At 66.8% G+C, this 91,990-nt stretch carries 94 protein-coding genes and 3 pseudogenes; 39 read left to right on the forward strand and 58 right to left on the reverse strand.

Annotated features, from left to right (window positions below; genetic code table 11):
* Positions 1-151 precede the first annotated feature (151 nt).
* The 3 genes from CEX87_RS20440 to CEX87_RS20450 are packed head-to-tail and all read right to left on the reverse strand — an operon-like array spanning position 152 to position 3,727.
* On the reverse strand, positions 152-790 hold the full coding sequence (locus CEX87_RS20440) for a class I SAM-dependent methyltransferase (RefSeq protein ID WP_094288881.1): 639 nt from the start codon (positions 788-790) through the stop codon (positions 152-154).
* Positions 771-1,448, reverse strand: coding sequence for a TetR/AcrR family transcriptional regulator (locus CEX87_RS20445; RefSeq protein ID WP_064420169.1), 678 nt, complete (start codon positions 1,446-1,448; stop codon positions 771-773). The genes CEX87_RS20440 and CEX87_RS20445 overlap by 20 nt, the downstream gene beginning before the upstream one ends.
* On the reverse strand, positions 1,445-3,727 hold the full coding sequence (locus CEX87_RS20450; protein WP_094288883.1) for an MMPL family transporter: 2,283 nt from the start codon (positions 3,725-3,727) through the stop codon (positions 1,445-1,447). Before CEX87_RS20450 ends, CEX87_RS20445 begins: the two co-directional genes overlap by 4 nt.
* A gap of 153 nt (positions 3,728-3,880) precedes the next feature.
* Between CEX87_RS20450 and CEX87_RS20455 the strand changes: the two genes are divergently transcribed.
* Together CEX87_RS20455 and CEX87_RS27865 are read left to right on the forward strand one after the other, a co-directional pair.
* Positions 3,881-4,423: a DoxX family protein gene (locus CEX87_RS20455; protein ID WP_064426930.1), complete on the forward strand. Its 543-nt coding sequence runs from the start codon at positions 3,881-3,883 to the stop codon at positions 4,421-4,423.
* A gap of 118 nt (positions 4,424-4,541) precedes the next feature.
* Complete coding sequence (locus CEX87_RS27865; protein WP_090346444.1) at positions 4,542-4,673, forward strand: hypothetical protein; 132 nt, start codon at positions 4,542-4,544, stop codon at positions 4,671-4,673.
* A gap of 113 nt (positions 4,674-4,786) precedes the next feature.
* On the opposite strand, the gene CEX87_RS20465 is transcribed toward CEX87_RS27865, so the two are convergent.
* Genes CEX87_RS20465 through CEX87_RS20475 form a run of 3 tightly spaced genes read right to left on the reverse strand, consistent with a single transcriptional unit; the run spans position 4,787 to position 7,645 of the window.
* Positions 4,787-5,785, reverse strand: a complete 999-nt coding sequence (locus CEX87_RS20465; protein ID WP_094288885.1) for an NAD(P)H-dependent flavin oxidoreductase — start codon at positions 5,783-5,785, stop codon at positions 4,787-4,789.
* On the reverse strand, positions 5,782-6,534 hold the full coding sequence (locus CEX87_RS20470) for a 3-hydroxyacyl-CoA dehydrogenase (protein ID WP_064426932.1): 753 nt from the start codon (positions 6,532-6,534) through the stop codon (positions 5,782-5,784). Before CEX87_RS20470 ends, CEX87_RS20465 begins: the two co-directional genes overlap by 4 nt.
* Before the next feature lie 19 nt (positions 6,535-6,553).
* Positions 6,554-7,645, reverse strand: a complete 1,092-nt coding sequence (locus tag CEX87_RS20475) for a CaiB/BaiF CoA transferase family protein (RefSeq protein ID WP_064426933.1) — start codon at positions 7,643-7,645, stop codon at positions 6,554-6,556.
* An 88-nt stretch (positions 7,646-7,733) separates the two neighbouring features.
* Here CEX87_RS20475 and CEX87_RS20480 point away from each other — a divergent pair, with 88 nt between their 5' ends.
* On the forward strand, positions 7,734-8,552 hold the full coding sequence (locus CEX87_RS20480; RefSeq protein WP_064420164.1) for an enoyl-CoA hydratase: 819 nt from the start codon (positions 7,734-7,736) through the stop codon (positions 8,550-8,552).
* Positions 8,553-8,708: 156 nt separating this feature from the next.
* Positions 8,709-9,956, forward strand: coding sequence for a tetracycline efflux MFS transporter Tet(V) (gene tet(V) / locus CEX87_RS20485; protein ID WP_198957274.1), 1,248 nt, complete (start codon positions 8,709-8,711; stop codon positions 9,954-9,956).
* 1 nt (position 9,957) lies between these two features.
* Here the strand turns inward: tet(V) and CEX87_RS20490 are convergent, their stop codons facing one another.
* The 3 genes from CEX87_RS20490 to CEX87_RS20500 are packed head-to-tail and all read right to left on the reverse strand — an operon-like array spanning position 9,958 to position 12,396.
* Positions 9,958-10,650: a CPBP family intramembrane glutamic endopeptidase gene (locus tag CEX87_RS20490; RefSeq protein ID WP_416171924.1), complete on the reverse strand. Its 693-nt coding sequence runs from the start codon at positions 10,648-10,650 to the stop codon at positions 9,958-9,960.
* 26 nt (positions 10,651-10,676) lie between these two features.
* Positions 10,677-11,825, reverse strand: coding sequence for an NAD(P)H-binding protein (locus tag CEX87_RS20495; RefSeq protein WP_094288887.1), 1,149 nt, complete (start codon positions 11,823-11,825; stop codon positions 10,677-10,679).
* Between the two features lie 46 nt (positions 11,826-11,871).
* The gene (locus tag CEX87_RS20500; RefSeq protein WP_094288889.1) at positions 11,872-12,396 is read right to left on the reverse strand and encodes a gamma carbonic anhydrase family protein; all 525 of its coding nucleotides are present in this window, start codon (positions 12,394-12,396) and stop codon (positions 11,872-11,874) included.
* Between the two features lie 172 nt (positions 12,397-12,568).
* On the opposite strand from CEX87_RS20500, the gene CEX87_RS20505 reads away from it, so the two are divergent.
* Positions 12,569-13,330: a fasciclin domain-containing protein gene (locus tag CEX87_RS20505; protein WP_064397641.1), complete on the forward strand. Its 762-nt coding sequence runs from the start codon at positions 12,569-12,571 to the stop codon at positions 13,328-13,330.
* A gap of 115 nt (positions 13,331-13,445) precedes the next feature.
* Here CEX87_RS20505 and CEX87_RS20510 read toward each other — a convergent pair whose 3' ends face one another.
* The 3 genes from CEX87_RS20510 to CEX87_RS20520 are packed head-to-tail and all read right to left on the reverse strand — an operon-like array spanning position 13,446 to position 16,566.
* A complete protein-coding gene (locus CEX87_RS20510) occupies positions 13,446-14,588 on the reverse strand; it encodes an acyl-CoA dehydrogenase family protein (protein ID WP_064426763.1) in 1,143 nt (380 codons plus the stop codon).
* Positions 14,589-14,590: 2 nt separating this feature from the next.
* Entirely contained in the window at positions 14,591-15,376 is a 786-nt protein-coding gene (locus tag CEX87_RS20515) for a crotonase/enoyl-CoA hydratase family protein (protein WP_064397637.1), read from the reverse strand.
* A gap of 44 nt (positions 15,377-15,420) precedes the next feature.
* Positions 15,421-16,566: a thiolase family protein gene (locus tag CEX87_RS20520; RefSeq protein ID WP_064420159.1), complete on the reverse strand. Its 1,146-nt coding sequence runs from the start codon at positions 16,564-16,566 to the stop codon at positions 15,421-15,423.
* Between the two features lie 315 nt (positions 16,567-16,881).
* Here CEX87_RS20520 and CEX87_RS20525 point away from each other — a divergent pair, with 315 nt between their 5' ends.
* Positions 16,882-17,673 (forward strand): FadR/GntR family transcriptional regulator, encoded by a 792-nt coding sequence (locus tag CEX87_RS20525; RefSeq protein WP_094288932.1) that lies wholly within the window; start codon positions 16,882-16,884, stop codon positions 17,671-17,673.
* Here CEX87_RS20525 and CEX87_RS20530 read toward each other — a convergent pair.
* The 16 genes from CEX87_RS20530 to CEX87_RS20605 all read right to left on the reverse strand — a co-directional run bounded on the left by CEX87_RS20530 (position 17,670) and on the right by CEX87_RS20605 (position 34,700).
* Positions 17,670-19,412 (reverse strand): DUF3556 domain-containing protein, encoded by a 1,743-nt coding sequence (locus CEX87_RS20530; protein WP_099459199.1) that lies wholly within the window; start codon positions 19,410-19,412, stop codon positions 17,670-17,672. The genes CEX87_RS20525 and CEX87_RS20530 overlap by 4 nt on opposite strands.
* 135 nt (positions 19,413-19,547) lie before the next feature.
* Positions 19,548-20,069 (reverse strand): DoxX family protein, encoded by a 522-nt coding sequence (locus tag CEX87_RS20535; protein ID WP_064397629.1) that lies wholly within the window; start codon positions 20,067-20,069, stop codon positions 19,548-19,550.
* A gap of 185 nt (positions 20,070-20,254) precedes the next feature.
* Positions 20,255-20,518 (reverse strand): hypothetical protein, encoded by a 264-nt coding sequence (locus tag CEX87_RS20540; protein ID WP_094288891.1) that lies wholly within the window; start codon positions 20,516-20,518, stop codon positions 20,255-20,257.
* A 26-nt stretch (positions 20,519-20,544) separates the two neighbouring features.
* Positions 20,545-21,813: a WS/DGAT domain-containing protein gene (locus tag CEX87_RS20545; protein WP_094288893.1), complete on the reverse strand. Its 1,269-nt coding sequence runs from the start codon at positions 21,811-21,813 to the stop codon at positions 20,545-20,547.
* A gap of 10 nt (positions 21,814-21,823) precedes the next feature.
* Positions 21,824-22,732: an alpha/beta fold hydrolase gene (locus CEX87_RS20550; RefSeq protein WP_066807993.1), complete on the reverse strand. Its 909-nt coding sequence runs from the start codon at positions 22,730-22,732 to the stop codon at positions 21,824-21,826.
* 7 nt (positions 22,733-22,739) lie between these two features.
* Entirely contained in the window at positions 22,740-23,507 is a 768-nt protein-coding gene (locus CEX87_RS20555) for a hypothetical protein (RefSeq protein ID WP_064397619.1), read from the reverse strand.
* On the reverse strand, positions 23,504-24,217 hold the full coding sequence (locus CEX87_RS20560; protein ID WP_064397617.1) for a tetratricopeptide repeat protein: 714 nt from the start codon (positions 24,215-24,217) through the stop codon (positions 23,504-23,506). The genes CEX87_RS20555 and CEX87_RS20560 overlap by 4 nt, the downstream gene beginning before the upstream one ends.
* A 143-nt stretch (positions 24,218-24,360) precedes the next feature.
* Positions 24,361-25,860, reverse strand: a complete 1,500-nt coding sequence (locus tag CEX87_RS20565) for an MCE family protein (RefSeq protein ID WP_094288895.1) — start codon at positions 25,858-25,860, stop codon at positions 24,361-24,363.
* Between the two features lies 1 nt (position 25,861).
* Positions 25,862-27,013: an MCE family protein gene (locus CEX87_RS20570; protein WP_094288934.1), complete on the reverse strand. Its 1,152-nt coding sequence runs from the start codon at positions 27,011-27,013 to the stop codon at positions 25,862-25,864.
* A complete protein-coding gene (locus CEX87_RS20575) occupies positions 27,013-28,341 on the reverse strand; it encodes a virulence factor Mce family protein (protein WP_094288897.1) in 1,329 nt (442 codons plus the stop codon). The genes CEX87_RS20570 and CEX87_RS20575 overlap by 1 nt, the downstream gene beginning before the upstream one ends.
* Complete coding sequence (locus CEX87_RS20580; RefSeq protein ID WP_094288936.1) at positions 28,338-29,690, reverse strand: MCE family protein; 1,353 nt, start codon at positions 29,688-29,690, stop codon at positions 28,338-28,340. The genes CEX87_RS20575 and CEX87_RS20580 overlap by 4 nt, the downstream gene beginning before the upstream one ends.
* Positions 29,687-30,718, reverse strand: coding sequence for a virulence factor Mce family protein (locus CEX87_RS20585; RefSeq protein WP_064420229.1), 1,032 nt, complete (start codon positions 30,716-30,718; stop codon positions 29,687-29,689). The genes CEX87_RS20580 and CEX87_RS20585 overlap by 4 nt, the downstream gene beginning before the upstream one ends.
* A gap of 37 nt (positions 30,719-30,755) precedes the next feature.
* Positions 30,756-32,216 carry an MCE family protein gene (locus CEX87_RS20590; RefSeq protein ID WP_094288899.1) on the reverse strand — a complete coding sequence of 487 codons (1,461 nt, stop codon included), beginning with the start codon at positions 32,214-32,216 and terminating at the stop codon, positions 30,756-30,758.
* Positions 32,217-32,218: 2 nt separating this feature from the next.
* Complete coding sequence (locus CEX87_RS20595; protein ID WP_064397607.1) at positions 32,219-33,073, reverse strand: ABC transporter permease; 855 nt, start codon at positions 33,071-33,073, stop codon at positions 32,219-32,221.
* Positions 33,070-33,837: an MlaE family ABC transporter permease gene (locus CEX87_RS20600; RefSeq protein WP_064397605.1), complete on the reverse strand. Its 768-nt coding sequence runs from the start codon at positions 33,835-33,837 to the stop codon at positions 33,070-33,072. The genes CEX87_RS20595 and CEX87_RS20600 overlap by 4 nt, the downstream gene beginning before the upstream one ends.
* Before the next feature lie 248 nt (positions 33,838-34,085).
* Entirely contained in the window at positions 34,086-34,700 is a 615-nt protein-coding gene (locus CEX87_RS20605; RefSeq protein ID WP_233151458.1) for a TetR/AcrR family transcriptional regulator, read from the reverse strand.
* 99 nt (positions 34,701-34,799) lie between these two features.
* Between CEX87_RS20605 and CEX87_RS20610 the strand changes: the two genes are divergently transcribed.
* A complete protein-coding gene (locus CEX87_RS20610) occupies positions 34,800-35,657 on the forward strand; it encodes an alpha/beta fold hydrolase (protein WP_094288938.1) in 858 nt (285 codons plus the stop codon).
* Positions 35,658-35,742: 85 nt separating this feature from the next.
* Here the strand turns inward: CEX87_RS20610 and CEX87_RS20615 are convergent, their stop codons facing one another.
* A complete protein-coding gene (locus CEX87_RS20615; RefSeq protein ID WP_094288901.1) occupies positions 35,743-36,699 on the reverse strand; it encodes a hypothetical protein in 957 nt (318 codons plus the stop codon).
* Between the two features lie 25 nt (positions 36,700-36,724).
* Here CEX87_RS20615 and CEX87_RS20620 point away from each other — a divergent pair, with 25 nt between their 5' ends.
* Complete coding sequence (locus CEX87_RS20620) at positions 36,725-37,510, forward strand: adenylate/guanylate cyclase domain-containing protein (RefSeq protein ID WP_064426775.1); 786 nt, start codon at positions 36,725-36,727, stop codon at positions 37,508-37,510.
* On the opposite strand, the gene CEX87_RS20625 is transcribed toward CEX87_RS20620, so the two are convergent.
* On the reverse strand, positions 37,492-37,668 hold the full coding sequence (locus CEX87_RS20625) for a hypothetical protein (protein WP_094288903.1): 177 nt from the start codon (positions 37,666-37,668) through the stop codon (positions 37,492-37,494). The genes CEX87_RS20620 and CEX87_RS20625 overlap by 19 nt on opposite strands.
* A 42-nt stretch (positions 37,669-37,710) precedes the next feature.
* Between CEX87_RS20625 and CEX87_RS20630 the strand changes: the two genes are divergently transcribed.
* Entirely contained in the window at positions 37,711-38,388 is a 678-nt protein-coding gene (locus CEX87_RS20630) for a hypothetical protein (RefSeq protein WP_064420150.1), read from the forward strand.
* Between the two features lie 196 nt (positions 38,389-38,584).
* Here the strand turns inward: CEX87_RS20630 and CEX87_RS20635 are convergent, their stop codons facing one another.
* The 3 genes from CEX87_RS20635 to CEX87_RS27705 all read right to left on the reverse strand — a co-directional run bounded on the left by CEX87_RS20635 (position 38,585) and on the right by CEX87_RS27705 (position 40,624).
* Positions 38,585-39,403: an LmeA family phospholipid-binding protein gene (locus tag CEX87_RS20635; protein WP_094288905.1), complete on the reverse strand. Its 819-nt coding sequence runs from the start codon at positions 39,401-39,403 to the stop codon at positions 38,585-38,587.
* A gap of 303 nt (positions 39,404-39,706) precedes the next feature.
* Positions 39,707-39,982, reverse strand: a complete 276-nt coding sequence (locus CEX87_RS20640) for a WGxxGxxG family protein (RefSeq protein ID WP_064420148.1) — start codon at positions 39,980-39,982, stop codon at positions 39,707-39,709.
* A gap of 156 nt (positions 39,983-40,138) precedes the next feature.
* Positions 40,139-40,624: an SRPBCC family protein gene (locus CEX87_RS27705; protein WP_094288940.1), complete on the reverse strand. Its 486-nt coding sequence runs from the start codon at positions 40,622-40,624 to the stop codon at positions 40,139-40,141.
* A 126-nt stretch (positions 40,625-40,750) separates the two neighbouring features.
* On the opposite strand from CEX87_RS27705, the gene CEX87_RS27710 reads away from it, so the two are divergent.
* Positions 40,751-41,017, forward strand: coding sequence for a hypothetical protein (locus tag CEX87_RS27710; RefSeq protein ID WP_094288907.1), 267 nt, complete (start codon positions 40,751-40,753; stop codon positions 41,015-41,017).
* A gap of 10 nt (positions 41,018-41,027) precedes the next feature.
* Here the strand turns inward: CEX87_RS27710 and CEX87_RS20655 are convergent, their stop codons facing one another.
* From CEX87_RS20655 to CEX87_RS20670, 4 genes are read right to left on the reverse strand one after another with little or no spacing between them, the layout of a single operon-like run.
* On the reverse strand, positions 41,028-41,576 hold the full coding sequence (locus CEX87_RS20655) for a VOC family protein (RefSeq protein WP_066807976.1): 549 nt from the start codon (positions 41,574-41,576) through the stop codon (positions 41,028-41,030).
* A 22-nt stretch (positions 41,577-41,598) separates the two neighbouring features.
* Entirely contained in the window at positions 41,599-42,135 is a 537-nt protein-coding gene (locus CEX87_RS20660; protein WP_094288909.1) for a GNAT family N-acetyltransferase, read from the reverse strand.
* Positions 42,132-42,497: a DUF1801 domain-containing protein gene (locus CEX87_RS20665; protein WP_064397589.1), complete on the reverse strand. Its 366-nt coding sequence runs from the start codon at positions 42,495-42,497 to the stop codon at positions 42,132-42,134. Before CEX87_RS20665 ends, CEX87_RS20660 begins: the two co-directional genes overlap by 4 nt.
* Positions 42,498-42,537: 40 nt before the next feature.
* The gene (locus tag CEX87_RS20670; protein ID WP_066807970.1) at positions 42,538-42,897 is read right to left on the reverse strand and encodes an Rv2640c family ArsR-like transcriptional regulator; all 360 of its coding nucleotides are present in this window, start codon (positions 42,895-42,897) and stop codon (positions 42,538-42,540) included.
* 101 nt (positions 42,898-42,998) lie between these two features.
* Between CEX87_RS20670 and CEX87_RS20675 the strand changes: the two genes are divergently transcribed.
* The 6 genes and pseudogenes from CEX87_RS20675 to CEX87_RS20700 all read left to right on the forward strand — a co-directional run bounded on the left by CEX87_RS20675 (position 42,999) and on the right by CEX87_RS20700 (position 46,508).
* Complete coding sequence (locus tag CEX87_RS20675; RefSeq protein ID WP_094288910.1) at positions 42,999-43,481, forward strand: ArsI/CadI family heavy metal resistance metalloenzyme; 483 nt, start codon at positions 42,999-43,001, stop codon at positions 43,479-43,481.
* A gap of 61 nt (positions 43,482-43,542) precedes the next feature.
* Complete coding sequence (locus CEX87_RS20680; RefSeq protein ID WP_064397585.1) at positions 43,543-44,085, forward strand: DinB family protein; 543 nt, start codon at positions 43,543-43,545, stop codon at positions 44,083-44,085.
* Positions 44,086-44,143: 58 nt separating this feature from the next.
* Entirely contained in the window at positions 44,144-44,524 is a 381-nt protein-coding gene (locus CEX87_RS20685; RefSeq protein WP_094288911.1) for an ArsR/SmtB family transcription factor, read from the forward strand.
* A pseudogene (gene arsB, locus CEX87_RS20690) lies at positions 44,521-45,577 on the forward strand (ACR3 family arsenite efflux transporter); the annotation flags it as partial. The gene CEX87_RS20685 and the pseudogene arsB, both read left to right, overlap by 4 nt.
* A gap of 55 nt (positions 45,578-45,632) precedes the next feature.
* Positions 45,633-46,067 (forward strand): annotated as a pseudogene (locus CEX87_RS20695) (arsenate reductase ArsC); the annotation flags it as partial.
* 36 nt (positions 46,068-46,103) lie between these two features.
* Positions 46,104-46,508: a VOC family protein gene (locus tag CEX87_RS20700; RefSeq protein WP_094288916.1), complete on the forward strand. Its 405-nt coding sequence runs from the start codon at positions 46,104-46,106 to the stop codon at positions 46,506-46,508.
* Here the strand turns inward: CEX87_RS20700 and ychF are convergent.
* Entirely contained in the window at positions 46,498-47,571 is a 1,074-nt protein-coding gene (gene ychF, locus CEX87_RS20705) for a redox-regulated ATPase YchF (protein WP_064397576.1), read from the reverse strand. The genes CEX87_RS20700 and ychF overlap by 11 nt on opposite strands.
* Positions 47,572-47,655: 84 nt before the next feature.
* Between ychF and CEX87_RS20710 the strand changes: the two genes are divergently transcribed.
* On the forward strand, positions 47,656-48,783 hold the full coding sequence (locus tag CEX87_RS20710; RefSeq protein WP_094288918.1) for a DUF6542 domain-containing protein: 1,128 nt from the start codon (positions 47,656-47,658) through the stop codon (positions 48,781-48,783).
* Here the strand turns inward: CEX87_RS20710 and CEX87_RS20715 are convergent.
* Both CEX87_RS20715 and CEX87_RS20720 read right to left on the reverse strand, forming a co-directional pair.
* A complete protein-coding gene (locus CEX87_RS20715; protein WP_094288942.1) occupies positions 48,780-50,501 on the reverse strand; it encodes a penicillin-binding transpeptidase domain-containing protein in 1,722 nt (573 codons plus the stop codon). The genes CEX87_RS20710 and CEX87_RS20715 overlap by 4 nt on opposite strands.
* Positions 50,502-50,584: 83 nt before the next feature.
* Positions 50,585-51,586: a 4-hydroxy-3-methylbut-2-enyl diphosphate reductase gene (locus tag CEX87_RS20720; RefSeq protein WP_066809889.1), complete on the reverse strand. Its 1,002-nt coding sequence runs from the start codon at positions 51,584-51,586 to the stop codon at positions 50,585-50,587.
* 73 nt (positions 51,587-51,659) lie between these two features.
* On the opposite strand from CEX87_RS20720, the gene CEX87_RS20725 reads away from it, so the two are divergent.
* The 4 genes from CEX87_RS20725 to CEX87_RS20740 all read left to right on the forward strand — a co-directional run bounded on the left by CEX87_RS20725 (position 51,660) and on the right by CEX87_RS20740 (position 54,871).
* Positions 51,660-52,229, forward strand: coding sequence for a lipid droplet-associated protein (locus CEX87_RS20725; RefSeq protein ID WP_064394980.1), 570 nt, complete (start codon positions 51,660-51,662; stop codon positions 52,227-52,229).
* Between the two features lie 19 nt (positions 52,230-52,248).
* Entirely contained in the window at positions 52,249-53,496 is a 1,248-nt protein-coding gene (gene xseA, locus CEX87_RS20730; protein ID WP_066807949.1) for an exodeoxyribonuclease VII large subunit, read from the forward strand.
* Positions 53,483-53,695 (forward strand): exodeoxyribonuclease VII small subunit, encoded by a 213-nt coding sequence (locus CEX87_RS20735; protein WP_066807947.1) that lies wholly within the window; start codon positions 53,483-53,485, stop codon positions 53,693-53,695. Before xseA ends, CEX87_RS20735 begins: the two co-directional genes overlap by 14 nt.
* A 63-nt stretch (positions 53,696-53,758) precedes the next feature.
* Positions 53,759-54,871 (forward strand): 3-beta-hydroxysteroid dehydrogenase, encoded by a 1,113-nt coding sequence (locus tag CEX87_RS20740; RefSeq protein WP_066807945.1) that lies wholly within the window; start codon positions 53,759-53,761, stop codon positions 54,869-54,871.
* Between the two features lie 15 nt (positions 54,872-54,886).
* Here CEX87_RS20740 and CEX87_RS20745 read toward each other — a convergent pair whose 3' ends face one another.
* Positions 54,887-55,165, reverse strand: coding sequence for a dsRBD fold-containing protein (locus CEX87_RS20745; protein WP_064395004.1), 279 nt, complete (start codon positions 55,163-55,165; stop codon positions 54,887-54,889).
* 95 nt (positions 55,166-55,260) lie between these two features.
* Between CEX87_RS20745 and CEX87_RS20750 the strand changes: the two genes are divergently transcribed.
* The 4 genes from CEX87_RS20750 (at position 55,261) to CEX87_RS20765 (ending at position 59,467) form a co-directional block, all read left to right on the forward strand.
* On the forward strand, positions 55,261-55,980 hold the full coding sequence (locus tag CEX87_RS20750; protein ID WP_094288944.1) for an alpha/beta fold hydrolase: 720 nt from the start codon (positions 55,261-55,263) through the stop codon (positions 55,978-55,980).
* A gap of 107 nt (positions 55,981-56,087) precedes the next feature.
* Complete coding sequence (locus CEX87_RS20755; protein ID WP_064420128.1) at positions 56,088-57,632, forward strand: arylsulfatase; 1,545 nt, start codon at positions 56,088-56,090, stop codon at positions 57,630-57,632.
* 4 nt (positions 57,633-57,636) lie between these two features.
* Positions 57,637-58,515 carry an HAD family hydrolase gene (locus CEX87_RS20760; RefSeq protein WP_064420127.1) on the forward strand — a complete coding sequence of 293 codons (879 nt, stop codon included), beginning with the start codon at positions 57,637-57,639 and terminating at the stop codon, positions 58,513-58,515.
* 76 nt (positions 58,516-58,591) lie between these two features.
* The gene (locus CEX87_RS20765) at positions 58,592-59,467 is read left to right on the forward strand and encodes a formylglycine-generating enzyme family protein (protein WP_064420126.1); all 876 of its coding nucleotides are present in this window, start codon (positions 58,592-58,594) and stop codon (positions 59,465-59,467) included.
* A gap of 91 nt (positions 59,468-59,558) precedes the next feature.
* Here CEX87_RS20765 and CEX87_RS20770 read toward each other — a convergent pair whose 3' ends face one another.
* Positions 59,559-60,008, reverse strand: a complete 450-nt coding sequence (locus CEX87_RS20770) for an SRPBCC family protein (protein WP_197505979.1) — start codon at positions 60,006-60,008, stop codon at positions 59,559-59,561.
* Positions 60,009-60,084: 76 nt separating this feature from the next.
* Here CEX87_RS20770 and CEX87_RS20775 point away from each other — a divergent pair, with 76 nt between their 5' ends.
* The 3 genes from CEX87_RS20775 to CEX87_RS20785 are packed head-to-tail and all read left to right on the forward strand — an operon-like array spanning position 60,085 to position 62,881.
* Complete coding sequence (locus tag CEX87_RS20775; RefSeq protein ID WP_064394974.1) at positions 60,085-60,855, forward strand: SDR family NAD(P)-dependent oxidoreductase; 771 nt, start codon at positions 60,085-60,087, stop codon at positions 60,853-60,855.
* 2 nt (positions 60,856-60,857) lie between these two features.
* A complete protein-coding gene (locus CEX87_RS20780; RefSeq protein WP_064395002.1) occupies positions 60,858-61,682 on the forward strand; it encodes an SDR family oxidoreductase in 825 nt (274 codons plus the stop codon).
* Positions 61,683-61,693: 11 nt separating this feature from the next.
* Positions 61,694-62,881: an AI-2E family transporter gene (locus tag CEX87_RS20785; protein WP_064394973.1), complete on the forward strand. Its 1,188-nt coding sequence runs from the start codon at positions 61,694-61,696 to the stop codon at positions 62,879-62,881.
* On the opposite strand, the gene CEX87_RS20790 is transcribed toward CEX87_RS20785, so the two are convergent.
* Both CEX87_RS20790 and CEX87_RS20795 read right to left on the reverse strand, forming a co-directional pair.
* Entirely contained in the window at positions 62,862-63,779 is a 918-nt protein-coding gene (locus CEX87_RS20790) for a dienelactone hydrolase family protein (protein WP_082962019.1), read from the reverse strand. The genes CEX87_RS20785 and CEX87_RS20790 overlap by 20 nt on opposite strands.
* A gap of 105 nt (positions 63,780-63,884) precedes the next feature.
* The gene (locus tag CEX87_RS20795; RefSeq protein WP_066807934.1) at positions 63,885-64,526 is read right to left on the reverse strand and encodes a DUF4245 domain-containing protein; all 642 of its coding nucleotides are present in this window, start codon (positions 64,524-64,526) and stop codon (positions 63,885-63,887) included.
* 54 nt (positions 64,527-64,580) lie between these two features.
* Between CEX87_RS20795 and glpX the strand changes: the two genes are divergently transcribed.
* The 5 genes from glpX to CEX87_RS20820 all read left to right on the forward strand — a co-directional run bounded on the left by glpX (position 64,581) and on the right by CEX87_RS20820 (position 72,941).
* Positions 64,581-65,609, forward strand: coding sequence for a class II fructose-bisphosphatase (gene glpX, locus CEX87_RS20800; protein ID WP_064394970.1), 1,029 nt, complete (start codon positions 64,581-64,583; stop codon positions 65,607-65,609).
* Positions 65,610-65,632: 23 nt separating this feature from the next.
* Entirely contained in the window at positions 65,633-67,057 is a 1,425-nt protein-coding gene (locus tag CEX87_RS20805; protein WP_064394969.1) for a class II fumarate hydratase, read from the forward strand.
* 22 nt (positions 67,058-67,079) lie between these two features.
* The gene (locus CEX87_RS20810; RefSeq protein ID WP_068195367.1) at positions 67,080-69,812 is read left to right on the forward strand and encodes an ATP-binding protein; all 2,733 of its coding nucleotides are present in this window, start codon (positions 67,080-67,082) and stop codon (positions 69,810-69,812) included.
* Positions 69,813-69,876: 64 nt separating this feature from the next.
* A complete protein-coding gene (locus CEX87_RS20815) occupies positions 69,877-72,645 on the forward strand; it encodes a helix-turn-helix transcriptional regulator (RefSeq protein ID WP_066807926.1) in 2,769 nt (922 codons plus the stop codon).
* Positions 72,646-72,722: 77 nt separating this feature from the next.
* Positions 72,723-72,941 (forward strand): hypothetical protein, encoded by a 219-nt coding sequence (locus CEX87_RS20820; protein ID WP_066807925.1) that lies wholly within the window; start codon positions 72,723-72,725, stop codon positions 72,939-72,941.
* Positions 72,942-72,947: 6 nt separating this feature from the next.
* Here the strand turns inward: CEX87_RS20820 and CEX87_RS20825 are convergent, their stop codons facing one another.
* The 4 genes from CEX87_RS20825 to CEX87_RS20840 form a co-directional block, all read right to left on the reverse strand.
* Positions 72,948-74,261, reverse strand: coding sequence for a PhoH family protein (locus CEX87_RS20825; RefSeq protein WP_064395001.1), 1,314 nt, complete (start codon positions 74,259-74,261; stop codon positions 72,948-72,950).
* A 220-nt stretch (positions 74,262-74,481) separates the two neighbouring features.
* On the reverse strand, positions 74,482-75,309 hold the full coding sequence (locus CEX87_RS20830) for an acyl-ACP desaturase (RefSeq protein WP_064426937.1): 828 nt from the start codon (positions 75,307-75,309) through the stop codon (positions 74,482-74,484).
* 61 nt (positions 75,310-75,370) lie between these two features.
* Positions 75,371-76,834, reverse strand: a complete 1,464-nt coding sequence (locus CEX87_RS20835; protein ID WP_094288920.1) for a glycine hydroxymethyltransferase — start codon at positions 76,832-76,834, stop codon at positions 75,371-75,373.
* A gap of 158 nt (positions 76,835-76,992) precedes the next feature.
* The gene (locus CEX87_RS20840) at positions 76,993-78,204 is read right to left on the reverse strand and encodes a DUF885 domain-containing protein (RefSeq protein WP_094288922.1); all 1,212 of its coding nucleotides are present in this window, start codon (positions 78,202-78,204) and stop codon (positions 76,993-76,995) included.
* 30 nt (positions 78,205-78,234) lie between these two features.
* Between CEX87_RS20840 and coaA the strand changes: the two genes are divergently transcribed.
* Positions 78,235-79,182, forward strand: coding sequence for a type I pantothenate kinase (gene coaA / locus CEX87_RS20845; RefSeq protein WP_064394962.1), 948 nt, complete (start codon positions 78,235-78,237; stop codon positions 79,180-79,182).
* A 4-nt stretch (positions 79,183-79,186) separates the two neighbouring features.
* Here the strand turns inward: coaA and CEX87_RS20850 are convergent, their stop codons facing one another.
* From CEX87_RS20850 to CEX87_RS20865, 4 genes are all read right to left on the reverse strand, one after another.
* Entirely contained in the window at positions 79,187-79,594 is a 408-nt protein-coding gene (locus tag CEX87_RS20850) for a hypothetical protein (RefSeq protein WP_064420114.1), read from the reverse strand.
* 81 nt (positions 79,595-79,675) lie between these two features.
* A complete protein-coding gene (locus tag CEX87_RS20855) occupies positions 79,676-80,113 on the reverse strand; it encodes a hypothetical protein (protein ID WP_064394960.1) in 438 nt (145 codons plus the stop codon).
* A gap of 93 nt (positions 80,114-80,206) precedes the next feature.
* Positions 80,207-81,559, reverse strand: a complete 1,353-nt coding sequence (locus CEX87_RS20860) for a hypothetical protein (RefSeq protein ID WP_064394959.1) — start codon at positions 81,557-81,559, stop codon at positions 80,207-80,209.
* 32 nt (positions 81,560-81,591) lie between these two features.
* Entirely contained in the window at positions 81,592-82,383 is a 792-nt protein-coding gene (locus tag CEX87_RS20865; protein WP_064395000.1) for a (2Z,6E)-farnesyl diphosphate synthase, read from the reverse strand.
* Positions 82,384-82,438: 55 nt separating this feature from the next.
* On the opposite strand from CEX87_RS20865, the gene trhA reads away from it, so the two are divergent.
* Positions 82,439-83,179 carry a PAQR family membrane homeostasis protein TrhA gene (trhA, locus tag CEX87_RS20870; RefSeq protein ID WP_064394958.1) on the forward strand — a complete coding sequence of 247 codons (741 nt, stop codon included), beginning with the start codon at positions 82,439-82,441 and terminating at the stop codon, positions 83,177-83,179.
* Here the strand turns inward: trhA and CEX87_RS20875 are convergent.
* From CEX87_RS20875 to mca, 4 genes and pseudogenes are all read right to left on the reverse strand, one after another.
* Positions 83,176-83,547, reverse strand: coding sequence for a nuclear transport factor 2 family protein (locus CEX87_RS20875; RefSeq protein ID WP_064426941.1), 372 nt, complete (start codon positions 83,545-83,547; stop codon positions 83,176-83,178). The two genes, trhA and CEX87_RS20875, sit on opposite strands and share 4 nt — an antisense overlap.
* 10 nt (positions 83,548-83,557) lie before the next feature.
* Positions 83,558-85,569 (reverse strand): annotated as a pseudogene (locus CEX87_RS20880) (thioredoxin domain-containing protein).
* The gene (locus CEX87_RS20885; protein ID WP_094288924.1) at positions 85,553-85,837 is read right to left on the reverse strand and encodes a hypothetical protein; all 285 of its coding nucleotides are present in this window, start codon (positions 85,835-85,837) and stop codon (positions 85,553-85,555) included. The pseudogene CEX87_RS20880 and the gene CEX87_RS20885 overlap by 17 nt, the downstream one beginning before the upstream one ends.
* On the reverse strand, positions 85,834-86,703 hold the full coding sequence (mca, locus tag CEX87_RS20890) for a mycothiol conjugate amidase Mca (RefSeq protein WP_064411963.1): 870 nt from the start codon (positions 86,701-86,703) through the stop codon (positions 85,834-85,836). Before mca ends, CEX87_RS20885 begins: the two co-directional genes overlap by 4 nt.
* 118 nt (positions 86,704-86,821) lie before the next feature.
* Here mca and CEX87_RS20895 point away from each other — a divergent pair, with 118 nt between their 5' ends.
* The 3 genes from CEX87_RS20895 to CEX87_RS20905 all read left to right on the forward strand — a co-directional run bounded on the left by CEX87_RS20895 (position 86,822) and on the right by CEX87_RS20905 (position 88,703).
* Positions 86,822-87,244, forward strand: coding sequence for a DUF4307 domain-containing protein (locus tag CEX87_RS20895; RefSeq protein WP_067387945.1), 423 nt, complete (start codon positions 86,822-86,824; stop codon positions 87,242-87,244).
* A gap of 247 nt (positions 87,245-87,491) precedes the next feature.
* Positions 87,492-87,986: a transcription elongation factor GreA gene (greA, locus tag CEX87_RS20900; RefSeq protein ID WP_064346598.1), complete on the forward strand. Its 495-nt coding sequence runs from the start codon at positions 87,492-87,494 to the stop codon at positions 87,984-87,986.
* 54 nt (positions 87,987-88,040) lie between these two features.
* A complete protein-coding gene (locus CEX87_RS20905; protein ID WP_094288926.1) occupies positions 88,041-88,703 on the forward strand; it encodes a GOLPH3/VPS74 family protein in 663 nt (220 codons plus the stop codon).
* A 2-nt stretch (positions 88,704-88,705) separates the two neighbouring features.
* On the opposite strand, the gene CEX87_RS20910 is transcribed toward CEX87_RS20905, so the two are convergent.
* Entirely contained in the window at positions 88,706-89,854 is a 1,149-nt protein-coding gene (locus CEX87_RS20910) for a cystathionine gamma-synthase (protein ID WP_094288928.1), read from the reverse strand.
* A 54-nt stretch (positions 89,855-89,908) separates the two neighbouring features.
* Here CEX87_RS20910 and CEX87_RS20915 point away from each other — a divergent pair, with 54 nt between their 5' ends.
* On the forward strand, positions 89,909-91,081 hold the full coding sequence (locus CEX87_RS20915) for an acyl-CoA dehydrogenase family protein (RefSeq protein ID WP_094288930.1): 1,173 nt from the start codon (positions 89,909-89,911) through the stop codon (positions 91,079-91,081).
* A gap of 4 nt (positions 91,082-91,085) precedes the next feature.
* Here the strand turns inward: CEX87_RS20915 and CEX87_RS20920 are convergent.
* A partial coding sequence (locus CEX87_RS20920; RefSeq protein ID WP_094288948.1) for a YciC family protein occupies positions 91,086-91,990 on the reverse strand: 905 nt, incomplete at its 5' end.

The following is a 91,990-nucleotide window of genomic DNA, read 5'->3' on the forward strand; positions in this document are numbered from 1 at the left end:
AGCCATATTCGGTGGCAGCAAAAACTCCTGATCGCGCACCACCGGACGATACGAACGAGCCATACCTCATCGTTTCGTGCTCACCGGCCAACACAAAGGACATCCATCGGCATTTCGCAACAGCCACTGACCGCCCCCGAACGCACACAAATCACGAAGGCCTGATCGCGCGGCCGATCGCGAACTCGGCGACGGGCAGCGGCAACCACCTCGGCATGGTCCATTCCCGCCGGGCGCCCTCGACCTCGAAACCCGCCCCCACGATGCTCTGCTCGGTGTGGCGGTGGGTGTGGCAGTTCCCGAACAGCCGCGGCCACACCGTCGCGTCGGCGATTCTCTGCAGCCGCCCGCGGCCGCCATCGCTGGCGATGTGCTCGAGATAGCGCAGCTCACCGCCCGGCCGCAGCAACGAAAGCAACTGTCGCAGAACCGTATCCGAGTCATCGATCGAACACAGCACCAGCGAGCAGACGATCGCGTCGAACGGCTCGCTGCCCGCAGCGGCGAAGTGCTCCACCGTGTCGGCACTGACGGTGACGGGCACCCGGGCCCCCACCGCTGCGCGCCGGGCGTGTTCGGCCAGACGGCGTTCGGGTTCCACGGCCACCACCTCGCTGACCGTGTCGGGGTAGAACTCGAAATTCGTTCCGGTGCCCGCGCCCACCTCGAGTACCCGACCGGAGAGGCCGGCGAGGTTCTCCTGGCGGAGTTGCCGGATGGCGTCGGTCTCGTGGGTGGACATCTCCGTCCACAACCGAGCGAAGAACGGGTTATCGACCGTGCCTGACATGTAGCGCCCCTTTCAACTGTGCGACGGCTTCCGGTGGCCTGTCGAGGTCAACGGCGCCTCGGGCGATCTGACCGAAGCACACGGCCGCCAGCACCCGGTCGGCGAACTCCTCGACATCCCCCCACGGTAGATACGGCTTGGAGATCAGCATCGCAGCGACCCCGTGCGCGACGGTCATCAACTCCAACGCCGTCGCGGTCGAGTCCCCCGGCGGGTAGGTGCCCTCCGCCATCAGCCCCTCGACCGCCGCGCGCAGGTGGACGAATGCCGAGCTGTTCAACGCGATGTCCACATCACTGCCCGGCCGGCTGTCTCCCATCGTCGCAATGCGGTACAGCTCAGGTGTTTTCATCGCGAACCGGACATACGCCAGCCCTTGGGCACGCAGCACCTCGATGGTCGACGGCTGTCCTGCCGCCACACTTTGCATCTCCTCGTCGAGCTTCTCGAAGTACCGTGCGCACACCGCGTCGAGCAGGGCGTCCTTGTCGGCGAAGTGCAGGTAGATCGACGGCGGGGTCACCCCGACCCGCTGCGCCACCGACCGGATCGACACCTCTTTCGCGTTGCCTGACTCGAGCAGCAGATCGGTGGTGGCGTCGAGGATTTCGTCGCGCAGCTGCTCTCCGGACCCCCGCGGAGCGCGTCGCCGTTTCATCGTGTGCCCGCCGGTTCGACCGAGCCCTCACCCGCGGTGCGCGACGGTTCGGCGGATTCGCGCAAGCCGATCCGTTCGTGCAGCCTCGCCAGCGGCTTGGGCGCCCACCAATTCCACCGGCCGAGCAGATGCATGAACGCCGGCACCAGTCCCATTCGCACCAGTGTCGCGTCGGCCAACACCGCCAGCGTCAGCCCCACCCCGAACATCCGCATGAACGACACCTCCGCGGCGATCAGCGCGGCGAACGAAATCGACATCAGCAGCGCCGCCGCTGTCACCACGCGGCCGGTCCTGGCCAGGCCGAGTGCCACGCTCTCGTCGTTGCGGACACGAGCGGACATCGCCGGGTCCTTGCCCAACTGCAGCCAGAACTCGCGGATGCGCGAGACCAGGAAGACCTCGTAGTCCATCGACAGCCCGAACGCGATGCAGAACAACAACACCGGCATGTTCGCCACCAAGGTCCCCGTCGGCGTGGTGCCAAGCGCGCCGAGATGACCTTCCTGGAAGATCCACACCAGCGCACCGAATGCGGCCGTCAGCGATAAGACGTTGAGTATCAACGCCTTCACCGGCAGCACCACGCTCCCGGTGAGCAGGAAGAGCAGCACGAACGTGATGGCCCCGATCACCCCGAGCACCAGCGGCAGTCGCGATGTGATCGCCGAGGCACTGTCCCGGTTCACCTGCGCGGTGCCGGTCAACAGCACCGGAACATCGGCGGGAGTGCTCACGGCCTCCAGCCGGTCGAGCTGCGCTTCGGAGGCATCGCTGTACAACGGCGCCTCACTGGCCACCGTGAGAAATGCGCTGCCGTCCTTGACGCCGGTCGCGGCCGACGGCGGCCCGACCGGGTTACCGTCGACGAACGTGCCGCCGGGGGCCGACACCGACGACACGTCGGCAACCCGCGAAAGATCGGCGGCGTAGCGGTCCACCATTGCGGGCGTGATCCCCTTGGTGTCCGGTATGACGACGGTGACGTTGCGGGCCGCGTCGACGGCGAAGTCGTTGCGTAGCTCGTCGCCGACCTGGCGCGCCGACGCCGACTGAGGCAGCACCCGCTCGTCCGGGAACCCCCAACGCGCGTTGAGGAACGGCGCGCCGAGCACCAGCAGCAGCGTGACGATCGCGAGCCCAATCGGAAGCGCCCGGCGCATGACGACTTTCGTGCAGCGGTACCAGAACGACTGCTCGACGGGTTTGCGAACCGGCTCCGGCCTGCCGAACAGCCGTCGACCGAACCGCCGCACATCCAGCGAGTCCAACCGGTCGCCGAGCAGCACGATCGCCGCGGGCGCCACGACCACCGCGGCGACGGCCGCAAACGTCACCACCGCGATTCCCGCGTATGCGAACGACTTCAGGAAGTACATCGGGAACAGCACCATCGCGACCATGGACAGCGCGACCGTCATCGCCGAGAACAACACCGTGCGCCCGGCGGTCACCATCGTGCGCACCAACGCCGAGTCGGGTTCCACGCCATCGGCGAGCTCGTCGCGATACCGGCTGATGATCAACAGCGTGTAGTCGATGGCGAGCGCCAAACCCATTGCGACCGTGAGGTTCATGGCGAAGATCGAGACGTCGGTGAGGTAGGTGACGCCGCGCAGCACCGCCATCGACCCGAGGATCGCGAAACCACCGATGGCCAACGGCAGCGCGGCGGCGAGCAGGCCGCCGAACACCCAAACCAGCGCCACGAAGCACAGCGGGATCGCGATCGCCTCCATCTTCAGGAGGTCTCTTTCGCTCTGCCCGTTGATCTGCACGTAGATCATGGCCTCGCCGCCGGCGCGCACGGTGACGCCGTCGCGGTCGTGCACGAGGCGCTCGGAGAGTGCCTTGGCATGCTTCTGCGCGGCGCTTTCACCGCCGGTGATGCCGGCGACGATCAACCCGGTCTTTCCGTCCTCGCTGACGAGCGCGGGCGCGGCGGTGGGCGGTGCGCTCCACAGCGAGGTCACCCCGACGACGGACGGTGCGGCCCGCAGTTCGGCGGCCAGCTCCTCGCCGACGGCGCGGGCGGTCGGGCTCTGCGCGCCCTCGTCGGAATGCACGCTGAGAATCAGCTCCATGTCGCCCTGACCGAACTTGTCGACCAAGAGCTGGGTGGCCTTCGCCGACTCCGAGGTCGGGTCCTGGAAGCCGCCCGCGGAAAGGTGCTTGGCGACGGGGATACCGAATATCCCGCACGCGACCATCACCAGAACCGCTATCGCGATGATGCGCCGAGGCGCCGCTATCGCCAGATGTGCGACTCGTTGCAGCACTCGGTGTCCTCTCGGCTCTGGACTAACGTCGGTAACTTAACAACGGTAAGTCACCAGCGTCAACGCTCCTGCCGGACACACGACTCACGGACCCGCCGCGTTCACTGCGATTCTTCGCGATGAGTTGCGGCGTTCCTGGTAGTCGTAATCGACATGACGACGACAGACTCGGCGACCGCCGCCACCACCACGCGCGACACCGCGATGGACATCGGCCTGCTCATCCTGAGAATCGGTGTCGGCGCGGCCATTCTTCAGGCCGGCCTCATCAAGGCCTTCGACTTCGGCACCACGGTCGGTTTCATGGAGTCCGCCGGGTGGCGGTTGCCGGGGTTGGCCGCGTTCATGGTCACCGCGGCCGAGACGCTCGGCGGCCTTGGACTCATCTTCGGTGCGCTGACGCCGTTGGCTGCGTGCGCGGTGATCGCGGCGATGGTCGACGCCTGGGCCGTCAACGTGTCGCAGTCGGCTTTCTGGTCCGAACCGTTCAACGTGCCGTTCCTGATCGGCGTCGGCGCCGCTGCGCTGTTGTTCCTCGGAGCGGGCGCGTACTCGGTCGACGCCAAGGTGTTGGGCCGCGTGTCGTGGGGTCGGCGCGTCGCCGTCGGCCTGCTGGTCGTGGCATTCGCAGCCGCAATCCTGACCTGGGTGGTGCTGCTGGGCACCAACCCCATTCACTTCACGGCCGGGTCGTAGCCGGTCAGCAAATTGCTACCGGCGAGTAGTCCGCGACCCTACTTGGCGGTAAGAATTGCCACAGTATTCCGAATCGTGACTCAAAGATTCCTTAGAGGTAACACTTACTGTCGAGTACATGTGGATCGACGACACCAGTGCCGATGTCATCAAGGTCGACTTCGAGGCGCTCTACCACGGCGATGTCCTGGTAGAAGGCGACACCTCGGAGCAGCTCGACGACGAGCACACCCTGCGCACCGCCGTCTGACCGAACGCGCGCCGAGGGGTCGCGCATTCGCTCCGACGGTTCGGCCCCGAGGGCCCGAGCCGGTTCTGTTGCTGCTTGCTGTTGAACCCGCCCGCTAAATCCGATCCTTTTTCCTAAGCCACGTTCTCTTCTTCGTCGTCGGCGATCATGTCGCTGAGCCGGCCGCTGATGATCTCCTCGGCCTCGTCGACGATGCGTCCGACCAGTTCCCCGCATGTCGGGATGTCGTTGATCAGTCCCATCGCGGTGCCCACGCTCCAGATGCCGGCGTCGAGGTCGCCGACCTCGTAGACCTTCACCCCGCGCGAACCGGCGACCAGGTCCTTGACGTCCTCGAACTGACCGCCGCGGTTGAGGATCTCCACGACCTCACGCGACACCGCGTTGCTGGCCACGCGGGCGGTGTTGCGCAGCGGCCGGAAGATCAGCTCCGTGTCGAGCTCGGTGCCCGCGACGATCGCCTCCTTGACGTTCTGATGGATGGCCGATTCGACGGTGCACATGAACCGCGATCCCATGTTGATGCCGTCGGCGCCCAGCGCGAGTGCGGCCACCAGGCCACGGGCGTCGGCGAATCCGCCGGAGGCGATCATCGGGATGTCGATCTTGGTCGCCGCCGCCGGGATCAGCACCAGGCCAGGGATGTCGTCCTCGCCGGGATGGCCCGCGCACTCGAAGCCGTCGATGCTGATGCCGTCGACGCCGAGGCTCTGCGCCTTGACCGCATGCCGCACCGAGGTGCACTTGTGCAGCACCTTGATCCCGTTCTCGTGGAACATCGGCAGATGCGGCGCCGGGTTCGAACCCGCGGTCTCGACAATCTTGATGCCCGAGTCGACGATCACCTGCCGGTACTCGTCATACGGCGGCGGGTTGATCGTCGGCAGGATCGTCAGGTTGACCCCGAACGGCTTGTCGGTCAGATCGCGGCACTTGGCGATCTCCTTGGCCAGGTCGGCGGGCGTCGGCTGGGTCAACGCGGTGATGAAACCGAGCGCACCCGCATTCGCTACGGCCGCAACGAGTTCCGCGCGGCCGACCCACTGCATCCCACCCTGCACGATGGGATGTTCGATTCCGAACGTCTCGGTGAACTTCGTCCTGATGCTCATCGGGGGGCCATCCGGATCGCGCCATCCAACCGGATCACTTCACCGTTGAGCATCGGGTTCTCAACGATGTGCACGGCCAGCGCACCGTACTCGTCGGGATCGCCGAGGCGCGCCGGATGCGGCACCTGCTTGCCCAGCGACTGCTGCGCCTCCTCCGGCAGCGAACCCAGCAGCGGGGTCTTGAACAGACCCGGGGCGATCGTGACGACGCGGATGAATTCGCGCGACAGGTCACGCGCGATCGGCAGCGTCATCCCGACCACGCCGCCCTTGGACGCGGAGTACGCGGCCTGACCGATCTGGCCCTCGAAAGCCGCGACGGACGCGGTGTTGATGATGACGCCGCGCTCGCCGTTGATGGGCTCGGTCTTGGCGATCCGCTCGGCGGCCAGCCGCAGCACGTTGAACGTGCCGATCAGGTTGACCTCGATCACCTTCTTGAAGCCGTCGAGCGGGAACGGGCCGTCCTTGCTCAGCGTCTTGATCGCGTTGCCGATGCCCGCGCAGTTGACGTTGATGCGCAGCGGACCCATTTTCTCGGCCGCGTCCAGCGCCGAGCTGACGGCGTCGGGGTCGGTCACGTTGGTCTCGACGAACTGGGCGCGATCCCCGAGTTCTTTGACCGCCTCTTCGCCCTTGAGGTCGATGACGACCACCGAGGCGCCCCTGTCGAGCAGGCGCTTGGTGGTGGCCAGGCCGAGGCCCGACGCACCACCGGTGACGACGGCTACGGCGTCCTTGATCTCCACTTTGAGGGTGTTCCTTTCTCTAGGCCCAGTCTCGTAAGACGGCTTCGGTGTCGGCTCCGGCTTGGCCGGGTGGTGTCGGTGCCGACGGCGCGCTACGGGAGAACCGCGGCGCGGGCATCGGTTGCAGGTGCTCGCCGTCGCGATAGAACGTGTTGCGCTCGGTGACGTGCGGTTCGGACTCGACCTCGCTGAACGACAGCACGGGCGTCACGCAGGCGTCGCTGTCGGCGAACACCTTGGCCCAGTGGTCGCGGTCCTTGGACGCGATGACCTCGGTGAGTTTCGCGCGCAGCTCGGGCCAGCGGCTCGCGTCGTTCTGATCCGGCAGGTCGGCGTTCTCCAAACCGAGACCCTTGAGGAACTCGGCGTAGAACTGCGGTTCGATGCACCCGACCGCGATGTAGCGGCCGTCGGCGCAGGTGTAGGTGTCGTAATACGGCGCGCCGCCGTCGAGGATGTTGACCCCACGCTGATCGGTCCACAACCCGTCCTGCAGGAAGCCCCAGATCATCTGCGCAAGCACGCTCGAGCCGTCGATCATCGCCGCGTCGACCACTTGACCCTTGCCCGACGTCTGGCGCTCCCACAGCGCGGACAAGATGCCGACAAGCAAAAACATCGAGCCGCCGCCGAAGTCACCGGTCAGGTTCAGCGGTGGTACCGGCCGCTCGCCGGCCCGACCGATCGAGTGCAGCACGCCGTTGAGCGAGATGTAGTTGATGTCATGGCCGGCCTGCAGGCGCCGCGGCCCGGTCTGACCCCATCCGGTCATGCGGCCGTAGATCAGCCGCTCGTTGACCTTCGCGCAGTCCTCCGGTCCGAGACCGAGGCGTTCGGTGACACCGGGGCGCAGCCCCTCGATCAGCACGTCGGCCTTCGCGACCAGTCGCAACACGAGTTCACGGCCTTCGTCGCTCTTGAGGTCGGCGGCGACGGAACGCCTGTTACGCAAGGCGGCCTCGCGCTTGCTAGTGGGGATCCCACCGAGCTTGCCCGGACGCTCGATGCGGACGACGTCAGCGCCCAGATCACCGAGGATCATCGCCGCGTGCGGGCCGGGTCCGATGCTCGCGAGTTCGATCACCCGCAGCCCGTGCAGAGGTCCCGCCATGCTTACCGCCCTTCGTTGGACAATCGCTTCCGGATCGCCGACATAGCTTACTTGTATAACCAAGTCGTGCGGTTCTAGGGTGCAGTGCATGACAACGCTGGATTCGGGCGCACCCACATATACCGGTATCGACGCTCTGAGGGTCGACCTCGCCGACGGTGTGCTTTCGGTGACGCTGAACCGGCCCGACAGCCTCAACTCATTGAACCGCGCGATGCTGGCCGGCATCGCCGAAACTCTCCAGACGGCGGCCACCGATCAGCGGGTCAAGGTGGTGCGGCTCGGCGGAGCTGGCCGTGGCTTCTGCTCGGGCGCTGGCATCGGCGGCGACGACCAGGCGCAAAAGGAGGTCGACGGCCCGGCCTCAGTGCTGGACGCAGCCAACGCCGCATCCCGCGCGATCGTCAACCTGCCCCAACCCGTCGTCGCGGCAGTGCACGGTGCGGCGGCCGGCGTCGGGGTATCGCTGGCACTGGCCTGCGACGTCGTATTGGCTTCGGACAACGCGTATTTCATGTTGGCGTTCACCAAGATCGGGCTGATGCCCGACGGCGGCGCCTCGGCGCTGGTGGCGGCGGCGGTCGGACGCACGCGCGCGGCCCGGATGGCGTTGCTTGCCGAAAAGGTCTCGGCGCGTGAGGCATTCGAGTGGGGTCTGGCGGCTGCGGTCTATCCGGCCGACGAGTTCGACGCCGAGGTCGACAAGGTGCTCACCTCGTTGAAGTCGGGACCGGCGGTGGCGCTGCGCAAGACCAAGCATGCGATCAACGCGGCAACGCTCACCGAGTTCGAACCCGCGCTAGGACGTGAACGCGAAGGCCAGTTGAAGCTGCTGACCTCGCCGGACTTCATCGAGGGAATCACGGCGTTCCAGCAGCGCCGCAAGGCCAACTTCTCCGACTTCTAACCTTCCTCCACCGCCGCGACCGACCGTGTCTGCACCGCGACACGCGGCGTTCGTGCGTACAAAAGCGGTCGCTCGCACGAAGAAAATCGGTGGACTCGGCGCCTGCGCGTCGGCAACCATCGACAGGTGAGTACGCAATTCGAGATCCAACAGCCGGTGCGCAACGCCGGCGGCTGGCGCGTGCTCGCACCGTTCCGTAACCGCGAGTACCGCCTGCTGATCGCGGCCGTGACGTTGTCGATCTTCGCCGACGGCATGTTCGCGGTGGTGCTGGCCATGCAGGTCATCGAACTGAACAACGACCCCGTCTCGCTGTCGATCGTGACGACCTGTTTCGGCGGCGCGCTCGTCGCCTTCGTATTGGTCGGCGGGATCGCCGCCGACCGATTCCCTCAACGCGCGATCATCATCGCGGTCCAGACGGTCAACGTGCTCGCCTCGACAGCCATCGCGGTGCTGGGAATGTCTGGCGCACTGCAGATCTGGCACCTGGCGGTGGGCGCAGCTGCCCTAGGCACGGCGGCGGCCTTCTTCTTCCCCGCCTACAGCGCGATCCTTCCGCGGATCCTGCCGCCCGAGCAGCTGCTCGCCGCCAACGGCGTCGAGGGTGTGGTGCGCCCGGTGTTCCAGCGCGCGATCGGCCCGGCCGCCGCCGGAGTGATCGTCGGCGCGACGTTCCCCGCATTGGGCGCGGTGGCGGTGGCCGCCTTGTTCGCCGTCGGCCTGGTGTTGCTCGTCGCGACCCGGCCGGCGCTGAGGCCTCCTGCGTCACAGGAGCACACACATGTGCTGCGCGATCTTCGCGACGGCTTCGTGTTCGTGCTCGGCACACCGTGGCTATTGTGGACGTTGCTGTTCGCGAGCATCTTCGTGCTGGTCGTCCTGGGACCGATCGAGGTGCTGCTGCCGTTCATCGCCAAGGACCGCTTCGCCGACGGCGCGCGGATGTACGGCTTCATCCTGGCGTTCTTCGGGCTCGGCAGCGCGCTCGGGGCACTTACCGTGTCGTCGGGCCGTATGCCGCGCCGGTATCTGTCGGTGATGATGGCAATGTGGGGTCTCGGCGCCATCCCGCTGATCGTGTTCGGTTTCACCTCTTCGTTCGCGGTGATGGCGGCCGCGACGTTCGTCATCGGGTTCACCGACGGCACCGGGATGGTCATCTGGGGCACCCTGCTGCAGCGACGGGTGCCAACGGCGATGCTGGGCCGCGTGTCGAGTCTGGACTTCTTCGTCTCGCTGGCGTTCATGCCGGTGTCGTTCGCGATCGTGGGACCGTTGTCGAAAGTCGTTTCGATACAGACGATTTTCCTCGTCGCGGGCATCGTGCCCGTGCTGGTGGCAGCGGTCGCGGTGTGGGCGGCCGGAATGCGTCGCGACGAGCTGGCCCACCCGCTGCGCTGAGTCAGACGCCGAAGATCGGCGGCAGCGCGAGCACCATGACCAGACCCCAGAAGAAGTGGGTCAGCATCGGTGCGAGTATGCCGCCGGTCATTCGGCGTTCGAACGCGCAGATCGTGCCCAGGATGATCGCGGCGAAGCCGAGCATCGGGTTGCCGGTGGTGGCCGCGGTGGCGATGACGTAGAAGACCGTCGAGATCAGTATCGGCTTCATCGTGCCCAACGCCGTGTAGAGCGCGCCGCGAAAGAACATCTCCTCGGCCAGCCCGTTGATCACGGTGATGAACGTCACCAGGATCAAGGGTCCGTAGTTGGCGTATTCCAGTACGCGAGTGATGTATTCGCTTACGCCGGGAATCTCGCGCGCAATCAGGCCGCCGATGACGAACACCGCGCCCAGCGCCAAACCCACTGCGGTGCCGGTGATCACGGGCCGTTGATTGCGGCCGCGGAAGCGGATGCATCCCATGTGCAGCGGGCCGGACAGGAACGCGCCCAGCGCCCACACCCCGGCCAGCGCCAACGTCAGCCAGTAGAACGACGAGTCACCCGGCGGGCGGGTCAGCGAATAACCGAGCAGCGCGGCGCCGATGACGAGCACGACCGCGACGACGATGCGCCTGCGCCGTATGACGCTGGGCGGTTCGTGATGCGGAACGGGGCACGCACTGACGATCTCGCGGATCTCCCGAAGCAGGCCGGGTCGCGTCTGCGTCTCCTCCGTCACGTCAGATCAACCTTAGGCACGAAATGCAGCAGCGTGTCCACACCCGTGCGCACCGCCCCGGCGACGGGTCCGGGCACCCCGCCGATGAGCCCGACCGCGGGCCGGACGACCGACGGTGTGACCGCACCGGCCACCTGTTGCAGACGCAGCGTGTCCCCACCCGCCCAGCCGGGGTCGGTATCGGCGAGGTGGTGTGGGTCGGTGAGCTCGTCGACGGGTCGACGCCGACGGCTCGCCAGCGCCCGCGTGATCGCCTCCTCGACGCCGATCAGCCCGGCAGGCGGGTCCGGCACGAACTCGCGCAGCCGGGTGTCAGAAGCCATCATCGGATGGTCCAGCGACTGCACCAGGTCGGCGGCGAGTCCTCCCGGCACCGGCAGCACCACCCCCGTCACCCACGAGACGAGACCGGTGTCGACGCCGTTGACCGGCAGCTCGGCCCGCCACTTTCCGGCGATTCGCGCATACGTGCGCAGCAGCTCGGCATACGACGTGGTTTCCGGGCCGGTGATGTCGTACGCGCCGGCGGGCACACGCTCGCTGTCGGCGGCGGCGACGAGGTAGTGCAGCACATCGCAGATCGATATCGGGTCGATCGGGTTCACCGACCACGACGGCATTGGGATGACCAGGAACCGATCCCCCACATAGCGCAGCATCTCGAACGACGTCGACCCCGCGCCGATGATGATGGCCGCACCGAGCCACACCACGTCCGGTCCGCCGTCGACGTGCAACGCCTCGGCGACCTCGGCGCGGCTCGCGAGGTGTTCGGACAGCTCGTCACCGTCGGGCACGAACCCGCCGAGGTACACGATGCGACGCACACCGGCGTCCTTGGCCGCCCTCGCCACGTTGGCCGCCGCGCGGTTGTCGGCCTCGCGGAAATCGGGCTGCCCGATGCCGTGTACGAGGTAGTAGACGACATCGATCGGGCCGGCGTCGGCGAAGGCCGACCGAGCCGAGGCTTCGTCATGGGCGTCCAATGCGACGGCGTCGACGCGGTCCTGCCACCCGAACTCGGCCAGCCGGTCGGGATTTCGGCTGGCGGCGACCACCTCGTGGCCCTCGGTGAGCAGTTCGTTGACGAGCCGGGAGCCGACGTAACCGGTCGCGCCGGTCACCAGAGTGCGAACACGTTTCACGGTAGGGCCTGTACCCGGATCGGACCCCGGAGAATCCCGGGAGAATCTAGGCCTTGGCGTCTCGGTGCAGATCGATCAGATGCTGGTACACCTGCGCGTTGTAGCGATTGTGGTTGACCTCTGCGTCACTGAGGTCCCGGCGCACCTTGGCAGGAACCCCGGCGACCAGAGTCCGCGGCGGCACCACGAAACCCTGCGGCACGACGGCGCCCGCGGCGATCAACGCGCCCTGTCCCACCGTCGCGCCGTTGAGGATGACCGCCCCCATGCCGATGAGGGCCCCGTCCTCGATGACACAGCCGTGCAGCACGGCGTTGTGGCCCACGCTGACCTCTTCACCGATGCGGACCGGGAACTCCGGGTCGACGTGGACCGTCACCCCGTCCTGGATGTTGGTCCCGAAGCCGACCTCGATGGGCTCGGCCTCGGCCCGCAGCGTGGCGCCGTACCAGACGCTGGCCCGCGCCGCGAGTGTCACGTCGCCGATCAGGCTCGCGTTGGGCGCCGCCCACGCCTCGGCATGCAGCGACGGCATGCGACCACGAATGGGAACGATCAGCGGCTCAGGCATGCGGCTCATCGTATGCATCGGCCTTTCGCCGCCGTTCGGGGCGCTATGTGGGCAGATTGACAAAGCCCAGGTCAGATGGCCCGCAGCGGCTGTTTGGCGAGGTGGCGACTTTGGCAGGCACACAGCACTGCCTCTAACATGCCTTTCGACCTGTCTAGCTGAGGAGCCGTAAGTGAAGACTCGCACCAGCAAAGCCCTTGGTGCCACTGCCGGGATCGCCGCGATCGCCTTTTCGGTGCCGCTGGCCGTGACCGCATACGCCGATCCACCCGCGCCCGCACCCGAGCAACCGGCCGAGCCGACCACGACTGCGGTGGTCGAGATCCCGAACCCCGAGGGGAAGGGCTGTGACGCCTTCAAGGAGGCGGTGCCCGACTGGAAGGCGCTGAACAACTTGCCCGTGGGCCAGGCGCTGCAAGCCATCCCGGAGGCCAGCACCTTCTACTCCGCGATCTCCGGCGGGTTCAACCCCGCCGTGAACGTGGTGCCCGTGCTGGAGAACGGCCCGTACGTGGTCTTCGTGCCGACGAACGAGGCCTTCGCCGCGCTTCCTCCCGCGCAACTGGACGCGCTGAAGGCCGACCCCGCCGCGCTGACGGACTTCGACTACTACCACGTGTTCCTCGGCTTGCTCGGACCCAAGGACGTCAAGGGTCAGCGGCCCACCCAGCAGGGTGCGGAGATCAAGGTGACCGGTGAGAACGCCGACGTGACGATCAACGACACCGCCAAGGTGGTCTGCGGTGGCATCCAGGCGGCGAACGCCCGGATCTACCTGATCGACGCGGTGCTCGATCCGGCCAACGCGCCGGCGGCCGTGACGCCGTCGGCGACCTCGACCAGCGAGACGACGACCACCACGACGACGACCGAGACCACCGAGCCGGCCCCGCCGGCGGAACCGACGCCGGCAGGCGACGCTCCGATCGGCTGATCTCGCCCGCACACGCGAAAGCCCCCGAAACTCCGTTGTTTCGGGGGCTTTGGCGTTAGGGGTCGCGGCTAGAAACCACGCCGGGGGGCAGCTATACGCCACGCCGGCGAGCCGGCTATACGCCTAGGTCGCGGCCGATGATCTCCTTCATGATCTCGGTGGTGCCACCAAAGATCGTCTGGATGCGCCCGTCGACGTAAGCGCGCGCGACGCGGTACTCCATCATGTAGCCGTATCCGCCGTGCAGCTGCACGCACTGGTCGACGACCTTCTTGGCCACCTCGGTGGCCCACCACTTGGCCTTGGCCGCCTCGACCGCGGTCAGCTCACCGTCGACCACACCCTGTAGGCAGCGGTCGATGTAGTTTTCGGTGACCTCCAGCTCGGTCTCCATCTCGGCGAGCAGGAACCGGTTGTGCTGGAAGCTGCCGATCGGCTGGCCGAAAGCCTTGCGGTCCTTGGCGTATTGCAGCGTTTCGTCGAAGACCCCGCGGGCCCCGGCGATGGCCGAGATCGCGATGCCCAACCGCTCCGAGGGCAGGTTGGTCATCAGGTGGTAGAAGCCGCGACCCTCCTTGCCGAGGAGGTTGGCGCTGGGCACCCGCACGTTCTCGAAGTGCAGCTCGGAGGTGTCCTGGCTGTGCAGCCCCATCTTGTCGAGCTTGCGGCCCCTGGTGAAGCCCTCCATGTCGCGCTCCACCACGAACAACGAGAAGCCCTTGTGGCCGGCCTCGGGATCAGTGCGCGCGACGACCACACACAGGTCGCAGTTGATACCCGACGAGATGAATGTCTTGGAGCCGTTGATGATCCAGTCGTCACCGTCGCGCACCGCCGAGGTGCGGATGCCGGCCAGGTCGCTACCGGCGCCCGGCTCGGTCATCGCGATCGCGATGATCAGCTCACCGCTGGTGATGCCCGGCAACCAGCGCTTCTTCTGCTCGTCGTTGGCCAGCTCCTTGAAATACGGGCCCACGACGTCGTTGTGCAGGCTCAGCGCCGGTCCATGCACGCCGGACCTGGCGGTTTCCTCGTCGATGATCGCGTTGAACCGGAAGTCATCTGAACCGCCGCCGCCGTACTCCTCGGGCATGTTGAACCCGATGAGGCCGTATTTGCCTGCCGCGGTGTACGCCGACCGGTCGACGATGCGCTCGGTCTCCCACTTCTCCTGGTTGGGCACCAGCTCGCGCTCGATGTACTCCCTGACGGTCTCGCGGAACGCCTCGTGTTCGGCGTCGTAAATCGTTCTCTTCACTGCTACTTGGCCTTCCAAACAGGCTGGCGCTTCTCGGCGAATGCCAGCGGTCCTTCTTTGGCGTCCTCTGAGCGGAGCACCGTCGAGATCTCACGCATGGTCCTCGACCATCCGCCTTCGTCACCGGTGATGACACCGTCGTCGACACCCATCGCGACCCGCTTGCTCGCCCACACGGCAAGCGGCGCATTGCTGGTGATTCGTTCGGCGAGCTCGAGTGCGGCCTCGACGGCGGTGCCGTCGGGCACCATCCGGTTGATCAGACCCCACTTCAGGGCATCGGCCGACGACATCGGCTCACCCGTGAACAGCAGCTCCATCGCGACCTTGCGCGGCAGGTGGTCGACGATGCGAAAAACCCCACCCGCGGCGGCGATGAGGCCCCGCTTGACTTCGGGCAGACCGAATTTCGCGCGCTCTTCGGCGATCACCAGATCGCTGGCGAGCGCGAGTTCGGTCCCTCCGCCCAGCGCGGTGCCGTTGACCGCGGCGATGGTCGGCTTGTCGATGTAGTGCCGCACGTACCCGGCGAAGCCCCACTCGTCGTGTTCCGGGTGGAACAGGCTCTCCCGCCGCGAAATTGCCTTGAGATCTGCACCGGCACAGAAGGATTCACCTGCACCGGTGATCACCACCGCGCGCACCTCGGGGTCGTCCTGCGCCTGCTGCAGCGCATCGCCTACCGCGGTGCTCACCGCGCTGTTGACGGCGTTGCGCGCCTCCGGCCGGTTGATCGTGATGAGCATGACGTTCCCGCGGCGCTCGGTGAGCGCCGCGGGCGTCGTCATGGCTCGTCCGACGACGATCTTTGAGGAGTCGGACACAACCAACGTCACAGCAGCTCGAGGATGGTGGCGTTGGCCTGCCCGCCACCCTCGCACATGGTCTGCAGACCGTACTGAATGCCGTTGTCCCGCATGTGGTAGAGCAGCGTGGTCATGATGCGCGCACCCGAGCCGCCCAGCGGGTGGCCCAGCGCGATCGCACCGCCGTTGGGGTTGAGCTTCTTCTCGTCGGCGCCGATGTCCTTCAGCCACGCCATCGGAACCGGGGCGAACGCCTCGTTGACCTCGAACGCCCCGATGTCGTCGACGGACAGGCCGGAACGCTTGAGTGCCTTCTGGGTCGCCGGGATTGGCGCCGTCAGCATGATCACCGGATCGGCGCCGGCCAGCACCGCGGTGTGCACACGGGCCAGCGGCTTGAGGCCCAGTTCCTTGGCCTTCTCCGCCGACATGAACAGCAGCGCCGCCGAACCGTCGGAGATCTGCGACGAGTTGCCGGCGTGGATCACGCCGTCCTCGCGGAACGCGGGCTTGAGTTGGCCCATCTTCTCCAGGGTCGTGCCGCGCCGGATGCCCTCGTCCTTGAGCACGGTGTTGCCCTCGTCGTCTTTGATTCCGACGATCTGGTCGTCGAACGCGCCGGCATCCTGTGCGGCGGCGGCCTTTTCGTGCGAATCGAGCGAGAACTGGTCGAGATCGGTGCGGCTGAAGCCCCACTGCTCGGCGATCATCTCGGCGCCGATGCCCTGGTTCGGAGTCTGCTTGTAGCGGTTCTTGAAGTTCGCCGAGTACGGGTTGCCACCGTTGGCCAGCGAGGCGCCCATCGGGGTGCGCGACATCGACTCGACACCGCCGGCGACAACGACGTCGTAGTGGCCGGCGACCACACCGGCGGCGGCGAAGTGCACCGACTGCTGGCTCGAACCGCACTGGCGGTCGACGGTCACGCCGGGCACGGTCTCCGGCCAGCCGGCGGTCAGCAGCGCGGTGCGGCCGATGTCGAGAGCCTGCTCACCGGCCTGCATGACGCAGCCCCAGATGACGTCGTCGACGAGCGCGGGATCAACGCCGGCGCGCTCCACCAGACCGTTGAGAACCTGTGCCGACAGCTCAGCCGGATGCACACCGGAAAGCCCTCCGTTGCGCTTCCCGACGGGCGACCGCACTGCCTCGACGATGACGGCTTCAGCCATGACGCTTCTCCTTCGAAGTTCGATGATTCACCCACACTCGCAGGGGTCCACCCCCGAACGTAAACGAACAAGGTTTACTAGGTCAACCTACTGGTTGGTGGGCACGGTTTCGCAGATGGCCGCCAGGGCGATTTGCAAGTGCCGCGGACGTAACGCGAGGTTCGGCCTGCCTGGTCATTCGGGATAAGGTTCACGTCCGTCCCGGGCGCGATCGTGACGGCGCCCCCGCAAGCCGCTTTGCTCGAAGTATCCACTACACATGGTTTACTGAGTTGTACAGCTGGCCGTTGGGTCAGCCGCAACGTGGGAGTTGGAGTGGCTCGAAGTACACCGCTGGCGCCGATGATCGGCCCGGACGGCGTCGGCGCCGGGACGACGGTGCGGTCACCGAAGACGGCCGAACTCGTCGCCGGCACGCTGCGCCGCATGGTGGTCGACGGCCAACTCAAGGACGGCGACTTCCTCCCCAACGAAGCCGAGTTGATGGCCCACTTCGGGGTGAGCCGACCGACCCTGCGGGAGGCCGTCCGCGTCCTGGAGTCCGAACGCCTCGTCGAGGTGCGGCGCGGTTCGCGCACCGGCGCCCGCGTTCGCGTGCCCGGCCCCGAGATCGTCGCCCGCCCCGCGGGCTTGCTGCTCGAGTTGTCCGGCGCGACGATCGCCGACCTGATGACGGCGCGCGCCGGAATCGAACCGATGGCGGTGCGGCTGCTGGCCGAGTCCGGTTCGGCCGAGGCGTTCGACGAACTCGACAGCCTGCTCGAAGAGCACGTGCCCTCCGGCTGGCAGAACGACACCCTGGCCGAGACGACGGGCGACTTCCACCGGCGCGTCGTCGAGTTGTCGGGCAACGCGACGCTGTCCATCATCGCCGGAATGCTGCACGAGATCACGGTGCGCCACAACGCATTCCTGTTCAAGGAACGTCGGCCGGTCTCCCGTTCCGACTTCGACAAGCTGATGCGTTCGTACCGTAAGTTGATGCAGCTGTTGAGATCCGGCGACGGTGCGGCCGCCGAAGCGCATTGGCGCAAGCACCTCGACACCGCCCGGGATCTGCTGTTGCAGGGACTCGAGGATGTCCAGGTCCGCGACGTCATGGGCTAGGGAGCGTCGGCGCTGTCCTTCTGCCACGTGACGTGGACGGGGACCGTGTCATCCCACGGCTGGCGGGTGACCATGTCGGCGACGCGGATGTAGCCCCGCTCGAATTCCCCTGTCGCGGCGTCGACCAACCGATACTGCTGGGTCTGCCGATGGATCGGCTGTCCGTCGATCAGCACGACGATTATTTCTCCCGGCTCGAAATTGCAGCGCTTCTGCAGGGCCTCGATGAGTTGTTCGTTGTGCATATGGCCGTCGCCGAAGTTCCAGCCGATCGCGGTGCTGCAGATGCGCTCACCGTCGGTCAGTACGTAGTCGTCCTCGTTGTGCCCGGCCATCGCCCGGTGGGCGAGGGTGAACATAGCGCGACCGTGAGAGTTGAACGCGCGGAAGGCGTATCCCATGTAGAGATACATCTGGGCAGTCTCGGGGCTGCCGTAGTACCGCTCCATCTGCGCCTGCGGCATGCTCGCGATCGAGACGACGCTCTTCTCGATCTTCGCCGAGGCTGACGGTTTCACACACCACAGCCCGGTGTCCCAGTTGCCCGCGTAGTAGCGCATGCCCGGCAGAAAGGACACCTTGCGCGGGAACAGGTTTCCGAGAATCACGGTGCCCGCTACGACGGCGAACAACACGATCGGCCACGGACTCTGCAGGTCGCCGAGGCCGATGCCCGGATGTCCCACGAAGAGCGCCAGGACCGCGAACATCATGAAAACGTTCCATTCCAGCGGCACGCCCATCGGAATCGAGGACAGAATCCCGAAGTGGAAGACCAGCATCACGAACGCGGCGATGTAGGTGGGCCAGCCCCCGTGGGAGAAGAACAGCACCAGCGGGACGAGGCCTTCGATCGCCGTGCTGAAATGCGCCAGCCACCGTGATGCGCGCCCGGGTCGCAGGTCGTCCGGAAAGCGTTCGAAGAACTTGCGTTTGATCCACTTGGGCCGGAACACGGGGTTGTTGCTCATCATCGTGGAGATGACGAACGGGAAGTGTTTGTTGAGCTTGGACGTCGCGGCGCCGAGCCAGATCGTCAGGCACACGAGTTTGGCCGCGATGATGATGTCGGGCCCGGCGAACAGGAAACAGACCGCGAGCGAGGCGTACACCTCGCCGCGGGCGGCCAGGAAGATCACCTTGTCGCGCAGGCCGAGCACGGCGAGAACGCCGAGGATGGCAGCGATCTGCCACACCGGTAACACGCCGACGGTCGTCCCCAGTTCGGGTATCGGTCCGGTGCCGTCGGAGAACAGCGCCACGACGAGCAGCACCAGCAGGGCGGCGTAGAGCAACGCGTCGAACGGTGTGCGGGTGTCGCCTTTGGTCAACGGGATCCGGGTCGGCCACGGAGGCAGCCGAATCGTGTTCGGCCGCAACCAGTACAGGATCGAGCCCATCGGCGGGAAGAAGCGGTTGTTGAGTGGTCCGAAGCCGCAGCCGAGGCCGACGACCTCGAACAGCATCGTGTACAGCACGACCTTCTCGAACACGATCGGCTCGTTGTACCAGGAGGTGACGTTGGTGAACCCGTCGATCCCCGTGGTGCTGATCGCGATCAGCCATCCGCCGAGGATGTAGAGCAGGATCTTGACGACGTAGAACAGGTGTAGGACTACCGGCGTCCCGAATCCCACCTCGGCCCAGTGCCGGGCCATGGGCACGATCTTCTCGGCGCGGCTGCCCTTACTCCACTCCTCGTAATCGACGACAGGCGCGTCCTGTTTCAAGAACCCCATGGGAACACAGACTAGAACGTGTTCTAGCTATGCGGCTCCAGAACCTCACGTCCGCTTCGCGAAATCTACAACAGGGTCGCGATCGCCGAGGTTTCACGACCCTGATGTGCAGTTCGCGAACTGCGTGGGCTGTCGTCAGGCGTCGGTCTTGGCGGGCGGCCGGTAGAAGATCGCCAGCTGACCGATGCCGCCGAGCAGGCCGAGACCCAGCGAGATGACCAGACCCCACCAGCCGTGCAGTAGGTCGTAGAAGCTCGTCGAGCTGAACAGCAGGTGGTCGAGGCTGAGCTTGCCCGCGCCGATCGTCGCGATGCCGACGGCAGCAGCGGCGAGCACGAGGTTGTACTCCCAACCTTCCTTGACGATGAAGAAGCCGTTGGCCCGGTGCACGGTCCACGCGGCAACGAGCATGAGCGCCACGAAGCCCGCGGCCGGTATCGGGGTGAGCAGGCCGAGCGCGAGACCGATGCCGGCCGCCATCTCGGTCGTCGCGGCGACTCGGGCGTGGAACTTGCCCGGCTTCATCCCCATGCTGTCGAACCACCCGGCCGTGCCGCTGAGGCCTCCGGGTCCGAAGAACTTGTTGTAGCCGTGGGCGGCCATGGTCAGGCCGAGCACCACGCGCAGGATCAGCACTCCGACGTCGTAGGCAGTCATGCAACAAAATCTAGGCCATGTGTTAAGCCGCTGCCCAGCCCCCTCGCATGATCGAGTGGTCATTTACCCCCACGCCCTGCGTGCGCGCCCAGCCCGCGTGAAACAGTTACCCCCAGCTCTTGGCGTCTGCACGGCGGGGTTATCCCCAAGTTGGGTTTCATCCCCAGATGCGCTCTATCCGCTGGTTACACGACGTCTGGGTCGATAGATTCGATCACATGTTCGAGGGATTGGTGGCCGCCGCCGGTGACGGCGACCTCGGCGGCGGCGATCGTCCAATTGACGATGCACCACTGTTCGCGGTCGACGGCCCCGGCTTCGACGATCAAACGTTCCAGGACGTCGGCGGCGGCGGCCAGCCGGCGCGCGCAGGCGGCGTTTTCCACCCGCGCCCACGTCGCCCCGACCGCACCCGCACCCCGAGCACCAACCACCGTCAACCAACTCATGGCCGAACGCAACAAACCCCCAACTTCTAGGGGTATGCGGCGGTCAAGGACGCCTCCAATCTCTCGACATAAGAGTCGATGTCGCCGATCGCCGACTCGGCCGCATGCACGCTGACGGCGATGGTGTCTCCGATGCCGTGTACGCCATGCGTCACGCCCATCATCGGAGACAGCCCCGGAAATCCGGCCGTGAGCACCACCGGTGAGTTCCCGAAAAGTAGGTCGGCAGGTCCACGGTTCACGCTGGATACGACGGTGTTCCCGGTGACCGTCGGGGAGCGCAGTGACATGTCGAATTTCTTGACGCCATAACGCAGTAACGGTGCCGGCACCGCAGCGGACGCCCGACCAGACGCAACCATCGCCGGATGGGCGGCCCTGCGCCGGCGTTGCTCCAGGTCCTCGGCAATGCGCGCTGCACGTTCATGGAATGGCAGATCCGGATACAGGCCCACACCCACATTGCCGAAGTGATTGTGGGCGCGCCGCTCGCCCGTCTTCGCCATCGGCACCTCGGCGCCCAGCAGCGATGGGTCATCACCGAACTCCCGCAAGTGCGCGGCCAACGCCTCGGACACCGCGGCCAATGCGCCAGTCGTCACCGTGGGCCCTGGCATCTGTGAACGCCGCATCACCACGGTCCGGATGCTGCGCAAGCCTTCCGGTCGCGCATTGCTGCGCAACGCTGGACGCGAATCCGCCTGCGGCGGAACCAATCCCGCCGATGTAGTTCGCACCAACCCACGGTGAGCCCGCGCAGCAGCATAACCACGCCACGGCAGCCTCGGCCCTAGAAACCGCTCTGGCACCGCAACATTCGGTACGATCTCTCTCCGCCCGAACAGCCACGCCGCCAACGCCGATGACCGCAGACCGTCCCCGAGCGCGTGCGCCACCTGTACCACCGCAACCGTTCCGGGGCCCGCTCCCGGAACATCCTCGACAGCCGGGAAGACGTGAATTCGCCACGCCATCATTCGCGGATCGAGTTGGTCCGAGCTCAACAACCCCGCCACGATCGCCAGACAGCCCGCCCAACTGCTCTCCGCGGCGTGCATGACGAACTGGTTCGGCGCGACGTCCGCGGGCACCCACTGCGGATACGTCAGCGGATTGCCGTCACGCACCCGCAGGCGCAGCTCGGTACAGCCCTGCGCCCGGTCACGGATTCGCGCTAGGACCGACTCGACATCGGCAGCGTCCCCCGCGAAACCGTAGAGCAGAAACTGATCGCTGGGAGTCTTCGCCGACATCCAATACGCCTGCGCATCCACCGCAGCCAGTCGCCGCCCCATGTCCCCCAGGCTAAGCGCGCGTCGAGCCGATGAAGTCGACGATGTGCCCCGCGACGGCTTCCGGCTGTTCCAGCTGCAGGAAGTGACCGGCCCGCTCGACGGTGGCGACCTCGCTACCTTCCGGCAGAACCCGCCGCACCCATCGGGTGTAATCCGCTGAGGCACAACCATCGTCGATGCCGTGCAGGTACAGCGTCGGAAGCTGTGGCGCCGAGAGCCAATGCCGGTGCAGTTCGGCGTACTGCGCGGGCGGCTTGCTGTTGCGCACGGTGGCCCGGTAATACCCGAGCGCGGCACGCCAGTTCTCGGGCGCGCCGATCGCGTCGAGAACGTGGGCGACGTCGTCGGCGGCGTCGTAGCCCGGCGACCACTGGCGCCACAACCGGGGCACCACCCACGACGCGGATCGCTCGGGAAGGCCGGGCAATTGGAAGTACATGATGTACCAGCTGCGGAGTAACTGGCGGGGCAACTGTGCGGCGAGCCGGCCCGCATCCGGCGTCTTGCCAAGGGGTCGGAACGCCGCGGCAAACGGCACCGACATGATGACGGCCTTCGAGAACGGGCTGTCGGGCATCGCGGCGAGCCCGGCACCGGCGATCGCTCCCCAGTCATGCCCGATCAGCACGTCGCGGCCCGTCGGTCCGGCCGCGTCGAGCACCCGCAGCGCATCGTCCATCAGCGCGCCGACGTGGTAGCTGCCGTCGGACGCGGTCGACGACGGTGCGTAGCCTCGCATGAACGGCGCCACCACCCGGAATCCCGCGTCGACGAGTAGCGGTGCGATGTTGCGCCATCCGTGCGCGGTGTCGGGAAAACCGTGTAGGCACAGTGCAATCGGCGCACCGACGGTGCCCCAGCTGAGGGCGCGCAGCCGTACGCCCGGCGCATCGACTTCGATGAGTTCGGGTTCGGCCACTACGCCCCTACACCGGCTCGAACTTCGAGATGAGCCAGTCGCCGTCGATCTTCTCCAACGTCACCCGCACACTCGAGGCGGTATCCGTCGGCGCGTCCTGCCCCATGACCACGGTCTGGTTGACGAACACCAGCACCACGGCCTCCTCGGAGTCGGCCGACACGGATGCGGCCGCCGGAACGGAAGCCACCGCGGAGATCTGCTTCTGTTGTGCGCCGGGGATCACCACGTCGTTGATGAGCCCGGTGTAGGACTCCTCGAACTCGCCTGTCAACAAGGAGCGTGCATCGTTGAGCTGCTGTTCGACGGTGTCCGGCTTGTACGACAGCATCGCCACTGTGCTGTCCTTGGCGGCCTGGACCGATTCGGCGCGCGCCGCGTCCGCATTGCGCACGGAGTTGTCGACCCACTTCAGATAACCGGCTCCGCCGGCCAGCAGCAGCGCGAGGGCGGGCAGCACGCCGAAGGCGAAGACGCGGGCCCAGTTGATGCCTCGCTTGCCTGCGGGCTCGGTCGCGGCGGGCTCGGCTGTGCCGGGCTCGCTCGTGGCTGGCTCGGTCGTCTCCGCTGCCTCGGTCGTTTCGGCCGCCGGGGTGTCTTCTGCGGCCGTGGTCTTCTCCACCGCCTCGGTCTTCTCCGCAGGCGCGGCCGTCGTCTCGGCCGTCGATTCGGTCAACTCGACCGCCTCGGATCCCGGCGTCGTGCCCTTCTCGGCAGACTCGTCGGTGGCGTCGTTGTCTCGCTTGCGCCGCGGAAGTCGATGTCTATTGCTCACGGTACGAACTCCACATTCGAGATCTTGGCCTCGTCCTCGCCGGTCTTCTGCACCGAGATCCTCATCCGCCAGGACCGCGGCGCCTGCTCGGGCGCTCCGGCATTGGTCGTGTTGACGGTCACCGCGACCAGCACCTTGGCCTCGTTGTCGTTCAACGACTCGATCCCAGCTTCGGCGATCTCGCCCTCCGACTTCGACTGCGCCTGCTTGACGACCTCGATGAACGGTTGCGCGCGGGCCTGGAAATCGTCGTAGAACGTTCCGGTCGATGAGTCCAGGACACGTTGCACATCCTGCTCGGCGTGCTCGTGGCTGATCGTCGTGAGGTTCAGCGCGCCCTGCCGCCCGACCTGCAGGAAGAGGTTGCGCAGATCCTCGGCCTGCCGCGACTCGTACGCCCGGTACCCGAGCCACCCCGCAAGCGCCGCGAGGGCCACCACGACCACCAGGCCGACGATCGTCGCCAACCGGACGTGCGACATCGGCGCCTTGGGCGGGGCGGGCTCCGCTTCATCTTCGGCGGCGTCGGCGGCGTCGTAATCCTCGACGCCTCCGGCAGCCTCTGTCGTCTCGGCAGCCTCTGTCGTCGACGCAGTCGGTGTGGTCGAAGCAGCGGGCGCCACCGAAGCAGCCTCTGCCGTCTCGGCAGGTGTCGTGGATTCGGAACCTTCGGCCGCGGCGTCCTTGCCGGGTGTGGTCTCGTCTGCCATCTAAGTTCCTCTGCGGCCCACGGGCCAGGTCGGGGTCGGGTAGACAGGTCGGCTACAACTTACGTGTCCGACACCATAGCGTCGGAACCTGCCCACGAAACGGCACCACGTCCGTGCCGGTATCGATACTGCAAACTTCAGCGTCAGCTCCCCGGCGGGACGAGCATCGACTGCCACGGCCGCTCGCCCGCTGCACCGTTTGCCAGGTTGGACTGGGTGTACACCTTGCCGTCCGGTCCCACGTACTCGCCGGACGCGGGGTCGTACTCGGCGGCCGCGACGGGCAGCGGCGGCGTACCCGGCGGAGGCGGCGTGATGGCGACTGGCACATCCGGCGGCACATGCGGAATCGGCTGCCCGGACAGGGTCGCGTTCGGATCACCCTTCCAGTTGTAGCCGTCGTTGAGCGGCACGTACTGCTCGTCGCTCTCGCACATCTGCCACGTCGGAGCCCGCTTGCCCGGCACCGTGATACACGGCAGGTTGCGCGCGCCGCGCACGTTGAACGGCGCATCCTGCGGCGTGCGGCAGTACAGATCACCCTCCGGCCGGTCGGGGTAGTCCTCGAAGACCGGCACCCGCTGCTGTTGCGCGGGCAGGAACCCCGTCGTACACGGCGGCGGCAGGTTCTGCGGCGGCAGCGGCAGCGGTGCGGGCAGCGCGGGCAGGATCGCATTGAGGTTGAAGATCAGCGAGTCGCCCATGTAGTCCTGCTTGGTATTGCGCTTGTGCACACCCACGGCCTGTGTGACGGCAGTGCCCTGTGGCAACAACACCAGCAGCTGCTCGAGGCTCGGCTGGTAGGCGAGGGCGACCTCTCCGATGCTGACCAGGTTGGCCAACACGATCGGCAGGGTCGGCTGCAGTCGTTCGAACAGGGCGCGCACCTCGTCGGCGGCCCCCGGCCCCTTGGCCAGAATCCCCGACACCGCCGGATCCTGGCTCTGCAGTTGACCGCTGATGCTCGCCAGGTTCGCCGCCCACGCCTGAATGGAGCCGGCAGTCTCGGTCTGGGTGTCGAGTATCGGCTTGGACTCGTCGATCAGTGTGAGCAGCGGGTCGAGGTTCTTGCGGGCATCGATGGCCAGCGTGGCGCTGCCCTGGACCAGCCGGCGCAGTTCGGGGCCGAGCCCGCCCACCGCGGTATAGGCCTCGTCGACGACGGTCCTCAAGTTCTCTTGCGGAATCGCCTGCAGCCCCCGGGCCGTATCGTCGAGCACCGTATTGATGTCCGTCGGAACCGTGGTGCGGTTCAACGGGATCACATCGCCGTCCCTGAGCTCCGGGCCCTCACCGCTACGTGGGAGCAACTGGACGTACTGCTCGCCGACGGCGGACACGCTGTGCACCTCGGCTTCGAGGTCGGCGGGGATCCTGACGTCGGAGTCCAACGACAGCACCGCCTCGACTCCCCTGTCGGTGAGATCGACGCTTTTCACCTCACCGACCTGCACACCGCGGTAGGTGACGTTGCCCCGCGGATACAGCCCGCCCGTCTCCGGCAGTTCGAGCGTGACGCGGTACTGCCCCACGCCGAGGAGGGTCGGCAACCGCATGTACCCAAAGATCATGACGCTCAACGCAATGATCGCGATGGCCGAGAAGATGGCCATCTGAATGAGGATCTGACGGGTCATTCGCATGCTACGGCCCCTGATCCCAGCGATACGGAGCGACCAACGGGTTGCCGCCCGGTGGCGGCACGTGGTGGTTGCACGGGCTCGGGAACTGGCCGATGGTGCGGCCCCACTGCAGTTCCAGCCAGGTCAGGTTGCACTCGAACCGCGTTCCGGTGAAGAAGGCCGAATCGATTCTGCTCAACGTCAGGTCGACGACCAACGTCAGGTTCGCGTAGTCGCCGCGCATCCAATTGAGCAATGTCTCCTTCGGGAACGGGAAAGTCGGCAAGAAGCTCAGCGCGCGGGTCAACGCGGGACCGGCGTCGGCCAACTCCTCCAGCACCACGCCCAGGTCCTTGAGCTCTTGCACCAGAGCGTCTTTGGTCTGGTTGACCGAGTCGGCGGCCAACGCGCTGAACCGGCCCAGCTGGGTCAGCACCTCGGCCAGGTTCTGCCGCTGATCCCTCAGCACGGCCAGGGCATCGGGGATGGTTCGTAAGGCCTTGTCCACCACCGGCTTCTGTTCGGCGATCTGCCCCATCAGATTGTTCAGGCTTTCGGTGGCCTCGATGATGTCCTGCTTTTGGTCATCGAGGTGGCCGATCGCGATGTCGAGCTGTTCGATGAGACTGCGCAGGTCGTTCTCGCGACCGGTGAACGCGACACTGAGAGCTTCGGTGATGTCGTAGATGTTGCCGATCCCGCCGCCGTTGAGCAGCAGCGCAACTGCGGCCAGCGCCTGCTCGGTGCTCGGGTAGGCGCTGGACGACTCGAGCGGAATCAGCGCGCCCTCTTTCAGCTTGCCCACCGGCGGCGCGTCGGTCGGCGGGGCCAACTCGATGTGCAGCGACCCCAACAGGCTCGTCAGCCCGAGCTTGGCCGTCGCATTGGCGGGCAGCTCCACGTCACCGTTGAGTTCCATCGTCACCAGTGCATGCCAGTCCTGGCGCTCGATTTTGCGCACGGTGCCGACGTTCACATCGGCCACCCGGACACGGGAGTTCGGCTCGATGTTGTCCACGTCGGGCATCTGCGCCTGGATCGTGAACGCATTCGGACCGGTGCCCTCGACGCCCGGCAACGGAAGCGAGTTCAGCCCCTGCCAGTCCGAACAGCCCGACAGCAGCGCGGCAGACACGGCCACCACCGCTACTCTGCGAAAGAGCTTGCGCCGCATCATGGGCCGACCCCCTGGGGCACCATCATGCCGTGCAGACCGTCGGCCGGGTTCGTCGAGACCGGCGCCTCTGCCGCCAGCGGCGGGCCCGCGACCGGAGCGGGTGGTGCCGCCTGCGCCGACGGGGGCGGCGGAGCCGCGGGCGGAACAGGTTGCGGCGGAATGTAATCCGGGCGCAGCCAGTCCTCGCTGTAGGTCAGCTCGTTGGGCCGTGTCGTGGCACCGGAGAAGACGTTCTGCATGATGGGCAGGAAGTTGTACTGGCGGTTCTTCAGGATCGGCGCCAGGTACTGCACGCACAGCTTCGCCGACTGCTCGGCGTTCAGCCGGGATGCGGCCTGAATCCCGCCGCACAGGAACGAAATCGGGTTGGCGAAGTTGTTCAGCATCGGCAAGCTGCTCACCGCACCCTGGGCGGGCTGCCAGATGTTGACGTAGTTCTGCAGCGTGTTAGGGGCCACGTGCAGGAACTGCTTGAGCTCGCCGAGGCTGTCGGTCAGCGCCTGGGTCACCCCCGCCAACTTGTCCGACGTGGTGCCCAGCGCTTCACGGTTGTCGGCGACGAAGGTCTGCACTTCCCCGACGACGTTGTTGAGGTCGCGCAGCGCGTCGGCGACTTCGCTGGGATCGTTGGCCAGCAGTCCGGTCACGGACGCGAGGTTCTGGTTGAGCTGACGCATCACGTCGGTGCTGTCCTGCAACGCCGAGACCAGGATCGCCAGATTCTTGATCGTGGAGAAGATGTCGGTGCTGTGATCGCCAAGCGCCGTCACGGCCTGCGACAGCTTGACGACGGTGTCGCGGATGTTGGCGCCTTCACCGCGCAGGTTGTCGGCGGTGGTGTTGATGACCGATCCCAACGGGCTGACATCGCCGGGCTCGGTGGGCTGCAGCGTCTCGGCGAGCTTCTGCAACTGTTGCCGGACCTCGTCCCACTCGACCGGAACGGCGGTGCGTGACTGCGGGATCACCGTGTCGTCACCCATCACCGGTCCGCCGGTGTAGGGCGGGGTCAGTTGGATGGCGCGCGCTGTCACCAACGTTGGCGACAGGATCGCGGCCTTGGCGTCGGCAGGCACCTTGTGCTTGCTGTCGTACCAGAACGAGATCTTGACCCGGTCGGGCTGCGGTTCGATGGATTCGATCTTGCCGACGGGGACGCCGACGATGTTGACGTCGTCGCCGGGGTAGATACCGTTGGCGTTGTCGAAGTAGGCGACGACGTGTGTGCGGTTGATCGCTCCGGTGTTGCGCAACAACACGACCGCGCCGGCGGCGAGTATCACGACCAGCGCAACGGCCAACATGTTGCGTGCACCCCGCGTCATCGTCCGGCCTCCGGCGATGAAAGGTGGGCCTGCCCACCGGGAGCGGGCACCGCGACCGGAGACGGTGTCGGGTCCGCGGTCGAGCGCATGGCCGGCGGCGCCTCGGCGGGCGGTCCCGGCGGCGGCCCGCCTGGGGGCGGTGCCGGCAGCGGCTCGCGGTATGGATAGCAGCCGGGTCCCGGCAACGGCAGCCCGGGCGGCCCACACGCTTGATCGCCGGGATTGCCGGTGATGGCGTCGGGCACCGTCAGTCGCGGTTCACCGCCTTGACCTGTCCGCGGGAACGGCACCGGCAGCGCCGGTGTCCCCGGCTGACCGACCTGTGGGTCGGACAGCTCCGACGGCAGCTTCACGTTGGGGTCCAGGCCGAGGTCGGAGAACGCGGCATCGATGAACGGCTGAAGGAACTGGCCGGGCAACAGGTTGGCGACGTAGTTCTTGAAGAACGGACCACCCGAGACCGATTCACCCAGCGACATCACATAGTCGGTCAGCAACGAGAGCGACTTCTGCACGCGTTCCTTGCGATTGTCGATGATCGTCAGCACGCCGTTGAGCTTGTCCAGTGCGGGCCGAAGGGTTTCGCGGTTCTCGCCGATGAAACCCTGCAGCTGCCCGCTCAGCGCCGAGATGTTGCCCGAGATCTCATCGAGTGCGGCGCTTTGGTTTTGCAGCTCGGCCAGCAGCGCGTTGGTGTCGGTCACCAGACTCACGATCTGGTTGCTGCGCTCGGCCAGCACCTTGGTGGCCTTGTCGGCGTTGCCGAGCAACCCCCGCAACTGCGCGTCACGTTCGTTCAGCGTGTCGGAGAACCGCGCCACACCCTCGATCGCGATCTTCAACTCCGGTGGAGTGTCGGAGAACGTGGCCGACAACACCCGCAGCGATTCGGACAACTGGTCGGTGTTCAAACCGCTGATCGCCGTGGCCAACTCGCCCAGCGCGTCGGGCAGCTCATAGGGCGACGTCGTGCGGTCGAGCGGGATCGTGCCTTCCTGCCGGCCGTCGCCGCGGGAGGTGACCTCGAGGATCTTCGTGCCCAGCAGGCCCTCGGTCTTGATCGCCGCCTCGGTGCGATCCCCCAGCCGGATGTCGCTGTCGACGGTGAACGTCACCAGGGCGCGCGGTCCGTCCAGCTCTATCGATTTGACCCGGCCGACCTCGAATCCCGAAACACGCACGGCCTTACCGGCTTGCAGCCCGCCCACCTCGGCGAAGTAGGCCGAGTACTCGCTGCCCTGCAAGAACGGCAGCCGATCGTAGTTCAGCGCCCCCAGCACGATGCCGATCGTCAACGCCAGCCCGATGGCTCCGATGACGGTCTGATTCCGTTCCGAGAAGGACCTCATCGCGGCGCACACCTCCCGGTGGACTGCCCGGCAACCTTCACATACACCGGCTGGCCGCCCTTGCCGTTGAGTTTGAGCACGATGTCGCAGAGATAGAAGTTGAAGAAGTCGCCGTAAAGCCCTTGCCGCGCCAGCGCTTGATGGGCATCCGGCAGGGTGTTCAGCAGGTTGTCGAAGTATTCGTGGTCAGCCACCACGATGCCCGCGGCGCGGTCCGTTTCCTGGACCGTCTTGCGCAACGGTGGCCGGGCCTGGTCCAACAGGTCCGCGACGGTTCCGGCCGCTTCGTTGGTGTACGCCAGCCCGTTGCTGATGTCCGCTCTGCGCTCCGCCAGGGTCCCGACCAGTTCGCTGAGCGCGTCGACTGCCTTCGCAAACTGGTCGTTCTGATCACCGAGCGATCCCAGCACCACGTTGAGGTTGACGATGACGTCCCCGATCAGACGGTCCCGGTCCGCCAAAGTCGTTGTCAGCGCTGCGGTCTGGGACAGGAACGAGTTGATGGTCGCCCCCTGTCCCTGCAGCGCGTGGATCAGCTGACTCGACAGCGCGTTGACCTGGTCTGGATCCAGCGCACGGAATAGCGGCCGGAAGCCGCCGATCAGCGCGTCGAGGTCGAGCGCCGGAGACGTGCGGGCGAACGGAATCGTGCCGCCGGGCTCGAGCTTCTTGACTCCGCCCGCGCCCTCCTCGAGTGCCAGGTAACGGCCGCCGATGAGGTCGTCGTATCGGATGACGGCCCTGCTGCCTTCGGTCAGCACCACCGACTGGTCCGCGTTGAACTCGACCCGCGCGGTGGTATCCGGTTGAATGGCAACCTTTTCCACGCTGCCGACCTCGACGCCGGCGATGCGCACGAAGTCCCCGTTCTCCAGGCCGGTGACATTGGTGAACTCGGCGACATAGCTGTTGGTGGCCTCCCCGAAGCGCATCTCGCCGAAGACCGCGAACAGTCCGAACACGCCGAGCAGGCAGACAGCCAGGAACACGCCGAGACGCACCGCGTCTCGGCGAACCCTGGCGTTCATGCTGGACATGGCGTGTCACCTCTCATGGCGTCGTGGATCATCCGAACGGGGGGCCCGGTCGGGCCGGCGTCGGCAGCGGTGTCGGCCGCAGCGGCGTGGGCTGCACCTGGGCCGGCGAGTGGACGATGAACGGCTCAGAACCCGGTGTGGGACCGGGATCCCGCGGCGCCATCGGCGGCGGTGCGGCCGGCAGGCCCGGCCACAGCGGAGTGCCGTCGTCGGCGTACAGGTCGGCACCGTAAGCCGGGGCGCCCGGGTACGGGATCGGACCTATCGCGGGTCCGCCGAACAGGTTGCGCACGCTCGGCGGTTCGGGCACCGCACGGGTGGTCGGCAAGTAGTTGGCGTATCCCGGGAAGCCGATGCCGGGGTTGGGCCGCCAGTCGATTCCGGTGCCGAACCCGGTGTTGGTGACGAGGTTGCGCACCGGCCAGTTCTGCGCGACGTCGGGCAGCGAGCCGCAACTGGGCTTACCGCCCGGCCCGCCCTTGGCGCCGACGATCGGCAGGTGATTGGGGTACCGATACGGGTCGTCACCGACGCCCAGGGCAACGTCCAGCACCAGGGTCCGGCCGTTACCGCCCGGCGCGTCGTACCCGCCGGTGTCCAGCAGGGTCTTGGCACCGGTCAGCAGGCAGGTGTATTCAGGGCTGTACTTGTACAGCAGGTTCGTCGTCGGCTCGAGCACGTTGATGGACTTGATCAGGTTGGCCTGGTTCGGCGCCAGCAGGTTGATTCCGCTGTTGGAGAGCCCGATGGTGGCCATCAGCAGCGCATCCAACTGGCTGGCCTGGGCGGTGATCGTGGCGCTCGTGGTGCTGAGCGCGTCCAAGGTGCTCAGAATGTCCTGTGCCGCAGCGCTGTACGTGTCGTTGAAATCCCGCAGCGCGCGCAGGTCGGCGGTCACCGTCTCGTAGCGCGGATTGACTTCGAGCAGAACCTGATTCGCGTCGGTGGTGGCCTGACCGATCAGCTCGCCCTGACCACGGACCCCCTCGGCGAGCGCGTACAGCGTGCTGTTGAGCTTGGCCGGGTCGATCTGTTCGAGCACGTCGACGATGTTTTGAAACACCGTGTTGGCTTCGACGGTGACGTTGCGCGACTCGATCACCTGACCGGCGGCCAGGTGCTGTGAACTCGGATCGTTCGGATAGATCAAATCGACGAACTTGGCCCCGAACACCGTCGTCGCCCGGATCTGCGCCTCGACGTTGGACGGGATGAACTGGAGCTTGTCCTTGTCGATCTCCAGCTTCAACGCCACCGGCTGGCTGCCACCCTGGATTGCGGAGACCCGACCGACCTGCACGCCGCGCAACTTGACCTTGGCGTCGGTTTCCATCACCAGACCCGAGCGGTCGGATGTCAGCGTGACCGTCTCGGTCGACCTGAAGGCGCCGACGAACAGGGCATACGTCAGCCAGATCGCGGCGGCGAGGATCACCACGAGGATCAACGTCCACCACGCGGGGTGCAGGCCTTCGTCTTCTATGTCCATGATCAGCCGGCCAGGTTGAAGTTGCCGGATTGACCGTAGACAGCGAGCGACAGCATCACCAGCACGAAGGCCGAGACGATGAGCGAGGTGCGCACCGCCCGCCCGACGGCCTCACCGACGCCCGCGGGTCCACCTCGCGCGGTGTAGCCGTAGTAGGTGTGGACCAGCATGATCATCACTGAGAGCGCGATGGTTTGACCGAACGACCACATCAAATCCGTGGGGTTGAGGAACGTCCTGAAGTAGTGGTCGTATACGCCCGTCGACTGACCGTAGATCACGGTGGTGCCGAAGCGTGCCGCCCAGAACGCGGCGATCACGCCGACGCAGTACAGCGGGATCACGACCAGGAATCCGGCGACTACCCGCGTCGATGCGAGGTAGGCGATGCTTCGGATGCCCATCACTTCCAGCGCGTCGACCTCCTCGTTGATCCGCATGGCGCCCAGTTGCGCGGTGGCGCCCGCGCCGATGGTGGCCGACAACGCCACCGCCGTCGTCGCCGGCGCGATCAGCCGCACATTGAAGAACGCCGAGGCGAAACCGGTCAGCGCCTCGACGCCGATCTCGGAGAAGTCGGTGTAGCCCTGCACCGCCACCAGGGCGCCGGTCGTCACGGTGAGGAAGCCGACGATGGCCACCGTGCCGCCGATGATGATGAGCGCCCCGGCCCCAAGGCCCATCTGGGCGATGATCCGGATCAACTCGACCTGGTAGTGCACGACGGTGTAGCGGATCGACGTCAGGGTGCGGCCGAAGAACTTGGCTTGCATCCCGACTCGGTTCCACGGATCGGCGACGCTCTTGAACCGGGCTTTCAGCCAGGGGAACTGGGAATGCGGCCTGGAAACAGTCACATCGTCACCTTCACCGCGACCGCGGTCGCGACGATGTTGATCGCGAACAACGCCATGAACGTGAAAACCACGGTTTCGTTGACCGCGTTGCCGACGCCGGCAGGTCCTCCGCCGACGGAAATGCCCTTGTAGCAAGCGATCATGCCTGCGGACAAGCCGAACAGCGCGGCCTTGAGCAACGCGATGATGACGTCGGTGGTTCCGATGAGCAACGTCAGACCGGCGGCGAACGCACCCGGTGAGACGTTCTGAATGTAGACCACGAAGAAGTATGCGCCGGCCAGCCCGACGAGGATCACGGTCGCCGACAACGCCAGCGACACCAGGGTCGCGGCCGCCACGCGTGGAACGACCAGCGCCTGAATGGGATTCACACCCATTACCCGCAGCGCATCGAGTTCTTCGCGGATGGTGCGCGCGCCGAGGTCCGCGCACATTGCGGTGGCGCCTGCGCCCGCGACCACCAGCACCGTCACGATCGGGCCGATCTGGCGTACGGTTCCGAGCGCCGCGCCCGTTCCGGAGAAGTCGGCGGCGCCGAACTCCACCAACAGAATATTGAACGTGAAGGTCAGCAACACCGTATACGGAATGGTCAGCATCAGCGTCGGCAGTATCGAAACGCGTGCGACGAACCACGACTGAGAGATGAACTCACGCCACGCGAAAGGTGGCCGAAACATCCACACGAAGGTGTCGAGCGCCATGGAGTAGAAGCCGCCGAACGCGCGCACGGGCTTTGCAATTGCATTGACAGCGACCATCAGTCGGCTCCCACCCGCGCGCTTCGCACTGCCATCTGCACTGCCATAGCCCGCTCCGACCTTCCCTGACACCAACAACCCGCGCCCGTGATGGCTGTGGCGCAAGGGTACACACAGCCGGACGTCCGGGAACCGTATATCGGGATTTTGCGGTTGAGCAACCGCCGACGTCGCTCAGCCGAGTTTCCCCACGACAGGGGCCAGTGGCTAACTTTCGCGCACGGCCTCCTCGAGGTCAGCGATGACGCTCATCGTTCTTCGGCGACGAACTGCCTGGCGCCCAGCGCGCGGAGCGCGAAGTCGAGCACGCGGGCCTTGGCCAGGCGCAGACCCTCGTGGTCGTCGAAGGTCTGGCTGATCAACACGCGACTGATGATCGCGTTGATGGCTACCGCATCCTGCTCGGGGTCGGCCAGCGGAAACGAACCGTGGTCGCGGCCGCGCCGCAGAATCTCTACCAGTGAGCGCTCGCGATCGGCGTGTGCCTTCTCGCGCGTCTCGCGATAGCCCTTGGCGGCGCGGACCTCGTCGGAGTCGATGACGGTGAAGTGCATCCGCATCTCCTCGTCGTGGATCAGCCCGAACATCGCCTCGATCCAGGCTTCGAGTTGCTCGGCGGGCGCACCCGACTTCTCCTCGAGGACGCGGTCGAGGCGCCGCGCCAACGCGTCGGTCTCCTCGCGCAGCATGGCGAGGAACAACTCGTCCTTGGATTCGAAGTGACGGTAGAAAGCGCGGGTCGAGACTTCGGCCCGCTGCAGAATCGCAGCGACCGGAACGGGTCCCGTGTGTGGTTGCGACAAACAGGCGTAAGCAGCCTCGATGATGCGCTCACGGTCATGGGCGGCAAACTCGGGCTGCACGAGCGCAAAGTATATTGACGCCCTCATCGCGGACATCGGGATCGACGGAAATTCCCGGTAGGTAACGTGAGCCACTGGGGCGAGCCGGAGAGGACGGCCGTGAGCGCGACTGACAGCGAACCGCAGACCGTTAAGTTCCGCGGGTCGGAGGACATCACCTTGGTGGCCGACGAGTGGAACCGTGGTGCGCAGACGCAGCAACCCTCCGTCCTGCTGCTGCACGGCGGCGGCCAGAACCGTTACTCGTGGAAGCAGACCGGACACGTTCTGGCCGGTCTGGGTCTGCACGTGGTCGCGCTGGACAGCCGGGGACACGGCGACAGCGACCGGGCACCGGGCGCCAACTACACCGTTGACGCGTTGAGTGCGGACACGCTTGCGGTCATCGAGCAGATCGGGCGTCCGGTCGCCTTGATCGGCGCGAGTATGGGCGGGATGACGGGCATGCTGGCTTCCGCCGCCGCGGGACCCGAAAAGGTCACCAAGCTCGTGCTCGTCGACGTGGTGCCGCGGTACGAGAAGGACGGCAGCGCGCGCATTCGCGAGTTCATGTCAAGCGGCATAGACGGATTCGAGACCCTCGACGAGGCGGCCGACGCGGTCGCCGCATATCTGCCGTACCGCAAGCGGCCGCGCAACCCCGAAGGTCTGAAGAAGAACCTGCGATTTCGCGACGGACGCTGGTTCTGGCATTGGGATCCGGCGTTTCTCACCGCGCCGATCGACGACCGGTTCGTCCGCGAGGAGAAGCTCGAGCACGCGGTGATGAGCTTGACCATCCCGATCCTGTTGATCCGTGGGAAGCTTTCCGACGTGGTCAGCACCGCGGGGGTTAAGGACTTCCTGGAGAAGGTGCCGCGAGCGGAATTCGTCGAGCTCTCCGAGGCCGGGCACACCGCGGCCGGCGACGACAACGACGCTTTCTCCGAAGTGGTGGTCCAATTCGTCAGCCGGTGACTCACGACCGCTGCATGCGCCGAAACTGAACCTCCGCGTCAAGAAATCGTGATGATTCGTGCAGAAGTTCAGTTTCGAGTCGCCGTCAGGCCAGCAGTGACACTGCCTCGTGAGGAGTGTTGGTCAGGATCTCGAACATCGCGCGCCGGTTGGCCGTCAACTCGGCGCGCTCGAACGCCTTGCCCGCCACCTGGATTCGGCAGCTGGCGATCGCGGAGTTGTAGCAGTATTTCGTCGCGCCGTCGGTGTCGGTGTACGTCAGCCCGATCACGTCGGACGGTTGCGTCACGATCTCGCCCTCGATCATCTGGTCGGCGACCCGCCCGCCGAACGTCCATGTGAACGGCTGGTAGTGGCCGTGGGTCTGCAGGCTGCCGCGGATCGAGCGCACGGCGAACTCCTGACCGGCATGCCGGAACACGAACAATGTCACACCGGGCAACAGCACCGGGCCGAACGCCGCTCGGGCAGTGACGATCTCGAGCGTCGTATCCGGTGCGTCGTCGAACCCGCAGACCTGCCCGTATGCGTACGACGGTGTGTGCCGCGTGCCCCAGTTGTGGTTGACGCTGCCGGTCCAGCCGTCGACAACGAGGCGGACATCGTCGAGTTCGAGCAACCCGTCGAAGCGCGCGAGGGGATGGCGCACCGTCGTCTTGGCGGTCGGAATCCGCGCCGCGTAGGCACGGTCGGTGAGCAGCCGGACCGGTGCTTCGTCGCCCGGGGTGATGCGCAGGTCCCACCGCGCCGAGCGGGGCCCACCGGTGACCACGCCCTCGGCCGACCGGTCGTCGAGGACGGTCGCGGCGATGCGCGCGGTCCAGTCCTCGCAGCCGTAGTCGGCCGACTCGATCGGGTACGGCTCCTTGAGCGCGCGGTTGCCCGCGCCGTCGGGGTCGAAGACCATCACCCACACGTCTGCGACCGCCTCCCCTGCCGCGGGAAGCAGCAGCGTCTCCCGGAGCCACAGCGCCTGAGGCAGGTCAGGGTGGTTGGCGCGGATGTAGCGACTCTCGTAATACGGGGGCTCCGCAGACGTCACCGATTCAGCATCCAATACTTGGTGTGTGACCGGTGCCCAGATCGTGGCCTACGTATTGGCGATTGTGGCGGCGGCCGAAGCCGTCGCGCTGGCCGTGCTGTGGATCCGCTACACCCGCCAGCGTGAGGAACTCGACGAAGCCCGTCGGCGTCTGGACACCAGGAACATGCTGTTCAGCGGCGGCCGCGAGGCGGTAAAGCAGGTGTGGCAGACCGCGAACATCCTGCGCAAGGACGGCCTCGGCGCGGCCGTGCGGTCCTCGATCGAGGATCTTGCGGACTGGGCCGAGGTCGAACGACCGGACCTGGCGCGGCTCTCGCCGAGCGGCAAGATGGTGATCATGTTCTCCGACATCGAGGAGTCGACGGCGCTCAACGAACGCATCGGCGACCGCGCCTGGGTCCGGCTGCTGGGCCGCCACGACAAGATGGTGCGCCGCCACGTAAAGAAACACTCAGGTTATGTGGTCAAGAGCCAGGGCGATGGTTTCATGGTGGCCTTCGCCCAACCGGAGGAGGCCGTGCGCTGCAGTATTGAGGTGCAGCAGTCACTTCGTCGTCCGCCCAACGGTATTCGCGTTCGAATGGGTATTCACATGGGCAAATCGGTGCGCCGCGGTGACGACCTGTTCGGACGCAATGTCGCGATGGCCGCCCGCGTGGCGAACGAAGCCAACGGCGGCGAGGTTCTGGTGAGCGAGGTGGTGCGCGACGCGCTCGCCGACGTCGGGGACATCGAGTTCGACGACGGCCGCGACGCCGAACTCAAGGGGTTCAACGGATCACACCGGCTCTATGCCGTCGCGTCCTGACCGTCGGCGTTGGTCTCGGCCACCCGCTGGTGTAGCCGCGCCCTGATGTCATCGGGTGTGTACGAATTGCGGCGCCGCTGATCGCGCGCGACCAGCGCCCCGCCTGCCACCACACCCGCCACACTCGCCAGCCCGACCCACTTCCAGATACCGCGCATGACGCTCAGTCTGCCTAAGCTGCGGATGTGAAACCAACCACCGTGTCGTTGGAGCAGGCGCTCGAGGCGACCCGCACCGGCGATCTGTGGCTGTTTCGCGGACGGTCGGGGCCGGACCGGGCGATTCAGTCGTTGACCAACAGCCCGGTCAACCACGTCGGGATGACGATCGCGATCGAAGACCTGCCGCCGCTGATCTGGCACGCCGAACTCGGCGACAAGCTGACCGACATGTGGACCGGGCGCAACCAACGAGGCGTTCAACTCAACGACGCACGCCAGGTTGTGGAGCGGTGGATCACCAACTATCACCAGCGCTGCTGGCTGCGCCAACTCACGCCGTATGCCAGCCGCGAGCAGGAGGACCGCGCGTTGAAGGTGGTCGCCCGCATGGACGGCACACCGTTCCCTAGCACCGCGCGGCTGACCGGCCGGTGGTTTCGCGGCCGCCTCGCCGTCACCGACTTCACCCGCGGAATTCCGTTCGTACACAAGAAGGTTCGCGATGCGACGCTACGCAGAAAACAAGAGAAGCTCCAAGTGGGGCTGCAGACCGCATACTGCGCCGAGACCGTCGCCATCACCTACGAGGAGATGGGCCTGCTGACCTCGGAGAAGCACTACAACTGGTTCGATCCGGGCTCGTTCTGGAGCGGCGACACGCTGCCGCTCGCGCCCGGCTATCAACTCAGCCCCGAAATCGCCGTGACGCTGGACTGATCGAGGCCCCAGAAACGAGGCTTGCAAGGCAAGGGAAACCCCTGCTTCTTTTTCGTTCCGGCCGCCATACCGTCATTGGCATGTTGACGTGGATGAAACTAACCGTGACACTCCTGCTCGCCGCACTCACGATGCTGTTGTCCGGGTGCGTCTTTGCCACCGGCACAGTCATCAGTACGGTCCCGATTCTGTAGCGCTAAAGGCGCGCGAAGCAGGGGTTGGCGTCCTCCTTGGGGATGGCGGCGTCTCGACTCGAGAATGTGCCGACTACGCCGGAGTCGGTGACCTCGACGCTGTCGGCTTGGATCCCGAGCGGGTAGTTGTCGTTGAGCTTCTTGGTCAGGTCGTTGAGCGCGGTCTGCACAGCCTCCTTGGGCAGCGGCCCGGTGACGTCGAGGACCTGCAGGTTGAGGTCACCGTCGGTGACGACGGGTTTGGCGCTGACACTGTTGTCGCCGGCCTCCAGGATCACCGTCCCCGCCGCGGGGTCGGTACGCACACCGGTGACCAGATTGCCGACGCCGGGCAGGTTCGCGGCAACGGTGTCCTTGATACCGGCCGACTTCCAGCTCAGCGTGGCGTCGAGCGACCCGATGGTGCCCTTGGAATCCCCGGTGTCCTGCAATCGCACATCGGCGAGAGTGACCTCCGCGGTCATACCGTCGGCGCTCTGCACCCGGTTTCCGTCGGTGGTGACCGAGATGTTGGTGTAATGCCCCGTGATGTGCTGCCACAGGAACGGGGGGTTCACTCCGAAGGAAATTTTGACGCCGTCCTCGGTCACACACTCGGCGACCTCGGTCAAGATGTTGTCCGCGCGCTGCCGCGCATAGAGCTCGCCGGCGGCCAGGCCACCCGCCAGCAGGGCGAGCACGATGACGGCGACCAGCGCGACCGACGTTTTGTTGAAACCGTGTCTGCGGCGCGGCTTCTCGTCGCCGCCCGGCGCCCCGAACGTTGGTGGTGGCGGCGGTGGGATCGGTTCTCGTCGATGGATCTGCTGGGTCGGCTGCACGTCGGCCGGTGACGGTGGTCGCGGGAAGCGTTGTGTCGGACCGGCGCTCGCCGGCCCCCTTGGGGTGCGGAGCTGCTCGGTCGGCCGCTCGTGCGGCGGCGGGGCCGGTTGCCGGGGCGGCTCCGGCGGCCGGGGCGGAGGTCGCCGCTGTGACGGGTGCGGTGGCGGCGAGCCACGGCCCCGCCACTCAGGCGGACCCGGGCGGTGCGGCGGCTGCGTCACGTGCGCGATTCTGCCCTATCAGTACTCGAGAAGCCCCCGCCAGGGCGGGCCTGGCGGGGGGCTCGTAGATCGAGTGAGGTACTACGCCCGCGGCGGCGGCGGGTTCGTCGTACCGGTGTTGCGAACGGCCGGGTAGTCGGCGTCCCTGCGCTTCTTCAGTCCGAGCAGGCCCAGCAGGCCCAGGAGCCCTGCAAGCCCCCACAGACCGGTGTTGTCGCTTTCCTGCTCGTGCTCGACTTCCTGCGCGACCGTCGCGGTGGTCGATGCGGGCACGGTCAGATCAGTCGCATTGGCGACACCAGCGCCGCCGAACAGCAAGCTGAGCGTCATGGCTCCCACTGCCACTGTTTTCTGCATCGTGTTGCTCCTTTTGTGTCGGAGCCAGTCGACCCATGGACATCGAGTCCACCCCCCTAGCTCGGGAGCAAGTGTTTACGCAGAAGAAACCGTTCAAACCTGATGCCGGCGAGATCCTGCACAACGCGTCGGGCGTGCATCGCTTGGGTGGGCCGGTCACTCGGCGCGAAACACGGCCTGTCGCCTCGCGAGGTAGTCCGCGAGGTTCTGCAGCGAAGAATTCATTCCCTCCGCGTGGTCGGCGGCCGAGACCCCGACCGGCACGTCTTCCGCGCGCAGTTCGACCCGGGTGCCGCCGTCGACCCTCGTCACCGACCACGTCATCGTCATCGTTCCGCCGAAAATCGCCTCGGCAGACGAAAATTCGACGGTTTGAACGACGCGGTCATCGGGCTCTATTTCAACGAAGCGTCCCTCAACGACATCGGAGTCGGCGTTGCTCTTGCCGCCCTGCGCGGGCGGGTCGCTGTATGTCAGGACCATTCGGTAGGAACCACCAGGCTGGGCGTCGAAGTGTTCGAATCGGCCGGTCATCCCCGACGGCGGTAGCCACTCGACCAGCGCCCCAGGGTCGACGAGCGCCTCGAAGACGCGGCTCAACGGCGCCTTGACCACCCGCGATGCGCTATCCGTGCGTGTCATCACCAACATTGAACCCGATTCTGCGATCCCCAATTCTTGGGATCGGTAGCGCGTCCGGCGCCTTCTACTCATCGCACCGGCGACGCGACACGACGCGAAGCCTCGAGAAAAGGAGATCAGGCAGACGTGAACGCACACGGCGCGAAGAAGTCGATGATCGGGGCGACGCTGTTGGGCGGTGCGGCCCTCGTCGCAGCACTCACCGCGGGTGCCGCCCATGCGACCCCGTCGCCGCTTCCGGAGCTGAGGATCGAATACTCCGATGTCGCTGCCCCCGGTGACGGTTCGGTGCGCGCCAGCCATCCGCAATCGCGGTTGTGCGACGGCTCGGTGCGCGTCGCCAGCCCTACAGTCCAGGCGTGTGACGGCTCGGTGCGGGTGGCCCTCCCCTGACTTCGGTCTACTAGCGCGGCAGGGTCCTTCTCGCCTGCCACGTGACTCCCGCCACGGTGTTCGCCAGGTCCGGCCTGGCTTTGGCGAATACCCGCAACGCTCGGTAGAACGACCAGACATGCCGGGGCGTCGGTACTTTCGGCACCCACGCCAACTCCCAGTGGATGCCGTTGATCGGATCGTCGAAGAAGACGGCGTAGTAGCCGGGCCAGTACTGCGGATACTCCCTCGGCGGGTCGGTGACCGGGACATCGCGCGCAAGCAGGAACTCGCGGTGGAAGCGATCGACTTCTTTGCGGCTACGCGCCCACAGGGCGATGTGGTTGATGCCGACGGACTGGTCGGCGTGGGTCAGCTTCGCCCCGGTGCGGGCAGGTTGAATGCCGATATAGCTGTGCGGGTTGACGTAGCGCGTCATGTAGTAGATCGACTCGTATTCCATGTTCATCGACGAGAAGCTGCTGTATCCGAGCCAGCCGAACAACGCGTCGTAGAAGGCGATCGAGTCGTCGTAGTCCAGCACCGCGAACTCCACGTGACTGACCCCGCGCCACCGCATCGCGACCTCCCCCCATTGTGTACTACGGAGTGTAGTACTCGTATGTCACGACGGTCATCGTTTCTCCAGATGGCGTGACCTCGTCCCGGGGACCGTGCGCCAGCACAAAGCCGACGCTTTCCAGTACCCGACAAGATCCGTCGTTCTCCGGAGCGGTCCGTGCCGTCAACCGAGACAATCCGGCTTCGGTGGCCAGACCAGCGACCGCCGACAGACCCTGACGGGCCGCGCCGCGACCGCGCCCCTGCGGAGCCAACCAGAACCCCACCTCTGCATCGGATTCGTGGATCTCGAAAAGGACAATGCTGCCGAGGAAGTCGTCGGACCACGCGTCCGCGATGGCCAGCACGGCGAGGGTGTCTTCGGTCAGACCGCGTGCGATGACGCCGTCGATCTGCTCGCGCACGATCTCTGCCGAGTACTCCCGCAGCGGTAGGTGTGCGAACCGTCGCACCGCGTCGTCGTCAGTGCCCGCTGCGAAGGCGTGCGCGTCGCCATGTCGCAGCCGACGGACAGTCACGTTGCCTTCGCCGCGGGGAAGCCGGTCGGCGATCCTCACTTGCGGCGCTTCGACGCCTTGTTGCTGCGGTTGACCTCGACGGCCCTGTTGATCAGGGCCTTGAACGCCTTGGGATCCAATTCATCGTCTTCGCGTAGATCGATCGACCGCCCGACCGGAGCTTGCAAACTCGCGTTGAAGAGTTTGTCGGGGTCGTCGATGGACGAGCCCTTAGCGAAATTCACCTTGACCTTACCCTTGTACATCTCCAGCGTGCAGATGAGGCCGTCCAACGAGAACGCAGGCACACCATCGGGATTCGATGGCTTGCGCCATTTGATCTCCTCGACGACGTCGGGCTCGGCTTGCTTGATCAGTGACCGGATGTCGTCAACCCGGTCGACGCGCCAGTCGTCAGTCATACCTCGAATGTAACGCCTCGCGGCTACGACCCCGGCGAGACTACGTGCAGCAATTTGGGTCCAAGACGGCGCATAACGCACCGAGCGCATCGCGGTGCGGCCGGTGGTACACGTTCATTCCGCGCCGGTCGGATTCGACCAGCCCAGCGCGTCGAAGCTGGGTCAGGTGATGGCTGACAGTTGATTCGGTCAACCCAAGTGCCGTCGCAAGTTCGCCGCTGTTCTGCTCGCCCGCCGACGAACTGAACAACATCGACATGATCTTCACCCTGGCCGGGTCAGCGAGCGCCTTGAGCCGAAGCGCGACATGGAGCGCGTCCTCGTCGCTCATCGGACCGGCGGCAACCGGTGCACAGCACACCGGCGCGGACATATCGATCACGGGCAATGACTTGGGCATGAGAAAAGTCTGCCACGGGTCTTGACATATATCAAAAAGGTGAGGAAGGTGGTGACCAGCCGGCTACTTCGATATATGTCTCACAAGTATGGAGGAACATCATGTCCCGCGTTCAGCTCGCCCTCAACGTCGACGACCTCGACGAAGCGATCACCTTCTATTCGAAGCTGTTCAATACTCCGCCCGCCAAAGTCAAGGAGGGCTACGCGAACTTCGCCGTCGCGGAACCACCCCTGAAGCTGGTCCTGCTGGAGAATCCCGGCAAGGGCGGCACGATCAACCACCTCGGAGTCGAGGTTGCGACGAGCGAGATCGTCCACGCCGAAATCGCCCGCCTGAGCGACGAGGGGCTGTTCACGGACGAAGAGATCGGCACCACCTGTTGTTTCGCCAAGCAGGACAAGGTCTGGGTGACGGGCCCGGCGGGCGAGAAGTGGGAGGTGTACACGGTGCTCGAAGACTCCGACACCTTCGGCACCAGCCAGCAGCGGCCCGGCGACACTGACGCTGAAGGCGGCGTCTGCTGCGGCGGTACGGCCGCGGACAGCGATGACAAGGTGGCGGCAACGTCTTCCTGCTGCTAGATGCGATGCGTCCCGCCGCGACCTCGTGGAGATCTGGTCGCGGCGGGCGCATCATCGAAGTATGGAGGCGGGCGGTGCGAGCGTCGATCGAGCCGCGATCAACGCCGACCTCGAACGTGCGCGCATCGACTTCCACCGACTGCTCGACAGTGCCGAACCCTCGGACTGGGCAAGGCCGACCGACGGCACCCGATGGACCAACGAAGAGTTGTTGTTCCACATAGTCTTTGGATACATGGTCGTTCAACGGCTAGTGGTGCTGATAGCGGTCTTCGGGCGGCTTCCGCGCGGGGCAAGCGCCGCGTTCGCTCGCATCCTCAACGCATCGACCCACCCCTTCCACCTGATCAACTACTACGGATCGCGGGCCGCCGCCCTCGTGTACAACCGCCGCCGGATGGGGACAAAGCTCGACCGTGTGATCAGTTCGCTCCAACGGCGGATGGCCCACAAACCCGACAGCGCATTCCACCGCGGCATGCACTTCCCGACCGGGTGGGACCCCTTCTTCAGCGACTACATGACGCTGGAGGATCTCTACCGATACCCAGGGCGGCACTTCGACTTCCACTCCCGCCAGCTCACCCTCACCCCGCGAACCTGAGGCGACGTTCACCCGATGGTCGTTTGCGTCCTGGATCGATGCCTGTCAATATCGATGGATGTCTAAGTCGTATCTCCCCTTGGTCGATGCGACGGCCTGCGCGTACGCCCCCGTCATCCGCGAACCGTTGTCGATCGCTGCCGCTGCCGACATCGCAGCCAAACTCAAGGCCCTGTCTGACCCAGTGCGTCTGCGCCTGTTCAGCCTGGTCGCCAGTCACGCCGGTGGAGAGGCCTGCGTCTGCGACATTTCCGGTGACTTCGACGTCACCCAACCAACAATCTCGCATCACCTCAAAGTCCTCAAAGACGCCGGGCTTCTCGCGTCCGAGCGGCGCGGGTCCTGGGTGTACTACTCCGTCCGTGCCGAGACCCTGATGACGCTGTCGTCGGTGCTGAGCACCGTCGCCGACGACGCGACAACCGGGGCACCCGCGTGACCAAGTCCCTCACCGCGGACGCGCACCCCACCGTCGTTGAGAAGTTGTCGCTGCTCGACCGCTTCCTGCCGGTATGGATCGGCATCGCGATGGTCGCCGGCCTGTTCCTCGGGCGACTCGTTCCAGGCCTGGACACGGCCTTGAATCACGTTCAGGTCGACGGTATTTCGTTGCCTATCGCGCTCGGCTTGCTGATCATGATGTATCCGGTGCTGGCGAAGGTCCGCTACGACCGGCTCGACACCGTCACCGGCGACCGCAAGTTGCTCATCAGCTCGTTGGTACTCAACTGGGTGCTGGGCCCAGCTTTGATGTTCGCGCTGGCTTGGCTGCTGCTGCCCGACCTACCCGAATACCGCACCGGCCTCATCATCGTGGGGCTCGCGAGATGCATTGCCATGGTGATCATTTGGAATGACCTCGCCTGTGGCGATCGCGAAGCCGCCGCCGTCCTGGTCGCACTCAACTCGATCTTCCAGGTCATCATGTTCGCCGTCCTCGGCTGGTTCTACCTGTCCGTGCTGCCCGGCTGGCTCGGTCTGGAACAGACGACCATTAGCACCTCGCCCTCGGAGATCGCCAAGTCCGTGCTGATCTTCCTCGGCATTCCACTGCTCGCGGGATACCTGTCTCGGCGGCTCGGAGAGCGGGCCAAGGGGCGCGCCTGGTATGAATCGACGTTCCTGCCCAGAGTCGGCCCTTGCGCGCTGTACGGCCTGTTGTTCACGATCGTGATTCTCTTTGCGTTGCAAGGCGAACAAATCACCAGCCAGCCCCTGGACGTCGTCCGCATCGCCTTGCCACTGCTCGTCTACTTCGCCGTGATGTGGGGCGGCGGTTACCTCCTCGGAGCCCTGCTCGGGCTGGGCTACCAGCGCACCACCACGCTTGCATTCACCGCTGCGGGCAATAACTTCGAACTTGCCATCGCCGTCGCCATCGCCACCTACGGCGCCACGTCGGGTCAGGCACTCGCCGGAGTCGTCGGCCCGCTCATCGAAGTACCCGTGCTCGTCGCCCTCGTCTACGTCTCACTCGCCCTTCGTCGCCGCTTCACCGACGACTTGACCCCGATACCCATCACGTCCGACCGGAGCGCGCGATGACGGGAAAGGGGGCCGACGGCAAGCCGTCCGTGTTGTTCCTGTGCACCCACAACGCAGGACGGTCCCAGATGGCGCTGGGTTACTTCGTCCACATGGCCGGCGACGACGCCGTTGGCTGGTCCGGCGGCTCCGAACCAGCCGATGAGATCAACCCCTCCGCAATCGAGGCCATGGCAGAAGTCGGCATCGACATCACCAACGAGTTCCCCAAGCCCTGGACCGACGAGATCGTCCAAGCCGCCGATGTCGTCGTCACCATGGGCTGCGGCGACACCTGTCCGGTTCTTCCCGGAAAGCGTTACGAGAATTGGGAGTTGCCCGATCCGGCGGGCCAGTCGGTCGACACGGTTCGACCGATCCGTGACGACATCGAAGAGCGCGTCCGCCGCCTACTCACCGACCTCGGCGTCCCCGTTCGACGCGTACCCGGTGCGTAGCGGCAGTGTTGCAACGTTCCAGAGGAGACAAGCACGATGGCAAACCGCTGGTGTGGAGTGACGATCGATTGCGCCGATCCCATTCGGATGTCGGCTTTCTGGGGCGCACTGCTGGGCATTCCTGCTTCAAGCGAGCATGGGGATGATCCGGACTGGGCAACGGTGGGCTCGCGCTCGGGACGGATTCCCCGACTGACCTTTCAGCGCGTACCCGAACCGAAGGTCACCAAGGTCCGCATTCATCTGGACGTGCAGGTAGACGACATCGACGCGGGCCGCGACCAGGTCGAATTTCTTGGCGGACGGTGGACGGGCATTCGCAACGATTACGACGAGGGCGCGGTCCTTGTGATGCTCGATCCCGAAGGACACGAATTCTGCTTGGTTCAGTACTTCGAGAACCACTCACCCGATGGTGAACCGGATTCGGTCAAACGTTGAACCGGAACTCGACGACGTCTCCGTCAGCCATGACGTAGTCCTTGCCTTCCATCCGCACCTTGCCCGCGGCCTTCGCGGCGGCCATCGACCCGGCCTCGATCAGGTCGTCGTAAGAGACGATCTCGGCCTTGATGAAGCCCTTCTCGAAGTCGGTGTGGATCACACCTGCCGCCTTCGGCGCGGTATCGCCCTGGTGAATCGTCCACGCGCGGGCCTCTTTCGGGCCCGCGGTCAAGAACGTCTGCAACTTCAGCGTGTGAAAACCGGCACGCGCCAACGCATCCAGCCCACGTTCGGTCTGGCCGATGGACTCCAGCAGCTCGGCGGCCGATTCGTCGTCGAGCTCCTGCAGCTCGGCCTCGATCTTCGCGTCCAGGAAAACCGCGTCGGCGGGTGCGACCAGTTCACGTAGCTCCGCCTTGCGCGCCTCGTCGGTCAGCACCGCCTCATCGGCGTTGAACACGTACAGGAACGGTTTGGTGGTCAGCAGATTCAGCTCCCGCAGCGGCGCGACGTCGGTCCCGGCGGCGAACAACGTGGTTCCTTCGTTGAGGACTTCCTGCGCAGCCACGGCGGCCTCATATGCCGGCCGGCGCTCCTTGTGCGTCCTGGCCTCCTTCTCCAGCCGCGGCAGCGCCTTCTCCAGCGTCTGCATATCGGCGAGGATCAGCTCGGTCTCGATCACCTCGATGTCGGACTTGGGATCGATGCGGCCGTCGACGTGCGCCACATCGTCGTCGCTGAACACGCGCACCACCTGGCAGATCGCGTCGCTCTCGCGGATGTTGGCGAGGAACTTGTTGCCCAGCCCGGCGCCTTCCGAGGCGCCCTTGACGATCCCGGCGATATCAACGAAGGTGACCGGCGCATGAACGATCTTTTCCGACCCAAACATCTTGGCGAGCTCGGCCAGTCGCGGATCGGGCAGCGGAACGACACCCTCGTTGGGTTCGATCGTGGCGAACGGGTAGTTGGCCGCGAGGACGTCGTTGCGCGTCAACGCGTTGAACAGCGTCGATTTCCCGACGTTCGGCAGGCCGACGATTCCCAGGTTCAAGCTCACAGGGTCCAGAGTCTAGGAGACCGTGACGGGCACGCCAGAACCGCGCTGACAGCCACACGGAGCCAGAGCCGGTACGGTCTACCTGTGTCTGCACAGCGCGCACGGTCGGCCGTCGGCGCCGACCACCGCTCCGCGCATCCCAACTTTCCCGGTGTGCCCGGGTGGGGCGGCGTGCTGATCGCGGTCACCCTGACGACGGTCGGGTTCGCGTTCGACGCCGGATCGGGCAGCCGAGAACTCAGCTCGGTGTTCGCGGCGTTCTACGTCCTCGGCTGCCTCGCGGCCGTACTGGCGGTCCGCCAGCAAGCCGTGTTCACCGCGGTCATCCAGCCGCCGCTGCTGTTGTTCGTCAGCGTGCCGGGCGCCTACTTCCTGTTCACCGGCGGCCAGTTCACCGGGGTGAAGGACCTGGCGATCAATTGCGGCTATCCACTGATCGAGCGCTTCCCGCTGATGTTCTTCACGTCGGCGGCCGTGCTGCTGATCGGTTTGTGCCGGTGGTACATCGGGATGTCGACACGCCGCACCTCCCCCGCCACCTCCGAGGACAGCGAGGCGAAAAAGCCCGCATTGGCCGCGGCCGTCACGACCGCGGTCACGGCAGCGGCGGCCAAGATCTCTCCGCTGTTCGCCCGCACGCCACGTGACAAGGACGACGAGGTCGCCCCCCGGCCGCGCCGCAAGCGCCCCGACACTGCGAGCCGGAACGCCCGCGCGGACCGTACGTCGTCACGAACCAGCAGGGCGGCCGCCGATCGCAGCGGTCGGCCGGCCCGGCGCAGTACGACGTCGCGGTCCCGCCATGTGCGGCCTCCTGCCACCGAGATCGTCGAGCCGATCGCCGAACGTCCTCGGCGCGCTCGCTCCGGCAGGCACGCCGAGCCGCAAGGGGCCGAGCCTCGGCGCAGGCCGCGCACGTCGAACCCGCGTCAGCCGGGTCCTCCGCCGTCCGAACGCCGCGCCGGCTACGACCGCAGGAGTCAGGACCGGACAGCGGACCGGCCCGAGCGCCGCCGTCGCTTCGACGACTACCAGCCTCGCGAGCCGCACGGCCGAAACGGCAGCAACGGCAACGGGTCAGGCAAAGGTACCCACCATCCGATCTCCCGGGTGCGCTACCGCGGCGAGGAAGCCGACGACCGCGCGGAGTACCGCACCCGCCGCCGCGCTCCCCGCGGCTGGGAGGCCGATTCCTGGGAGTACGACATCTAGCCTCGGGCGCGCAGGAAGCGGCCCGCGGCGTCCACCGCCGGAGCGGAGCTGCCCGCGTCGCTGACGAACACCGCCAACGCCAGGTCGCCGTCGATGCCGACGAACCAGCCGTGTGCGTGGGTGTCGTCGATGTACTCGGCGGTGCCGGTCTTTCCGAGCATCCCGGGGATGTCCTGTAGCTGCGTGGCCGTCCCGTTGGTCACGGTTTCGCGCATCATCGATCTGACCTGCTCGGCGACGGCCGTCGGCACCGGATCCGGCGTGCGGTCGGGCCTGCCCGGTTGACCCTCGACGATTGCAGGGGCCGGCGCCGAACCGCGTGCCAGAGCGGCGGCCACCAGCGCTATACCGAACGGCGAGGCGGTGACCTGGCCCTGGCCGATGCCCGCCTCGACGCGCAACGCCGGTGTGTCCGCGACCGGAACCTTGCCCGTGACCGTCGTCATCCCCGGCGCGGTGTAGTCGACGCCGAGGCCGAGCTGCGCCGCCGCCTTGGTCAGCGCGTCGGGCGGCAGGTTGACCGCCAGCCGGCCCATGGTCGTGTTACAGGACCGCGCGAACGCGGTGTGCAGCGGCACCAGACCGAGCTCGAAGTTGTCGTCGTTGGGGATCTGCCTGCCCTCGATGTTCTCGGTGGCGGGGCAGGCGACGACGCTGTCGGGGGTGACCTGGCCGGCCTGCAGTGCGGCCGACACCGTCACCGTCTTGAACGTCGACCCCGGCGGATAGAGGCCCGTCAACGCGATCGGCCCCTGCGCGTCTGCGGGCGTATTTTGCGCGACGGCCATCAGGTTTCCGGTGGACGGCTGGATCGCGACCAGCGCCGCCGGGGTCGCAAGCGGCGCGAGCGCGTCTTCTGCTGCCCGCAGCATCGCGACGTCGAGCGTGCTGGCGATGTCGCCGACCGGTTTGGCGTCCCGCCCGCCGACGCGGCGCGGTCCCGTACTGGTCTGTGCGCTGACCGCCCATCCCGCGGCCTCGTCGGTGCGCTGCTGCCACAGTTCGGACAACCCGGCCAGCGTGGGCGACGTGAGCGCCTTGTCGGTCGCCAGCAGACGCGTCTGGGGCGCGAGCGTGACATTCGCGAGCGCGGACAGCGGCGCCTCGATCGGCGCTAGGTCCTCCTCGCGGAGCGTGATCGCGGTGACCGGCTTACCGCCCGCCGCGTCGAGGTCGGCGCGCAGCGATTCGGCGGTGATCCCGGGCGCGATCGGGTTGAGCAGCGCGGCAACGGTATTCACGTCCGCGCCGGGCGACAGGTTGACCAGCGTCACGATGTGCTGGGTGAGCAGTTCCGCACCGGTGCGGTCCAGGACGCGTGCGGCCGGCTGGGGGTTGAGCGTGCTGTAGGACAGCGGCCCCTCGTCGAGGCCGGGAGCGACGGTCGCCGGTTTCCAGTCGATTCTGACGTCGCCGCCCGACGCGCTCGCCGTGCCGTTCGTCGTGTACGCCCACTGGGTGGCTCCGTCGCGGAACTTCCAGGTGGTGTCGAGGCGAAAAGTGGACGGCTTGTCGTCTTCGTGCTGCACCGACGACACCTCGACGCGCAGGTCAGTGCCGAGGCTCTCGAAGAGCTTGGTCAGCGTGTCGGTCGCGGCGGCGGAATCGGTTGTGAGCGCTGCGGCGGCTGCGGCGTCACCCTTGGCCAGCGCGGCAGCGAACGTACGCACCGCGTCGTTCAGGCGGTCTTGGCCAGAGGAGCAACCCGCGGCGGCCATGATCAGCGCCAGCACCAGCAGCGAGCGTGCGGCTACTGCAAGATTTACCAACGATTTTCGCGGTGAGTGCACGCTCGATGAGGTTACGCGCGGGCGGGGCGGATCTCCCGAGGCAACGCGAACACGAGTGTCTCGTTGGCCGTCGTCACCGGCTGCACCATGTCGTAGCCGTACTCGGCCAGCCGCTCCAGCACGCCGCGCACCAGGATCTCGGGCACCGACGCGCCGGAGGTCACGCCGACCGTCGTCACGCCCTCGAGCCACGCGGGGTCGATGTCGTCGGCGTAGTCGACCAGGTGCGCCGCGTCGGATCCGGCACCCAAGGCGACCTCGACCAGGCGCACGGAATTCGACGAGTTGCGCGATCCGACGACGATCACCAGCTCGCACTCCGGGGCCATCGCCTTGACGGCGACCTGACGGTTCTGGGTCGCGTAGCAGATGTCGTCGCTGGGTGGGTCCTGCAGGGTCGGGAACTTCTCCCGCAGCCGACGCACCGTCTCCATCGTCTCGTCGACGCTCAGCGTGGTCTGCGACAGCCAGATGACCTTGCTCTCGTCGCGCACGGTGACGTTGTCGACCGAATCGGGTCCGTCGACGAGCTGGACGTGGTCGGGCGCCTCGCCGGCGGTCCCGATGACCTCCTCGTGGCCCTCGTGTCCGATCAGCAGGATGTCGAAGTCGTCCCTGGCGAACCGTTTGGCCTCGTTGTGAACCTTGGTGACCAGCGGGCAGGTCGCGTCGATGACCTTGAGATCGCGCTCTTTGGCGGTCTGGTGCACGGTCGGGGCGACGCCGTGTGCGGAGAACACCACGATCGCGCCCTCGGGCACCTGGTCGGTCTCGTCGACGAAGACGGCGCCTGCCTTGGCCAACGTGTCGACGACGTGCCGGTTGTGCACGATCTCATGACGCACGTACACCGGAGCGCCATGCTTCTCCAGCGCACGCTCGACGGTCTCGACGGCGCGATCCACTCCGGCGCAGTACCCGCGCGGTTCGGCAAGCAGTACGCGTTTCCCGGTCACGCCACCGGCGACCGAGCTCGAGGCGCCCGGAATCCCCATGTTGATTGTCGGCGGCATGGCTACCAGGGTACGCACAGTGCCGTTCCAAGGCCGTTCGTCCCAGCCGAGAAGCCGCCCGTAGGCTGTGACCATGGCAACCGCACCGTATGGGGTCCGTCTGCTGGTCGGCGCGGCGGTAACCGCCATCGAGGAAACCCGCAAGCTGCCCCAAACCATCCTGATGTACCCGATGACCGTCGTCAGCAGCCTCGCGCACCTGGTGATGAAGGTCCAGCAGGACGTCGCCGACCTGGTCAACAAGGGTGACGAGACGCTGGAGACGATCTTCCCGCCCAAAGACGAGCAGCCCGAGTGGGCCACCTTCGACGAAGACGACGACGCTTCCGAGGCGCCGAGCTCGGCCGCCTCGAGCGACGGCGAACGGATGACCGAGGGCCGTTTTGCGCTGTTCAGCAACGGTGAGCCACAGTCGTCGTCCGAACAAGACGGCGAAGATGCCGACCTGGCGATCGGTGAGGCCCCCGAGATCGTCACCGAGCTCGACTACGAGTCCCTGACCCTGGCGCAGCTGCGCGCACGGCTGAACACGCTGCGCGTGGCGGACCTCGAGGCGTTGCTGGCCTACGAGGAAGCCACCAAGGGCCGCGCGCCGTTCCAGACGCTGCTCGCCAACAGGATCACGCGCGCGTCGGCCAAGTGACCACCCCAACGCCGGGTAGATGACCGACGCCGAGCAGGGCCAGTCGCCAGAGAACCCGTTTCCGGTCCGCTCCGTGTCGATGAAGATCAAGGACTGGATCGAACGGCTGGGCACGGTCTGGGTCGAAGGGCAGGTCGCCCAGCTCTCGACGCGGCCGAACTCCAGCACCGCCTACATCACGCTGCGCGACCCGTCGGTCGACATGTCGTTGGCGATCACCTGCCCACGTGAGCTGGTGCTCAACGCGCCGGTGAAACTCACCGAGGGCACCCGGGTCGTCATGCTGGGACGGCCGAACTTCTTCGTCGGCCGCGGCTCGTTCTCCCTGCGGGTCAACCAAATTCGCGCGGTGGGCGTGGGCGAGCTGTTGGCGCGTATCGAACGCCTGCGCCAGCTGTTGCACGCCGAGGGACTCTTCGACCCGCGGCTCAAGCGGCCGATTCCGTTCCTGCCGAAGACGATCGGGCTGATCACCAGCCGCGGCAGCCATGCCGAACACGACGTGATCTCGGTAGCCACCGGCCGCTGGCCCGCCGTGCGGTTCGCGGTTCGCAACACCGCCGTGCAGGGTCCCAACACGGTCCCGCAGGTGGTCGAGGCGCTGCGGGCACTCGACGCCGATCCCGACGTCGACGTGATCGTCATCGCCCGCGGCGGTGGCAGCGTCGAGGACCTGCTGCCCTTCTACGACGAGACGCTGTGCCGTGAGATCGCCAAGTGCACCACACCCGTGGTCAGCGCGATCGGACACGAACCCGACAACCCGCTGTGCGACCTGGTCGCCGATCTGCGCGCCGCGACGCCGACCGACGCCGCCAAGCGCATCGTTCCCGACGCGGCCGCCGAGCAGGCCTACATCACCGATCTGTGCCGTCGAGGTGGCCGCGCGCTGCGCAACTGGGTGCACCGTGAGCAGCACGCCCTTGATCAGTTGCGCAGCAGGCCGGTGCTGGCGCAGCCGCTGGCGGCGATCACCGCGCGCGCCGACGAGGTCGACCGTCTGCGCACGACTGCACGCCGCGACGTGACCCGGATGGTGGCCACCGAGACCGATCGCATCGGACATCTGTCGGCCCGGCTGAGCACACTGGGCCCTGCGGCGACCCTGGCGCGCGGCTACGCGGTGGTGCAGACGATGCCGGACGCCCAGGTGCTGCGCACCGCCGTCGACGCCGCCAGCGGTGTGCGGCTGCGAGTCCGGGTGGCGGACGGGGCGATCACCGCGATCAGCGAGGGGCCGGAAGGGGCAGAAGATGAAGCCCATTAGTGAACTGGGATACGAGGAAGCGCGCGAAGAGCTGGTCGCGGTCGTCCAGCAACTCGAGCAGGGCGGGCTCGATTTGGATACGTCGCTGAAGCTGTGGGAGCGCGGCGAAGAACTGGCTAAACGCTGCGAAGAGCACTTAGCCGGCGCCCGTAAGCGCATCGAGGAGGCGCTGGCCGCGAAAGATGGTGACGAAAGTTGACAGCGCAATGTTTTCCGCCTTGAGGGGTCGAAACTGTAACACGTTTCAGTTAGTCTGCTCGGCATGGGTGACTCAACGCTGACCACCGAACTGGGCCGGGTCCTCGTCACGGGAGGCTCGGGATTCGTCGGCGCCAACCTGGTGACCGAACTGCTCAAGCGCGGCCACGAGGTCCGCTCCTTCGACCGGGCCCCGTCGCCGCTTCCTGCGCAACCCGGCCTCGAGGCCGTCGAAGGCGACATCTGCGACCCCGACCAGGTCGCGGCCGCGGTCGCGGGCATCGACACCGTGTTCCACACCGCGGCGATCATCGATCTGATGGGCGGCGCGTCGGTCACCGACGAGTACCGCAAGCGCAGCTTCGCGATCAATGTCACCGGCACCGAAACCCTCGTGCGCGCCGCCCGCGCCGCCGGCGCCAAACGCTTCGTCTACACGGCGTCGAACAGCGTCGTGATGGGCGGCAAACGTATCTCCGGCGGCGACGAGACCCTGCCCTACACAGAGCGATTCAACGACCTGTACACCGAGACGAAGGTCGCCGCGGAGAAGTTCGTGCTGGCCGCCAACGGAGTCGACGGCCTGCTCACCTGCTCGATCCGCCCCAGCGGTATCTGGGGTCGCGGAGATCAGACCATGTTCCGCAAGGTGTTCGAGAGCGTGCTGGCCGGACACGTCAAGGTTCTCGTCGGGGGCAAGAACGTCAAGCTCGACAACTCCTACGTGCACAACCTGATTCACGGTTTCATCCTCGCCGCTCAGCACCTCGTCCCGGGCGGCACCGCTCCCGGGCAGGCGTACTTCATCAACGACGGCGACCCGATCAACATGTTCGAGTTCTCGAGGCCCGTCGTCGAGGCGTGCGGCGAGCGCTACCCGAAGATCCGCGTGCCGGGCCGGTTGGTGTGGTTCGCGATGACCGCATGGCAGTGGTTGCATTTCCGGTTAGGAATACCCAAACCGATGATCGAACCCCTTGGGGTCGAACGCCTTTACCTCGACAACTACTTCTCGATCGCCAAGGCCGAACGCGACCTGGGATACCGGCCGCTGTTCACCACGGACCAGGCGATGGCCGAGTGCCTGCCGTACTACGTCGACCTCTTTCACCAGATGAAGAACGCGTCGAAGGAGCCGCCGGTCAGCGTCGCGGCGTCCGCCCCGCCGGAGGGCTGACGGTCGCTCACTAGGTCAGTGGACGAGGTGGACCGGCTGATGCGTGGTCTGCTCGATTCGTGACGACGCGCGCTGCAGCAGTTCGGCGCCCAGCGCGATCAGCCCTCTGGCCGCGGCGATCTCCTCCCCGACCAGCGGCTGCACCGAATCCTTCGGGTTGCGGTAGGCGTCGCCCTGGGCGGTCACCGTTTCGCCGTCGTCGCGCGTGGCACACACCGTCGCGTGAGTGTGCGTCTCGTCCTCGTTGAACTCGATGTCGATGCGCCAGGCGTTGTCTTGAACTTTGTCGTACATACAGATCACCTTCCAGCTACCAGCGTGCTCCTTCCGTCGACGCTTCGCAGGCGTTTGGCCCGCGCTGGGAGCGAGGACCGGGCATGGTGGTGGTGATGGTCGAGTCACGGTTCACAACCAACGCTGGCGCGCGTCTGCACTACCTCGACTCCGGAGGGCCCGACCGCGGAGCGCCTGTCGTCTTCGTACCCGGCTTCACCGACGTCGCCGACGACTACGTCGAGGTGCTGCCGCTGTTCGGCCGACGGACGGTGGTCGTCGACTTACGCGGGCATGGACGCAGCAGTGCGCCCGAAAGCGGTTATGAATCAACCGTTCTCGGCGGCGACGTCGGCGCGGTGATCGACGCGGTCACCGACGGTCCCGTCCACCTGATGACGTTCTCCCGAGGCACCCCCTACGCGCTGACCTGGGCGCTCGCGCATCGCGGGCGGGTCCGCTCGATCTCGATCGGCGACTACGTCCCCGAAGAGATCACGCTTCCCGACGAGGTCTCCACGTTCCTGCTCGACGGCCGGTGGCGTGGCACGCCGGTGCACGAACGGCTGAACCGAGCCGCCGGGGAGGCCATCTTCCGCGCTGCGCGCAAGCAGTCGTTCTGGGATCCGCTGGCGCGATGGCAGCCACCCCTACTGGTGGTACGCAGCCCGAACAGCCCGCTGATCTCCGACGTCGCCTGGGACCGCTATCGGGAGCTGTTCCCGTCGGCGTCGCTGCACGTGTTCGCAGACTCACCGCACGACATCTTCCGTCCCGACCGCGAGCGTTACCCGATGCTGGTGCGCGCGCACATCGCCGCCGTCGAGGGGAGCTGACCAAGCGTCGCCTGGCAGATTTTGCCGGTCGACGTTGGCCGAATCGCCACGACTCGGATACCGCCGTCCTATCGTGCGACTAGGGGCTCAGTGGTGAAGGAGTCGCCATGCCGAACGGGCAGCCGAACATTCTGGTCATCTGGGGTGACGACATCGGGATCACGAACCTCAGTTGCTACAGCGACGGTCTGATGGGTTACCGCACCCCCAACATCGACCGCATCGCGAACGAGGGTATGCGATTCACCGATTCGTATGGCGAGCAAAGCTGCACGGCGGGCCGCTCGTCTTTCATTACGGGACAAAGCGTTTACCGCACCGGGTTGAGCAAGGTCGGTATGCCGGGGGTGGACGTCGGGATGTCACCGGATGATCCGACGATCGCCACGTTGTTGAAACCACTGGGCTACGCCACCGGCCAGTTCGGCAAGAACCACCTCGGCGACCTGAACAAGTACCTTCCGACTGCGCACGGGTTCGACGAGTTCTTCGGCAACCTGTACCACCTCAACGCCGAGGAGGAACCCGAGCACCCCGACTACCCGACCGTCGAGGAGGCGCCGCTGCTACGCAAGGCCTTCCTGCCGCGCGGGGTGATCAAGTCGTGGGCCACCGAAGAGGCCTCCGACGAAGTCGACGAGCGGTTCGGTCCAGTGGGTAAGCAGCGCATCGAGGACACCGGGCCGCTGACCAAGAAACGGATGGAGACCGTCGACGACGAGACCGTTGGGGCATGCATCGATTTCATCAAGCGCCAGCACCAGGCGGGCAAGCCGTTTTTCGCGTGGATGAACACCACCCATATGCATTTCCGCACACATACGAAGCCGGAAAGCCTCGGGCAGGCCGGGCGTTGGCAATCGGGCTACCACGACACGATGATCGACCATGACCGCAATGTGGGGCAGCTGCTCGATGCAGTCGATGAACTGGGCATCACCGACGACACCATCGTCATCTATTCGACCGACAACGGCCCGCACGCCAACACCTGGCCCGACGGCGCCACCACACCGTTCCGCAGCGAGAAGAACACGAACTGGGAGGGTGCCTTCCGCGTGCCGGAGATGATCCGCTGGCCGGGCAGGATTCCAGCCGGGATGGTGTCCAACGAGATCATCCAGCACCACGACTGGCTGCCGACTTTCCTGGCCGCCGCCGGTCAATCCGACGTCGTCGAAAAACTCAAACAGGGCCACGCAATCGGCGACCAGACCTATCGGGTGCACATTGACGGCTTCAACCTGCTGCCCTACCTGACCGGCGAGGTGGACAAGAGCCCGCGGCGCGGATTGGTCTACTTCTCCGACGATTGCGATGTCCTGGGCGTCCGGATCGAAAACTGGAAGATCGTCTTCATGGAGCAGCGTTGCCAAGGCACGCTACAGATCTGGTTCGAACCTTTCACCCCGCTGCGCGCGCCGAAGATCTTCAACCTGCGCACCGATCCGTTCGAACACGCCGACGTCACGTCCAATACCTACTGGGACTGGTTCTTCGACCACGACTACATCGCGTTCATGGCCAATGCGGTGGTCACCCAGTTCCTGGAGACGTTCAAGGAGTTCCCGCCGCGGCGCGAACCCGCATCGTTCACTATCGGCGACGCGGTGGAGAAGCTCAACGATTTCCTCGAGTCGGTCGGCCGCTGACTCGATGCTCGAGTCGTGGAACGACGGGCCCGCCAAGTCGGCGATCGTCGACTTCGTCGAGCACGCCCTCGACGTCGTTCCCGTCCAGGAACGCGTAGCGGTCTTCGACAACGACGGAACGCTGTGGTGCGAGAAACCGGCATACATCCAACTCGATTTCCTCGTGCGTCGCCTGGCCGAACAAGCCCGCGCCGACCCGGAACTCGCCGACCGGCAGCCGTACCGTGCCGCCGCGGCCGGAGACCTCGGATGGTTCGGCGACGCGGTCACCAGGCACTACAACGGCGACGACTCAGAGCTGAAGTACCTTGCCGACGGCATACTCTCGGCCTTCGCGGGGTTGACGGTCGAAGAGCACGCGAATCGGGTGAAGGCATTCTTCGCCACCGCCGAACACCCGACACTGCGTCGGCCGTACACGGCATGCGGGTACACCCCGATGATCGAGCTGTTGCGGTACCTGGAGGACAAGGAATTCACCACCTATATCGCCTCGGGCGGTGGTCGCGACTTCATGCGGCCGGTGACCGAAGCGCTCTACGGCATACCACCGGAGCGGGTCATCGGCAGCTCGGTGGGTCTCGACTTCTCCGATGGCGATCTGCGCACCACGAGTCGGCCGGAATTTCTGGACGACGGGCCGGTGAAACCGGTACGAATCTGGGGGCGTACGGGCCGCCGACCGATTCTTGCCGCCGGGAACTCCAACGGCGACATCGAGATGCTCGAGTTCGCCCGCGGGCTTCGATTGCTCGTCCTGCACGACGACCCCGATCGCGAGTTCGCCTACACCGCCGGTGCTGAGAAGGCCCTCGCGCGGGCCGACAGCGACGGCTGGATCGTCGTCAGTATGCGCAACGACTGGACCAGGGTCTTCGCCTAGTGTGCGTCCAGATCGCGCTCGCCGCTGTCCAGCCGCTAGTTCGCGATCTGGTTGCACAACAGAAGCCGGAGGGGTGATGACCGAGCTCGTATGGATCCCGGCGCAGACCGCCGTGCTCGGCTCCGACTGCCATTACCCGGAGGAGGCACCGGTACGTCAGGTCGATGTCGAGGGGTTCTGGATGATGGCGCGTCAGGTCACCAACGACCAGTTCACCGAGTTCGTCTCCGCCACCGGGTATCTCACGGTTGCGGAACGTCCGTTGAACCCCGCCGATTATCCGGGCGCCCCGCGGGAGAATCTCGAGCCGGGATCAATGGTCTTCACCCGTACACCGGGTCCGGTCGACCTACGTCACCTCGGTCAGTGGTGGACGTGGACACCGGGCGCCTCGTGGCGTCATCCTGTCGGACCGCTGTCGTCCATCGGTAGACGCTCCGACCACCCCGTCGCACATGTGGCCTACGAGGACGCCGAGGCGTACGCGGAGTGGGCGGAAATGGCGCTGCCGACCGAGACCGAATGGGAGACGGCAGCACGGGGCGGACTGCACGGCGCGGAGTTCACCTGGGGTGACGAGCCCGAACAACCCGGACGACCGCTGGCCAACTACTGGCACGGCGACTTTCCGTGGCGGCCGGAAAAAGGCTATGGCCGAACGACATCCGTGGGTACGTTCCCGCCCAACGGCTACGGTCTGTTCGACATGGCGGGCAATGTCTGGGAATGGACGACCGACTGGTATGCCGAGGACCCGTCACAATCAGCTTGTTGCGCAGAGGACAGTTACGACCCGCAGCAGCCACAATTCCGTGTGCCGCGCCGAGTGGTGAAGGGCGGTTCCTTCCTATGCGCCGACTCCTACTGCCGCCGCTACCGCCCTGCGGCGCGCCGGCCCCAGCCCGTCGACACGGGGATGAGCCACATCGGGTTTCGCTGCGTCAAACGCTGACTGGCTCCATCCATTTCTGCGTGAGGGTTGTGAAATCGCCGCGTAGACAACCCTGCTGCAGAAGTCGACGCGGAAGCATCCCCCGGGCGAATCAACCGGTTTCGGCTGCGGCCTTGATCGCCGCCAGCGTCGCAGGAATCCCGGTGCGGGCGGCTTCGCGGCGCTTGTCGATCTCCGCGTCGGCCGTCGCCCCGAACCGCTCACGAAACCCATTGACGCCCTTGGGAAGAAGCTCCCAGGATTCGGTGAGCCGTGTTCCGCCGTCGACCGGCTCGAAGCGGTAGCCCCAGTACACCCAGCCGTCGTTGACCTCCCACGCGAACTCGCGCCCGGGTTCGGCCGCGACGACCTGCGAGCGGGTCTCCCATGTGCGTTCGGGTGTCTCGTTGCGGCCGGTGAACCATGCGCCGACCCGCGGACCGTCGCCCTCGTCCCACCAGCAGGCGCGGCAGATCGGACTCCACTCGCCTATCCGCGTCACGTCCGACACCATTTCATACAACCGGTGCGGGTCTGCGGCCACGTGAATCGACTCGCTCATCTTCAGATCGCTCACCGGTCGAGTGTGTCAAAGCGCTAAGTTGAAACACGTTCTACTCCGTCGAAAGGGCAACTGTATGAGCAACGGGCCATCGGCCAGGGAAACGGTGGTGATCGGCGCGGCGTCGGGCATCGGCTTGGCGACGGCGCGCGCACTGGCCGCGGAAGGCGACCGCGTCACGCTTGCCGACCGCGACGTCGACGGCGCCCGCCAACGCGCTGCCGAACTGGGCGACCCGCACACCGCCGCGCACGTCGAGGTCACCGACGAGGCCTCCGTGCATGCGCTGTTCGACCAAACCGGGCCGCTGGACGTCGTCGTCAACTGCGCGGGGTTCAGCAACGTCGGGATGATCACCGACCTCGCCGTGGAGGACTTCCGAGCGGTCATCGACGTCTGCCTCAACGGGGCGTTCATCGTCGCCAAGCACGCAGGCCGGGTGCTGCGCGAGGGCGGCGCACTGGTGTCGATCAGCTCGCTCAACGGGCGCCAGCCCGCCGCGGGGATGAGCGCCTACTGCGCCGCCAAGGCGGGGCTGTCGATGCTCACCCAGGTCGCCGCGCTCGAGTGGGGGCCACGCGGCATCCGCGTGAACGCCGTCGCACCCGGCTTCGTGCACACGCCGTTGACCGCGCCGGCGGCGGCCGTCCCCGGCGTCGTCGAGGAGTACGTCGAGAACACCGCGCTGGGCCGCGCGGGCACGCCCGAGGACATCGCCGAAGCGGTGCTGTACCTGTGCTCGCCGAAGGCGTCGTGGCTGACCGGCGAGGTGCTCGACCTCAACGGCGGTGCACACATGAAGCGCTATCCCGATGTGATGGGGCACGTCATGAGGCTCGCGACGTGAAGATGTTCAGTGGCAAACAGGCCCTGGTCACCGGCGGCGGTTCCGGTATCGGCGCCGCACTGTGCCGAGCACTGGTCGACGCGGGCGCCGAGGTGGTGTGCACCGACGTCGACGGCGACGCGGCCGAACGCACCGCGGCCGGTTTCGGCGGTAGGGCCCGCGCCGCCCGCCTCGACGTGACCGACTCCGCGGCGGTACAGGCCGCCGTCGACGATGTGGTGAACCGGGCCGGACGTCTAGACCTGATGTTCAACAACGCCGGGATCGTCTGGGGCGGCGACACCGAACTGCTGACCCTGGACCAGTGGAACGCGATCATCGACGTCAACATCCGCGGCGTGGTGCACGGGGTGGCGGCGGCCTATCCGTTGATGGTGCGCCAGGGGCACGGCCACATCGTCAACACCGCGTCGATGGCGGGTCTGACGGCGGCCGGGCAGGTCACCAGCTACGTGATGACCAAGCACGCGGTCGTAGGGCTCAGCCTGGCGCTGCGCTCGGAGGCTGCCGCACGCGGCGTCGGGGTGCTCGCGGTGTGCCCCGCTGCCGTCGAGACGCCGATCCTCGACAAGGGTTCGGTCGGCGGTTTCGTCGGCCGCGATTACTTCCTGCAGGCCCAGGGCGGCAAGCCCTATGACGCGGACCGGTTGGCCCGCGACGTGCTGCGCGCGGTCGAGAAGAACAAGCCGATCCTGGTCAAACCTCGCGTCGCGCATGCCCAGTGGATGTTTGCGCGTCTCGCGCCGACCCTGATGAACCGGGTGTCGATGCGGTTCATCGCCGACCAACGCGCCAAACAAGCGCAAGCCAGGTCCGACACGCTGTAGACATAGCGGCAATGAGTACCGAGTTCTCGCTGCCGCAACGTCGTGCGCTGGCAGTTGCGACGGTCATCGCGGTCGCGTTCGGCGCGTACTTCCTGCGCGGCTTCTTCATCCTCATCGTGGTGGCAGCGGTGGGCGCCTACCTGTTCTCACCGCTGTACGCGTGGCTCAACAAGAAGATGGGCCGGGGGCTGTCGGCGACGCTGACCTTGCTCGCCGCATTCGCCGCGGTGATCGTGCCGCTGAGCCTGTTCGTCACGCTCGCGGTCGTGCAGATCTCGACCATGGTGGAGCGGGTGGCCGAGTGGGTCGGCCGCACCGACCTGTCCGCGCTCGGCGATCGGGCGCTGCAGTTCGTCAACGACCTGTTGCGCCGCGTGCCTTACATCGACACCACGGTCACCCCGGAGTCGCTGCAGAGTTCGATGGCTCGGGTCGCTCAGGAGGCCGGCCAGTGGTTGCTCGGCCTGCTGCAGGGCGCCGCCGGCGGCCTGTTCGGCGCCGTCACCGCCATGATCCTGTTCGTGTACGTGTTCGTGTCGCTACTGACGAACCGCGAACGCGTGGTGGCGATAATCCGCCAGCTCAACCCCCTCGGCGAGGGGATCACCGACGTCTACATGGAGAAGATGGGCGCGATGGTGAAGGGCACCGTGATGGGCCAGTTCGTCATCGCGGTGTGCCAGGGCGTCGCGGGGGCCGCGTCGATCTACCTGGCGGGCTTCCATCAGGGTTTCTTCTTGTTCGCGGTGCTGCTGTCGGCGCTGTCGGTCATCCCGTTGGGCAGCGGTATCGTCACGATCCCGTTCGGTATCGGAATGATCCTGTTCGGCAACATCTTCGGCGGCGCGTTCGTGATCCTGTTCCACCTGATCGTGGTCACCAACATCGACAACTTCCTGCGGCCCATCCTGGTGCCGCGCGAGGCCCGTCTGGACGCCGCGCTGATGCTGCTCGCCGTGTTCGCCGGAATCAGCATGTTCGGCGCGTGGGGCATCGTGATCGGACCGGTGCTGATGATCGTCATCGTCACCACGATCAGCGTCTACCTCGAGGAGTACAAGGGCGTGCCGATGCGCAGGCCCGACTCGGCCGACGAGAAACCCAAACGCCGAAACCCGTTCTGGTGGTTGGGCCGTCGCATCAAGGAGGCGCGGGCCAAAACCCCAGCCGACCCGAAACCTAAACCAGCCGCTCCCTGAGGAACGCGACCACGCGCTTGAGGGCCGCGTCGGTCGGATGCCCTTCCTGGTGACGCAGTTCCAACGTCAACACCGAGTGAGCCATCGCGCCGAAGCCGTGTTCGTTGCCCTTGCCCGAGTCGATCTCGATCACCTCGAACGCGTCGCCGAGCCGGTCCTTGAGCGTTTTGAAGCGCTCCGCAGGCACCAGCGGATCCTTGCTGAAACGCAAACCCAGCGCGCACAACCCTTCGTCGGCGGCGCGGCGCTCGACGACCTTCAGCTCGGCCTCGGACAGGCCAGGGTCTCTGCGCTGCTTCGGTGTCAGCGGCAACGGCAGCGACGGCTGGCTCAGCACCGGCGCGAGAACGCTGTCGTCGACGGCGGCGGCCAGGGCGAAGCCGCCGGTGAAGCACTGGCCGATGACTCCGACCCCCTTGCCCGGCGTCTGCGCGTTGAGGTCGCGGGCCAGTGCGCGCAGGTAGTGCGCGACGGGGCGGTCGGCGTTGGTGGCGAATGCGGCGAATTCCTTGGCCACGCACCCGCGCAGCATGACCGGCACCATGCCGGGGCGCATCGGCGGCGCACCGGGCGTGCCGAACAACGACGGAATCGCGACGGTGAACCCGGACTCCACGAGGTGATTGCCGAGCGCAAGGACGCCGGGGTGCACGCCGGGCATCTCGGGGATGAGCACCACACCGGGGCCCTCGCCCTTGCGGTAGACGTCGTGGGTGTAACCGGCCGCGGTGAAGGGCGCGGGGGCCCACCCGGTGAGGTCGGCTTCCGGAGCCGCCCCGGCGGCGACATCAGGGTCCGGAGCCGCCCCGGCGGCGACATCAGGGTCCGGAGCCGCCCCGGCGGCGACATCGGCTTCCGGAGCCGCCCCGGCGGCGACATCGGGGTCCGGTGCGGTCATGGGCGCTTCTCCAGTTCGCTCGTTACGCGAGATTGAAACCATGCAGAGAAAGTGCGGGACGCGGTCTGCGTGGGTGCAATCTCGTCGAACGAGTCAATCGTGCTCCTACGGGACCGGCAGGGGCGCCGCGGTCTGCGTCGCCGCCGCAAGCGTACGAAAGTCGCCGGTATCCGCGGCGCCGGTCAGCGCTATCTGCGCCGGCCCGGTGGGGCCGGCCAGACGCGTCGTCCACACCGGTTCGGCGGGCTTGCCGTCGTCGTCGCCGCCGTAGACCACCCAAATCACACCGTCGACGTCCTGAACCCCGGTGGGCACGACATCGGAGTCGAGCGAGGAGACCAGCTTCTCCTCGTCGGCATTGCTCTGGGTCAGGCTCACATACATCCCGCTGGGTGCGAGATAACCGACGGTGGAGCTGACGGCACGCAGGGTCTGCCCCGTGGGGTCCGTGCGACCGGCCTCGATGCCGTTGCGGCTACCCGAGTTCGACTGCCAGCCCTCGGGCAGTTGCGGGATCCGGATCGGGATCTTCAGCGCCTCGGCATCGGCACGTAACGCCGCGGGGGCGTCGAAGGACGGGACCGGACCGGCGCCGGGCCCCGCGCCCTGGAACGAGCACATCCCCAGCATCCCGGCCAGCACGATGCAGGCGAGCACCAACGGGGCCATCGACCAGAACATGTCCCGGCCGTCATGCAACAGCCTCGACTTGGCGGGCTTGGGTGCAGGAGCCGGTTGCGAGGTCACTCCGCCAGTATCCCAGCTCCCGAACGCGGACCGGCTAATGGGACAATCTGGGCCATGAGTCCGACCCGTGGTGAAGCCCCAGATCGAAATCTCGCGCTCGAGCTCGTCCGAGTAACCGAGGCAGGCGCCATGGCCGCAGGCCGCTGGGTGGGCCGCGGTGACAAGGAGGGCGGCGACGGGGCGGCCGTCGACGCCATGCGCGAGCTGGTCAACTCGGTGTCGATGCGCGGCGTGGTGGTGATCGGCGAGGGCGAGAAGGACAACGCGCCGATGCTCTACAACGGCGAAGAGGTCGGCAACGGGGACGGACCGGAATGCGACTTCGCCGTGGACCCCATCGACGGCACCACGCTGATGAGTAAAGGCCTTTCCAACGCCATCTCGGTGCTGGCGGTCTCCGAGCGCGGCACCATGTTCGACCCGTCGGCGGTGTTCTACATGAGCAAGATCGCGGTCGGACCCGAGGCCGTCGACGCGATCGACATCACCGCCCCGATCGGGGAGAACATCCGCCGGGTGGCCAAGGCGAAGAACGTGTCGGTCTCCGATCTGACCGTGTGCATCCTGGACCGGCCGCGCCATCAGCAGTTGATCGCCGATGTGCGGGAGGCCGGCGCGCGGTGCCGGCTGATCACCGACGGCGACGTCGCAGGCGCGATCTCGGCGTGCCGCCCCAACACCAGCACCGACATGTTGGCCGGTATCGGCGGCACGCCGGAAGGGATCATCGCCGCGGCCGCGATCCGGTGCATGGGCGGCGCCATCCAGGGCCAGTTGGCGCCCAAGGACGACGAGGAACGGCAGAAGGCCATCGACCGCGGCCACGACCTCGACCGCGTGCTGACCACCGAGGATCTGGTCTCCGGCGACAACGTCTTTTTCTGCGCCACCGGCGTCACCGACGGTGACCTGCTCAAGGGCGTGCACTTCTACAGCGGCGGGTGCACCACGCAGTCGATCGTGATGCGCTCGAAATCGGGCACCGTTCGGATGATCGAGGCGTACCACCGGCTGTCCAAACTCAGCGAGTACTCCGCGATCGACTTCACCGGCGACACCAACGCCGTCTACCCGCTGCCGTAATCACAAGAGAAGTAAGGACATTCATGAGCGTCGACTCCGACAGCGCAGCCGAGACCGAGTACCGCATCGAGCACGACACCATGGGCGAGGTCCGGGTGCCGGTCAACGCGCTGTGGCGCGCGCAGACTCAGCGCGCGGTGGAGAACTTCCCGATCTCCGGCCGCGGCCTCGAGCGCACCCAGATCCGGGCGCTGGGATTGCTGAAAGGTGCCTGCGCACAGGTCAACAAGGACCTCGGCCTGCTCGCGGCGGACAAGGCCGACGCGATCATCGCCGCGGCCGGTGAGATCGCCGACGGTCAGCACGACGACCAATTCCCCATCGACGTGTTCCAAACCGGTTCGGGCACCAGCTCGAACATGAACACCAACGAGGTGATCGCCGGCATCGCGGGGCGCAACGGCGTGACCGTGCACCCCAACGACGATGTCAACATGTCGCAGTCGTCGAACGACACCTTCCCGACCGCAACCCACATCGCTGCGACCGAAGCCGCTGTGCGCCACCTGATCCCGGCACTCGAGGTACTGCACGAGTCGCTGGCCACCAAGGCGCGGCAGTGGCGTACCGTCGTCAAGTCCGGGCGCACCCACCTGATGGACGCCGTGCCGGTGACGCTGGGCCAGGAGTTCAGCGGCTATGCCCGCCAGGTCGAAGCCGGCATAGAGCGGGTGAAGGCCACGCTCCCGAGGCTCGGCGAACTGGCCATCGGCGGCACCGCGGTGGGCACCGGCCTCAACGCGCCTGACGACTTCGACGAGCGTGTCGTCGCCGTGCTGCGCGAGCAGACCGGCCTGGCCGAATTACAGGTTGCCGCCAACCATTTCGAGGCTCAGGCGGCCCGCGACGGGCTGGTCGAGGCCTCGGGCGCGCTGCGCACCATCGCCGTGTCGCTGACCAAGATCGCCAACGACATCCGGTGGATGGGCTCGGGACCGCTGACCGGGCTCGGCGAGCTTCAGTTGCCCGATCTTCAGCCGGGCAGCTCGATCATGCCGGGCAAGGTGAACCCGGTCATTCCCGAGGCCATCACGCAGGTGGCCGCGCAGGTGATCGGTAACGACGCCGCGATCGCGTGGGGCGGCGGCAACGGCGCCTTCGAGCTGAACGTGTACATCCCGATGATGGCCCGCAACATCCTCGAGTCGTTCAAGATCCTGACCAACTCGTCGAAGTTGTTCGCCGAGCGCTGCATCGACGGCCTGGTGGCCAACGAGGAGCGGCTCCGCGAGCTGGCCGAGTCGTCACCGTCGATCGTCACGCCGCTGAACTCGGCGATCGGCTACGAAGAGGCCGCCGCGGTCGCCAAGCAGGCGCTCAAGGAGAAGAAGACCATCCGTCAGACCGTCATCGATCGAGGCCTGATCGGCGACAAGCTGTCCGAGGAGGAACTGGACAAGCGCCTCGACGTGTTGGCGATGGCCAAGGTGAAAGACGACGAGCGCTAAGGGCTTTCGTTCTCCGTCGTACCTGGCGGACCGACCGGAAGAGGAGAAGGCGGTAGCGGACTTCCTCCAGTCCGCTTCGCATGCGCCGTCGGCTCTGTTGATCGAGGGCGAGCCCGGGATCGGTAAGACCACGCTGTGGCAGGCGACGTCCGAGCGCGCCCGCAGCCGTGGTTTCCGTGTGCTGTCGGCCAGGAACCCGAGCACCGAATCGGTGCTCGCCTACGCGACGTTGACCGAACTGCTCGCCGACGTCGACGCCGCCGAGTTCGGTGACCTGCCCGCCGCCCAGCGCAGCGCCATCGAACGGATCCGCCGCGACGACGGCGCCGATGCCGCACCCACCGACCGGCGCGCCGTCGCGGCGGCATTCCTGTCGGTCGTCGAGGGCCTCGCTTCCCGACGACCGCTGCTGCTGGCGATCGACGACGTGCAGTGCGTCGACCCGTCCAGCTCGCATGTGTTGTCCTACACCGCACGTCGGCTCTCCGGGCCGGTGGGCGTGCTGGGCACCCTGCGCACCGACGGCACAGAGGGCTACACCTGGCTGCAGCTGCGGCGCCCGGATGCCACCCAACGAATCTCACTGCAGCCGTTGACGTCCCGCATGCTCCACGCCGTGGTCACACAACACCTCGAGCATCCGCTGCCGCGTGCGAAGCTGGCCCGCATCCACCAGATCTCCGGTGGCAATCCCTTCTATGCGATCGAACTGGCCAAGGTCGCCGACGGCAGGCCGGAAGTTCCGCTGCCGGACACGCTGGCCGCCGTGGTGGAAGCCCGGCTCAGCGGACTGAATCCCGAGACGATGGACGCACTCCTGGCCGCCGCCTCGGTGGCCAACCCCTCGGTCGATCTGGTGGCCGCCGCAGTCGGCACCGAACACGAGCGGGCGGTCGAGTTGCTCGAGACCGCCGAACAGCGCGGCGTCGTCGTCATCGAGGGCAGCCGGATCCGGTTCACCCACCCGCTACTGGCCACCGGTGTGTATACCGGCGTCGCCGCCGAGGACCGCAGGCGGATGCACCACAGGCTCGCCGGCTTCGTCGACGAGCCCGAATTGCAGGCACGCCACCTGGCGCTCGCCGCGACCGTCGGTGACGACGCCACTGTCAGCGCGCTCGAGCGGGCGGCGACCTCCGCTCACGCGCGAGGTGCGCCCGTCGCCGCCGCGGAGTTGATCGAGCTCGCCATCGCACTTGGCGGTGATACCGCCGAGCGACGAATGCGGTTGGCGGCGTACTGCTTTGACGGCGGGGATCCGTCCAGGGCACGCGCGCTGCTGGAGGGGGTGGTCGGCGATCTGGCGCCGGGACCGATACGCGCTGAAGCGCGGCACATGCTCGCGGTCGTGCGGTTCGTCGACGACGGCTACACCGAAGCGGTCGAACTGCTCACGACGGCGCTCGAGGACGCGACCGAGGGCCCGGCGAAGGCGGTCATGCTGACCACGTTGGCGTACGGCCTCTACATGACCGGTGACCATGCGTCGGCCTGGCTCCGGGCCGAGGAGTCGGTGGCCTACACCGAACAGGTCGGTATCCCCGGCCTGCTCAGCCTCGCACTCGGGGTCCGGGCGACGATCCAGTTCTTCCTCGGCGGCGGCGTGGACGATGCGAGCATGCGCCGCGCCCTCGAACTCGAAGACACCGAAACCTTCACGCCGATCATGCTGCGGCCGAGCGTCGAAGACGCTTTGATGCTGGCCTGCACCGGTGACCTCGACACCGCCTATGAGCGCATGCGGGAGATCTCGCGCCGCTGCACCGACCGCGGCGAGGAAGGCGAAGTCGTCTTCGTCGACTTCTACGTCGCGTTGACCCGGATCTGGCGCGCGGACTTCCCCGAGGCCAAGCGGGTGGCCCACGAAGTTTCTGCTCTCGCAAGGCAACTCGGTGGCGAGTTCCCCGCGATGCTCAGCCTGGTGCTACAGGCCTGGCTGGCCGCCTACGACGGCGCAGAGAGCAAGGCCCGCCTGGCCGCGGCGGACGCGATCGATGCCTGCCGACGCAGCGGCACCGCGTGGCACGAGGACTGGGCGCTGTCGGCGCTCGGATTTCTCGAGGTATCACTCGGAAACTACGGTGCGGCAATGGAGTTCCTCGACCCGCTGGTGTCGCGATTCGCACCGGAGTCCACCGAGATTCAAGCCGCGGAGTTCATACCCGATGCGGTGGAGGCACTGGTCGAGCTGGGCCGCGCGACCGAAGCGGAACCGCTGGTGGCCGCACTGGAACGCAACGGCCGTCGCCTCGACCGGGCGTGGATGCTGGCGGTGGGCGGGCGGTGCCGCGCCATGCTTCACGCGGCCGAGGGCGATCTGCGCGACGCCGCGAGCTGTGCGCGCCGCGCGCTCGAGGACCATCACCGGTTGGCGATGCCGTTCGAACGCGCTCGTACCCAGCTGCTGCTCGGGCAGTTGCAGGCCAGACTGCGCGACCGGCAGGCCGCTTCGACGCTGAACGAGGCGCTGGTGACGTTCGAGGCCATCGGCACGCCGGTATGGGCGGAGCGTGCGAAATCCTCGCGAGACGAACTCCGTTCCGCCGCGTCGAGGCCGGACGCGTTGACCGCCGCCGAGTTGCGCATCGCCGAGCTGGCCGCCGTCGGCCTGACGAATCGCGACGTGGCCGGTGAACTCTTTCTCAGCGCAAAGACCGTCGAGGCCACCCTTGCGCGGGTGTACCGCAAGCTCGACATCCGGTCCCGGGCCGAACTAACCCGGGTTATGGGTCAGTCCGGCCGCCGAGGGGTATAGAGGTGTCGCCCGTTTCCGGCTCAGCTGCAATTCTTGGGAGACGCGAGGGGACCCAGGGGATACCGTGATCGGCCAGTCGACACATCAGCACGCCGTCGCTGCCTTCCTGGACGCGATGGCGCTGGGCCCGTCGGCCCTACTGATCGACGGTGAACCCGGGATCGGCAAGACCACGCTGTGGCTGGCCGCGGTCGAGCAGGCGCAACAGCGCGGATTTCACGTCCTGTCGACCCGACCGGCGGCCGCGGAGTCGGTGCTCGCCTACACAGCGCTGGCCGACCTGCTCGAGGAGGCCGACACGCGCGCGTGGGCCGACCTGCCGACGCCGCAACTCCTCGCGGTCGACCAGGTGCTGCTGCGCGCGGACAACGACGCGGTGACCGATCAGCGTGCCGTGGCCGCCGCGTTCCTTTCGGTGGTCGAACGGCTCAGCGAGGACCGCCCCGTCCTGCTGGCCATCGACGATTTGCAGTGGCTCGACCCGTCGAGCAAGCACGTGTTCGCCTTCGCGGTGCGCAGACTCACGGGGCGTACCGGTCTACTGGCCAGCCTGCGTACCGAATCCGACGACCGTGCGGTAGACGACTGGCTGCAGTTATCGCGCCCCGACGCGGTGAATCGAATCCGGCTGCGCCCGTTGAACGTCCAGGATCTGCATCGGGCGGTCTCCACACGGCTGCGACGACCCTTCTCACGCCCCACCATCGGCCGGATCCACCAGGTGTCGGGCGGGAACCCGTTCTACGCAATCGAATTGGCCCGTTCCCTCGATGAACGGGCCCCGGGCATCGACGCGTCGCTGCCTCGCACCCTGACCGAGGTGGTGCGCACGAGGCTCGGCAGCCTCGACACCGATGTCCACGACGCCCTGCTGGCCGCCTCGTGCCTTGCCGCACCGACGGTCGAGCTCGTATCGAAGGCGACGACGAACGACGAGGACCGGCTGGTCGAACTGCTCGAGATCGCCGAGAGCAAGGGCATCATCGCTATCGACGGCAACCGGATCCGGTTCGCACATCCGTTGCTGGCCAGCGGGGTCTACACCGAGGCGTCCCCCGGCCGCCGCCGGTCGATGCACCGTCGGCTCGCCGAGATCGTCGACGAACCCGAACTTCGGGCCCGACATCTGGCGCTGGCGGCCACCAAAGGCGACGAGGTCACGCTGGATGCCCTCGACAGGGCGGCAGAATCGGCGCGGATGCGCGGTGCGCCCGCGGCGGCGGCCGAACTGATGGACCTGGCCATCAGCCTCGGCGGCGATACCGCGGAGCGGCGGCTTCGCTCGGCACTGCACCACTTCGACGCCGGAGAACAGGAACGCGCGGCGGCCGTCCTCGCCGAAGCCATCGAACAGCTGCCCACCGGTGCGCTGCGCGCCGAAGCGTTGAGCCGACTGGCGGTGGTGCGCCTGTACGGGGACGGATTCATCGAGAGCGCTCGGCTGCTTCGCGAGGCCCTCGACGAGGCGCACGACAACCACGCGCTGCGCGTTCAGACCTTGATCACGTTGTCGTACACGCTTTTTCACGCCAACCAATTGCAGCAGGGCCTGGACACCGCCGCGCAGGCCGTCGCGAACGCCGAGCCCCTCGACCAGCCGCACCTGCTCAGCATCGCGCTGGGGATGCTGGTCATACTGCGGTTCGCCGCCGGCCACGGTTACGACGAGGAGACCTTGCAGCGCGCGCTGCAGCTCGAGGACCCCGAGGCGTACACACCGCTGGTCTTCCGGCCCACCATGCAACAAGCCCTGCTGCTGGAGTGGACCGGCCGGCTCGACGAAGCGCGCGGTGTCGTGGACAAGATCTGTGCGCGGTGCCTGGAGAAGGGCGAGGAGGGCGAGCACGTCTTCGTCTCCCAGCACGTGGTGACGAACGCGATCGCGCGCGGTGACTTCGTCACGGCCAACCTGGTCGCCGAGGACGCCGTGGAGAAGGCCCGACAACTCGGGGGCAACACCTCGCAGTTCCTGACCCAGAGCTTGCGGGCCCAGCTGGCCGCGTTCGCCGGCCACGAGGAAACCGCCCGCAGGGCGATCGAGGATGCCCTCGAATGTGCAAGGCAGACCGGCACATTGCGCATGGCCGACCGGGTCCGGGCGACCCTCGGGTTTCTCGAGGTCTCGCTGGGAGACTACGAAGCCGCGGCAGCCGCGCTGCAATCGATGCTCTTCCAGTTCGACCCCGACAGCACTCCGACCGAACTGCCCAATGCCGCCTACCTGCCCGACGCGATCGAGGCGCTGATCCATCTCGACCGCCTCGATGAGGCGGAACGGCTCACCGCCGCGCTGGAGAACAACGGGCGCAGGACGAACCGGGACTGGATGCTCGCGGTCGGTGCGCGATCGCGCGCCGTGCTGCTGGCAGCGCGCGGCGACCTCGACGCCGCCCACGACGCTGCGCAGCGGGCGATGGCCACCCATCGCCGTCTGCCGATGCCGTTCGAGCGCGCACGGACCCTGCTGACCCTCGGTCAGATTGAACGCAGGCAACGCAAGAAGGAATCGGCGTCGGCACATCTTCAGGAGGCCCTCGAGGTCTTCGAGCATCTCAACATCCCGCTCTGGGCGGCAAAGTCCCGCGCGGAGTTCTCGCGGGCGAGCGCCGGACCTCAGCGCAGCGGGCAACTGACACCGTCCGAACAACGGGTTGCAGAACTCGTGGCGAGCGGAATGAAGAACCGGGACGTCGCGGCCGCGCTGTTCATCAGCCCCAAGACCGTCGAAGCCAACCTCGCGCGCATCTACCGCAAGCTGGGAATCAAGTCGCGGGCTGAACTGGGTCGACATGTCGGGCGGCCGAGCGGGCCCCAAAAAGGGGACCACACATAGGGAAACACCCTATTCCTCCGGTCGGGTCACAGGACTTACCGTCGTAACGCTGTCCGCCACCATCGACTGGAGAACCGGTGCGTCTCGACGAATCTCCCGCAACGCTGACCGACCACGGCGACAACACCCTGGTCACGACCGCCACCAGCAAGCCGGCCCTGGACACCGGGTTCGCGGTGCTGGGCCTGGTTTCGCTACTGGACCTGCCGCGCGGCGATCGCGCCGACCGGGTGGTGGCGCTCAGCGGTGCGGCGGCCGCCGGTTGGTACCTGGCCCGTCGCAATCGTCTCCGCTAGCGGAGTTCACGGCAGCGCGCCGGGGCTGATCTCCTCGAGCATCTCGGTCACCAGCGCCGCGATCGGCGAGCGCTCGCTGCGCAACAGCGTGATGTGAGCGAACAAGGGGTGGCCCTTGAGTTTCTCGATCACCGCCGCGACGCCGTCATGCCTGCCGACTCGCAGGTTGTCCCGCTGGGCCACATCGTGGGTCAGCACCACACGGGAACCGGCGCCGAGACGTGACAGCACGGTCAACAGCACGTTGCGCTCGAGCGACTGCGCCTCGTCGACGATCACGAACGAGTCGTGCAGCGAGCGCCCCCGGATATGGGTCAGCGGCAGCACCTCGAGCATGCCGCGCGAGAGCACCTCCTCGAGCACCGCCGGGCTGGCCAGTCCTTCCAGCGTGTCGAAGACCGCCTGTGCCCAGGGCCCCATCTTGTCGCTCTCGCTGCCCGGCAGGTAGCCCAGGTCCTGTCCGCCGACCGCGTAGAGCGGACGGAACACCACGACCTTGCGTTGCGTGCGGCGCTCCAGCACGGCTTCCAATCCCGCGCACAGTGCCAGCGCCGACTTGCCGGTGCCGGCCTTGCCGCCGAGCGAAACGATGCCGACCGACTCATCGAGCAACAGGTCCAGTGCCACCCGCTGTTCGGCGGAGCGGCCGCGCAACCCGAACGCCTCCCGGTCACCGCGCACCAACTGCACCCGCTTCTCCGGCGTCACCCGGCCAAGCGCGTGCGACGTACCACCGAGCAGGCGAATGCCGGTGTGGCACGGCAGATCTCGGGCCGACTCCAGTTCGATCTCGCCTTCGGAGAACAGCACGTCGATCTCATCGGAGACGACCTCGACCTCGGCCATACCCGTCCACCCGGAGGTAATGACGTCCTGGGCGTGGTACTCGTCGGCCGACAACCCGACCGCACCGGCTTTCACGCGTAGCGGGATGTCCTTGCTGACCAACGTGACGTGCTTGCCCTCGGCGGCGAGGTTGGCCGCGACGGTCAGGATCCGCGCATCGTTGCTGTCGGTGCGGAAACCGGCGGGAAGCACGGAAGGGTCGCTGTGATTCAGCTCGACATGCAGCGAACCACCTTGTGTACCAACGGGAATCGGCTGATCGAGTCGGCCGTGTTCGAGCCGCAGATCGTCGAAGAGCCGCAGGGCCTGACGCGCGAACCAGCCCAGCTCATGATGGTGTCGCTTGGCTTCGAGCTCGCTGATGACGACCAGCGGGACCACGACCTCATGCTCGGCAAAGCGCGTGCAGGCCCAGGGATCTGACAACAGCACGGAGGTGTCGAGCACGTAGGTCCGGAGAGGCGAATCGATCACGTAGCGCTCCTGGTATCCGCGGGTCCCCCGCGAACCGTCGGCGGACACTGCGGCACCAGGGCCGGGGCCGGCCCTCTCGTGATCGCAACGATCGGGTACCGCCCGGACAGCAAAGCACGTCGCTAGCCATCGCAAACGACGCTACTCCCGTTGCGGCACATGCGCCGTGCAGGCGCGCCGTAGTGTTCGCCGCTGCTCGTCCGCGGCGATGAGCGGGCGGCTACGCGGAGGTGAACTCCCGCATCTTCGGCTCGTCGGCAAGCCCCCACGCGGCGATCCGGTCGGCGGTCACCTGACGCAGTTGCTCGGATCCGAAAATCCCGGCCTCGGCGACGTTGCGCACCTTGTCGGCGTAAGCGTCGATGTCGCCGCCGACCACGTCGAGTTCGGCCGCGCGTCGCGCGATGGCGTCGACGGTTTCGTCACGGCTCGTGGACAGCAGGTGGGCGACCAGGTTGGCGAAGAACTCCTCGTGCCGCTCCTCGTCCTTGGCGATGCGGCCGATGAGGTTCTTGAGCACCGGCTCGGTGATCTTGGCCTCGAGGTTGCGGCAGAAGACGGCGTGGGCACGTTCGAAGAAGGCCATGAACACCAGCCGCTCGACCTGGCTGTAGGTGTCGGCGCGGTAGCCCTTCATCACGTGTTCGACGCGGACGTCTTCGTTGGCGGCCGGGTCGATCTCCCGGGTGACGACGAGGTAGTTGCGCAACGCGATCGCGTGCAGGTGCTCCTCGGCGGTCCACCGGCCGATCCAGCGGCCCCACTTCTCTTCGAGGATGAAGCTGAAGACGAACTCGCGGTGGAAGCCGGCCAGGTTGTCCTTGGTGATGAGCAGGATCTCGAGCGCGTCGGTGACGTCCTTGGGCAGGGTCACCTGCGAGGGGTCCCAGTCCTTACCGCCGAGAAAAGCGAAGTTCTCGCCCTGGTCGAACGGCACGTAGTCGTGCGCGTACCAGAGATCCTCGCTGTCGATGTGACGACGCAGCTCCTGCTGCACGACCGGCTCGAGTTCGAGGATCAGCGCATTCGGTACAGGTTTCTGTGCCATGCGGTTACAGTAACTCAATTCTGTGGGAATCGTAAAATTCCCGACCGGCGTGCCGCGGGGGCTACAGCGTGAGCCGCGGATACAGGGGGTTGGCCGCCAGCAGCTCGGCAGAGGCGGCGTGAACGCGCTCGGCGGTGCCGTCGGCCAGCGTGTACTTGGCCTTCGAAGTGCCCTGCTGTTCGGTGTTGGACAGCACGTCCACGATCAGGTCGGCGACACGGTCGAAGTCGTCGGCCCCGAATCCCCGGGTGGTCAGCGCGGGAGTGCCCAGCCGGATGCCGCTGGTGTACCAGGCGCCGTTGGGGTCTGCGGGTACGGAGTTGCGGTTGGTGACGATGCCCGCGTCGAGCAGCGCCGACTCGGCCTGGCGCCCGGTCAGCCCGAACGACGTGACGTCGAGCAGCACGATGTGGTTGTCGGTGCCGCCGGTGACCAGCTGGGCGTCACGCTTGAGGAAACCGTCGGCAAGCGCCTGGGCGTTGTCGGCGACGCGCTGCGCGTACGCCTGGAATGCCGGTTGGCGGGCCTCGGCCAGCGCGACCGCTTTGGCGGCCATCACGTGTGAGAGCGGACCGCCCAGCACCATCGGGCAGCCCTTGTCGACGGCGTCGGAGTACTCGGGCTGGGCGAGCACCATCCCGCCGCGCGGTCCGCGCAGCGACTTGTGGGTGGTCGTGGTGGTGACGTGGGCGTGCGGTACCGGGTCCTCGTCACCGGTGAACACCTTGCCCGCGACCAGACCCGCGAAGTGCGCCATGTCGACCATCAGCGTGGCGCCGACCTCGTCGGCGATCTCACGCATCTTGGCGAAGTCGACCCGACGCGGATAGGCCGAGTATCCGGCCACGATGATCAACGGCTTGAACTCGCGGGCGGCGTCGGCCACCGCGCCGTAGTCGAGGAATCCGGTGTTCGGGTCTGTGCCGTAGCTGCGCTGGTGGAACATCTTGCCGGAGATGTTGGGCCGGAAACCGTGGGTCAGGTGGCCGCCCGCGTCCAGCGACATCCCCAATAGCCGCTGGTTGCCGAGCTTGTTGCGCAGCTTCTCCCAGTCCGCCTCGGACAGGTCGTTTACGTGCTTGGCGCCGAGGGCCGCCAGTTCGGGCGCTTCGACCCGGGTGGCCAGGATCGCCCAGAAGGCAACGAGGTTGGCGTCGATGCCGGAGTGCGGCTGGACGTAGGCATACGGCGCTCCGAACAGCTCACGGGCGTGTTCGGCGGCGAGACTTTCGACGGTGTCGACGTTCTGGCAGCCCGCGTAGAACCGGTGCCCGATCGTGCCCTCGGCGTACTTGTCGGAGAACCAGGAACCCATCGTCAGCAGCACGGCAGGCGAGGCGTAGTTCTCGCTGGCGATGAGCTTGAGCGAGTCCCGTTGATCGGCAAGCTCTTTACGGGTCGCCGCCGCGATGCGCGGCTCCACCGATTCGATCACCTGCAACGCGGCCCGGTAGGCGGCACTCGCGGTCTCGGCGTACTCGGCACCGGGAGCGGCAGCGTTGGAGGTCACGGGGTCTGCAGTCATGGGGTTCAGCCTACTTTCCGCACCTGGGCGCTCGATGCCCATACCTGGGCCGCCGACTGTGGGATTGACACACGCCACACCCGCCGTCGGCGTGACGGTAACCCACGTTCGGCGGCGGGTCAGGCTCAGGCGGCTCAGGCTCAGGCGGCGGCTCGGGCTCAGGCGGCCCGCAGCGACGACGGGATCAACGGCTCGTCGAGCAGCGTGCCGAACCGCTGGGTCAGGCTGACCTCGTCGGGGCGTTCATCCAGCCAGCCCCGCAGCAGCCGGTACCCCTCGACGTAGGTGCTGGTGTAGGCGCGCCACAGCGGCGACGACAGGAACCGCAGCATCTGGCGGGCGCGTTGGTCGTTGACCAGCAGCCACTGCTTGAGGAAGGCGACGACGTCGTCGACGTCGCGGTGCTCGTCGTGCAGCATCAGGGCCGCGTCCTGGCGCACCTCGGCCAGTGCCGCCGTCGCCTCCGACACCGCCTGGGCGCGCTCCCCGTCGAACCGCAGCCCCAGGTCGGCGTAGATCTCGCCGGCCCACACACCCCATTCGGGCCCGCTCGCCGCGTACAGCGCGAGGTCGGCCAAGCCCTCTGCCATCAGGCACTGCGGGGTGTTGACCAGGAAGATGGTCTGCTCAGCCTGTCCCCTGCCCTCGACCAGGCCGGCCTCCTTGCGGCAGTGCTCGGTGTGGTGTCCCGGATACGACTCGTGCGCGACCAGCCGGGGCAGGTTCGACATCTGCTGCTTGAGGTCGGCGTTGACGGCCACCGTGGACTTGTAATCCCCGTGGTAGTAGTTGAAACCCGACCACGGCTTGTCGGTGACGACCTCGTAGGTGATGGTCTCCGAGTCGGGCAGCGGATACTCGGCGCGCACGCGGTCGCGCAACGCGCTGGAGAATGCGTGGATGCACTCTTCGAGGCGCGCAGGCGGAATCTCCTCGGCCGCGCGGTAGGCCTGCATCCGGTCGGCGAGCGGTCCAGACCCGCTCAGCACTTCGTCGAGCTGGCGATGGGCCTGCCGGTACCGCTCGGGGTCCCCTTTGGTGATGCGCACGTCGAAGTACGCCTCGACCTCGTCGACGAAGCCCACGTCTTCACCGGCGAATTTGCGGCCCGCACACGCCAGCGCCCGCAGGTGGGCGCCGATGTAGTCCACACGCGCCCGCTCCAGCCCGTCGACCGAGGTCAACTGCCCCAGCAGCCGGTCGGCTTGCTGTGCCAGGTCCGCGGGAACCGGCCTTGGTTCGGCGGCGACGGCACGGCGCAGCGCCGGGTCGCCGGTGAACGAGTCGACGTAACCCTCCTCCACCCGGTCGAAGCGCAGCCCGAGCAGCAGATACTCGCGGACCAACGAATCTGAGGTGCTGGCGTCCATGATCTCAACCGTAAATGCAAGACTGGGCGCATGGCGCGGCTGAGTGAACCCAGCCCATATGTGGAGTTCGACCGGAGTCAGTGGCGGAACCTGCGTATGTCGACGCCGCTGAAACTCACCGAGGACGAGCTGAAGAAGCTGCGCGGTATCGGCGAGAAGATCGACCTGCTCGAAGTCGAAGAGGTCTATCTGCCACTGGCCCGGCTGATCCACCTCCAGGTCGCCGCGCGCCAGCGGTTGTTCGCGACGACCGCCGAGTTCCTGGGCGGCGACTCAGACGGCGACTCTCAGCCCGACCGGCCGGTGCCGTTCGTGATCGGCGTCGCGGGCAGCGTCGCGGTCGGCAAGTCCACGACGGCCCGTGTGCTGCAGGCACTTCTGGCGCGCTGGGAGCATCACCCGCGCGTCGACCTGGTGACCACCGACGGGTTCCTCTACCCCAACGCCGAACTGGTACGACGAAACCTGATGGGCCGCAAGGGTTTTCCAGAAAGCTACGACCGTCGTGCGCTGATGCGGTTCGTGACGACGGTCAAGTCCGGCGCGGAGTACGCGTGCGCGCCGGTGTACTCGCATCTGCTCTACGACATCGTGCCCGGTGAGAAGCAGATCGTCCGGCATCCGGACATCCTGATCCTCGAGGGCCTCAACGTGCTGCAGACCGGGCCGACGTTGATGGTGTCTGACCTGTTCGACTTCTCGGTCTACGTCGACGCTCGCATCGACGATATCGAGAAGTGGTACATCGATCGGTTCCTCGGCTTGCGCACGACGGCGTTCGCCGACCCGGCCTCGCACTTCCACCACTACGCCACACTCACCGACGAGCAGGCCGTGTTCGCCGCCAGCGACATCTGGCATTCGATCAACCGGCCGAACCTGATCGAGAACATCCTGCCGACCCGGCCGCGGGCGACGCTGGTCTTGCGCAAGGACGCCGACCACTCGATCAACCGGCTGCGCTTGCGCAAGCTGTAGCCGGCTACCGGTTGATCCGGCGCCAGCCCTGGTACTGCAGTTCGGCGAAGGCCAGCGTGTACACGCCGGTGGCCAGGGTCAGGACCACGCCGATCGTGGTGAGCGGGAACACATTCGAGATCACGAGCACCACCGCTGCAACGGCGTAGAGGACGTTGGCCACGATGACCGCCATGCCAGCCGCTTTCAGCGACTGCAGCGCCGCCAGACCCAGCACCGCCGCCCCGTAGGCGATGAAGAACGCCGCCATTCCGTACTCGAAGGCGACGGTGGTGCCCGACGTGTCGGCCAGCCAGCCCGCGAGCGGAAGGGCTGCGATACCGGCGAGGCCGGTGAGGATCGCGTCGGCACGCATCGCGAAACGCAGCAGCGCGTCCGTCGACTCGTTCAGCCGTTCTGAGAGTGCGGTCATGATGGTTTCCTTTCTTGTGGGGGGTGGGGGACCGTTCCGGAGCCGACGCCGCAACCTCTGACGACGGCGGCTCCGGACCAGTCATGAGGGGGTGGACGTCAGGCGACGCACCCCGAGGTACTGGGCGTAGGCGAAGGCGAGGGTCACGGCGGTGAACCCGGCGATGCCCGCGACGCCTGCTTCGGTAAGCGGCAGCAAGCCGGTCGCGAGCACCGCAGCCACGGCAAGCGCGAACACGATGTTGCCGACCAGCACGCCGACTCCGACGCGGCGGACGTCGGACGCCCCGGCCGCCAGGAACAGCGCCGCGCCGTAGCCGACAAGCGCGGCGCCGCCGATCCACTCGCTGGTGGCCGACAGACCGCTCAACCGGGACAGGGGGTCGGCGGCCATCGTGATCACCAGACCGAGACCCCCACACAGCGTCGCGTCGGCACGCAGCGCGACGCGCAGCAGCGAGTCGATCCCGGCATCGCCGTCGCCGGTGGTGTTTACCGGGTGGGTGGTTGCAGTGGTCATGCCACCGACAGTGCTCAGATACCGCTGCCAGATCGACGCAGAACGCTGCCAGCTACTGCCAACCGCAGCTCAGGGCTTCCGCCCCACGAGCGCTCAGTCCTGAGCAGCGACCAGGTTGCCGCGCAGATCGGCGGCGATAAGCCGTGCGGCGGCGTTCTGCCAGTTGTGCAGCGACCGCTGCGGCACCTCGGTGACGAACCACTGCCAGGCCTGGCGGGCCACGGGGTCGAGTCCCGCGGCGGTGGCGTTCTGCGCATAGGCGCGCACCCCGACGACATACGGGAAGTACAGCGAGTTGTAGTGCCGCCACTCCTCGGTGGTGCCGAACTCGCCGCCGTCGCGCGGTTTGAGCCGGGCGATGCGATCGGCCAGCAGGGCCTTGAGTTCGGTCGCCCGCTCCAGTGGCTGGTCGGGGGCGCCGCGCGACGCCAACCGCTCGTCGATGATCGGCAGATTGGTCAGCGGGCTGGCGATCAGCTTGGACAGGTCACCGTAGTGCCCGAGCGCGCGGCGGGTGAGACGGACGAAAGTCTGCTCGTCGACGCCGTCGAGCGGATTGTCTTTGCGCAGCGGCAGCGCCGCCTCGGTACTGCGCAGGGCGGCGCGGTCGGCGCGCAGGGAGGGCGAACGCGAGAACGCCAACCGGTCGAGGGCGCCGGCCAGCGGGTCGGCCAGCACGTTGATCGCGATCGCGATCGCCAGGCTTGTGAACAGCAGCACCGTCAGCGCGGTGTCGTGGCCGGTGACCGCTAGACCGATCAGCGCCTGGCCGCCGAACAGCACCGCCACCACCGTCGTCGCCGCGAACGAGCGCAGCATGTCGGCGCGTAACGCCTGCCCCTCGTCGAACGCATCGCCGATCGCGACGGCCACCCCGAGCAGTGCGACGTCGAACCCTGTGCCCGCCAATGCCAACCAGCTGGGAACCAGCCCCAGCGGGATGATCAGGATCGCGTTGCCCAACGCGAAGAACAACGTCGCGACCACCACGAAGCCGACCACCGGCCCCGGCTGCGACCGGCGCAGCACCGCGTACACCATGGCACCCAGCGACGACAGCGAGACCGCCGCGAACATCACCCAATGACCAAGGCGCAGCGGCCCGTCGACGCTTCCGGCCATCGCGGCGCCGACGAACGCGGTCGCGGCCACCACGGCGACCAACCCGAGCTCGCCCGCGCGGCTGCGCCAGGTGTCACGGGGCCGGGACAGCTCGAGGAGCACCGCGAACCACGCGATGCCCGGCACGGCGACGAGGTAGACCTCGATGCGGCTGAGCACGTCGGCGCCGCTGACGGTTCGCACGGCATCGAGCGCGACGACCGCCGCGAAGCTCGTCAACCCGATCGCGGCCAGCACGAGCACGGGCTTACGCGGGTCGCGGGCCAGCAGGTACAGCCCCAACCACCAGCTGAGCGCGAAGACCACCGCCGACAGCGCAGCCATCACTTCAGTGTCGCATCAACTACGGCGTCGCATCACATTCCGTACCGGCGATGGCGCACGGTGTAGTCGCGCAGCGCGCGCAGGAAGTCGACCCGACGGAACGCCGGCCAGTAGGCGTCGGTGAACCACATCTCGGAGTACGCGCTCTGCCACAGCAGGAAGCCCGACAGCCGCTGTTCCCCCGAGGTGCGGATGACCAGGTCGGGATCCGGTTGTCCGGAGGTGTAGAGGTTCTCCGAGATCGCGTCGATGGTGACGGCTTCGATCAGCTGTTCACCGGTGCTGCCGTTGGCCAGCTCTTTGCTCAGCAGTTGGCGGACGGCGTCGACGATCTCCTGGCGCCCGCCGTAACCGACGGCGAGGTTGACGTGAAAGCAACCCGGACCCGCGTCGGTCGACCCGACCGCGTCACGCAGCCGGCGCGCGGGCTCCTCGCCGATCAGCTCCAGATCGCCGACCGTGCGCACACTCCAGTGGTTGGCGGGTGCGCAGATCTCCTCCACGACATCGGTGATGATCTCGATCAACGGGGACAGTTCGTCGGGGGCACGCTGCAGGTTCTCGGTGGACAGCAGATACACCGTGGCCATCTCGATGCCGGTTTCCTGACACCAGCGCAGCATGTCGGCGATCTTCCTGGCGCCCATCCGGTACCCGACGCTGACGTCGTCGTGGCCAAGGTCACGTGCCCATCGGCGGTTGCCGTCGCACAGAACGGCAATATGGCGCGGCAGTTGGGATTTGGACCGGGCCAGCTCCTGGCGCAGCCGCATCTCGTACAGCCGGTAGGCCGGCTCTTTGAGGCGCGGGGGAATGAGCTCCACGAAGATCCAGACTACTGTGAGGTTCGAAAACCCCCATGCCATTAGTGGAGGTGACATGACCCGATCCATCGACAGCACCGATTCCGATAAGTCCCGCGACCCGCAAAGCACTGCGGAGGACTTCCCGGAAGCCGTTGTCGACGGTCTCGCCAATTTCATCGGTAAGCCGCGCGCGCGGGGCTGGATCCACGTCTACGCGGCGGGGATCGCAGCCATCTGCGGCGCCACGCTGGTGTCGGTGTCGTGGTCGGTCGAGTCCACGCGCGCGGGCGTCGCGACGCTGATCTACACGCTCACCATCGTGGCGATGTTCGCGGTCAGCGGCGCCTACCACCGGGTCGACTGGAAGTCGCCCACTGCACGCAAGTGGATGAAGCGCCTCGACCACTCGATGATCTTCGTGTTCATCGCGGGCAGCTATACGCCGTTCGCCTTGCTCGCGTTGCCACAGACCGACGGCATGGTGCTGTTCTGGATCGTGTGGGGCGGTGCGATCGCCGGCGTGCTGCTCAAGTGCTTCTGGCCGTCGGCGCCGCGGTGGGTGGGCGTGCCGCTCTACATCCTGCTGGGCTGGGTGGCGGCGTGGTTCGTCGGACCGATCACGCACGGTGCGGGAGTGGCCGCGCTCGTGCTGCTGATCGTCGGGGGCGCGCTATACAGCATCGGCGGTGTGCTCTACGCGCTCAAGTGGCCCAACCCGTGGCCGACGGTGTTCGGCCATCACGAGTTCTTCCACGCGTGCACCGCAGTGGCGGCGATCTGCCACTACATCGCGATGTGGTTCGCCGTCTTCTAGAGCTGGGTGACGTTCTCGGGGGTCCAGTAGGCCTTCATCGAGGCGATCTTGCCCTCCTCGTTGAAGGTCATCACGCTGATGATCTCGATGCGCATCTTGTTCTCGCCGAGGTCGATGGTCAGCGTCCAGAAGAACGCCACCTCGTTGCCCAACGCCCGCAGCGTGACGACGTCGGCCTGGGCGCCCGTCGTGGGGAGCGCATCGTAGAAACCGCGGATCGCCTTGCGGCCGATGTGCACCTCGCCGCCGACCGGATCCTCGACGGTGCCGTCGTCGGCGTACAACTCGGCGATGTCGTCGGCCTTGCCCTGCGCGGCCAGTTCGAGGTAACGGGTGACGGTCTTGGCGTTGTCTTCCGGCGTCGGCATGCGCCGAAGGCTACACGGACGCGCCGAGGGCGGCAGCGAGTTCCGGCGCCGTGGTGACCGGCAGGTCGCACGTTCTGCCACGGCACACATAGGCGGCGTCGGCACCGCCGACGCGGTCGCGGTCGATCAGCAGTTCGGACGAATTCACCAGGCCGCCGACGACGACCGCTCCGCCCGGCGCGAGCCGCCTCGCTGCCGACAGCAAGTCCGACCGGGCGGGGTCGCACGCCACCGCGATCTGGATCGGCCCGCGAACCGCCGCCTCCGCGACGGCGAGCCAGTGTCCGCCCGAGCGCGGCAGCCGGGTCAGAATCGGCGTGGCCGCCGCCAGAGTGGCCTCGGCCGCCGCGCCGTAGCGATCCGCCCGCGACGCGGGGGCGAGGTGCGCCGCGGTGAGCAGCGCCTCGGCGATCAGCGACGCACCCGACGGTGTCGCACCGTCGAGCGGATCGGCCGGCCGCACCATCAATGTCTCGGCGTCGTCGGCGGTGTCGAACCACCGGCCGGGCCGGTCCGGGTCGGCGAAGTGCTCGAGCGCGATGTCGAGCAGCATCAGCGCAGCCTCCAGCCAGACCGTTTCACCCGTCATCTGGTGAACGGTAACAGACCGGTGGCCAGCGCGCCGTGGTCTTCGAGTATCGCGGCGCTCGCGCCCACCGAACCGCCGAGGCTCGCTCGCCGCAGTCTGCCGTCAACCATGTGCAGCTCCCATATGGCGCGGGCACATTGCGTTGCGGCATCGAGCAATTCGGGCCGGTCGAGCGCGACGGCGGCTTCGGCCAGCGCGGTGATCGCCAGCCCGTTCCATGCGGTGACGACCTTGTCGTCGCGGCCGGGTTGGGGGCGGGCCAGCCGGGCCGCCAGCAGCGCCGCCCGCACCCTGGCGAACCGTTCCGGGTCGTCGGGGTCGCGCGGAAGCTGCAGCACCGAGGCACCCTGTTCGAACGTGCCTCCCTCGGTCACCGCGAAAAGCTCTGCGGCCCAACGGCCGTCGTCCTCACCGAGAAACTCGCGCAGTTGCCCGGGGGTGAACACGTAGGTCAGCCCCTCCACGCCGTCCGCATCGGCGTCCAGCGACGAGGTGAACATAGCGTCGGCGCCAAGCTCGTCGATCATGAACGCGGCTGTCTCGGCAGCGACCTTGTGCGCCAGCGGGTTTGCGGTACGCCGCGCCCAGTGCGCGTACGCCCGCAACAGCAGGGCGTTGTCGTACAACATCTTCTCGAAGTGCGGGACCACCCAGGCGGCGTCGACGCTGTAGCGGGCGAAGCCCCCCGCCAACTGGTCATAGATACCGCCGCGGGCCATCGCCGTACACGTCCGCTCGACGCTTTCCATGGGCATGATGTCACCGGTGCGCTCGTGGTTACGCAGCAGTCCTTCGAGCAAGGCCGATGGCGGGAACTTGGGCGCGCCAGCGGGATTGGCGGCGAAACCACCGCGGGTGACGTCCTCGTCCTGCAGCACGGCGGCGACGGCGTGATCGCACAGCGCCGGTTGCAGGGGCGGTCCCCCACCGGGCAGACCGGAAGCCATCGACCGAAGTTCCTCGGTGATCTTGTCGGACGCCTCCTCGACCTCGCCGCGGCGGTTGCGCCAGGTGTCGGTGACCGCGGCCAGCAGTTGCAGGAAGGTCGGCTTCGGGTAGTACGTCCCGCAGAAGAACGGCCTGCCGTCCGGGGTGAGGAAGCAGGTCATCGGCCAACCACCCTGCCCGGTGAGCGCAACGGTCGCGTTCATGTACACCGCATCGAGGTCGGGCCGCTCCTCACGGTCGACCTTGATGCAGACGAAGCCGGAGTTCGCGGCGGCAGCCACTTCGGCGTCGTCGAACGACTCGTGAGCCATGACGTGGCACCAGTGGCAGGCCGCGTAGCCGATCGAGAGCAGGATCGGCACGTCGCGGTCGGCCGCCTCGGCCAGCGCCTCCGGCGTCCATTCGCGCCAGTGCACCGGGTTGTCGGCGTGCTGACGCAGGTACGGGCTGGTGGCCCGCGAGAGCGTGTTAGCCCCCGGGCTCACGTTTCGTCCCGTCGGGCGGCGGGTCGGATTCGATCGGCGCCCGGGGCTCGTCGGGCCGCTCGGTGGTCTGCTCGGAGTCCGAATCCGGCGGGTCGAACGACTTCGGCACCTTTCGCAGCTGCCGGTTCATCGACCGGACCAGCAGGAATGTGCCGATCAGCAGCAGCACCACGATCAGCAGTCCGAGTGGGCTGGCCTTGCCGAAGTCCGGTCCGGTGTCCCGGGGCGGGTTCTGGGCCAGCAGGTCGACGGCGAGCAGGAGGTTCATCGGCCCTCGATTCCGGCGAAGAGGTCGTCCTCAGGAAGCGATACGGGTACGCGCGAGCGGGCCAACTCGAACTCCTCGGTGGGCCAAAGCCGTTGCTGCCATTCGATCGGGGCGCGGAAGAAGTCCCCGTTGGGGTCGATCTGGGTGGCGTGCGCACGAAGCGCGTCGTCGCGCAGGGCGAAATACTTGGCGCACTCGACGCGGGTGGTGACGCGCTTGGCGAAGATGTCGTGCTCGGGATCCCAGTGCTTGAGCCACTTTTCGAATGGGCCTACCTCGCCGTGCTTGGCGAACTCCTCCTGCAACAGCTGCATCCGCTGCCGCACGAAGCCGTGCGTGTAGTACAGCTTCTGGACGTCCCACGGCTCGCCGGCGTCGGGGAACAGGCGGTGGTCACCGGCCGCCTCGTAGGCACCCATCGACACCTGGTGGCATCTGATGTGGTCCGGATGCGGGTAGCCGCCGTTCTCGTCGTAGGTGGTCATCACGTGTGGCCGGAACTCGCGCACGACGCGCACCAGGGCCTCGACCGGTTGCTCGAGCGGCACCACGCCGAGGCAGCCTTCGGGCAGCGGCGGAAGCGGGTCGCCTTCGGGCAGGCCCGAGTCGACGAAGCCGAGCCAGCGGTGCTCGACGCCGAGGATCTCGGCGGCCTTGGCCATCTCGTCGCGGCGGATCTCGGCCATCCGGCCATGCACCTCGGGCAGGTCCATGGCCGGGTTGAGGATGTCGCCGCGCTCGCCGCCGGTGAGAGTCACCACGAGCACGCGGACACCCTCGTCCACGTACCGAGCCATCGTGGCGGCACCCTTGCTGGACTCGTCGTCCGGGTGGGCGTGCACCGCCATCAACCGCAGTTCGCTCAACCTGCTCTGCCTATCATCGCGCTGTCGTCTCCGGCGATATCAACCCGCGGAGACCTTCCGATAGTCCCTATAGTTCCAGTTCTGTAGATCCATCCGACCGAGAGCCTTAGAAAACTAGATGATCGAACGCCCCGCCGCACGCTATGGCCGCCAGCGGCCGCACGTGGGCCGCCGCCGTTGGCTCGCCGTCGCGTTCACGTTGCTCGCTCTGGCGGTGGGGGTGACGGTCGCCGTGGTGGCGTTCGGGCGGTTCGAGAGCGAGCCCGTGACCGGCGAGTTGGGCGCCTACGAACTGATCGACGACGAGACGGTGTCGGTGACGATCAGCGTCACCCGCGAGGACCCGTCGCAGCCGGTTGTCTGCATCGTGCGGGCCCGTTCCATCGACGGCGCCGAGACCGGCCGTAGGGAGGTGCTGGTGCCTCCGTCGTCACAACAGACCGTGCAGGTGACCGCCCCGGTCAAAGCGACCCGCCAGCCCGTGATCGGGGATATTTACGGATGCGGAACCGACGTGCCGCCGTACCTGACGATTCCTTGAAATCACATTGATTCGTCGGTGCGGCAAACGCCGAACTGCGAATTCGTGAAAATCACGCCGCTTTGCGGTGCTACCATGGTCGGGTACACGGTTCCTGCTGGAGCCGTGTATTGCTGCATTTGGTGCTGTGATCGAGCACGCTGACCGCGGCAATACACGTCAAGCCCCAGCGCCGTACCACGAGACGTCTTACGCGAGAAGAGCGCGAGAACGCCCGCGAGACCCAGATAGACAGGAGCGCGACGATATGACCGATACGCAGGTCACCTGGCTCACCCAGGAGGCATTCGACCGGTTGAAGGCGGAGCTCGACCAGCTGATCGCCAACCGGCCCGTCATCGCCGCCGAGATCAACGACCGTCGTGAAGAGGGCGACCTCCGCGAGAACGGCGGCTACCACGCCGCCCGCGAGGAACAGGGCCAGCAGGAGGCCCGGATCCGCCAGCTACAGGAACTGCTCAATAACGCCAAGGTCGGCGAGGCGCCCAAGCAGTCGGGCGTCGCGCTGCCCGGTTCGGTGGTCAAGGTCCAGTACGGCGACGACGAGAGCGACACCGAGACCTTCCTGATCGCCACCCGCCAAGAGGGCATCAGCGACGGCAAGCTCGAGGTGTACTCACCGAAGTCGCCGCTGGGCGAGGCGCTTCTCGACGCGAAAGTCGGCGATGTGCGCACCTACACGGTGCCCAGCGGCAGCACGGTCAAGGTGAAACTGCTCGAGGCCGAGCCGTATCACGCCTGACGGCACCCGCAGCTGAATTCGAGCCGTGGGCGGGGCGCGGTTTAGCATCCGCTCATGGCGCAGATCGCCGAGGACTTGTTCCTGTTGCTGCTCGACAACGCGTCGGCGCAACCGGTTCTTGACCGTCCGCGCCGAGAGCGGGTGCTGGCCGCCGCGGTGCTGCTCGACCTGGCCCTGGCCTGCCGGATCCGGCCGGCGGTCGACGGTGAGGCGGTCGAATCGGGCCGCCTGATCGCGTTGTCGACCCCGGGCGCGATGGACCCGGTCACAGAACCGGCGTTCCAGCTGTTGCAGCGTCGCCCGTTGCGGCCGAAGACTGCGGTCAAGCGGCTGGCCAGGCACACCGAGGGCCACATCGTCGGCCATCTGGAACGCACCGGTCAGATCCGACGTATCCCCCTGCCGGACAAAAGGTTCGGACACAAATTCGCATGGCCGCTGACCAACCGCAACCGCGTCGGCCAGGCGCGGTCGGCACTGTTGTCGGCGCTGTTCGATCGCAGGCCGCCGGGCCCGACCACGGCGGCGATCATCTCGCTGCTGCACGCGATCGACGGCCTCGGTGCACTGCTGAGCCTCAACGACCGCGGGTGGCGGTGGGTACACGCCCGAGCCGGGGAGATCGCGCTGGGCAGTTGGGTCGAAGAGTCACCGACCGCGTTGCCCGAGATGAACCTCGCGGTCACGGCGTCGGCGCTGCGCCCGGTGCTGTCCTAGAGCTAGCTCAACGCCTGCTCGAGGTCGGCCAGTAGATCCGCGACGTCTTCGATACCGACCGACAGCCGCACCAGATCGTCGGGGACCTCCAGTTGAGATCCCGCGGTCGACGCGTGAGTCATCGCTCCGGGGTGCTCGATCAGCGATTCGACGCCACCCAACGATTCGGCAAGGATGAAAACCTTTGTGCGGGAACATAGTTTGCGTGCAGCTTCCGCTCCCCCGCGCAGGCGCACGGACACCATGCCGCCGAAGCCGGTCATCTGTCGGGCCGCGACCTCGTGGCCCGGGTGCCCGGGCAACCCCGGGTAGAGCACGGTCTCGATCGCGGGGTGTCCGTCGAGAAACTCGGCGATGACGGCCGCGTTGTCGCTGTGCCGCTGCATGCGGATCACCAGGGTCTTCAGACCGCGCAGGGTGAGGTAGGCGTCGAACGGGCCGGGCACCGCGCCCGCACCGTTCTGCAGGAATGCGAAAGCGGCGTCGAGTTCCTCGTCGTTGGTCAGCAACGCACCGCCCACCACATCAGAGTGCCCGCCGATGTACTTGGTGGTGGAGTGCAGCACGATGTCGGCCCCCAGCAGCAGCGGCTGCTGCAGAGCAGGTGAGGCGAAGGTGTTGTCCACCAACACTTTCACGTTCGACGTCGCCGAGATCTGGGCGATCGCGCTGATATCGGCGATCGACAGCAGCGGGTTGGTCGGAGTCTCCACCAGGATCATCCGGGTGTTGGGCGTGATCGCCGCGCGCACCGCGTCGAGATCGGCCAGCGCAACGGCGGTGTAGTCGATGCCCCACTGGGTGAACACCTTGTCGATCAGCCGGAACGTCCCGCCGTATGCGTCGTCGGGCATCACGACGTGATCACCCGGCCGCAGAATCGCCCGCAACGCGCAATCGGTCGCCGCCATGCCCGAAGAGAACGCCCGGCCATAGGCGGCCGCCTCCACCGCGGCAAGGGAGGCCTCCAGCGCCGCGCGGGTGGGGTTGCCCGTTCTGGCGTACTCGTATCCCCCGCGCAGTCCGCCGACGCCGTCCTGGGCGAACGTCGAACTGGCATAGATCGGTGCGTTGACGGCCCCGGTGGTCAGGTCGGGCCGGACGGCGTGGATGGCCCTGGTGGATAAACCCTGCGATTCGTGTGCAGACATCACCGCTCAGCCTAGCCACGACTGCGGTGCATGCCGACCGGGTAGACATGTCCCATGAATTCCGCGACACCCCTCGACGACATGCTCGAGCTGGATTCCCTGCTCTCACCCGAGGACATCGAGCTACGCCAGACCGTGCGCCGGTTCGGCGAACAACGGCTGCGACCGTTCATCGCCGAGTGGTTCGAGACCGGTCAGGTGCCGGTGCGCGAACTGGCCGCAGACTTCGGCAAGCTCGGGCTTCTGGGCATGCACCTGAAGGGTTACGGCTGCGGCGGATCGACCGCCACCGCCTACGGCCTGGTGTGCCAGGAGCTCGAGGCAGTGGACAGCGGGCTGCGCAGCCTGGTCTCGGTGCAGGGGTCGCTGGCGATGTTCGCGATTCACCGCTGGGGCAGCGAGGAGCAGCGCAACCAGTGGCTGCCCGCGATGGCGGCCGGTGAGGCCATCGGGTGTTTCGGGCTGACCGAACCCGACTTCGGGTCCAATCCGGGCGGGATGCGCACGACCGCGAAGCGGGACGGATCGGACTGGGTCCTGCGCGGGTCGAAGATGTGGATCACCAACGGGTCGGTCGCCGATGTGGCGGTCGTGTGGGCGCGGACCGACGAGGGGGTCGCCGGCTTCCTCGTGCCGGCCGGCACGCCGGGATTCTCGGCGACCGACATGACGCACAAGTTGTCCTTGCGGGCCTCGGTCACCTCCGAGTTGCACCTCGACGACGTCCGGTTGCCCGCCGACGCGAAACTGCCGGAGGCGCGCGGATTGTCCGGGCCGCTCAGCTGCCTGTCGGAGGCCAGGTTCGGCATCGTGTTTGGCAGCGTCGGCGCCGCCAGAGACTGCCTGCAGACCGCCTTGGACTATGTCGGCACACGAGAGGTGTTCGACAAACCGCTGGCGGGCTACCAACTGACGCAGGCCAAGATCGCCGACATGGCAGTCGAACTCGGCAAGGCTCAACTTCTCGCTCTTCACCTCGGCAGGCTCAAAGACGAGGGCAAGATCAAACCCGAGCAGGTCAGCCTCGGGAAGCTGAACAATGTCCGCGAGGCCATCCAGATCGCCCGCCAGTGTCGAACCCTGTTGGGCGCCAACGGGATCACCCTGGAGTATCCGGTCATTCGGCACGCCAACAACCTGGAGTCGGTGCTGACGTACGAGGGCACCTCGGAGGTGCACCAGTTGGTCATCGGAGAGGCGCTGACCGGCGTCAGCGCCTTCCGATGATCCGTTACTGCTGCGGGGTGACCTGAGGCGGCGGACCGGGCGGCAGGGGTTGCGGGTTCAGGTCGGCGACCTGACCACCGCTGAGCTTGCGATAGGCGTACACCTCGATGAGCGCCACCAGCGGAAGCGCGACAAGCAGACCGACGCCGCAGAGCAACGCCCCGACGAGCGTGATGGCAAAGACCGCCAGCAACGTCAGCAGCACCTGACCGAAGTTGTTCTTCGCGATGTCGAAGCTGGTCTTGATCGCGTCGATCGGCGAGAGGTTGCGGTCCAGCAGGGCGATCACGGTGAACATCGTGAAGATGGCCACGATGAATCCGGGGATGACGCACAGCGCAAAGCCGATCGAGGTCAACAGTCCGACGATCACGCTCGCGATGATGACGGCGCCGACGTTGCGCGGCTTGAAGAACGACCCGATGGTCACCGGCTGGCCGTTGGCGACTGCCAACATGCCGTTGTAGTAGGCGGATTGGATTATTCCGCCGACGACCAGGGCCACAATCCAGCCGAGGATCGTGATCGCAAGACTGGCCGGACCCGAAACGCTGTAGGAGAACGAGAACCCGTCGCCGTCGGACGAGTAACTCGTCGACTCCGGATCCACCACGGCCGACAGCGCGCTGAACACACCTTGCACCGCGAAAACGATGATCCCGTAGACCAGCGTCGGGACGATCAGCGCGGCGGCGTTGGAGGTGAACTTGCCCCACGCCCACGAGAACGCCTCACCGACGCTATACCTCGGGGCGCCAGGGAATCCCGGCCCACCCGGCGGTGGATAACCACCTGCAGGCGGGTAACCGCCCTGCCCCGGTGGCGGATAGCCGGCCCCCGGCGGGGGTGGCGGATACCCGCCCGGCGACGGAGGAGGTGGGTAACCCCCGGGCGGGTATCCGCCACCCC

The organism is Mycobacterium lehmannii, assembly GCF_002245535.1.
Lineage (GTDB): Bacteria > Actinomycetota > Actinomycetes > Mycobacteriales > Mycobacteriaceae > Mycobacterium > Mycobacterium lehmannii.

Bases quoted from the DNA above. Each gene is read 5' to 3' on its own strand.
- coaA (WP_064394962.1), top strand. From the start codon at position 78,235: ATGGCGCGGCTGAGTGAACCCAGCCCATATGTGGAGTTCGACCGGAGT.
- CEX87_RS20700 (WP_094288916.1), top strand. From the start codon at position 46,104: ATGGCAAACCGCTGGTGTGGAGTGACGATCGATTGCGCCGATCCCATT.
- CEX87_RS20545 (WP_094288893.1), bottom strand. From the start codon at position 21,813: ATGGGGCGGCGACTGGCTGCGGTGGATGCGCAGGCGTATTGGATGTCG.
- CEX87_RS20860 (WP_064394959.1), bottom strand. From the start codon at position 81,559: ATGGCTGCGCTGTCGGCGGTGGTCTTCGCGCTCAGCTGGTGGTTGGGG.
- CEX87_RS20735 (WP_066807947.1), top strand. From the start codon at position 53,483: ATGAAGCCCATTAGTGAACTGGGATACGAGGAAGCGCGCGAAGAGCTG.
- CEX87_RS20465 (WP_094288885.1), bottom strand. From the start codon at position 5,785: ATGAGCATCAGGACGAAGTTCACCGAGACGTTCGGAATCGAACATCCC.
- CEX87_RS20515 (WP_064397637.1), bottom strand. From the start codon at position 15,376: ATGACGACGCCCGCGGCGCTCACCGAGCGCCGCGGGAACGTCATGCTC.
- CEX87_RS20780 (WP_064395002.1), top strand. From the start codon at position 60,858: ATGTTCAGTGGCAAACAGGCCCTGGTCACCGGCGGCGGTTCCGGTATC.
- CEX87_RS20770 (WP_197505979.1), bottom strand. From the start codon at position 60,008: ATGAGCGAGTCGATTCACGTGGCCGCAGACCCGCACCGGTTGTATGAA.
- CEX87_RS20585 (WP_064420229.1), bottom strand. From the start codon at position 30,718: ATGAACGCCAGGGTTCGCCGAGACGCGGTGCGTCTCGGCGTGTTCCTG.
- CEX87_RS20835 (WP_094288920.1), bottom strand. From the start codon at position 76,834: ATGACTGCAGACCCCGTGACCTCCAACGCTGCCGCTCCCGGTGCCGAG.
- CEX87_RS20540 (WP_094288891.1), bottom strand. From the start codon at position 20,518: ATGAGTTGGTTGACGGTGGTTGGTGCTCGGGGTGCGGGTGCGGTCGGG.
- CEX87_RS20680 (WP_064397585.1), top strand. From the start codon at position 43,543: ATGGAGGCGGGCGGTGCGAGCGTCGATCGAGCCGCGATCAACGCCGAC.
- CEX87_RS20840 (WP_094288922.1), bottom strand. From the start codon at position 78,204: ATGGACGCCAGCACCTCAGATTCGTTGGTCCGCGAGTATCTGCTGCTC.
- CEX87_RS20590 (WP_094288899.1), bottom strand. From the start codon at position 32,216: ATGGACATAGAAGACGAAGGCCTGCACCCCGCGTGGTGGACGTTGATC.
- CEX87_RS27865 (WP_090346444.1), top strand. From the start codon at position 4,542: ATGTGGATCGACGACACCAGTGCCGATGTCATCAAGGTCGACTTCGAG.
- CEX87_RS27705 (WP_094288940.1), bottom strand. From the start codon at position 40,624: ATGACACGCACGGATAGCGCATCGCGGGTGGTCAAGGCGCCGTTGAGC.
- CEX87_RS20640 (WP_064420148.1), bottom strand. From the start codon at position 39,982: ATGCAGAAAACAGTGGCAGTGGGAGCCATGACGCTCAGCTTGCTGTTC.
- CEX87_RS20790 (WP_082962019.1), bottom strand. From the start codon at position 63,779: ATGACCGCACCGGACCCCGATGTCGCCGCCGGGGCGGCTCCGGAAGCC.
- CEX87_RS20885 (WP_094288924.1), bottom strand. From the start codon at position 85,837: ATGAACCTCCTGCTCGCCGTCGACCTGCTGGCCCAGAACCCGCCCCGG.
- CEX87_RS20765 (WP_064420126.1), top strand. From the start codon at position 58,592: ATGACCGAGCTCGTATGGATCCCGGCGCAGACCGCCGTGCTCGGCTCC.
- CEX87_RS20500 (WP_094288889.1), bottom strand. From the start codon at position 12,396: ATGCCTGAGCCGCTGATCGTTCCCATTCGTGGTCGCATGCCGTCGCTG.
- CEX87_RS20715 (WP_094288942.1), bottom strand. From the start codon at position 50,501: ATGGCCGCCGCGGGTTGCTCCTCTGGCCAAGACCGCCTGAACGACGCG.
- CEX87_RS20850 (WP_064420114.1), bottom strand. From the start codon at position 79,594: ATGACCGCACTCTCAGAACGGCTGAACGAGTCGACGGACGCGCTGCTG.
- CEX87_RS20570 (WP_094288934.1), bottom strand. From the start codon at position 27,013: ATGCGGCGCAAGCTCTTTCGCAGAGTAGCGGTGGTGGCCGTGTCTGCC.
- CEX87_RS20625 (WP_094288903.1), bottom strand. From the start codon at position 37,668: ATGCGCGGTATCTGGAAGTGGGTCGGGCTGGCGAGTGTGGCGGGTGTG.
- CEX87_RS20685 (WP_094288911.1), top strand. From the start codon at position 44,144: ATGTCTAAGTCGTATCTCCCCTTGGTCGATGCGACGGCCTGCGCGTAC.
- CEX87_RS20875 (WP_064426941.1), bottom strand. From the start codon at position 83,547: ATGCCGACGCCGGAAGACAACGCCAAGACCGTCACCCGTTACCTCGAA.
- CEX87_RS20740 (WP_066807945.1), top strand. From the start codon at position 53,759: ATGGGTGACTCAACGCTGACCACCGAACTGGGCCGGGTCCTCGTCACG.
- CEX87_RS20655 (WP_066807976.1), bottom strand. From the start codon at position 41,576: ATGCGGTGGCGCGGGGTCAGTCACGTGGAGTTCGCGGTGCTGGACTAC.
- CEX87_RS20805 (WP_064394969.1), top strand. From the start codon at position 65,633: ATGAGCGTCGACTCCGACAGCGCAGCCGAGACCGAGTACCGCATCGAG.
- CEX87_RS20785 (WP_064394973.1), top strand. From the start codon at position 61,694: ATGAGTACCGAGTTCTCGCTGCCGCAACGTCGTGCGCTGGCAGTTGCG.
- CEX87_RS20480 (WP_064420164.1), top strand. From the start codon at position 7,734: ATGACAACGCTGGATTCGGGCGCACCCACATATACCGGTATCGACGCT.
- CEX87_RS20855 (WP_064394960.1), bottom strand. From the start codon at position 80,113: ATGACCACTGCAACCACCCACCCGGTAAACACCACCGGCGACGGCGAT.
- CEX87_RS20455 (WP_064426930.1), top strand. From the start codon at position 3,881: ATGACGACGACAGACTCGGCGACCGCCGCCACCACCACGCGCGACACC.
- CEX87_RS20745 (WP_064395004.1), bottom strand. From the start codon at position 55,165: ATGTACGACAAAGTTCAAGACAACGCCTGGCGCATCGACATCGAGTTC.
- CEX87_RS20760 (WP_064420127.1), top strand. From the start codon at position 57,637: ATGCTCGAGTCGTGGAACGACGGGCCCGCCAAGTCGGCGATCGTCGAC.
- CEX87_RS20905 (WP_094288926.1), top strand. From the start codon at position 88,041: ATGGCGCAGATCGCCGAGGACTTGTTCCTGTTGCTGCTCGACAACGCG.
- CEX87_RS20580 (WP_094288936.1), bottom strand. From the start codon at position 29,690: ATGAGGTCCTTCTCGGAACGGAATCAGACCGTCATCGGAGCCATCGGG.
- trhA (WP_064394958.1), top strand. From the start codon at position 82,439: ATGACCCGATCCATCGACAGCACCGATTCCGATAAGTCCCGCGACCCG.
- CEX87_RS20600 (WP_064397605.1), bottom strand. From the start codon at position 33,837: ATGGTCGCTGTCAATGCAATTGCAAAGCCCGTGCGCGCGTTCGGCGGC.
- CEX87_RS20750 (WP_094288944.1), top strand. From the start codon at position 55,261: ATGGTCGAGTCACGGTTCACAACCAACGCTGGCGCGCGTCTGCACTAC.
- CEX87_RS20720 (WP_066809889.1), bottom strand. From the start codon at position 51,586: ATGCCGCCGACAATCAACATGGGGATTCCGGGCGCCTCGAGCTCGGTC.
- CEX87_RS20775 (WP_064394974.1), top strand. From the start codon at position 60,085: ATGAGCAACGGGCCATCGGCCAGGGAAACGGTGGTGATCGGCGCGGCG.
- CEX87_RS20915 (WP_094288930.1), top strand. From the start codon at position 89,909: ATGAATTCCGCGACACCCCTCGACGACATGCTCGAGCTGGATTCCCTG.
- CEX87_RS20535 (WP_064397629.1), bottom strand. From the start codon at position 20,069: ATGACTGCCTACGACGTCGGAGTGCTGATCCTGCGCGTGGTGCTCGGC.
- CEX87_RS20520 (WP_064420159.1), bottom strand. From the start codon at position 16,566: ATGGCTGAAGCCGTCATCGTCGAGGCAGTGCGGTCGCCCGTCGGGAAG.
- CEX87_RS20560 (WP_064397617.1), bottom strand. From the start codon at position 24,217: ATGGCAGACGAGACCACACCCGGCAAGGACGCCGCGGCCGAAGGTTCC.
- CEX87_RS20675 (WP_094288910.1), top strand. From the start codon at position 42,999: ATGTCCCGCGTTCAGCTCGCCCTCAACGTCGACGACCTCGACGAAGCG.
- CEX87_RS20670 (WP_066807970.1), bottom strand. From the start codon at position 42,897: ATGCCCAAGTCATTGCCCGTGATCGATATGTCCGCGCCGGTGTGCTGT.
- CEX87_RS20830 (WP_064426937.1), bottom strand. From the start codon at position 75,309: ATGGCACAGAAACCTGTACCGAATGCGCTGATCCTCGAACTCGAGCCG.
- xseA (WP_066807949.1), top strand. From the start codon at position 52,249: ATGACCGACGCCGAGCAGGGCCAGTCGCCAGAGAACCCGTTTCCGGTC.
- CEX87_RS20910 (WP_094288928.1), bottom strand. From the start codon at position 89,854: ATGTCTGCACACGAATCGCAGGGTTTATCCACCAGGGCCATCCACGCC.
- CEX87_RS20755 (WP_064420128.1), top strand. From the start codon at position 56,088: ATGCCGAACGGGCAGCCGAACATTCTGGTCATCTGGGGTGACGACATC.
- glpX (WP_064394970.1), top strand. From the start codon at position 64,581: ATGAGTCCGACCCGTGGTGAAGCCCCAGATCGAAATCTCGCGCTCGAG.
- greA (WP_064346598.1), top strand. From the start codon at position 87,492: ATGACCGATACGCAGGTCACCTGGCTCACCCAGGAGGCATTCGACCGG.
- CEX87_RS20575 (WP_094288897.1), bottom strand. From the start codon at position 28,341: ATGACGCGGGGTGCACGCAACATGTTGGCCGTTGCGCTGGTCGTGATA.
- CEX87_RS20475 (WP_064426933.1), bottom strand. From the start codon at position 7,645: ATGGCGGGACCTCTGCACGGGCTGCGGGTGATCGAACTCGCGAGCATC.
- CEX87_RS20445 (WP_064420169.1), bottom strand. From the start codon at position 1,448: ATGAAACGGCGACGCGCTCCGCGGGGGTCCGGAGAGCAGCTGCGCGAC.
- CEX87_RS20895 (WP_067387945.1), top strand. From the start codon at position 86,822: ATGATCGAACGCCCCGCCGCACGCTATGGCCGCCAGCGGCCGCACGTG.
- CEX87_RS20440 (WP_094288881.1), bottom strand. From the start codon at position 790: ATGTCAGGCACGGTCGATAACCCGTTCTTCGCTCGGTTGTGGACGGAG.
- CEX87_RS20530 (WP_099459199.1), bottom strand. From the start codon at position 19,412: ATGGGGTTCTTGAAACAGGACGCGCCTGTCGTCGATTACGAGGAGTGG.
- CEX87_RS20565 (WP_094288895.1), bottom strand. From the start codon at position 25,860: ATGCGAATGACCCGTCAGATCCTCATTCAGATGGCCATCTTCTCGGCC.
- CEX87_RS20725 (WP_064394980.1), top strand. From the start codon at position 51,660: ATGGCAACCGCACCGTATGGGGTCCGTCTGCTGGTCGGCGCGGCGGTA.
- CEX87_RS20665 (WP_064397589.1), bottom strand. From the start codon at position 42,497: ATGACTGACGACTGGCGCGTCGACCGGGTTGACGACATCCGGTCACTG.